Below are 110,852 nucleotides of genomic sequence, written 5' to 3'. Positions count from 1 at the left end.
AGGTCCTTCACCCCGGTGTCGCGCAGCGCATCGATGAGTTGTTCGGGTATGCCGCACAGGCCGAAGCCACCAACGGCCAAGGTCTGGCCATCCGAGGTGATATCGGCAAGCGCCATCGCGGCGCTCTGGAAGCATTTATTGCGTGATCCCATGATGCTCTCTTGTTGAGGACAGAACGACGATCAGTTCTTTTCAACGAAACAATGTTCTTTCAACGAACACATCGTATTTCCAGTTTTCCTTTGATGTCAATGATTTGTGCATCGCACAAATGCGCAGGAGGTCTTTGACAAATCCGGAATGGCGGGCGTAGCCTTTGGATCATTGAGAAGAACGACGTGTCGCTCAATGACACATTTATGCGCAAAAGCCTGAGGAGGCGTCCGATGAGCATTGAATCCCTGCTGCACAACTGGAACGACCTGCCGCGCGAGGTCGTGCGTCGCGGGGTCGAGCGCGTCGGCTTTCGTGGCCAGGACACGATCTGCGTGATGAACTTCCTGACCCCGGGCATGCAGGTGAACCCCCACCAGCATCCATTCGAGCAGCTCGTGCTCATCGTGCAGGGCCGCGTCCGTTTCCATATCGGCGATGAAGCTGTCGAGGGTGGGCCGGGCTCGATGATCCGCATCCCTCCGGATGTCATCCATTACGCCGAGCCGATCGGCGAGGAAGTCGTGTTGAACCTGGACGTGTTCTCACCCCTGCGCCGCGATTACCAGCACCTGGTGGACTACCAGCGGGGCGAATTCACCGAAGACGCGTCGACCGGCGCATGAGCACGCAGGTGACACTGCGCCGGCGCCTGGCAGACGGGCAACGCATGGCGGCTACGTTCGTGAAGACCGCGCACCACGCCATGGTGGAAATCGCCGGGATTGCAGGACTGGATGCCGTGGTGCTGGATATGGAACACGCACCCTTCTCGGCCAGGGACATCGACCTGGCGCTGCTGGCGGCGCGTGCTGCCGGCGTATCGGCCGTGGTGCGTGTACCCGATAGCCAACCTTCCACCTTGCTGCGCGTGCTGGATCTCGGCGCCAACGGCGTGCTGGTACCGCACGTCACCAGTGCCACGCAGGCCGCCCGGATCGTGGCGGCAACGCGCTATCGCGACGGGGTCCGCGGGTTCTCCAATTCAGCACGTGCTGGACGCTACGGTGCGCTTGGCATGGACGAACACATCCAACAAGGCGATGCGCAGGCTGCCGTCATCTGCCAGATCGAGGACGCCGCTGCGATCGAGCAACTGGAAGCGATCGCCGCGACGGATGGCGTGGACGCATTGTTCGTCGGCCGCGCCGACCTGGCGGTGTCCTACCGCGTCTTCGACATCGACCACCCCCAGGTGGAAGCGGCCACCCAGGCCACGCTCCGTGCTGCACAAGCCGCCGGAAAAGCCGCCGGAATCTTCGTAGCCACCCCAGCCCAGGCCTTGCCCTACCTGGAACAGGGCTTTCGTTTCTTCGTCGTTGGTTCCGACCAGGCCGCCGTGCGCGCGGGCTGGCTGGCGACCGCCCAGGCGCTGCACGCCTGACCCTGCCTACACTCCAAGAGAACACTGCACATGAATTCCGTCGTCGAACGCCCCACCCCCCCTGTCAGCAACGAGCAGGTCGAAGACATCCTCAAGGGCTGCATCGACCTGCACTGCCACAGTGGCCCTTCGGTGATGCCGCGCTACTGCGACCATATCGAGGTCATGCACGAAGCCTCCGAAGCGGGGATGAAAGCGCTGTTGCTGAAGGACCATTACTACTCCTGCACGCCCATCGCGCAACTGCTCAACAAGCACTATGACGGCCTGGGCGTACGGATCCTGTCCGGCGTGCCGCTCAACAACGCATCCGGCGGGCTGAACATCCATGCTGTCGAGCACGGCCTGAAACTGGGTGCGAACCTGGTATGGATGCCGACGTTCTCCTCGGCAAACCACATCGCGCACCACAAGAAGGATGCCAGCTTCACCGACAAGTTCCCCCAGACCACGCAGAAGATGCTGCAGCCTATCCCGCTGACCGTGCTTGATGACGATGGCAAGCTCAAGGAAGAGGTCAAGGGAATCCTGGACGTGATCGCTGAAGCCGGTGTCGTGCTGTCGGCAGGCCACCTGCATATCAGCGAGATCTGGCCACTGTTCGAGGAAGCGCGCAAGCGTGGGGTCAAGCGCCTGCTGGTCAACCATCCCACCTATGTCATCGATGCCACCCTTGACGACATGCGGCAACTGGCCCGCGAAGGCGTCTTCATGGAGCACTCCATGTGCATGTGGACGCCCGGATCGAAGTTCAAATTCTGGGATGCCGATGAGATGCGCGACGTCATCGAAGCCGGCACCACCGATCTCACCATCCTCGGCTCGGACCTGGGACAGGTCGGCAACCCCAACGTCACCGATGGCTTCCGCTACGTGATCCGGATGGTGCTCGAGCTTGGCTATAGTGAAGCCGATGTCCGTAAAATGACCTCCCACAATGCCGCACGGCTGATGGGCATCTGACCTCAGGCCACGCCCGGAGCACGCCATGAACAGCACCACGCCGATTGCTTCCCTCGAACCCCAGGGTGACGCCCGCAGCCCCGTGCTGCTGGAGTCGGTGGCCATGGTGTTCCGATTGCTCGATGAGATGGCCAACGCACGGCGTCCCCTGGGGGTGACCGAGTTGGCCACCTTGATCGAGGAGCCCAAGCCACGCGTCTACCGCCACCTGGCATCGATGCGCCAGCTGGGCATCGTCGAGCAGGACCCGACGAACGACAAGTATCGGCTGGGTGCCAAGCTGGTGGTCTACGGCGCGGCGTCAAGCGAGCAGTTCGATCTACGCGCGTTGGCCGACCCCTATCTCACCCGCATCCGCGATGCCACCGGACAGACAGCCCTGCTATCGGTCGCCACCTATGACACGGCGTTGGTTGTTTCCAGCGTGGAATCACGTGCCAACGTCTGTATCTCGGTGAAGCCCGGCAATCGCGTGCAGCCGCATTGCTCGGCGCAGGGCCGCACCGTACTGGCCTTTGCCGATGAAGCGAGCCAGCAGCGGGTATTCCGCCGCAAGCTGCAGCGGTTGACTGATCGCACGCTGGTGGACCCGGCCGACCTTGCGGCACGCCTGGCGCTCATCCGCGCCCGCCTCTGGGACGATGCCGATGGGGAAGTCACGCCCGGCGTCAATGCGCTGTGCTGTCCCATCCTGCGCGATGACAACGTCATCCTCGGCACCATCGGCATCGTTGGGCCCAGCGCCGAGATCCTGTCGCCGCCGACGGCCGGAATACTCGAACCCATCCGACAGGCCGCAGCCGAACTGAGCGCCCGCCTGAACTGCAGCGCATACGAAGCGGTGCCCAGCGCCGAAGCTGCTCTCTCAGCATTACCAGGAACCCAATGACCCGACTCTCCATCCAGGTGGGCTCGATCCCACTGAAGAACCCGGTGATCTGCGGTGCCGGCGAGCACACGATGACCGGCGCGGCGATTGCACGCGCCCTGCGCAGTGGTGCTTCTGCCGTGGTAGCCAAATCAACGAACGAGTCCGAAGCCGCAAAGCAGCAACTGGATCGAACCGACTACGCCCTCTTCGATAGCCGATGGAATCGGCTGGAGTGGAACTTCGCGCCCCCGCCGGATGCGATGTTGTTCGGCCGCTCCGGCCTGGTACAGCGCGACTTCGCTCCATGGATCGACGAGCTTGCAACGCTGGACCAGCATGCCGCCACGCAGGATGCCTATGTCATTCCAAGCCTGATCCTGGCCGATCTGGAGCACTGTGCTGAACAGGCCAAGCAGATCGAACAGGCCGGGCTGCGCGTGATCGAGCTGAATATCGGCGCACCGCATGGCGAGGAGGCTGCACGTGGCGCCATCGCCCTGGAGCGCAACAGCGAACGCATCGTCCAGATCGTTTCACGCATTCGCAAAGCGACGTCGCTGCCGCTGTGGATCAAGCTGACCGGCCAGAGCGAGGACGTCACCGGCATGGCCGATGCAGCCCGGCAGGCCGGCGCTGACGCGGTGGTGCTGATGGGGCGGTTCATGGGCTTCCTGCCAGACTTGGACACCGAAGCCCCGACGCTGGGCACCTCGGCCGCAATCGGAGGCAGCTGGGCACTTCCGCTCACGGCACGCTGGCTGATGATGAGCCGGCGGCGGCTGGGTCCCGATTTCCCCTTGCTCGCCACCAATGGAGCACGCAGCGGCCTGGACGTTGCACGCTTCCTGTTGGCGGGCGCCAGTGCCACCGAGATGACCTCCGCCGTCTTTGCCGGCGGCTACGGTGTGCTGGAGGACGCCATCACCGAACTGGATAGCTACCTGGGCCGACGTGGCCGCACGGCAGCAGGCTTGTTGGGAATCGCGGCAGACCGTGCACAGGGCTACCATGAGCAGGCGAGCCGACCCGGGCACTGGGAGCAGTTCGCTCCGCCGACCGACACCATTCCCCGGACGACACGCTGACAGACGTCGGATCCTTTGCAGGGATCCGGCAGCTGGACGCAACCCTCCCACAATGTTGGGTCATTACGCTGCAGGGCCCTTTCATGGCCAAAGCCGCCCCATGCCCAACCAGCATCCTGCCCTTGCGTTGATCGCCCATCGGGGCACCCCTGGCCGCCGAATCCTCGTGGCCAGCACCGTCGCGTGCCTGTTCGCGACCCATGCCGCCTCGGCGCAACAGACCACCACGGTCGGCCTGGGCGTCAGCCATACCGCATCGGCCTATCGCGGCTACGACTCCGACACCCTGCCCTTCCCCTTCTTCACTTGGGAAGGCAAGAAGTTCTATGCACACGGTCTGGACCTCGGCTACAAGCTCACCCAGAGCGACACGGGATCATTGTCGATTTCAGTCAGCCCCTTGCCGTTCCGCTTCCGCAGCAAGGATTCATCCGACTGGCGCATGAAACAGCTCGACGACCGCGACTTCCTTGCTGCCGCCGGACTGGAGTGGAACCATGGCGGCAGCTGGGGGCAGGTAGGCGCCAAGGCGCAGGCCGAAATCACCGGCGTGGGCGGCTTCATCGCCGACGTCCACTACAACTACCCGCTGTCCCAAGGCAAGGTGGCAATCATCCCGGAAGTCGGCGTGAGCTACCAGAGCGAGGAGATCACCCAGCACTACTACCGCGTGTCCGGTGCCGAGGCGGCGCGCTCAGGGCTTGCCCGCTATACGCCGGGTGACTCGATTTCCCCTTATGCCAGCGTCACCGTCGCGGTACCGCTGGGGGCACGCTGGACCGGAACGGCCACCTTGCGGCGTGCCCTGCTGGACGACAGCATCACCGATAGCCCGATGGTAGAGGCAGACCATCAGGATGTTGCCGTGCTGACCCTCAGCCGGTCTTTCTGAGGCCACCATGCAGAGCCCGGCCCGCTACGCCGACGTGATCATCGACCTGGAGGCCGAATACGAATTCTGGGAGATCTACGAAACCCAGTTCCAACGGTTGCCGGGCGGAGGCCTCACCCTTGCGTGGCTGGCCTGCCTGAAGATCTACAGCGCGAAGCTGAACTATCCGCGCGACACCCCGGAGCAGACACTGGCCAGGGTGCTGTTCGGCAAGAACATGTCCAGCAGCCGGAAGGACGAGCTGGGCCAGCTGCACCGGTTGATCTCGCGACGCATGGACCTGCTTGCCAGGCGGGCAGCACGGGCCAAGGCATGACGCAGAAGAAGGGCCCCGCCGGAGCGGAGCCCTGTTTGTCCAAGCCAACACGGAACCTCATTCTTCTTCGTCGTTGTCCTGCGGGTTCTGCCCGCCCTGCTGGCCCTGGTTGCGCTGTTTTTCCTGTTGCTGCTGTTGCTGCTGTTGTTTCTGGTGATCCTGTTGGTTCTGTTGGTTCTGTTGCGGGTTCTTCTGGTTCTGCTGATTCTGCTGGTTAGCCATGTCAGTGCTCCACAAGCCGCATGCGGAATGCCGCGGTCGTGGCCATCGTCTGCAGCCCCGGGTTAACCGCGCGTGCGAATTCCAGCACACCGGCGTCAACGCCTCCCCGGTACCTGCCCGGAAGGCTTGCACCACAAGCACCTTAAGAATTCATGCGGCATCCGCATATGCTCATGCCCTGCTCGCCTGAGGCCCATTCACCCTCCCTGGGGATGTGACGGTGCGATGACCTCGCTGCATTACGGCATCACCGGCGGCACGTATTCCAGTGTCATGCCGAGCAGCCACAGCAGGCCCAGCACCAGCGGAATGTGCACCAGCAACTGGATGAAGGTGAAGCCGACTATGTCGCGCGCTTTCAATCCCAGCACGCCCAGCAGTGGCAGCATCCAGAACGGATTGATCAGGTTCGGCAGCGCCTCGGCGGCGTTGTATACCTGCACCGCCCAGCCCAGGTGCGCCTGCAGTTCGTTGGCCGCCTGCATCACATAGGGCGCCTCGATGATCCACTTGCCGCCACCAGAGGGCACGAAAAAGCCCAGCACCGCCGAGTAGATGCCCATCACCAGTGCGAACGTATCAGTGTTGGCGATATGCACGAACACCGTCGACAACCGGTGCGCCAGTGTCTCGCCATCGCCACCGGCCGCATGGGTGAGGATCATCGCGATGCCACCGTACAGCGGAAACTGGATCAGCACGCCGGTGGTGCTGGGCACCGCCTTGGCCACCGCGTTGAGGAAGCTGCGCGGACGCCAGTGCAGCAGCAGGCCCAATGAAATGAACAGGAAATTGTAGGTGTTGAGGTTGGCGATGGCGGTAACCACCGGCTTGCTGGCGAACTCCCCGGCCAGCCAGCCGAACGCCAGCAATGACAGCAGCACGGTCAGCAGCGGGCTGTATTCCAGCCACTCACCGGGGCGCATGCGCGGCTGCAACGGCTCCGCCTCTGCCTGCGCCGCGCCGTCGAAATCGGCCGCCACGCGTGCGCTGCGTTCGGTGGGCGCGGTGAACCAGGCAATCAGCAGCGACACCCCGATCAGCGCGGTCGTCAGCACGATGGACTGCCACAGGAAGATGGTTTCAGTGAACGGCAGCACGCCGGTGATCTCCACCAGCCCCGGCGGCATGCTGGCCGGGTTGGCCTGCAGCTGCGCAGCCGACGAACTCAGCCCCATCGCCCACACCGCACCCAGGCCCAGGTAAGCCGACGCGCCGGCCGCGCGGTAATCCATGCGCAGGTCCTCGCGGCGCGCCAGCGCCCGCACCAGCAAGCCGCCGAACACCAGCGAAAAACCCCAGCTGAGCAGCGACGCCAGCATGCTGACCAGGCCGACATAGACCACCGCACCGCGACCGGTCTTCGGCGCGCGGGCGAGGAAATCGATGAAGCGCGCAACCACCGGCGCAGTGGCCAGCGCATAGCCACCAATGACCACGAAAGCCATCTGCATGGTGAACGGAATCAGGCTCCAGAAGCCGTTGCCGAAACTCTGTGCGGTGGCCTGCGGCGTGGCACCGAAGGCCATCGCCGTGACGGCCACGATGACCACGCCCAGCACCGCGAATACATAGGCATCCGGGAACCATTTTTCCGCCCAGGCCGCCGAACGCAACGCCGCGCGTGCCATCCAGCCGTCCTGTACCGCCGTGGTCGAAGCCATCGCCTACCCTCCCAGGTGTGATTGCGGGATTCTGCGCGGACCGCCCGGCCCTGTCATTCGCCTATTGGTCGTACAGCCGCCTGGATCACGCCGCTGGCCATCAGCGCACCGCCAGCTCCACCGCCATCCCCACGAACAATACGGCGCCTACCCAGTTGTTGTGCAGGAACGCCTTGAAGCACGGATCACGCTCACGGTTGCGGCACAGCCAGAACTCATACACCACCAGCGCCACCGCCACGCCGACCGACGCGAAGTAGTACGCGCCCAGCTCCGCACGCAGCCCCACCAACGACATCGCCGCGAAGAACAGTGCATACAGGATCCCCTGGATCACCAGGTCCAGGTCACCAAACAGGATGGCGGTGGAATGCGAGCCCACCTTCAGGTCATCGTCCCGATCCACCATGGCATACCAGGTGTCATATGCGGTGGACCACAGGATGTTGCCCACGTACAGCAGCCACGCCAGCGCCGGCACTTCGCCCTGCACCGCAGCGAATGCCATCGGGATGCCCCAGCCGAATGCCATCCCCAGGTAGACCTGCGGCAGGTGCGTGTAGCGCTTCAGATAGGGGTAACTGGCCGCAAGGAAGATGCCGATGAAGCTCAACCCCACGGTGAGCAGGTTCATCGTCAGCACCAGCGCGAAAGCCATCAGCATCAGCACCGCGAACAGCAGCAGAGCGTGGCGCCCACGCACCGCGCCACTGGCCAGTGGCCGGTCCTTGGTGCGCTTCACATGGGGGTCCAGCCAGCGATCTGCGTAATCGTTGATGACGCAACCCGCCGAACGCGTAAGCCACACACCGGCAGTGAACACGAACAGTGTCCACAGCGGCGGCACGCCCCCGGACGCCAACCACAGCGCCCACCATGTCGGCCAGAGCAGCAGCAAGGTGCCGATCGGGCGGTCGGCGCGCATCAGTTTCCAGTAATGCCGCCAGCGCGGCGTGGCCTGCGCGGCAGGCGCTTCAGAACGTTCGTATGACATGCGGGAATGATACCTCCGCAGGGTGCTGGGCTTGGCGGCAGGTGGACATGAACCGCTTCCGGAGAGCCATGCCGGCACGCTGACCTGGCGAGCGCCTGCCGGGCACAGGAGGGGGGAGATTTCTGCTCCGAAAGCCGATAGAATGCCGGTCCCGCAGCGCCTCCCTGGGCGTTGCCGCACCCGCCTCGGTACCCACCCCGGCGTGGTGGTTCCAAAATGCGCTCGTAGCTCAGCCGGATAGAGTAGTGGCTTCCGAAGCCATTGGTCGGGGGTTCGAATCCCTCCGGGCGCACCATCTCCAGCCCCTCGCGGGCACCGCCTGCATCAGGCACCGCACTCGTCACGCAACTCTCCCGGCCCGCGCGGTCCAGCCGGCGCTGCGTGGATTCACGTCGCCATCTACCTGCCTGCGCCAGCATCGGCTGCTCCTGGGCACCGTCGCCCGTCTTCCCGGACAGGAGTGGCAACCATGGCCATCAAACCCACCCGTATCCTCCCGCCTCTCGCACTGGGCGTGGTCCTCGGCCTGACGGCCTCGGCCGCCATTGCCGAGCCCTCCAACAAATGGCGTATCGATTTCGAAAATCGCTCACAGGTCGCTGGCGAGATCGAGCTTTCGCTTACGCCGAAGGGTGGCCAGGCCACCAATGTCACCGTCCCGATTCCCGCCGCGACCAACGACGAGGCCGCCGCGGTGCTGGTAAGCAACGCGCTGAGCAGCACGTTCGGGGCCGAGGTCTATGAAGTGGAGATCGATGACGGCGATGACGTGCTTGTCCGCGCCAACGACGGCATACGCAACTTCGACCTGGACATCGTGCGCAACACCGCCGATGGCCTGCGCGTGGAACTGGACAAGGAGTGACGGGCAACAAGGCAGCGCGGGGCAGCCTCATCGCTTCCCCGCGCTGCTGCAGGATTCACGCAGGCCCCATGACACTGGCTCGTCCACGCGCTTCGCGTTACTGCTGCGTTGGGCCACATGACGAGTCCATCAATACCTCCTCACCCGCAGTAGAAGCAGGCTCCCCCAAGGTGGTCTTCAACGGCACCGCGAACCTCGCAGTGCCTGCCGGCCACACCAATGGGAGCACTACGCATGAGTACCGAATCCAAGATCGAACATACCCTCAACGACCTCATCGAGATCGCCCGCGACGGCCAGGAGTTCTATACCGAAGCCGCGAAGAAGGTGCAGAACCCGGAATTGTCGGCGTTGTTCGTCCGCATCGCCGGCGTCAAGGGCAACCTCGTCGCGTCGTTGAGCGGCGCGGTTTCCGCCAGTGGCGGCGAGCCCGCCAAGCACGGCACCGTGGTGGGCAGCGTGCAACAGTTCTATGGCAAGGTCCGCGCCGCCTTCGGCGATACCCAATATGGCTACGTGGCCGAGCTGGAAGAATCCGAAGACCGTCTGTTGGGCGCGTTCAAGGATGTGCTGACCGACAAGGATGCGCCGGCCGCCGCAGTTGCCAAAGCCCGCGAACTGCTGCCGGAAGTGCAGCAGTGCCACAATGAAATGCGTCGCATCAAGCTGTCGATGAAAAACGCTTGATGGAGCACGGTGACGGGTTTCAGCCCGTCACCGGCAGGAAGCAGCGGGACACGATGATCTCCTTGCCACAAACCGCAGTTTTCCTCATGGACGCAAGCGCCACTGCCTGCGCACGATGATCCCGCTGGCGCCAGTCGCGTCAGCCGGGATTGGCGTCCCGATCCAGTTTGTAGGTGATTGGCTCTGTTGTCGCCCCATGGGCACGGCGGAGAATGCATTGCCCTGCCGGTTACATGGCGGGCGGCGCGCGGGGATCGATCTCCCGATCCGCCGGTTTTACGCCTACAAACTGTCCGGTACGCCAACCCGCACCGTCCGCCACCTTGCGCCCCGGCGCAGGTGGCCTCCACGTGATGCGAGGTCCGTGATGTCCAAACGCCCCCTGAGTGGTGCACGTCTGTATTCCCTGATCGGCGACACCCTGCACGATCTCCCTGCGGAATTCGTAGAAAAGCTGGAGCGCATGCTGGAAAGCAATGGCATGGCCGATCCCGATTCGGGGCGCGTGGTGTATCTGTCGCAGACGGGTCGAGCCCGGGAGGGGCACGTGATGCTGGCCAGTGGCAAGGTGCGCGGGCTGGAAGCCATCCTGGAACTGCTGCATGCCGCGCACCTGGAGCGCCAGGACGTGGCGGATGGACCGGTGTTGCCGGCGCACCTGGTGGAGGGGCTGCTGGCGGGGGCGCGGGAGTTGCTGGGGTGATGCGGGACCCACGCCGCTCGGCGCTGCCCGGTGGGTGACGACCGTTGGTCGTCACCAGGAACGCGACAGCGCGACGTTACCAGCGCATGCCTTCAAACGGGTTCCAACTGACGTTGCCCTTCACCTTGTCCAGGTAATAGGAATAGTTGGTGGTGAGCGCGATCAGCAGCGACCAGCCCATGCCAAGGCCGCGGGCGACGATATCGGGCATGAACGAGGCGAGGATGATCAGTACGATGGTAAGGCCAAGCACGGACAGTGCCTTGCGCCACATGCCCAGGATGAACAGGTAAATCCAGCTGAAGAACAGGGCGAAGAAGTTGAAGTTGACCTTCAGCTTCTGGCCGAACGGCAGTGCCTTGTACGCTTCCTTGAAAGCGGGCGTGTTGGGCGCACCATGTTGTTCAAAAAAATTGAAGCGGAACTGCCATTTGGGGCTGTACTGCGATTGGGTTGTGGAATCCATTTCCGTATTCATTTATATGTAAACGATTTCATAATAGCTTTTGTCTATGCCAGAAAGCCAGCGTTCGACGTCGCAGAATGACACTTTATTGACGCTGCAAGGCACAAGCAGCGGCCCATGGACCCGCCCTACCGGGACGGCGTTGGGGCATGCCCGGTTATGTGCTGCACCATGTCCGCCGCTTCCTGCAGCGAGTCCAGCCCCGTCACCTGCATGCTCTCGCCGAGCGGTGCCATCACCGTGGCCACGGTCAATACGCGGTCATCCACGCTGAAAGCCAGTTGCTGCCCAACCAGTTGCGCGGTCGCGGCGGACAGCCGTTCGCCAGCTGCCTTGTCCAGCCGCAACTGGATGCCCGGCGACGGCGAAACGTCATTCATCGCGCTGCGCACATCCACTACGTCGGCGCTCGAAATCAAGGAAGGCTCACGCACCTGGATCCGTTTGCCTTGCCACTCCAGGGCGGTGCCCTGCCCTTGCCCATCCACCACGCGCAGTTCCAGGCGTATGCCTTCTCGCGGCGGGTTGGCAGGTTCATCAGGCTGCTCAGGCTGGCCGCAGCCCACCAGTCCCACCAGCAGGGCCAACGCGGCCAGGCCACGACCCACGCCGCCGACCAGGCAGCGCATCAGCGCAGCTTCCGCAGCTTGAACGCCACCACCAGTTGCAGCGCGCCATACAACACGCTGCCCACGCCGACCCACAACGTGGTGACGGCCACGCCGGCCAACGGCCGCGCCAGGAACAACGCACCCAGCAACAATGCCAGTACGCCACTAAGCACCAGTATCCATTCGCCCTGTACATGGCGGCGGATGCGGATGGCCAGCACGATGCGGTATACGCCAGCCATCAGCAGCCATGCACCCAACAGCAGGATCACCACGCTGGCGATGGCCAGCGGGTTTATCACCGCGATGATGCCGAAGGCCAGCGATGCCAGCGCGTACAGCAGCAGCCAACCCCGTGATATCCCGGTTTCGCGACCGAACAGGCCCAACAGGCTGGTCACGCCCTCGACGATGGCCATCACGCCCAACGCCCAAGCCAGGCCCTGCGCGGCAGCCAGGGGCCAGCCGATGGCGACGACACCGAAGCCCAGTGCCACCAGACCGTACACCAGCAGGATCCACCAGCTGCGCCCGAGGGCGGACAGCATCGGGGAATACGAAGGGCTGTTCATCGGCGACTCCATTGGCCTGTTTGTGGCCCATGGTACCTGTTGGCGTGGCGAAGGCCGTCACCTGTGCCTGGGCAGACGCGCACCGTTTGGCGGATAGTGGCTCGTGATCGCTCCGGGCCGCGTCGAGGAAGTTTCCTATTCCTCCATACCCGGTCCACGACACTTGGTTAGACTGCGCACATGGGATCCATGCCGCCACCTTCAGACACGTTGGGACGAGGCCTTTATTCGTTCGCGGACGCATCCCGGTTCATCGGCGGGAAGCCCGCCGAACTCAGACGCTGGCTGAAGGGATATACCGTTCGACGTCAGGGCCAGAATGTAGTGCACCCCCCGCTGTGGACGCCCCAGTGGGAAGGTTCGGGCGTTGACGGCATTGGCTTTAGAGATCTGGTGGAACTCCGCTTCGTGCGCACGTTCATCAGTTGTGGTGTCCCACTGAATCTAATCCGTCAGACCATCAGTGAACTTGGCGAACGTCTGGGGCGGGATTATCCCTTCACCAGCACGTCGTTCAAGACCGATGGGCGCAGGATATTCATGGAACTGGTGGATGCCAGTGGTGATCCCGCGCTGGTCGATGTAGTCAGGCGGCAAGACGTCATCCGCAAAGTCATTGCACCCTCTTTGCGTGAGGGCATCGAGCTGACCGTTGATGATGCTGCAGCGCGTTGGTACCCATTGAAGGGAAGCCATGCGGTGGTCTTTGATCCGGAACGACAGTTCGGCCAGCCGATCCTTGCCAGGTCCGGGGTGCCCACTGCGGCGATCACCGCAGCGCTGATCGGCGAGGGTGGCGATGAGGCGCGCGTTGCCAGGCTGTTCGAGGTCCCCCTTGCCGCTGTCCGCAAGGCCATTTTGTTCGAGCGGCAGATCGCACATTGAAAGCGCAGATCGACGAGAATCTTCCTCCATCGTTGGCGCGCGCCGTGCATGCCATCGCCACGTTGGACGACCACGAGGTGGTTCATGTCCGCGACCTGGTCGAAGCCGGCACCAGGGATGTCGATCTTTTCGAGGCTGCCTCCAGAGCCAATGTTGAAGTACACGTCACGCAAGACCACCACCAGCGCCGCCCCGCCGAGCGCGAGGCAGTGGCACGTCTTGGCCTGACGGTATTCGTGCTGGCCAAGGGCTGGGGCCAGCTGAATCAGTATGAGAAAGCTGCACGGCTGTTGGAATGGTGGCCCAAGATGATGCAACTTGTCGGACTGACAAGCCGCGGTTCCATTTTTACCATTCCGCATAAACGTGCCTCCTCTGGAAGAATCCTGCCGGTGAAGCGACGAGGGTGAGAGGAAGATGGCCGGGCTGATGTCTTCCGGCATGATCGGTAAAGCGGGGCCATGTCCTGCTTGGTCGCATGACACTGGAGCCCGGAGCAGCGGTGCATCGGCCCGCTTCGCCAAGGCTGCCGGCCACCATCACGGCACCCGCGCACACACCCAGGCACTGACGTCCCTGCAGCCGGCCGCGCGCAATGCCTCCGCGCAGGCATGCAGCGTGCTGCCAGTGGTCATCACGTCATCCACCAGCACCACCGCGTCCGGCACCGGCCCACGCACCGCGAAGGCGCCATCCAGGTTGTGCCGGCGTGCGTCCGCACCGCGTTCGGATTGCGGCAGCGTGGCACGGATGCGACGCAGGCCATGCCAGCGCGGCGCACCGATCAGCCGCGCCAGTTCACCAGCCTGGTCGTAACCGCGCCGACGCAGGCGGCTTCCATGCAAGGGCACGGCCACCAATGGCGGCAAAGGCCATGGCGGCGGCGACAGCGCCATCAACTGCGCCAGCAGGCGGCCTGCAGCCAGGTCCTGATGGAACTTGTAGCGCAGCAGCAGCGCGCTGACCGGATCTTCGTAGCGCAGGCTGGCCCAGCAATGGTCCAGCAACGGCGGCATTTCCTCGCAGCGGAAGCAGATGTCGCTGGCGTCTTCGGGCAACGGTGCGGCGCAGCGCGCGCAGCCGTCGGTATGCCAAGGAAGCGCAAGGCAGCAGGGACCGCAGAGTTCGCGGTCGTGTTCGCCAGGCTCGCCGCAGACCTGGCAAACGGGTGGTAGCAGGATGCCGAGGAGCCTGCTGCCTGGCGCGCGCAGGAGTGGGAGCCGCATGTGCTGCAGGGTGGTGCATGGCGTGCGCCGGGGGTATCGGGGTTCCGGCCGGATGGCAGTGGGGCATCGCTCGCCCCATAATGTAAACTTACATTGTTATTTTATGGTTTACAGGATATCCATGGTTTCCCGCGATGATCTGGGGCAGTTGTTCGAGCTGCCCTTTCCTGTGCTGTTGCACCGTGCAGCCAGCGTGCACCACGCGCATTTCGATCCCACCCAGGTACAGGTTTCCACGCTGCTGTCGGTGAAGACCGGCGGCTGCCCGGAAGACTGCGCTTACTGTCCGCAGGCGCAGCGCTATGACACCGGCGTGTCGGCACAGAAGCTGATGGACGTGGAAGCGGTGCTGGTGCGCGCACGCGCGGCACGCGATGCCGGTGCCTCGCGCTTCTGCATGGGCGCGGCATGGCGCTCGCCGAAGGACCGCGACATCCCCAAGGTGGCCGCGATGATCGCCGGGGTGAAGGCGCTGGGCCTGGAAACCTGCGCCACGCTGGGCATGCTCGATGCCGGGCAGGCAGGGGCGCTGAAGGACGCCGGGCTGGACTATTACAACCACAACCTGGATACGTCGCCGGACTACTACGATTCCATCATCCACACGCGCAATTACCAGGATCGGCTGGACACGCTGGGCCATGTCCGCGATGCCGGGCTGAAGACCTGCTGCGGCGGCATCGTCGGCATGGGCGAAACCCGCGCGCAACGCATCGGCCTGCTGCACGCGCTGGCCAACCTGCCGGCACAGCCGGAATCGGTGCCGATCAATCGGCTGGTGCAGGTAGCCGGTACGCCGCTGCATGGCAGTACCGAGCTGGATCCTTTCGAGTTCGTGCGGATGATCGCGGTGGCGCGCATCGTGATGCCACGTTCGATGCTGCGACTATCGGCAGGAAGGGAGACCATGAGCGATGAGCTGCAGGCGCTGTGTTTCCTGGCCGGCGCCAATTCCATCTTCCATGGCGAAAAACTGCTGACCACGGGGAATCCGGACACGGCGCAGGATGAGGCGCTGTTCGCGCGGCTGGGCCTGGTTCCGATGACCAGGTAGCGACAGGCCATGCCCGTCACCGGCAACCTGACGTGCATTACCCGCCATTAGCCGATCGCAGCGGCAGCCATTCGCCCGGGTTTGCTACGCTACCCGCCCGTACCTCCCTGTTGCCGCCCCCATGGCCCGTCCTGATCTGTTCGACCGTGTCCAGACCCTGCGTGCCCAGCGGGATGCACAGGGCATCGCCCCACCACCGCGCGCGGTCAGCCGCCGCGATGGGGTGCGCGTGGAAGTGGACGGCCACTGGCTGGCCCAGTTCTGCAGCAGCGATTACCTGGGGCTTGCCCAGCAGTTCGGCGTGGTCAACGCCCTGCAGGAAGCAGCCGCGCGCGATGGCTTCGGTGCCGGTGCCACGCCCGCCGCCGGTGGCCGCCATGTCCTGCACGAGGCGCTGGAAAACGACGTCGCGCAGTGGCTCGGGTACCCGCGCGGCCTGCTGTTCGGCAGCAGCTTCCTCGCCAACCTGGCCGTACAGCAGGCACTGCTGGGCGAAGACGGCGATGTCTGCGTGCAGGACCATGGCAACGCGGCCAGCCTGCTCGATGCCAGCGCGCTGTCAGGCGCGCGCCTGCGCCGCTATCCGCACCTGGACAGCGAAGGTGCGATGCGCCAGTTGAAGCATGCCGCCGATGGCGCTGCGATGCTGGTCACCGAGGCGTTGTTCGCCGCGGAGGGCGATGCGGCGCCCCTGCGTTCCCTGTCGCTGGTGGCGCGCATGCAGCAGGCGCTGTTCTGCGTGGATGATGCGCACGGCATCGGCATCCTGGGCGAACAGGGACGTGGCAGCGTGGCCGCCGCCGGCCTGGGCATTGCCGAAGTACCGCTGCAGGTGTTGTCGCTGGAAAACGCGCTGGGTGGTGCAGGCGCGGTGGTGGTCGGCGATGCCGCCTTGATCGGCCACCTGGCCGCGACGGCACGTCCGTACCTGCACGCCACGGCCCTGCCGCCGGCGCTGGCAGCAGCCTCGCTTGACGCGCTGCGGCTGGTGCGTCGCGATGATTGGCGCCGCGAACGGTTGTCCGAACTTATCGATGTGTTCCGCGGCAGCGCGCGCGGACACGGGCTGGCACTGATGCCAACGGAGACGCCCATCCAACCGTTGCCATGCGCCAGCGACGCCGAGGCACGTGCACTGTCGCAGGCGTTGCAACAGGCCGGTTGGTGGGTGGAAGCGGTGCACGTTGCGGGTGCCACCGATGGCAGCGCGCGGCTGCGCGTGCGCCTGTCGGCACTGCACACGGCAGCCCAGGTGCAGGCACTGGTAGAGGCTATCGCCCAGGCACGCGACGGGTTGGCGTCAGGCCCGGCATGGCCGGCTGCCGCGCTGGCCTGAGGCGCCGGCATGCATATCGACGTCGTTGGCCAAGGCCCCGCCCTTGTCCTCCTCCATGGCTGGGCACTACAGGGCGCGGTGTTCGCGCCACTGATACAGCGGCTGTCTGCTGACTTCACCCTGCACGTGGTAGACCTGCCCGGCCATGGCCGCAGCCGCGCCGATGACACACCGCTGCGGCTTCCCGGTGTCGTCCATGCCATCGTCGCGGCAACGCCGCCTGCGGTGTGGTGTGGCTGGTCGCTCGGTGGCCTGTTCGCACTGCATGCGGCCGCCACCCAACCGCAGGTGCGCGGGCTGGCTATGATCGCCTCCTCGCCACGCTTCGTGCGCGACGCAGGCTGGCCGGATGCAGTACCACCGGCGCTGTTCGAACAGTTCGCACAGGACCTGGCCACGGACTACGCCGGCACCGTGGACCGCTTCCTGGCGCTGGACCTGATGCATGCCGCAGCCGGCCGCGACGATCTGCGCGGGCTGCACCAGCGCCTGGTGGATGATGGCCCGCCTGCACCGCGCGTGCTGGCCGAAGGCCGGCAACTCCTGGAGGCCACCGACCTGCGCGGCGCGCTGCCGACGCTGGGCAAGCCCAACCTGTGGCTGGCTGGCAGGCGCGACCGGCTGGCGCCACCGGCGGCCATGCACGCCGCTGCCGCGCTGACCCCTGCAGGGACCGCGGCCACCATCGAACATGGTGGGCATGCGCCTTTCCTTGGCCAGGCCGATGAAATAGCCGCGCGGCTGCAACAGTTCGTCGTCACCGTGGCATGAACAGATAGGCGAAAATGCAGGTCTTGTCGCACGAGGTGGACTGAACATGGATCTTGGAATTTCCGGCCGCTGGGCCTTGGTCTGCGGTGCCAGCAAGGGGCTGGGACTGGGCTGCGCCCGTGCGTTGGCCGCCGAGGGCGTGAACGTGGCCATCGTGGCGCGCGGCGAAGCGGCGCTGCAGCAGGCCGCTGCGGAACTGCGCGCCCTGCCCGGCGCGGCCGAGGTGCGCACGGTCGCCGCCGATGTCACCACCGAAGCCGGCCGGGCACTGGCGTTGGCCGCCTGCCCGCAGGTGGACATCCTGGTCACCAATGCCGGCGGGCCACCTGCAGGCGACTTCCGTACCTTCGAACGCGACGACTGGATCGCCGCGCTGGACGCCAACATGCTGGCCCCGATCGCACTGATCCGCGCCACCGTGGATGGCATGATCGAACGCGGCTTCGGCCGCATCGTCAACATCACCTCGTCGTCGGTGAAGGCGCCCATCGACATCCTGGCGCTGTCCAACGGCGCGCGTTCCGGACTGACCGGTTTCGTCGCCGGGCTGGCGCGGCGCACCGTCGCCCATGGCGTCACCATCAACAACCTGCTGCCCGGCCAGTTCGACACCGACCGCCTGCGCGGCAACTTCGCCTTCATGGCCAGCCAGCAGGGGGGCGACGCCGAGGCCATCGCCGAACAGAAGCGCAGCCATATCCCCGCCGGCCGCTTTGGCCAGCCCGATGAGTTCGGTGCGGCCTGTGCGTTCCTGTGCAGTGCGCAGGCGGGTTACCTTACCGGGCAGAACCTGCTGATCGACGGCGGCGCCTACCCCGGAACGTTCTGACGCCGCATCGCGGCCGCATCGAGACCTGCATGAACCACCGTTCCGATCCCCGCCACGTCCGCCGCGCCTTCGCGCGTGCCGCCACCACCTATGATGCCGCCGCCGCGCTGCAGCGCGAAGTGCAGCAGCGCCTGATGGAGTCGCTGGACTACCTGGAAGCACGCAGTCCCGAGGTCGTGCTGGACGTGGGGGCCGGTACCGGCCACGCCAGCGCATTGATGAAGAAGCGCTGGCCGAAGGCACAGGTGATCGCCCTGGACGTGGCCGAACCGATGTTGCAGCAGGCCAAGCGCCAGGCGGGCTGGTGGAAGCCGTTCCATCGCGTGTGTGCCAATGCCACCGCGTTGCCGCTGGCCGACGACAGCGTGGACGTCATCTTCAGCAACCTGTGCCTGCAGTGGGTGGACGACCTCCCGGCGGTGTTCGCCGGGTTCCGTCGCGTACTCAAGCCAGGCGGCCTGTTGCTATGTTCCACCTTCGGGCCGGAGACACTGGTCGAACTGGGCGAAGCCTTCCATGCCGTCGACGACCATCCGCATGTCAGCCGCTTCGCACCCATCGCGCAGCTCGGCGATGCGCTGATGATGGCCGGTTTCCGCGACCCGGTGCTGGACCGCGACCTGTTCACCCTGACCTACGACGACCTGCCGGCGTTGATGCGCGAACTGCGCGCGCTGGGTGCCACCAACGCACGCAGCGATCGCCGCCGTACGTTGACCGGACGCGGCCGTTTCACCGCGGCGGCGGCGGCTTACGAGCCATTGCGGCGCACCGATGGCAAGCTGCCCAGCAGTTGGGACGTGATCTATGCGCACGCCTGGGCACCGCAGGCCGGTGCGCCGATCCGCGAACAGGGGCAGGACATTGCCGCAGTGCCGGTATCGGCGATCCCGATCCGGCGGCGACCGGGCTGATGCGCTGCAACCCGGGGCCGCCATGCTCGCCGGGCATGGCCCGGCGCTAGCGGACCACGAACAGGTCGCGATGGAAGAAGTAGATTTCCTGGGCCAGAAACCGCCAACTGGTGTGGAAGCTGCGGAAACGCGTGCTCGGCGTGGATGATCCCAGCGCATCGATGCCCATCCCGCGGCTCAAGCGCAGTGCACGTGCCATGTGCAATGGGTCGCTGACGATGATCACCCGATGGATGCCGCGCTGGTCCATCAGGCGCTTGGCCTGCACCAGGTTCTGCACGGTATTGCGCGAAGCAGTCTCGATCAGGATGGCTTCGTCCGGCACGCCCTGCTTCAACGCATAGCGTCGCGCCACCTGCGATTCGGAAAACCGCGCACCACTGCCACCATAGCCACCGGTGAAGATCAGCAGCGGTGCGTAACCGGCATCGTAGAGGTCCAGTCCGTGGCGGATGCGTTCCTGGAACACCGGCGACGGCTTGGCGTCATACGCGGCGGCACCGAGCACGATGATCGCATCGGCATGCGCCGCCTGGTCGCGCTCACCGACCCAGACGATCCATGCCGTGACGCCCAGCAGCCACAGCATCACCAGCAGGAACAGTCGCCAGATCCAGCCGAGCAGGCCGGTACGCTGCCGGCCGGCGTGGTGCCGACTCATGCCGCACCCCACGGCAGCGCGTCGATATCCACGTTGCCGCCGGACAGGACCAGCCCCACCCGCAGCCCGGCAAAGCGCTGCGGCTGGGCCAGCACCGCGGCCAGGGCGATCGCCGAGGACGGTTCCACCACCTGCTTGAGCACCTGCCACAGCAGGCGCATGGCCTGCACGGTGGCTGCATCGTCAACCACGATCACCTCTGCGGCAGCGGCCTGGAGCACGGCGAAGTTCGGCGCACCCAAGGTTCCACGCAGGCCATCGCAGACGGTGTCGGGCACGAAATCGATGCGCCGTTCGCCCGCCTGCAACGAGCGCGCGGTGTCGGCTGCACCGGCCGGCTCGGCCAGCACCAGCCGGGTCCGTGGCGCCAGTTGCTGCAGTGCCAGTGCGGTGCCAGCGGCCAGCCCACCGCCGCCGACCGGCACCACCACCACGTCGAACGGGCCTTCGGCCTGCACCAGCTCCAGCGCGGCCGTGCCCTGCCCGGCAATCACCTGGGCATCAGCGTACGGATGCACCAGGGTCGCGCCGGTGTCAGCCTGCACCTGCGCACACATGCGTTCGCGCGCCTGGATGCTGGCCGCACAACGCCACAGCGTGGCGCCGTGGCGGCTGATATTGGCCAGCTTGGCCGCGACGGCACCTTCGGGCACCACCACATGGCAGGCAATGCCGCGGGTGCGCGCAGCCAGCGCCAGCGCGGCCCCGTGGTTCCCGGACGAATGCGTAACGACACCGGCCGCCGCCTGTCCGGGCGCCAGCGCCCATACCGCATTGCAGGCGCCACGGAACTTGAAAGCCCCGCTGCGTTGCAGGTGCTCGGCCTTGAATGCCAGCCGCGCGCCCGCCAGCGCATCCAGCGCGCGCGAACGCAGCACCGGCGTCAGCACCGCATGCGGCGCGATCCGGGCAGCAGCAGCCAGGACGCTCTGAGCTGGAAGCGACAACACTTCGTTCATCGGTAAAGATTAACGTATGGGTGATCACCACCGCCTGCCATCCTGAGTGCGTTTTCGCCGGCATTGGCCTTCATTCATGCTGGACTGGCTGGATTAAGGGCCGATTCAATGCCCACAGTCGATGCTGAAGTCCTGAACCCTGGGGGGTACCGCACCATGAAGATGCGCCTGATCATTGCCGGAGGCCTGTTGTTGGCGCTGTCCGGCTGCGCCACGTACGACTATGTCGGCGGTGGCAGCGACGGCTACTACCACGGTGCGCCGTCTACCCAGTACCGCTACCCGGCGGGATATCCCGGCGGCTATCCGTATGGTTATGGCAGTGGCTACTACGGCTACGGCAACTACGGCTATGGCTACCCGATATATCGCTCATATCCGAACTATCGCCCACCGCATCATGGCCATCGTCCGCCAGGCAATGGCAATCATCGGCCGCCGGATCGTCCGCGCCCGCCTACCCGTCCACCGGGCAACAACGGTGGCTCGCCGTGGCGGAACATGGATTCCAATACGCGGCCACGCCAGCCCAACGTGAGTCGTCCTGCACCGCAACGCCAGCAGCAAGCACGTCCCGCGCAGCCGCCGCGTCAGTCAACACCGCGTTCCAATGGCGGTTCGCCATGGCGAAACATGAACCGTGGCACAGAACGAAAGGTTGAGCGTTGAAAGACGCTTGATCCTTCCTCGCGGAAAGTTCAAGCTAGGCCTGCAGTGACCCGCCACGTCCAAAAGTGACAAAGACGACGCAGCCGGTCACATCGACCATGTCGATATCCGATAGGAACATCTGGATCCCCCCTGTTCCGGCCCTGTCGGATGTCGGCACCTAAAAAGACAAGGCCCCGCGCAAGCGGGGCCTTGTTGTTCAAGAGCCTTGGGGCCAGAAAAACAGGGCCGGACAGTCCCCCGACTGGCCGGCCCCTCGCTTCCCCCTCGTGCATCTGGACCAGCCCCTGTTCCAATTCCGGTCCATAGCGCCATCGGCGCCGATCACGCTGGGTGCTATTGGGTTATCTGCACATAACGTGCCAACTTTAGGTTTTTTTTGATCGGATGCCTTTTCGCAGCAAAGGGATCCGGCCCCAGCCAGTCCCCCGGCACCCGATTGGCGCTAAAATCGCCAGCCTGCCGCTTCGAGCCCCTCATGACCGACTCCTTCCATCGTTACGACGTCATCGTCATCGGCGGCGGCCACGCCGGCACCGAAGCCGCGCTGGCGTCGGCGCGCAGCGGTGCGCGGACCCTGCTGCTGACCCACAACATCGAAACCGTGGGCGCGATGAGCTGCAACCCGGCCATCGGTGGCATCGGCAAGGGTCACCTGGTCAAGGAGATCGACGCCCTGGGCGGCGCGATGGCCCATGCCGCCGACCGCGCCGGCATCCAGTGGCGCACCTTGAACGCGTCCAAGGGACCGGCCGTGCGCGCCACCCGCTGCCAGGCCGACCGCAATCTCTACCGCATGGCCATCCGCGCCATCGTCGAGGCGCAGCCGAACCTGACCGTGTTCCAGGCGGCAGTGGACGATCTGGTGATCGACAACGGCACCGTCGAAGGCGACCGCGTGCGCGGCGTGATCACCCAGACCGGCCTGCGCTTCGATGCCGAAGCGGTGGTGCTGACCGCCGGTACCTTCCTGGCCGGGAAGATCCACGTCGGCCCCACCCAATACGCCGCCGGCCGCATGGGCGATCCGCCAGCGACCACGTTGGCCGCGCGCCTGCGTGAACGTCCATTCCAGGTAGACCGCCTGAAGACGGGCACCCCGCCACGCATCGATGGCCGCTCGCTGGACTACAGCGTGATGGTCGAGCAGCCCGGTGATTCGCCTCGTCCGGTGATGTCGTTCCTCGGTTCGGTGGACGAGCATCCCGAACAGGTCAGCTGCTGGATCACCCACACCAGCGAACATACCCACCAGATCATCCGCGATGCCCTGCACCGCTCGCCCCTGTACAGCGGGCAGATCGAAGGCATCGGCCCGCGCTACTGCCCTTCCATCGAGGACAAGGTGGTGCGCTTCGCCGAGAAGGACAGCCACCAGATCTTCGTGGAACCCGAAGGCCTGGGCATCGTGGAGATCTACCCCAACGGCATTTCCACCTCCTTGCCGTTCGATGTGCAGCTGACGATGGTGCGCAGCATCCGCGGCTTCGGCAACGCCCACATCACCCGCCCGGGCTACGCCATCGAATACGACTACTTCGACCCGCGCGGGCTGAAGGCATCGCTGGAAACCAAGACGGTGCAGGGGCTGTTCTTCGCCGGCCAGATCAACGGTACCACCGGCTATGAAGAAGCCGCCGCGCAGGGCCTGCTGGCCGGGCTCAACGCCGCCCGCCAGGTCCGCGGTGAAGCCGGCTGGTGCCCGCGCCGCGACGAGGCATACCTGGGCGTGCTGGTGGACGACCTGATCACCCACGGCACCACCGAGCCGTACCGCATGTTCACCAGCCGTGCCGAATACCGGCTGCAGCTGCGCGAGGACAACGCCGACCAGCGCTTGACGCCGGCCGGTCGCGCGATGGGCCTGGTGGATGACCGTCGCTGGGCCGCGTTCGAAGCCAAGCAGGCGGCGGTGGCGGCCGAAACCACGCGCCTGCGCGCGCTGTGGGCGACGCCGGGCAACGCCCTGGGCCGCGAGGTGGAGCAGGTACTGGGCGTGGCGGTAAGCCGCGAAACCAACGTGCTGGACCTGATCAAGCGACCGGAACTGGATTACGCCCAGTTGATGCAGGTGCCGTCGCTGGGCCCGGCCGTGGACGACGCGAAGGTCGCCGAGCAGGTCGAGATCGGCGTCAAGTACGCCGGTTACCTGGACCGCCAGCGCGAAGAGATCGAGCGCCAGCAGCGGCATGAAGCCACGCCGATCAGCGATGGTTTCGAGTACGCCAGCGTGCGCGGGCTGTCGGCCGAAGTGCTGCAGAAGCTGGAACGCGTGCGCCCGCAGACCATCGGCCAGGCACAGCGCATCCCGGGCATGACGCCGGCCGCGATTTCGCTGCTGCTGGTGCACCTGGAACGCGCGCGCCGCAGCCGCGTCGCGTGACCCAACGAACACGGCAGCGCCTGGCCATGCCCGGCGGATGCCACCGTCCCACTTCGTTCGCCGGGCATGGCTCGGCGCTACCCCGGAGATTGATATGTCCCCCCTGCGCCCTTTCCGCGACAAGATGCCGGTGCTCGGCGCGCGCGCCTACGTGGATCCCGCCTGCACGATCATCGGTGACGTTGAACTCGGCGACGATGTATCGGTGTGGCCGGGCACGATCATCCGCGGTGACGTCAACTTCATCCGCATCGGTGCGCGCAGCAACGTGCAGGACGGCACCATCATCCACGTCAGCCACCACAGCCCCTTCAACAAGGCCGGCTACCCGACCCTGGTCGGCGAGGGCGTGACTGTCGGCCATGGCTGCATCCTGCATGCCTGCACCATCGGCGATTACAGCCTGATCGGCATGGGCGCCTGCATCCTGGACGGCGCACGGGTGGAGAAGCACGGCTTCGTCGGTGCCGGTGCGGTGGTGGGCCCGGGCAAGGTGGTGGGCGAGGGCGAACTGTGGCTGGGCAACCCGGCCCGGCCGGCCCGGCTGTTGAAAGAGGCGGAAATCGAGGCGCTGCATTACTCGGCCGACCATTACGTGCGCCTGAAGGACGAATACCTGGGCGCATGACGCCCAGCCGGGCACGCCGTCCCGACGGTATCGCCGGGCCATGCCCGGCAGCGTGCTCTGCTAAAGTCGGGTCCCGACCAGGATGACGTCGAGACCCTTATGCACGTGGCCACCTGCCGGCGAGGAACCCGGCGCCGATGACCGCAACGCCGATGCTGGATACCTACCGCGAAGTGATCACGCCGGAGGGCGTGCCACTGCAGCTGCGTGCCGCCGGGCCGATCCCGCGCGCGCTGGCCTGGTTGATCGATTTCGGCCTGCGCTTCATGCTGCTGGCATTGCTGTCCATTCCGCTGGCCCTGCTGGATGAGTTCGGCCGCGGCATCTACCTAGCGGTGATGTTCCTGCTCAACTGGGCCTACACCATCGTGCTGGAAGCCGTGTGGGGACAGACGCCGGGAAAGCGCGCGATGGCGCTGCGGGTCATCGCGCGCGATGGGTCGCCGATCGGATGGAGTGCTTCGGTTACCCGCAACCTGCTGCGCACCGTGGACATGCTGCCGTTCGGCTATGCGCTGGGGCTGCTGAGCAGCCTGTTCGATCCGCATGGACGGCGCCTGGGCGACCTGGTCGCCGGCACCCTGGTGGTGCACGCCGAAGCCCGCACCGAGATTCCGGCAACCACCATGGACAGCGTGCTGCCGCCACCGGTGCCGCTGACGCCGCTGGAACAATCCGCAGTGATCGCCTTCGCCGAGCGCGGCCCACGCCTGTCGCCCGGGCGCCAGCAGGAACTGGCCGGCATTGCCGCACCGTTGACCGAAGCCAGCGGACAGGTCGGCGTGCTGCGTCTGTACGCGATGGCCAACTGGCTGCTGGGGCGGCGATGAAGCAGGAACAGTTCGTCGCCCGGTACCAGCAGGAATGGCAGGCGCTGGAAGGCTGGCTGGAACAGCGCGCGCACCTGGGGCGACGCCGACGTGCGCGCCTGGCACCAGATCCTGCGCTGCCGGCCGATGCCGAGTTCCCGCAACGTTACCGGCGCCTGTGCCAACAGCTGGCCCTGGCCCGCCAGCGCGGTTACAGCCCGCAACTGGTGGCGCGCCTGCAGCACCTGATGCAACGCGGCCACACCCTGCTGTACCGCACGCCGGCGTTCCGCTGGCGCCGCGTGTTGGAATTCCTGCTCGCCGATTTCCCGCAGCAGGTGCGTGACCAGGCCGGCGTGATGTGGGTGTCGCTGGCCTTGTTCGCGCTGCCGCTGGTCGCCAGCTTCGTGCTGGTGCAGCTGCATCCTGGGCTGATCCACCTGCTGATGGACAACGCACGCCTGGCGCAGATGGAACGCATGTACGATCCGTCGGCTCCGAACCTGGGCCGCGACAGCGGCAGCGACTGGATGATGTTCGGCTACTACATCATGAACAACATCAGCATCGGCCTGCGCACCTTTGCCAGTGGATTGCTGGCCGGCGTCGGGACGGTACTGGTGCTGCTGTTCAACGGCATCACCATCGGCGCGGCGGCCGGCCACCTGCAGCATGTGGGCCATGGTGATCCGTTCTGGCGCTTCGTGGTCGGCCACGGTGCCTTCGAGCTGACGGCGATCGTGATCGCCGGCGGCGCCGGACTGCAGCTGGGCATGCGCCTGGTAGCGCCGGGGCGCCAGCGGCGCGTAGACGCACTGAGGGAAGGCGGGCGCATCGGCGCGCAGCTGTGCCTGGGCATCGCCGCGATGCTGCTGGTAGCGGCGTTCATCGAAGCCTTCTGGTCGTCCATCGCCTCGGTCCCGGCCTGGGGCAAGTACAGCGTGGCGGCCGTGCTGTGGACACTGGTGCTGGCGTGGCTGTGGCGTGGTGGGCGCGGAGGCACGCGTGCGCATTGACCAGTTGAACGTGGTGCTGCGCAGCCGCAGCAGCTGGGAGGCGATGGAGCTGGGCACCGCGTTGGCGCGCCACCAGGCACGTGCAGCATGGGGCGCGTGGCTGCTGGCCAGCGCGCCGTTGTTCCTGCTGGCCAACGCACTGGCGTGGTGGCATGGCGATGCGTTCGGATGGGCATGGCTGTTGCTATGGTGGTGCAAGCCGCTGTTCGAACGCGTGGTGCTGTACGTGCTGTCGCGCGACGTGTTCGGCGAACCGGTGGGGGCGTGGCAGGCACTGCGTGCACAGCGACACTGGGGCGTGGCCGGCTTCTGGGGCTACCTGGGATGGCGGCGCTTCAGCCTGCTGCGCAATGTATGCCTGCCGGTGAACCTGCTGGAAGGCGCCGATGCGGCACAGCGCGCGCAGCGACGGCGCGCGGTGCTGGCCGCGACGGCGGGCCCGTCGATGCTGCTCACGCTGGTCTGCCTGGGCTTCGAAATCGTACTGGTGGCCGGTAGCGTGGCAGCCGTATTCCTGTTCGTGCCAGTGGAACTGATGTCCGACTCCTGGCGTGCGGCATGGGAGCTGATCGACCAGGACACCCCCGCCTGGGCCAAGCTGGGCTGGAACCTGCTGTGGTGGTTGGCTGCCTGCGTCATCGGTCCGTTCCACATCGGTGCCGGCTTCGGGCTGTATGTGAACCGGCGCACGCAGATGGAGGCCTGGGACGTGGAGATCAGCTTCCGGCGCCTGCGCGAGCGGTTGCAGCGTGCGGCACCGATGGTGGTGCTGCTGCTGGCGGTCGCGCTGCCGGCATGGCCGCCGACGGCGCATGCACAGGAGGCAGCGCAGGACGCTGTTGAAGCGGCGGCCCAGGACGATGTCCCCGCTGCGGGTGATACTGCCGATGGCGACGCCGGCGAAGACGAAGACGACCGGATCGATCCCGATGACACGCCGGCGGGCATCTTCGGCGACGAGGAGGTGGACACCGCAGGCTTCCGCCAGGCAGTGCAGCGTGCCTACGAAGATCCGTTGCAGCGTCCCACCCGCGAGGTCACCACATGGCAACCGCGCGATGCGGAAGAAGCCAGGCGCAAGGAGCGCGAGCGGCTGCAGCGTGAAAGGGAGAAGCAGCCCCCGACGGAGCTGGCCAAGCGCGTCGCCAGCCTGTTGGCGCTGGTGGCCGAATGGGGCCTGTGGTTGTTGCTGGGTGGGCTGCTGCTGGTGCTGCTGGTCACTGCCAGGCGCTGGCTGCCCTGGTTGCGCGGCTCCGGACGCCGTGCCGCCGCTACCCAGCGCGAGGCCAGCGAAGACGCCATTGTCCTGCCCGAGGTGGTGCCGCCCGACGTCGCCACCCGTGCGCGCGACCTGTGGGCGCGCGGCATGCCGCGCCAGGCGCTTGCCCTGCTCTACCGTGCCAGCGTGCAGACCGTGGTGGAACGCAGTGGCGTGGTGCTGCCACCGGGTGCGACCGAAGCACAGGTGCTGCGCGTATCGCGCCGCATGCCCGACGCGCGCGACCGCAGCTTGTTCGCCGACGTCGTGCGCATGTGGCAGTACGCCGCTTATGCAAACCGGTTGCCGCACCGCGAGGCATTCGAACAGCTGGCCGATGCCCTGCAGGCCCAGTACCGGTGGCCGGCATGAAGCCGCGCGTGCTGTGGTCGTTGCTGGCCGGGCTGGCGCTGCTGGTTGCGGTGCCGCTGGTGGTGGTGTTCCTTCGCACGCATGAGCGGGTCACCCAGCGCGAGGTGCTGCCGCCACAAGGCGAGGCCAGCTACAACCCACTGTACGTGCTGGGCCTGGCGCTGCATGCCGATGGCCTGCAGGCACGATCGCGCGCACGCCTGGACATGGCCGCGATGGCACCCGCACCGGGCGATACGCTGGTGCTGCTGCAGGACAGCGGCGAGTTGCCGCCTGCACAGGTGGACGCGCTGCTGGCGTGGACCGCGCGCGGAGGCCACCTGCTGCTGCGTACGCCACCGCCAGTGAAAGGCGAGGATGATGATGAGCCCGAACCGCTGCTGCTGCAGCGGCTGGGCGTTGACAGCCGCGGATTCCCCACTGCGTGCCAACGGTTCCACGTCGAGGACGATCCCAGCCACGTGGAGTTCTGCGGTGGCCGCCGTTTCGACCTGGACGACGCCGCCTACGAACAGGTGCAGCGTGAGTGGGGCGGCGAGGAGGGGCTGGTGTTCGCACGCCTGCATCATGGCCAGGGCGTGGTGGACGTGCTGGCCGACATGGAGTTCATGAAGGGCCAGCCGGAATCCCATACCTTCCTGCCGCGCGCGCTGCGCCCGAAACGGGACGTGGCCGAACCACGCGATGGCCTGCATGACCGCGCGCATCGCGACCTGACCCGCTACCTGCTGCAACCGAATTACGGCAAGGGCACGGTGTGGCTGGTGTATGCCAGCCGACCGCCTTCACTGTGGGCACGCATCATCTTCGAAGGCTGGCCGCTGTGGGTGCCGCTGCTGTTGGCGCTGCTGGGAGGGTTGTGGGCGCGTTCGCAGCGCTTCGGCAGCGTACTGCCCTCTTCGCCGGCCGAGCGCCGTTCATTGCTGGAGCACGTGCGCGCCAGCGGTGAATTGCTGCTGCGCCAACGCCAGGGTCCACGCCTGCACGCTGCCATGCGCGCCTTGTTCCTGCGCCGGCTGCAGGCACGTGCACCCACCGCTGCTGCGCTGGAAGGCGCCGCGCAGGAACAGGCCATCGCCGACCTGCTGCAGTGGCCGCCCGGACGCGTGCAAACCGCACTGGCCACCCCGCCCGCCAATGATTCCGCCGCCCTGAAGGAGCGGATCGCCCTGTTGCTCCAGATGAGAAGCCTGCTATGACTGAACTGGAAACCCCGACCCCGCCGCCACTGGGCGGTGCCTCACCGGACACCGCCAGCCTGGTCCAGCGCGTGGATACCATCCGCGAAGCCGTCGGCCAGGCCTTCATCGGCCAGGCCGAGGTGCTCGACCAGATCCTGGTGGCACTGCTTGCTGGTGGGCATGTGCTGATCGAAGGCGTGCCCGGACTGGGCAAGACGCTGCTGGTACGCGCGCTGGCGCAGGCGCTGGAACTGGACCATGGGAGGGTGCAGTTCACCCCGGACCTGATGCCCAGCGATGTCAGCGGCCACGCTGTGTACGACCCGAAGAGCGAGAGCTTCAAGATCCGCCGTGGGCCGGTGTTCACCCACCTGCTGCTGGCGGACGAGATCAACCGCGCGCCGGCCAAGACCCAGTCGGCCCTGCTGGAAGTAATGCAGGAAGGCCAGGTGACCATCGAAGGCAAGTCGTTCGCGCTGGCACCACCGTTCATGGCCCTGGCCACGCAGAACCCGGTGGAGCAGGAAGGCACCTATCCACTGCCGGAAGCACAGCTGGACCGCTTCCTGCTGAAGATCATCATCGACTATCCCGCATTGGACGATGAAAGGCGCATGGTCGATGCGGTGACCACCGGCCGCAGCGCCAGCGACTTCGACCTGCAACGGGTGCCGCGCGTGCTCAATGCCGGCGAGGTGGTCGCGCTGCAGCAGGCCACCGCCGCGATCACCGTGGATGCCGAAGTCATCGATTACGCGGTACGTATCGTCGCCGCCACGCGCACCTGGCCCGGCATCGCGCTGGGTGCGGGGCCACGCGGCAGCATCGCGCTGGTGCGCGCAGCCCGTGCGCAGGCGTTGCTGGCCGGCCGCGATTTCGTCACTCCGGATGACGTGCGTGACATCGCCCGACCTGCATTGCGCCACCGGATCGCACTGGCGCCAGAGCTGCAGATCGAAGGCCAGGGACCGGATGACGTGCTCGGTGCGCTGCTGGCCAAGGTGGAAGCGCCGCGCCGATGAGGCCTGCCCTGCCGCTGCTGTGGCTGTTGCTGGCATGGGCCGTGATCGGTGGCGCGGTGCTGGCCGGCTGGCTGCCGCGCTGGAGCTGGCAGCTCGCCCTCGGGTTGATCGTGCTGGTGGCGTTGCTGGACCTGTTCCGCCTGCGGCGCTTGCCATCGCCCACGGCGCAGCGGCGCATGCCCGAAGCACTGGCGCTGGATGTGCGTCGCGACGTGCAGCTGAGCCTGCAATCCAAGCGCGCACTGCGGCTGGAAGTGTTCGACCTGGTGCCCGGCGCATGGCATGTCGACGGCCTGCCGCGCCGCGTGCGCCTGCGCGCGGGCTACGCCACCACGCTGGAGTACGCCGTGCAGCCGCCGCAACGCGGGCGCTTCCGCCTGGACGGTGTGCAGCTTCGGCTGTTCTCGCCCTGGCGGCTGTGGCGCCAGCAACGCAGCGTGCCGCCCGCGCTGGACGTACGCGTGTTCCCCAACTTCGTGCCGCTGACGCGCTTTGCATTGTTCAGTGCCGAACAGGCCTCGCGGATGGTCGGTGCGCACCTGAAGCGCCGGCGCGGCGAGGGTACCGACTTCCACCAGATGCGCGAGTACCGCATCGGTGACAGCCTGCGCCAGATCGACTGGAAGGCGACCTCGCGTGCACGACGTCTGGTATCGCGCGAATACCAGGACGAGAAGAACCAGCAGATGCTGCTGATGCTCGACACCGGCCGGCGGATGATGGCCAGCGATGGCGGCCTTTCCCATTTCGACCAGGTGTTGAACGCTGCGTTGGTGGTGTCCTACCTGGCGCTGCGCCAGGGTGATGGCGTCGGCCTGCACGCCACCGGAGGCGACCACCGCTGGGTAGCACCCGGGCGCGGCATGGCCACCATCGACGAGCTGCTGCGTGCCAGCTACGACCTGCAGCCACAGGCCGTGGCCACCGACTACCTGGCCGCGGCCACCGAACTGGCGGCCCTGCAGCGTCGCCGCGCACTGGTGATGCTGGTGACCAACGTGCGCGACGAGGATATCGAAGACCTGCTGGCGGCGGTGAAGCTGCTGCAACGCCGGCACCTGGTGTGCGTGGCCAGCCTGCGCGAGCAGGTATTGGACCAGGCGCTGGAGCGCCCGGTGCAGGACGACACCGATGCGGCACAGGCCGGCGCCGCGGCACTGTACCTGCAGCAGCGCGCGCAGGCACACGATGCGCTGCGCAGCCATCGCGTGATGGTGCTGGACGTCACCGCCGATGCACTGCCCGGCGCCCTGGTGGAGCGTTACCTGTCGGTGAAGCGCGACGGATTGTTGTAACCGGGTTGACGGGCATGGCCCGTCACTACCGGGTAGAGCGGGGCCATGCCCCGCTGCCGTTGGATGCCTCCCCGTGCAGGCGACATGCGCGACGGCGCCTGGCGCCGTTGACGGGCACGGCCCGTCATTACCGGGTAGAGCGGGGCCATGCCCCGCTGCCGTTGGATGCCCTCCCGTGCAGGCGACATGCGCGCGGCACCTTGCATCCTTGACGGGCACGGCCCGTCATTACCGGGTAGAGCGGGGCCATGCCCCGCTGCCGTTGGATGCCTCACCGTGCAGGCGACATGCGCGACGGCGCCTGGCGCCGTTGACGGGCATGGCCTGTCACTACCGGAGTCAGGCCTGCTGCACGCCTACACGTAGATCTGCGTCGGTGCTTCGTCGATGATCGCGTGCGGCACGAAACGTGCGCTGTCACGGGTGATCGCGCTGTCATCCTCGCGGATGCCGATGCCACAGGCGTGATCGCCAACCACCCAACTGCCGATCAGCGGATAGCCGCCTTCGAAGCGCGTCAACGGATGTGCCTGCTGGATGATCGACGGGCCATCGTACGGTCCTTCGCTGCGCTGCGTGCTGCCATCGGCCAGGTGCATTTCGATGTTGGCGCCTTCGCGCGAAAACAGCGGCTTGCGTACCCAGCCGGCGCCCAGCGCGCCGCCCTCGTCGAAGTGCGATTCCAGCAGGTTCGGATGGCCACGATGACGCTCCCACAACAACGGCAGGATGCCCTTGTTGCTCAACACCGCCTTCCATGCCGGCTCCAGCAGCTGCACGCCCGAAGCCGGCAGCGCGCGACCGAATTCCTCGGCCATCAGGTCTTCCAGCGGATACAGCTTGAACAGCGTGCCGATCACCGTATCGTCCAGCGCGGTGAAGCGACCGTCTTCGGACAGGCCGATGTCTTCGATGGCAATGCCCTGCCCATGCAGGTTGGCCTGTGCCGCACAGTCGCGCAGGTATTCGACCGTTCCCACGTCTTCCTGCGAACTGCCCACCGCACTGAAGTACAGCGGCGGCGGCAGGCGCGAGGCAAGCTCGCCAAAACGGTCGACCAACGCCTCATGGATGGCGTTGAACTGGTCGGCATGCGCCGGCAGCCTGCCTGCGTTGCGCTGCTCTTCCAGCCACTGCCACTGGAAAAAACTGGCCTCGAACAACGACGTCGGGGTGTCGTAGTTCAATTCATACAGTTTGGCCGGACCACTGCCGTCGTAGGCCAGGTCGAGGCGACCGTACAGGTGCGGCTGGCGCTGCCGCCAGCTCTCGGCGATCCAGTCGCGGTAATGCGACGGAATGGCCAGGCGCTGCATCAGCGCCTCCGAGTCCACTACCTCATCCATCAGCGCCAGCGCCATCTGGTGAAGCTCGGCGCTGGGGTCTTCGATGTCCTGTTCGATCTGCCGCAGGGTGAAAGCGTAGTACGCCGTCTCATCCCAATACGGCTGCCCGTCGATGGTATGGAAGCGGAAACCGGCTTCCTCCGCCCGCGCCCGCCACCGGGCGCGTTCGGTGATGCGTACTCGCTGCATCGGTCAGCCGCCGAAACTGTTGCTGCTGCGGCGCGCAGAAGTGCTGCCGAAGCCGGCGCGGCTGGCAGTCGTGGCGCGGTTCGGCTCGCTGGTGACCGGGGCCAGGCCGGCCTTGCCGGCACCGATGCCGCTGGCGGTGTTCATGCCGCCGCTGCCACCCGGGGCCGAACGCGCCCAACCGGCGTTCTTGTCCTGGTAGGCAGGGCTGGCAGCCGGCGGCCGCTGGGCCAGGCCAGCGCGTCCGCTGTTCATCATCTGCGACATGAAGAAGCCCATCATCATCGGGCCCACGAACGAAGTGCCGGCCGAAGTGCGCTGCTCCACGCATTGTTCGGGCTTGTAGTCAGCCTCGCAGGCTGCCTTGTCGGCGTACTTCGGCGCAGCGTCGGCGGCCTGCTGCTGGGCGGCGGCAAACGCGTTGCGGCATGACGACGGATCGCCCGTGGCTTCTGTACAGGCCTGCACCGAGGTGTACAGCCCTTCCTGCACCTGCACCTGTTCCTCCTTCTGGCAGGCGGTGAACAGCAGCGGTGCAGCGCTCATCAACAGCAGCGCGGTGGTGCGGGAACGTTTCATGGCCTCATGCCTCATGCGGATCAACCACCCAATGATGCCGCATTGGCGGCTGCAACCAAAGTCGGCAAAGCGGCGAACATGAACGAAACTTTCATTTGCGTCGCCGCCGGCCTCGGCGGGTCATGGATCAGCTACCGGAGCGAGGCGGCGGATACCGATCGCGATGGGTAGAGCGGGGCCATGCCCCGCTGCCGTTCGCGCGACGCTGGCAACAAGAGCAGCGGGTCATGGACCCGCTCTACCGTGGCAGCGCGATCCGCCATCCGGTGGGGAGCCCCCTTGGTGGAATGCGCAGACATCTCGGTTGCTGCTGCGCCCCCGCCCCAAAGCGCGGGTGGTTCGCGATGGGTAGAGCGGGGCCATGCCCCGCTGCCATTCGCGCGACGCTGGCAACAAGAGCAGCGGGTCATGGACCCGCTCTACCGTGGTGGCGCGGGGACAGGGTGGTTGCAGCAGCAACCGAGATGTTGCGGCATCATCGCCTGACACCCACGTCGTACGGCCCGCCCGTTCCTGCCAGCCCATGCCTGAGTATCGTTCCCGCACCTCCACCGCCGGTCGCAACATGGCCGGTGCCCGCGCCCTGTGGCGTGCCACCGGCATGACCGATGGCGATTTCCACAAGCCGATCATCGCCATCGCCAACTCGTTCACCCAGTTCGTACCCGGCCACGTGCACCTGAAGGACCTGGGGCAGCTGGTCGCGCGCGAGATCGAGCAGGCCGGAGGCGTGGCCAAGGAGTTCAATACCATCGCCGTGGACGATGGCATCGCCATGGGCCACGACGGCATGCTGTATTCGCTGCCCAGCCGCGAGATCATCGCCGACTCGGTGGAGTACATGGTCAACGCGCACTGCGCCGATGCGCTGGTGTGCATTTCCAACTGCGACAAGATCACCCCGGGCATGCTGATGGCCGCGCTGCGCCTGGACATCCCGGTGATATTCGTTTCCGGCGGGCCGATGGAAGCGGGCAAGACGCGCCTGGCCGAACACAAGCTGGACCTGGTCGATGCGATGGTGATCGCGGCCGACGACACTGCATCGGACGAGAAGGTCGCCGAGTTCGAACGCAGCGCATGCCCGACGTGCGGCTCGTGCTCGGGGATGTTCACCGCCAATTCGATGAACTGCCTGACCGAAGCGCTGGGGCTTTCGCTGCCGGGCAATGGCACCACGCTGGCCACCCATGCCGACCGCGAACAGCTGTTCCGCCGTGCCGGTCGCCTGATCGTCGAACTGTGCCATCGCTGGTATGGCGGCGAGGACCCGCGTGCACTGCCGCGTGGCATCGCCACGGCCGCCGCGTTCTCCAATGCGATGACGCTGGACATCGCCATGGGCGGTTCGACCAATACCATCCTGCACCTGCTTGCCGCAGCGCAGGAGGGGGGCGTGGACTTCGACCTTACCCACATCGATGCGTTGTCGCGGCGCGTGCCGCAGCTGTGCAAGGTGGCGCCGAATACGCCGAAGTACCACGTCGAGGACGTGCACCGCGCCGGTGGAGTGTTCGGCATCCTGGGCGAGCTGGACCGCGCCGGGCTGTTGGATGTTTCGGTGCCCACGGTACACAGCACGACCCTTGCCGACGCGCTGCAGCGTTGGGACGCGACGGTGAACGCCGACCCGAAGGTGCATGAGTTCTTCGCTGCGGGCCCGGCCGGCATCCCCACCCAGGTCGCTTTCAGCCAGGCGACGCGCTGGCCAACGCTGGACCTGGACCGCGCCGAAGGCTGTATCCGTTCGCTGCAGCATGCGTATTCACAGGACGGTGGGCTGGCGGTGCTGCGCGGCAACCTGGCGGTAGACGGCTGCGTGGTCAAGACAGCTGGCGTGGACGAGTCCATCCATGTGTTCGAGGGCCCTGCGCGCGTGTATGAAAGCCAAGACGCGGCGGTGGCTGGCATCCTGGCCGATGAAGTACAGGCCGGCGAAGTGGTGGTGATCCGCTACGAAGGCCCGAAGGGTGGGCCGGGCATGCAGGAGATGCTGTACCCGACCAGCTACCTGAAATCGAAAGGCCTGGGCAAGCAATGCGCGCTGCTCACCGATGGCCGCTTCTCTGGCGGCACCTCCGGCCTGTCGATCGGCCATGTATCGCCGGAAGCGGCCAGCGGCGGTGCGATCGGGCTGGTGGAAGACGGCGACCGGATCCGTATCGACATCCCCACCCGTCGCATCGACCTGCTGGTGGACGACGCCACGCTGGCAGCGCGTCGTGCCAACGCCGACGCACGTGGCTGGATCCCGCGCGCACCCCGCCCCCGCAAGGTCACCAGCGCGCTGAAGGCCTACGCCCTGCTCGCCACCAGCGCCGACAAGGGCGCCGTCCGCAGCATCTGAGAAAAAGGGGACGGAGGGGATTAAGCCGCAATCGGCATGTGCCGCGGCCAATGCATCGGTTGCGCCGGCGATGTGACGGGCATGGCCCGTCACTACCGGATTCAGCCGATGGTGCGCTTGAGAAAAAGGGGACGGAGGGGATTAAGTCGTTTTCGGTTCACCTCAATGGAGCGAGCCGAAAACGACTTAATCCCCTCCGTCCCCTTTTTGTTGTTGTACGCTCCAACGGTACTCAACGACATGGAGGTTGCAGATGTTCATCACGCTCGTGTTTGCCGCGGTACTGAGCGCCACGCATCCCGTTCCAGATGCGGCACCGGACTGCAGCGTGGACCGCGAGGCGCTCCTCGCACTGCCGGTTGAAGCCTTCGACCAGGACATGCAGGGAGGCTGGCGTCCCTTGGGCGAACAAGAGGGTTGCCACCTGGCCGCTGCCGAATTGATCGCTGATTATCGGCGGGTCAACCAGCCCGCAGGGCGCAACCTGCTCACCTGGCACGAGGCCCAGATGCGCGCGAATGTCGGTCAATCGACCGCAGCCATTGCATTGATGCGACAGTCCCTGCAGGAAGAAGGCGACGCAACCGGCTGGAACGCTTATGTGGAAGGAAGCATCGCATTCCTGCAGGGAGATCGCGCAGGCTTGGACGAGGCACACGCTGTGCTCGCGGCCACGCCACCACCATCGGGCATCGAGGTGAAAGATGGAAAATTCAACATCACCGGTCCAGACGGCAACGAGATCGCGATCAGCTGGCCAGCGAACCTGGACATCCTGGAAGCCTTCGCCCGCTGCTTCGACAAGGACTACCTGCATGCCTATGGCAGCCAGGCTTGCCGCTATCCCGGAAAAGGAGACGGAGGGGATTAAGCCGCAACCGGCATGTGCCGCGGCCAATGCATCGGTTGCGCCGGCGATGTGACGGGCATGGCCCGTCACTACCGGATTCAGCCGATGGTGCGCTTGAAGGGGGGCAATGCATCGATGATGCGTTTGCCATAGCGGCGGGTGAGCAGGCGCGAGTCGAGGATGATCACGCGGCCGGTGTCGGTGGAGGTGCGGATCAATCGGCCAGCAAACTGGGTCAGCGTGCGCAGCGCGTGCGGCACGGCGATCAGGTTGAATGCGTTCAAGCCACGCGCCTCGAACCATTCGCTCAGCGTGGCCGTCTGCGGATCGGTCGGCACCGCGAACGGTACCTGGGTGATCACCACCGTGGTGCACGCTTCACCGGGCAGGTCCAGGCCCTCGCCGAACGAGTTCAGGCCGAACAGCACCGACCCTTCACCGGCGGCTACACGACGCAGGTGTTCGTCGATCAGCCGGGTCTTGGACATCTCGCCCTGCACCAGCACCTGCTTGCGCTTGGCGGCCGGCATCAGTCCGGCCACTTTCTCCATCTTCCAGCGCGAGGTGAACAGCACCATCGAGCCCTTCTTCCAGTCCAGTTCCTTGCCCAGGTAACGCGCCACCTCGCGTGGATGGCCCTCGCGATCATCCGGTGTCACCGGGAAGGGCGGCACGATCAGTTCGGCCTGGTTGGGCAAGTCGAACGGCGAGGACAGCGAAACCATCTCCGCCTCCTCGGGAATTCCGTTGTCGATCGCCAGCGACTGGAAATCACCGCCGCCGGTCAGCGTCGCCGAGGTCATCACCACCGAATCCACTTCATCCCACAGCAGCTTGCGCAGCACGTGCGCAGCCGATACCGGCGATCCGTGCAGCACCAGGTCGCCATCGCGGGTGGCGGTGACCCAGCGCGCCATCGGCGGTGCGCCGTCCTTGTCCTCGCGGCGCCATGCCTGCCACAGGTTGTACTGCGCTTCGATCATCTCCAGCGCCATGCCGAGGTTGCGCTGCAGGCGCTCGCGTGCGGGATCGTCCGGCTTGCCCTTGGCGACCTGGGTGTTGGCCGCGTGCGCCCAGTTGTACAGGCTGCGGGTGTCGTCGGCCAATGCTTCGATCGGCTCGCGCCATGCCTCGGGCAGGCGCCCGTTGGCTGCACGCCACATCGGCTCTTCGTCGGCCGGCGCCGGCATCCACACCGCCTCCACGTGGTCGCGGAACGCGCGCAGTTGCTTGGCCACGTTGCTGGCCACGTCGATGGCTTCGTTCGGCAGCAGGTTGCCCAGCCGGTCCTTGTCCACCGCGCGGTAGGCCGCAGCGACCAGGATCTGCAGCCGCCCGACGCGCTTGGCCATGTCGTCCAACGCCAGGCTGGCCGCACCCTGGTCGATCGCTACGTTGCCGACATGATGGCCTTCGTCCAGCACCAGCAGCATCTCCGACGGCGCGGCGATCAGCGGCTGGCCGTTGTCACTCTCGCCGATCGACAGTGCCGACAACAGCAGCGCGTGGTTGGTGACCACGATCTGCGCGTCGCGCACGGTGTTGCGGGAACGCAGCACGGCGCACTGTGCCGAGTAGGCACAACGTCGGCCAGCACAGCCCGACGCGGGCGTGGTGATGCGGCCGCGCAACCCCGGGCTGATGGTTTCCGGCGCATTGTCGATGTCGCCGTCCCAACTGCCGCTGGTGAATGCCACGGTCAGGCGTGCGGCGATATCCATTTCGATCGGCGCCAGTGGCCGGTCGTAGAGTGGCTGCTCGTCTTCGAACATGCCGCCCTGCGCGACCTCGCCCTGGGCTTCGGCGGCGTTGCGCGTGCACAGGTAGCGGGTGCGGCCCTTGGCCAGCGCCACGGTGGCTTCCAGGCCGGTGGCCTTGAGGAAGTTGGGAATGTCGCGCTCCACCAGCTGCGACTGCAACGCCACGGTGCCGGTGCTGATCACCAGCTTCTTCTTGCTGGCGATGGCGATCGGTACCCCGGCGGTGAGATACCCAAGGCTCTTGCCAACGCCGGTCGGTGCCTCCACCACGCCCACGCCACCACTGTGCGCCAATGCACGCGATACCACGCCGATCATCTGGCTCTGCGAACGGCGGGTGGCGAAGCCGGGGGTATTGGCCTGCAGCGCGGTGTAGGCCTTGCGGATCGCATCCTTCAAGGCGTCATCGAGCTTGCGCGGGGCGGCGACGGGTTCGGTCACACCGGGTTCTTCATCACGGGATCAGGCTGCGTATTGTCGCACGCCGTGCCCGCCCGACCTGGCTCCGATCGGGCAAGGCACGCTGAACCTGTCAGCAGGCACCGGGCCGGTCCCTGCATTGGCGCAACAGCGCGTGACGGCCCAAGGCAGTCGCGGCGGTCGCCCGCATGACGCACCGGCCACTTCTGGCCGCCGCCAGGACAAGGGCGTCTAGCGTCCCTGGCGCAGCGCGCGCGTCAACGCCCACACCACCAGCACCAGGCCAAACGCTTCCAGCAGCGCCAGCGCGAAGTGGACGATGCCGAACAGGGCAGTCATACGCGAAATGGAATCGTACTGGCCAGCACTGACCAGCCACAACGGCAGCAGGGACATCAACAAACCGACGATGCTGGTCGCGGCCAGCAGCAGCAGGCCAGCCAGCGCGCCGGTGCGCACCGCGCCGCGTGGCACGCCCAATACCCATACCACGCCGATGGTCAACGCGATCAGCACCGGCAGGCGGACCCCCAACAGGCCAAGCATCGTCATCAGCAGGTCACTGGCCTGCATGCTCAGTCCTCGCCGCTCAGCGTGCCGACCTGGCTGCGCAGGCGCGCATACACGTCGCCAGTCTGCGGGCGCACCTCATGCCACTGCAGGAAGCTCTCGGCGGCCTGCTCCACCAGCATGCCCAGTCCGTCCACCGTGTTGCGGCACTCCGCGGCACGTGCCCATGCCAGGAATGCGATGGCGGCGTCGCCGTAGTTGAGGTCCACCGCCGTGGTCATGCTGTTGACCAGCGACATCGGCAGCTTGAACGTCGCATCGCGATCGCGACCGGCGGAGGTGGCGTTGATGATCAGTTCGAAATCGCCGAGGTCACGCAGGTCTTCCCAGTAACGGCTGAGCGCGCGGCCCGGTTCGCCCATCGCATCGATGAGGGCGTCGGCACGTTCCGGCGTACGGTTGACCACCACCAGTTCCATGATGCCTGCATCCAGCAGCGACGGCGCCACGCTGCGCGCCGAACCGCCGGCACCCAGCAGCAGCACGCGACGGCCGCGCAGGTCCAGCCCATGGCGGTCGGTCAGGTCGCGTACCAGGCCGGCACCGTCGGTGGTGTCGCCGTGCCAGCGGTCGCCCTTGCGCAACAGCGTGTTGACCGAGCCGGCACGCGTGGCACGCGCGGTGCGCGTGGTGCATAGCGCATACGCCGCTTCCTTGTGCGGCAGGGTGATGTTGGCGCCCACGCCACCTTCGGCCACGAAGGCTTCCAATGCCGCCAGGAAGGTGTCCGGCGTGGCATCGATGGCCCGGTAGTCCACCGGGATGTTTTCCTGGCGACCGAACGCGGCGTGGATATCCGGCGACTTGGAATGGACGACGGGGTGGCCAAAGACAGCGTAGCGATCGGTCATGGAATCCTCGGAATATTCAAAGGAGGCGGCCTACACTGGACGCCTCCGTACTGCATGGACCCGGACGATGCGATCTGCCCTGCCCCTGCTGGTGCTTGCCGCCAGTTTACTCTGCGTCCCCGTCGCGGGGGCGTTGAACGAATATGGCATCGAAGGCATGGGCGTGGTGTCCAGCAAGGCCGGCGAGGGCCGCGCCAGCATCAGTCCGGATGGACAGCGCATCGTCTTCGCCAGCGACCGGCCAGGTGGCGCAGGTGGCTGGGACCTGTGGCAGGCCACGCTGCACGATGGACGCTGGCAGCAGCCCGAGCCCCTGCAACCGCCGTTCAACAGCGCTGGCGATGAGCTGGATCCGTATATGAGCCGCGACGGGCACTGGCTGCTGTTCGCGTCTGATCGCGAAGGGCGGCTGGCCCTGTTCCGGGCGGCCATCGCCGCCGACGGGAGTTTCGGCCAGCCCGAGCCATGGCGTGCGGACGGACCCGGTGCGGTGGAACGTGGGCCGGCGCTGAGCGCTGATGGCAGGCAGTTGCTGTTCGCGCGCAAGGACGGCAGCAGCCGTGGATTCGACCTGTATGTCGCACCGCTGGACAACGGTCGCCGAGGTCCGGCGGTCGCCTTGCAGGCACTCAACAGCGCTGCCGACGAGACCGACGCGGACTGGTTGGGCAATGACGGCGCCGTGGTATTCAGCCGTGCCACCGGGGACCAGGCGCAGGTGTGGGTCAGCGACTGCGCGTGGACCGGCACGTCGCTGCAGCCGCTTACGTTGTCGTTCAACGTGGCCGAAGGCAACACATCGGCGCCGGTGGTCGACAACGCCAAGCCCGGCGAACTGCTGGTGGCCAGCAGCAGCGCGCGTGCGCCACGGGCAGGCGGAAGCGATGTCTACCGGTTGCGTGCACCGCGCCTGGCGGCAGCGCCGGGGTGCAGGCCAGGGACTGTGGCCAGGCAGGAGCCAGCGGGCCCCGTCAACGCGCCAGCAGCTTCGCGCGCTCCTGCTCGTATTCCACCTCGCTGATCCGACCCTGTTCCTTGCGCCGGCTCAGCGCGGCCAGTTCCGCCTGCACGGTCTCAGGCAGCTGCAGCTCGCGGGCAACCCGCGCCGCAGCCGAGGGTTGCTCCGGCGGACGCCGGCTGGCGCGGAACGCAGCCAGCGCCAACCACACGATCAGCGCGCCGAACACCACCACGCCGGTGACCCAGATCATCCAGTGGCCGAAGCCCAGGATCTCCATCGTCCCTTCTCCCGATATCGAAGCCGCTATTGTCAGCGGTCACGCAGCCAGCGCGCCACCTGCGGCGCGAAATAGGTCAGCACGCCGTCGGCGCCAGCCCGCTTGAAGCACATCAGCGATTCCAGCACGCAGGCCCGTTCGTCCAGCCAGCCATTGGCCACCGCAGCCTTCAGCATCGCGTACTCGCCGCTGACCTGGTAGGCAAAGGTCGGCACGCCGAAGGTCTCCTTCACCCTCCGTACCACGTCCAGGTACGGCATGCCCGGCTTGACCATCACCATGTCGGCGCCCTCTTCCAGGTCCAGTGCGATCTCCCGCAGGGCCTCGTCGCCGTTGGCCGGATCCATCTGGTAGGTCTTCTTGTCGGCCTTGCCAAGGCTGGCGGCGCTGCCGACGGCATCGCGGAACGGGCCGTAGAACGCCGAAGCGTACTTCGCCGAGTACGCCATGATGCGGGTATTGATGAAGCCCGCCTCGTCCAGGCCACGACGGATCGCGCCGATGCGTCCATCCATCATGTCCGATGGCGATACCACGTCCACACCGGCATGCGCGTGCGACACCGACTGCTTGACCAGTGCTTCCACGGTGATGTCGTTGAGCACGTAGCCGCTGTCGTCGATGATGCCGTCCTGGCCATGGGTGGTGTACGGATCCAATGCCACGTCGGTCATCACCCCCAGCTCTGGGAAACGCTGCTTCAGCGCACGCACCGCGCGTTGCGCCAGGCCCTCGTCGTCCCACGCTGCGGCCGCATCGAGCGATTTCTGCGACGGGTCGATCACCGGGAAGATGTCGATGACCGGAATACCCAGTTCCATCGCCTCCTCGCCAACCTTCAGCAGTTCTTCGATGGACAGCCGGTGCACGCCCGGCATCGAGGGGACTGCCGTGCGTCCGGCCTGTTCGTGCACGAACACCGGGTAGATCAGGTCGTCGGCGGTGAGCGTGTTCTCGCGCATCAAGCGGCGCGAAAAATCGTCGCGGCGCATGCGGCGGGGACGGTACAGGGGATGGGTCATCGAAAGGGCTCCGTCGGGATATCGGGTCACTGCAGGCGGTAGTCGCGCGGCAGCAGGGGTTCGGGCAACGGCTGCAGGCCCAGCGCGTCCAGCTGGTCGATCTCGATGGTGCGCACCATCGCGTCCAGCGGCAGGTCGTTGGGCTCGGTACCGAAAGGTTCTTCCATCTCTTCACCCAGCTCGTCCAGGCCGAAGAAGGCATAGGCCAGCACCGCCGACAGCACCGGTGTCGCCCAGCCCATCGTGCTGGCCAGGCCGAACGGCAGCAATACGCAGAACATCCAGGCACAGCGGTGCAGCAGCAGGGTGTAGGCAAATGGCAGCGGCGTGGTCAGGATGCGCTCGCAGCCGGCCTGGATCGATGACAGCGCATGCAGGCGCTGTTCGAACTGGGCGTAGAGGATCGGCGACAGGCGGCCTTCGTGCAGGGGAACCGCCAGTTCGGTGGCAATCATCGACAGCAGCGCATCAAGCGTGTTGCGGCGTTCGGCCAGCGACGCGCTTTGCGTTTCATCCAGCCATGCCACGGCGGCCATTGCCTCCTCGCGCCCACGCAGGCGTGCGCCCAGCGCATGGGCGTAGGCGATGCAGAGGTGGGCGATACGGTGGCGACGCGGTACATCGTCGGCCAGCAGCGGCTGCAGCTGGCGCGCGAGCGAACGCAGTTCGAAGATCAACTGGCCCCACAGCTTGCGGCCTTCCCACCAGCGGTCATAGCAGGCGTTGTTGCGGAAGCTGAGGAAGATCGACAGCACCAGGCCAAGCAGTGCGAAGGGGGCCGATGAAAGGCGTTCAATGCCCGGCGGCCGGCCCAGTTCGACCATGGCGGCGACCGCGATCGCCAGCAGCAGGATCGCCAGTACCTTGGGTGCCACCGCCGGGACGATGGAACCGCGCAGGATGTACAGGAGCTGCCAGCCGTGGGGACGTGGGCGGATGATCATGGCGAGGGTCGGGAGCAACAGGCGCCGTCATGCCGGCGCGAACAGGCGGAAAAGTCCGTCCAATACGCCATTGTACGCCTGCCAACGGCTGCTACCGCCCCGCATGCGACCGACGGTCGCAGCGGCCGGGCTAGACCACGCCGCCGCCCAGGCCAAGGCGGAAGATGCCGACCACGATCACGATGCCGTTCAGGATAAGTCCGGTCCAGGCACGCCCGCGCTTGCTGGGATGCGTGAACAGGATGCCGACGGCGGCAACTATCGCCCCTATCGCCGCGAACGGGATCAGGAACCAGTTGCCCCAGCCGAGCAGCGGCACCAGCGCGACGACCATCCACGCCAGTGCAACGATGCCCCACAACAGACTGATCAGACCCATGCGCCCTCCTCGCCGATGGTTTCGGCCACCATAGCCGTTCGTACTTGTCCCGCATAGGGCCTTGCGGGCTTGCCACCGCACTCACTGCAAGGATGCTAGCGTGGCCATCGCAGGGCTCCGGCGTTGGGGCCGATTCAGATCGATGGACCGATGATCTGCGTCATCCACACAGGGGTTGAAGCCATGAAGATGCATGCGATGAAACTGCGCTGGGTCGCTTTGGCGACGGCCATGCTGATGGCCGCCGGCTGTGCGAGCACGTCCAAGGTGATGCTGGGCCAGGCGCGGGCTCCGATCAATCCGGCACTGGTCCAGATCTATTCGACCCCACCGGCCGGTTCGGTGGAAATCGCCCAGCTGGAATCCTCCAGTGCAGTGGGCTTCGGCACCCAGGGCCAGACCGATGCCGCCGTGGCACGACTCAAGCGCGACGCCGCTGCACTGGGCGCCAACGGCGTGATCCTGATGGGCGTCGGCTCCAGCGGATCGCCGGTGGGCATGTCGGTGGGCGCAGGCAGCTACGGTTCGCATGTGGGCGGCGGCCTGGGCATCGGCATCCCCACCACCCAGCGCCGCGCCGCCGGCGTCGCGATCTGGGTCCCCAACCCGACCCCCCCGGCACGTTGAGAAAAGGGGACGGAGGGGATCAGGTCGCTTTTGGCCTCACGTGGCAAAAAGCGAGTTGATCCCCTCCGTCCCCTTTTCTGGTTACCTGTACTTCGGGATGAAGGATTCGTTGACGGCCTTGGCCAGCTGGTCCGGCGGCAGCAGGCCCTGGTCGAGCAGGAAATTGTTGAACGCCAGGCGGTCGAACTTCGCGCCCAGCGCCAGTTCGGTCTGCATGCGCAGTTCCAGGATGCGGGTATATCCGTAGAAGTAGCTGCCAGCCTGGCCAGGCATGCGCACCATGTAGCGGTCCAGTTCCTGGGTAGCCATCGCCTTGGACAGGCCGACTTCGTCGATCAGTACGCGCTCGGCGTTGGCACGGTCGATCTGGCCCAGGTTGAGCATCGGGTCCAGCATCGCGCGCGCGGCACGCAGCAGGCGGAACTGCAGCGCGACCAACTGCCCGTCCAACGGCTCATACGGCACCATTTCAGCTTCTGCATACAGCGCCCAGCCTTCCACGTTGACCGAGTTGAACGCAAACATGGTGCGCGCCAGCGAGATGCCACGCTCGACCATGGCGGTGAACTGCAGCTCATGCCCTGGGCGGCCTTCGTGCGCGCTGAGCGTCCACGCTGCCGAACCAAAGTTGAAGTCGTCGTACTGCGCGCCTTCGCCGGCGGCCGGGTTGCCCAGCGGCAGCACGAAGGTGCCCTGCTGTCCGGTGTTGTTGACCAGCGGCGCAGGCAGGAAATGCGGGGCCGGGCTTGCAGCGCTTTCCGCCGCTGATCCCAGCCGCATCTGCATCGGCCGTTGCGGCACATCGACGATGCGATGTTCGTGGATCAGCGGATCGATGGCATCGATCACCTTGCGGTAGTGCCCTTCCAGCTGATCGTTGGGGATGGTCTCCTGCTTCAACGCACGGATCACCGCCACCACATCGCTCGGATCGCTGACCTTCAGGCCCTTGGCCTGCACCACCAGCGGCGCCAGCTGGCGCATCGCCGAACGGGTTTCCATGAATTCCAGCTGCGCACGCTGCATCAGCAACGCCGGCGCGACATCGATGCCGACCTGCTTCAGCTGGTACGCGTACACCGGCGCCGGCAGGCGCGCATCTTCGCGCGCCTTCGGCAGCACCTCGGCACGGGTCCATGCCGCGTAGTCCTTCAGCTGCCCGGCCAGGGTCTTCATCGCCTCGTCGGCGTCGGTCAACTTGTACTTCTGCAGCAATGATTCAATGCCACTGATGTAGGTATCCACGTTGTCCAGCGACTGCTGCACTTCGATCGTGGTCGGCTGCAGCAGCGTGGTATCGGACAGGCGTTCTTCGTAGCGCTGGCGGGCCAGCGTGGTCAGCGGCGTGCCGCCGGGCTGCAGGCCGGCATAGGCCTTCAGGCGGTCCACTGCCTTGGCCCGGCGTTCGGCCGGCACCTGGTCGGACAGCAGCAGGTTGAGGCCGCTGAACACCGTCTGCGGTGCGTCGCTCCATGGCAGGAAATACTTGTCGCCCAGTTCGCTGCCTTCGATGCTCTCGCTGGCAGCGGCGATCATGATCTCCAGGTCCTGGCGGACGTTGGGGTCCTTCTCACTGGCCAGCCTGGTCTGCAGTTCGCCGCGCGCCTTGGCCACCGCCGCGCGATAGCGCTTGCCCTTGTCCGGACCGAGGTCGGCTACCTTGTCGTCATAACCGGGTACGCCGAAGAATCCGGTTTCCTCGGGCTGGAAGGGACCCTGCGCGTCCAGCAGGATCTGCGCCAGCTGGTTGCTGCGGGCAACCCAGGCCGGGGCGGCCGCCGGCTTCTTGGCCGCAGCCTGGGTGGCCGGAGCGGCAAGCACATGCGAAGGGGCCAGCAACGGGGCGGCCCCGAGGGCCAAGGCGATGGCGAGGACAAGCGGCTTCATCACGCACTCCGGGATTCAGGGAATGCCTGCACCCTACGCACTCAGCCGCGGGCCGGCAATCTGCCGGAGGTCACGCTGGGCCAGCAAGGCTGGTCCATGCCTGCGCGCGGCGGGAGCATCAGGACGGATCGGGATAGAAGGCGGCGACCATTGCCTTGTTTTCCCGGAGTACGCGGACATTGTCATGTACCTCCACACTTCCGGTTGGCAGGCCGTGACCATGCGGAAATTTCGGTGGGGTTACCGTCTTGATGGCAACCCTGTAGTCGGGTCAGGCGGCATGAAGCCACCACGATCACACTATCAACGCAATCATTCGAAGCGATTCTTAGCTCGTCAACGAATCGATGACGCAGTCACCAACCGCGCGACACTGCGCCAGCGCACACTCCTGCGCCGCCTCGGCATCATCCAGCGCACTGAGGTCGAAGGTATGTTCTTCCTCGCCCAGCACGTACATCACCGGGTAATCCCATGCCCCATCCACGCGCGTACCCTGCACGAACAGGGTGCCGGCACCATGCGGGCCTTCCAGGCCCACGATCAGGCCAACGTCATGCCGGCCGTTCAACTGCGTCTGCATGTTGCCGATCGGCATCCGGTCGGCATGCAACGGCTCGCCGAATGCCGCCACCAGCTCGACGCTGCAGTTGGCACGACGCATCGCTTCACGCAACGGTGCACTGGCGTGCGCAGCGTCGCTCCAGCGCAGCAGGGACCACGCCACGCCACCGCCCAACAGCACCACGCCCGCCACGATGCCCAACGGCATCGCCCAGCGCCAATGGCGCGCCCACCAGCCACGGCCAGCAGGCGATTCGAAGGGAAGTGGAGGTGGCTGGCGCATGCACGGAGCTCCTTGGCTTCGGTTGAAGACGAGCAGCGGGGTTGGGATGCCGGCGGCAGGGCATGGCCCCGCCCTGCCCAGCGCAGGCGAAAATCAGGGCTTCAGGCAGCGACCCAGGAAGTCCTCGGCAGTCCGGTAGCGGTGCAGCGCATCCGCACCGGACAAGCCGTGCTTGGCACCGGGATAGGTCATCAGCTCGAATGGCTGCCCCCGCTTCTGCAATGCACTCATCAGCACGGTGGAATTACTGAAAAGCACGTTGTCGTCCGCCATGCCGTGGATCAGCAGCAGCCGCGAGCGCAGGCCATCGATATGGGTCAACACGCGCGCTTCGGTGTAGCCGGCCTCGTTGCGCTCCGGCAGGTCCATGTAACGTTCGGTGTAGTGGCTGTCGTACAGTCCCCAATCCGTCACCGGCGCCCCGGCAACGCCACAGGCATAACGGTTGGATGCCTTGGCCAGCAGCATCAGGGTCATGTAGCCGCCGTTGGACCAGCCCTGCACGCCGATGCGCGCCGGATCCACCCACGGTTGCTTCTCCAGCCATTCCACGCCGCGCAGCTGGTCAGCCACTTCCACCGTGCCCTGCTTTCCGTACAGCGCACCGCCGAAGTCGCGGCCACGGCGTGGCGTACCGCGGTTGTCCAGCGAAAACACCACGTAACCCTGTTGTGCAAGGTACTGGTTGAACAGATGGTCACCACGTCCAGGCCAGGCGTTGGTGACGGTCTGCGATGCCGGCCCGCCATACACATACACGGCTACGGGATACCGCTTGGTGGCGTCGAAGCGGGCTGGCTTGATCACGCTGTAATGCAGCGGCGTGCGTCCGTCGGCGGCCGTCAACGTGCCGAACTCCACCGGCAGCTGTGCATCCCTGTAACGCGCGTACGGATGTGACGGATCATCGAGGTTGTTCTCCACCAGGGTGGCGATCTTCTCTCCGCTGGCACGGAACAGTTCAATCTGTGGCGGCGTGCTGCTGTTGGACCAGCTGTCGACGTATACGCTGGCGTTGCGGGCAAAGCTGGCGCTGTGCATCCCCGGTGCCTGCGACAACCTGCTCGGCGTGCCGCCCTGCAGGGACACGCTGTAGACCTGGCTTTCGCGCGACGATTCGATGCCCGCACGGAAATATACGATGCCCGCCGCCTGGTCCACCGCCAGCAGTTCGTCCACTGGCCACTGGCCTGCGGTCAGTGCATGCGCCTTGCCCGCCTTGTCGATGCGGTAGAGATGCTCGAAACCACTGCGTTCGGACGACCAGAGGAAGCCGCCGTCATCGAGGAAGCGCAGGCTGTTGTGCAGCGGTACCCACGTCGGGCTGGTTTCATGGACCAGCACGCGCTGGCGGTCGGTCTCCAGTGCCGTTTCGACCAGGTCCAGTTGCCGTTGGTCGCGCGATTGCCGCTGGAAGCTGAGGTGCTGCGGGTCGCGCCAGTCCACGCGCGCCAGGTAGATGTCCTGTTCCCTGCCGAGGTCGATCCAGCGCGGTTGCGCGCCAGCTGCAGGCGCGATGACACCCAGCTGCACGCGCACGTTGGCGTCGCCGGCAGCGGGGTAGCGCTGTTCGATCACATCGGTGCGGTCCGGATAGACCTCGTAGCGCTTCTGTACCGGTACCGGGCTTTCATCGATGCGCGCGAACGCGATGGCCGAATCATCCGGCGCCCACCAGTAACCGGTGTGGCGATCCATCTCTTCGTCAGCGACGAACTCCGCCACGCCATTGCCGATGGTGTCGCTGCCATCATGGGTGAGCTGGCGCGGCTCGCCGCTGGCCAGGTCGATCACCCACAGGTTGCGCGCACGCACGAAACTGACGAAACCGCCCAGCGGGGACAGCTTGGCATCGGTGGCAAAGCCTTCGCCATGGGTCAGCTGGCGCACGGCCGCGCTGCCCTGCTTCTGCAGGTCGTACAGGTACAGTTCGCCGCCAAGCGGAAACAGCAGCGTCTTCGCATCCGGCGACCACTGGTAGTCGACGATGCCGGTCATCGCGGCGATACGCTGGCGTTCGCGGCGTGCCTTTTCGACGTCGCTGAGGGTTTCGGTGCCAGGCAGCACGACCTTGGAATCGACCAGCAGCCGCGTCTGTCCGCTGGCGATGTCGTACGTCCACAGATCCAGCTGGTTGCGGTCGCTGTCCTTGCCGCGCAGGAAGCTGACCTGCGATCCATCCGGGGCGACCTTGGGCTTCATCAAGGTGGGGCCGGACAACGGCAGGGAACCGGTGATGGCTTCCAGGGTCAGTTTTTCGGCGTGGGCGGCAGTGGTGGTGGCGAACATCAGGGCAAGGGCAGCGAACAGGTGGCGCATGGACGGTTCCGGTCTACGGCAGGCCCAATCCTAACCCGAAAGAATGCGGCCAGACCCCTCGGGGGGATCTGGCCCGGGGATGCCAGGGACAGATCAGCGCTGGCCGAACAGGTGCTTGCGTTCTTCGTCGCTGATCGGCTTGCCCGCATCGGGATTCACCTGCTGCCGCAGCGCATAGGCGCGCTGGGTGGCCGGCCGCGCGGCGATGGCCTGGTGCCAGCGCTGCAGGTTCGGGAACGCTGCAAAATCCGCCGGAAGCTTGTCGTAGGCACCAATCCATGGATAGCTGGCCATGTCGGCGATGCTGTAATCGCTGCCAGCCAGCCATTCGTGCTCGGCCAGGCGCTTGTCCATCACCCCGTGCAGGCGGCGCACTTCGTTGCCGTAGCGTTCGATGGCATAGGGAATCTGTTCCGGGGCGTAGACGTTGAAATGCCCCATCTGCCCGCTCATCGGGCCCAGCCCGGCCATCTGCCAGAACAGCCATTCCAGCGTGGCGATGCGATCGCGTGGATTGCTGGACAGGAACTTGCCGGTCTTCTCGGCCAGGTACAGCAGGATCGCGCCGGACTCGAACACACTCTGCGCTGCGCCGCCATCGGCGGGTGCATGGTCGACGATGGCCGGCATCTTGTTGTTCGGCGAAATGGCCAGGAATTCCGGCTTGAACTGGTCCCCTGCGCCGATGTTGACCGGATGGATGCGGTATTCCAGCCCGGACTCTTCCAGCAGCAGGGTGACCTTGTGGCCGTTGGGGGTGGGCCAGTAATACAGATCGATCATGGCAAGGCACTCGGCAAGGATGTCCACCGAGTGTAGTGGGTCCTGCCACTTGGCACTGTCATCGCACACCCGTAATCTGCGCGCTTTCCTGCAACGCAGCATGCCGTCCATGACCACCCCGTTCCGCCCCTCCCCGTTGTCCTCGCTGATCTTCGCTTCGCGCTGGCTGCAGCTTCCCCTTTACCTGGGCCTGATCCTGGCCCAGTGCGTCTACGTATTCCTGTTCGGCAAGGAGTTGTGGCACCTGATCTCGCACTCGGCGTCGATGGGGGAACAGCAGATCATGCTGATCGTGCTGGGGCTGATCGACGTGGTGATGATCTCCAACCTGCTGGTGATGGTCATCGTCGGCGGTTACGAGACATTCGTTTCGCGCCTGCGCCTGGAAGGCCACCCGGACCAGCCGGAATGGCTGAGCCACGTCAATGCGAGCGTACTGAAAGTGAAGCTGGCGCTGTCGATCATCGGCATCTCCTCCATCCACCTGCTGAAGACCTTCATCGCCTCCGGCGCGCTCAATGGCCTGCCACTGTGCCCGCCCGAGCGCATGGCAGCGGCCGCATCCAACCTTGGCGCCGATACCTGCTCTACCCTCACCGCCGACGGCGTGCTGTGGCAGACCATCATCCATTGCGTATTCATCCTGTCGGCGATCGGCATCGCCTGGACCGACAAACTGATGAGCAATGGCAGCGCGCATCCCAAGGACACGCACTGATCCGGGCCCGGCCGACGGCCCTGCCCCTTGCCCCAGCGCGGGCGAGGGATGCTAGATTGCATCCCTGACCGATCTGCCGACGGTGTCGGGAAACGCCGCCGGCTCTCGCCTGGGAACGCTGCCAGGCCTTTCGTATCGTCGTATTCAAGGGGGAGTTGGATGTCATACGCCAAGAAGTCCGTCGTTGCCCGTGCGCGCCTGCTCGCGCCCATGGTCCTGTTGCTGGGGCTGGCCGCCTGTTCGGGCAAGGAAGATGCGGCAGCCCCCGCCGGTGGTGATGCCAAGCCCGCTTCGCCCGCTGCGGTGACCGCCCCGGCCGCTGCCGCGCCGGCGGTATCGAGTACGGTGCAGGCAATGGGCAGCGAGCAACTGCGCGAATCGGCCAGCCGCGCATTGGGCGAGAACCGCATGTATGCGCCCGCTGGCGACAATGCCATCGAGTATTACCTGGCGCTGCGTGACAAGACCCCGGACGACGCTTCGGTGAAGAGCGCACTGACCGACCTGCTGCCCTACACCCTGATCGCCGCCGAACAGAACCTGGCCCGCGAGGACTTCGAGGAAGGCCAACGCCTGATCGCACTGATCGAGAAGGTGGACCCGGCGGCACCAGCGCTGCCACGCCTGAAGCAGGGCATCACCCGCGGGGTGGAAGTGGCCGCGCGGCGCACGACCGAAGAAACCGACCGGGTCAAGAAGGAAGCCGAAGCGAAGACCCGCCAGCTGGCCGAGCAACAGCGCCTGGCCGAACAGCGCGCACGCGAAGCCGAAGCGGCGCAGCAGATCGCTGCGCAACAGGCGGCTGCGCAACCGGCTCCGGCACAGGCGAACGCCGAACAGGAAGCCGAGCGCCAGGCCGCCGCACGTCGCGAAGCCGAGCAGCGCCAACAGCAGGCTGCCGCCCAACAGGCCGCCGCCGCACGCCAGGCCGCTGCGCCCAGCCTGCGTCCGATCAGCACGCCGGCGCCGCGCTATCCCACCGAGGCCCTGCGTTCGAACACCTCCGGCGAAGTGTTGGTGGAACTCACCGTCGGCACCGACGGCTCGGTGACCAATGCCCGTGTGCTGCGTGCCACCCCGGCCCGCACCTTCGACCGCGAAGCCCTGAACGCCGTCAAGCGCTGGCGCTTCGAACCCGTCTCGGCCCCGGTCACCACCCGCCGCACGCTGGCCTTCACCCCCGGCAACTAAAAAAGGGGACGGAGGGGATTAAGTCGTGATCCCCCCCGTCCTGGTCATGGCGGCATGCAGCCACCCGCCGACGGGGGCTGCCCCGATGCCGAGGCATATGCCGGCATTCCATGCTGGACCATCGTCCAGCGTGGAGACCTTCGCCCATGCCTCGCCATGCCCGCCTGCTGTTTCCCGGCCTGCCCTTCCATGTCGTCCAGCGTGGCGTCAACAAATGCGCCATCTTCGTCGACGACGTGGACCGCGAGCACTTCCTGCGCGTCCTGCACAAGGCCTTCGTCAAGCATGATGTCGCGCTGCATGCCTACGTGCTGATGGGCAACCACGTCCATTTCCTGGCCAGCCCGCGGAATGCCAGCGCGTTGGCCCATGCGATGCGGTCGCTCGGCAATGGGTACGTCCAGGCCTTCAACCTGCGCCACGGACGTTCGGGGCCCCTGTGGCAGGGACGGTTCCATTCCAGCATGGTGGACAGCGATCGCTATCTGTTGGCGGTCTATCGCTACATCGAGCTCAATCCCGTACGTGCGGCCCTGGTGGAGCGTGCCGAACACCACCGCTGGTCCAGCGTGCACGGCAACCTGGGGAATCGACGCGATCCGCTGCTGGTGCCACATCCCGGCTTCCTTGCACTCGGCGTAACGGCCGAAGAACGCAGCTTGCGCTATCAGGCGTTCCTTCGGGACCACGATGCGCACGCCGACGCCGCCAGAATCGGCGAACATGGAAGAAAACAATGCCCGCTGGGCGATGCGCGTTTCCTGGAAATGCTGCAGGAGACGCTCGGGCGGCCGGTGACGCTGCGCCGTCCGGGACGCCCGCGAAAATCCGAAGCCGGCAACGAATGAACTGCAGGGGACGGAGGGGTGGCGAAAATGACTTAATCCCCTCCGTCCCCTTTTTCAGCTGGAAATGGCCAGGCGTTCCTGCTGGTAACGGCGGACGGCGGCGTACCACAGCAGGACCGCCAGGCCCACGTTTGCGCTGAGGTAGATCGCCCAGACGACCGGGCTGATGGGCTCGTGCCGGATCACTTTCAGCAGCATCTGGTTCTGCGACAGGAACGGCACCGCGTACTGCCACAACACGCTTTTCAGCGGGTATACCAGCAGCGCATAGCTGGGCAGCATCGGCAACAGCATCAGCCAGGTCATGTGGCTCTGCGCTTCCTTCATGCTCTTGGAGGCGGCCGACAGGAAGGTCAGCAGCGAAGTGCCGATCAGCAGCATCGGCAGCATCACCAGCAACATCTGCAGCATCGATCCCAGGCCCATGTTGAGCTGGCGGCCTACGCTGCTGTCGGAAAGCTGTGCACTGAGCTTGAACGCCACCAGGGTCAACAGCAGGGACGCAAGGCCGACCGCGCAGGCAGCCGCGATCTTGCCGCTGACGATCGCGCTGCGGGGTGCCGGGGTGGCCAACAGCGGTTCCAGCGACTGCCGCTCGCGTTCGCCGGCAGTGGTGTCCATGACCAGATAGGCACCGCCCAGGAACGAGGTGATGGTCAGCAGCAACGGCAGCAGCATCGACAGCATCATGCCCTGCTTGGCCTCGGCCGAGGCCATGTCCTGGGTTGCGACGTCCAGCGGCCGAGCCACCTGCGCATCGATGCCGCGTGCCATCAGGCGCAGCGCGCCGACCTGGCCGTTGTAGGCCTGCAGCGCGGCCTTCAGGCGCGAGGTCGGCACGTCCGAAGCGCGCCGCGTGCTGTCCTGCAGGATCTCCACCAGGGCTGGACGCCCATCGCGCCAGTGCGCCTCGAAATCGTCGCTGATGCGCAATGCCACGTCGATGCGCTGCTCGGCGATGGCCTGGCCCAGGTCTTTCGGTGCATCGGTGGCGTTCAAGCCCTGGGCGGCGAGGAAGCGCACCAGGTTCGGTGCGTTCTGCGCGCCGATCATGGGGATTTCCAGCGGCTGTTCGATCTGGGACTTGACCCGGCTTTCGGCCAGCTTGCCCATGCCCAGGATCAGGATCGGATACAACAGCGGGCCCAGCAGCAGGGTCAGCGCCAGCGTGCGGCGGTCACGCGACAGGTCGCGCAGTTCCTTGCGCATCACGGTGAACAAGGTGGACATCATGCTCATGCGTGCAGCCCCTCTTCGGTGCCGATCAGTTTGACGAAGGCGTCTTCCAGGTTCTCCTCGCCTGCCTGCGAGCGCAGCTCATCGGCACTGCCCGCGGCCATCACCGTGCCCTTGGCGATGATCACGATGTGGTCGCACAGGGCGGCCACCTCCTGCATGATGTGGCTGGAGAAGATCACGCAGCGTCCTTCGTCGCGTAGGCCATGCAGGAAACGGCGCATGGCGCGGGTGGTCATCACGTCCAGCCCGTTGGTCGGTTCGTCCAGGATGACATTGCGCGGGTCGTGCACCAGCGCGCGGGCAATGGCCGTCTTGGTGCGCTGGCCCTGTGAAAACCCATCGGTCTGGCGGTCCAGGATGTCGGCCATGTCCAGCGCACGCGACAGTGCGTCGGTACGGCGGGCGATGGCGGCGCTGTCCATGCCATGCAACTGGCCGAAGTAGGCAATGTTCTCGCGTGCGGTCAGCCGCTTGTAGACGCCACGCGCGTCCGGCAGCACGCCAAGCCGGCGACGCACCTCGGCCGAATCGACATTGGCGTCGATGCCGTCCACCGTGACCCTGCCCTGGTCCGGGGTCATCAACGTATACAGCATGCGCATGGTGGTGGTCTTGCCAGCACCGTTGGGCCCCAGCAGGCCGGTGATGCGGCCGTCCTCAGCCCGGAAGCTGACGTCCTGCACCGCCTGGATGCGGCCGGTCCTGGTGTTGAATGCCTTGTGCAGGCTCTCGGCGACGATCATGGTTCCCATCCGTTGAACGAGGTGAACGCTGGCACGTGGCTCAGCGTGTCCAGGCAGCCGGCATCCACTGCCTTGGCGTCGGCGCTGTCGATGTACTGGCCCAGCAGGCGCGGCATGCAGCCGGCGTTGATGGTGCCGTGGCCCTGCCCGCGGGCGACGATGTGGCGGCCGTTGGGCAGGCCTTTCAGCACCTGGTCGGCGTAACGTGGCGGCGTCACCGGATCCAGTTCACCGGACAGCAGCAGAGTCGGCAGCTCGCTCTTGAAGGGCACGGCGCTGTCGGCGGCCGCGATGTCATGCGGCCAGGCCTGGCACGCGGCGAAGAACATCTGCGCGACATGCGGGCCCAGCAGGCGGTCGCTCTGCGCAGGCGGCTGGTAGCGGCCGGCGTCTTCGCTGCAGAGCACCGACCACTGCATGCCACGGCTGATCTGCAGGTCCATCGTGCGCGACGCATTGCGGCTGAGCGCGGCCAGCGGCGCATAGCGGCCGTGTGCGGCTTCGTCCAGCACCACCGGCAGCAGCGAGGACAGTTCCGGCATGTACGAGAAGGCGAATGCCAGCCCGATCACGCTGTCTGGCGTCAGTACATCCCGGCGCGCCTCGGCCGTGGCGGGATCGCGGAATTCCACGCTCACCGGCGCCGCCGCCAGCGCGTCCATCACCGTGCGCAGCTGGGTGCGCGTGTTGACCGGGAAACGCTTGGCGCAGGCCGCATCCTTGATGCACTGAGCCGACTGCAGGATGATCGCGTCTTCGAAGGTGTTGGCGAAATCGCCGCCGACCACCAGGTCATTGGGCACCACGCCATCGATGACCACGCTGCGCACCTGCCGTGGATAGCGTGCCGCATACCGTTGCGCCACGCGGGTGCCGTAGGAACCACCGACCAGGTTGAGCTGCTCCGCACCCAGCGCCTTGCGCACCGCCTCCAGGTCGTCGATGGCCTGCGAGGTGGTGTAGAAGCGTGGATCCGCGCGCCCTTCCAGCGATGCCGCGCAGCGGGCCGCATAATCGCGCACGTAGGCTTCGGTGGGCTCGGCGTTCTCGTCCATCGGCAGTTCCTTGCCGTCCGGCCCGAGGCAGGTCAGCGGGTTGGAACCGCCCGTGCCACGCTGGTCGACCAGGAAAATGTCGCGCTGCTTGCGTACCTCGCGCAGCGCGGTGCTGACCGGCAACGCCACGTCACTGGCGGCCTGGCCGGGGCCACCGGCGAGGAAGAACACCGGGTCGGGCAGGCCGACGGCACTGTTGTCCGGAGCCAGCCAGGCGATGCGCAGGTCGATCCTGCGGCCGTCCGGCCTGGCGGGGTCTTCGGGCACGCTCAAGCTGCCGCACAGCGCCTCGACGTTGGCCGCAGCGACCGATCCGGTCAGCGTGCAGGGTTTGAATCCGATCTGGCCGTACTGGCGCCCGGCGCCTTCGCCGTCGGCCGTGGGCGGCACGCTACAGGCCGCACATAGGACACTGGCCAATACACCGGCCAGCTTCAGGTGGTTTCTGGACATCTTCCTTGCTTCCCCCTTGCTGATGGTCATGCGACAACGACGCGCGCGCGCCGCGGATGTGACCACGTTACACGGTGGAGCGGGCATGGCCCACCGCGCCGGGCCCGATGTGGGGCCCCGGGCAGAACCGGCTGCTGATGGTGTGCGACATGCCGTTGTGGAAGTCCCTGTTTCCGGCATTCCGCGAACGGCAGCGGGCCAGGGACCCGCCCTACCGCTTTTCCCAGGGCGAGGGGCCTCGGTCGTTCAACCCGTCATTTGCTGGAAACGTACTTCTCGCGGCGGATCTGCGGGTTGCCCAGGCCGGCTTCCTTCAGCGCTTCCACGCAGGCGTCGACCATGTCCGGGTTGCCGCACAGGTAGGCGATGTCAGTGGCGGCATCCGGTGCCAGCCCAGCCAGTTGCTGCTGCACGTAGCCATGGCGCACGTCCGGGCCGGGGCTGGCCGGCAGCTCGCGCGACAGGCAGGGGATGTAGCGGAAGCCCGGATGCTGGGCCGCAAAAGCGTCGAAATCCTCGCTGTACAGCAGTTCGCCCGGGCTGCGTGCACCCTGCAGCAACACTACCTGCACGTCGCGCTCGGCCATGGCCGATGCCAGCAGCGGCAGCATGGAGCGGTACGGCGTGACGCCGGTGCCGGTGGCGATCAGCAGGTAGCGCCGGTTCTGGTCGCCCGGCTGCAGGCAGAAGCGGCCGTAGGGGCCGCTGGCGCTGAGCTGGCCGCCGATGTCCAGGCCCTCGAACAGCGCGGTGGCTGCTCCGCCGGGGACGAAGCTGACCGCGATGTCCACCGCCTCGCCCGGTCCCAGGGCGTGGTCGTGGACAGTCGCCAGCGAGTAGCTGCGCTTGGTCTGGGTGCCGTCGGCATACTGGAAATGCACCTGGATGAACTGGCCCGGCTGGAAGTCCAGCGGCTGGCCATCATCACGAAGGAACTGGTAATGGCCGACGGTCGGGGCCAGCATGTGGCGGTCGACCAGCTTTATGGGGAAGTGGACTGGCACGGCAGTGGGAACAGTGTGTAGCCGGGGCGAGCCCGTGGGGGGATCTATAATAGCTCCCCCTGCACCCCTCCATGCGCCACCCGCAGGCGCAAAGGCTTCGAGCTTGGCTTCCCTGAACGACAATGCGCCCGCCCTGCGCGTGCGCGATCTGCGCAAGACCTATGACAACGGCACCCAGGCACTGAAGGGTGTTTCGCTGGAAGTGGCCCCGGGCGACTTCTTCGCCCTGCTGGGCCCGAATGGCGCCGGAAAATCCACCCTGATCGGCATCGTCAGCTCGCTGGTGAACCTCAGCGAGGGCCAGGTGGACGTGTTCGGCACCGACCTGGTGCGCGAGCGCAGCGCCGCCATGCGCCTGATCGGCCTGGTGCCGCAGGAAATCAACTTCAACCTGTTCGAGAAGCCCTTCGACATCCTGGTGAACTACGCCGGCTTCTACGGCGTGGACCGCGCCGAGGCGGAAAAGCGCGCGGAGGAAGAACTCAAGCGCGCCTACCTGTGGGACAAGGCGCAGGTGATGAGCCGCACGCTGTCCGGTGGCATGAAGCGCCGGCTGATGATCGCCCGGGCGATGATGACCCGCCCGCGCCTGCTGATCCTGGATGAGCCCACCGCCGGTGTGGACATCGAGATCCGCCGCGACATGTGGCGGGTGCTGAAGGAAATCAACGCCGCAGGCACCACCATCATCCTCACCACGCATTACCTGGAAGAGGCCGAACACCTGTGCCGGAACCTGGCCATCATCAACCATGGGCAGATCGTCACCCAGGGCCCGATGCGCCAGTTGCTGGCCAAGCTGGACGTGGAAGGCTTCCTGCTGGATATCGACGGTGAGCTGCCCGCGCAGCTGCCACTGATCGAGGGCACCACGATGACCGCTACCGACGTCCACACGCTGGACATCGACATGCCGCGTGCGATGGACCTCAACCGCGTGTTCGCCGCACTCAACGCTTCGGGCATCCGCGTGCGTTCCATGCGGACCAAGAGCAACCGCCTGGAGGAGCTGTTCGTGCGCCTCACCGGCAACCAGGAGACGTCCGCATGAGCACCCCGATCCTGACCGACGGCCAGCGCAACCGCATCGCGCTGGCCACCGTGGTACGCCGCGAAGTGGCGCGCATCCTGCGCATCTGGGGACAGACGCTGGTGCCGCCGGCCATCACCATGACGCTGTACTTCCTGATCTTCGGCGGCCTGATCGGTTCGCGCGTGGGCGAGATGGGCGGCTACAGCTACATGCAGTTCATCGTACCGGGCCTGGTGATGATGAGCGTGATCCAGAACAGCTACGGCAACATCAGTTCGTCGTTCTTCGGCGCCAAGTTCGGCCGCCACGTGGAAGAGCTGCTGGTCAGCCCGATGCCGAACTGGGTGATCCTGTGGGGCTACGTGGCCGGCGCGGTGCTGCGCGGGCTGATGGTCGGCGTGATCGTGCTGATCATCGCCATGTTCTTCACCCCGGTGCGCATCCCGCATCCACTGGTGACGCTGACCACGGTGCTGCTGGGCGCGACGATCTTCTCGCTGGCCGGCTTCATCAATGCGGTGTACGCGAAGAAATTCGATGACGTGGCGATCGTGCCGACCTTCATCCTGACCCCGCTGACCTACCTGGGCGGCGTGTTCTATTCGGTGAAGCTGCTGCCGGGCTGGGCTGAAGCGGCCACCCATGCCAATCCGATCTTCTACATGGTCAACGCGTTCCGTTACGGCCTGCTGGGTACCAGCGACGTGCCATTGTGGGTGGCGTATGCGCTGATGCTCGGCTTCGTGGCGGCGCTCACCGCGCTGGCGCTGTGGCTGCTGCGTCGCGGCGTGGGCATGCGGAGCTGAGCTGGGCAGGGCGGGTCATGGACCCGTCCAAAGAGCGTGGCGACCAACCGCCTTCATCCCACCGTGGGCGGCAGGTCAGCGGGCACAATCGACACCATATCGATTTTCTACAAGGGTGGAATTTCCAATGCGCATCCTGATCCTCGGCGCCGGCGGAACCGGCGGCTATTTCGGCGGCCGCCTGGCACAGGCCGGCGTGGACGTGACCTTCCTGGTGCGGCCGACGCGCGCGGCACAGCTGCAGCGCGACGGGCTGGTCATCCGCAGCCCGCTGGGCGACGCTACCTTCCCGGTCGCCCACGTCACCGCCGATGCGCTGCCTGCCCTGGCTGCCGCCCAGCCGTTCGACCTGGTGGTGCTGAGCTGCAAGGCCTATGACCTGGACAGTTCGATCGAGGCCATCGCACCGGCCGTCGGCCCACGCACCAGCGTGCTGCCGATCCTCAACGGGCTGCGCCATTACGCCGCGCTGGACGCGCGCTTCGGCCGCGATGCGGTGCTGGGTGGGCTGTGCTTCATCAGCGCGGCCAAGGCCGAAGATGGCGCCGTGCTGCACCTGGGCAAGCCAGCCAAGCTGACCTTTGGCGAGCGCGACGGCGACAACGGCAGCGCCCGCGTGCTGGCCTTCGCCGCTGCCTGCGTGCAGGCCGGGCTGGACCATCTGGCCAGCGACCGCATCGGCCAGGAACAATGGGTGAAGTACACCTTCCTGACCGCGCTGGCGGCAGCGACCTGCCTGCTGCGCGCGGACATCGGCACCATCGTCGCCACTGACGATGGCGAAGCCATCGTGCGCGGCCTGTACGCGGAGTGCGTGGCAGTGGCTGAAGCATCGGCTGAACCGATCCCGTCCATCGCCCGGGAAACCGCATCGGGCGCATTGACCCAGGCAGGATCCGTACTGAAGGCCTCGATGCTGCGCGACCTGGAAGCCGGCCAGCAGGTGGAAGCCGGGCATATCGTCGGCGACATGCTGGCGCGCGCACGCGGCTTCGGCCAGGCGGCACCGCTGCTGCAGGTCGCGTACAGCCACCTGCAGGCCTACCAGGCCCTGCGCACGAGCTGACGGCCATGCTGGCGCCGGGCGAACTGCCGCGCCGCGTGCTGGTGCTGGGCATGGGTTACAGCGGTCGGGTCATTGCCTCGCGCTTGCAGGCGCATGGCGTGGAAGCCAGCGGAACCGTACGCGATCCCGCGTCGGCGGCGTCGGATGGGCTGCCACGGCACGCTTTGGCAGCGGGTCGCGCGCTCGAACCTGATCTTCTGTCGGCAGTGGCCCAGGCCGATGCTGTTCTCTGCAGCGTGCCGCCCGACGCCGACGGCGATCCTGCACTGCGACGGCTGTGGCCGGCGCTGCGTGCCAGCCCGGCATTGCGCTGGATCGGATACCTGTCGTCCACCGGGGTCTATGCAGGCCGTGACGGGGGATGGATATATGAGCAGTCCCTGGCCGACGGCGTCGGTATCGCTGCCACGCAGCGGCGGTTGGCCGAATCGCAATGGCGGGCGCTGGCGACCGAACGCGGCGCCGCGTCAGCGATATTCCGCCTGCCGGGACTGTATGGACGCGGCAGGAACGCGCTGGTGCAGCTGGCCGAGGGCCGCGCACGGCATGTGGTACGGCCGGGACTGGTGTTCAGCCGGCTGCACGTCGAGGATCTGGCCGCCGTGGTCATGGCCGCCATGATGCGCCGTGAACACGAAGCGTTGTATCTACCCACCGACGATGAAGCGGCCCCGCCGCAGGACGTGCTGGCGCATGCCGCGCGGCTCAGCGGGCGTCCGTTGCCCCCGGCACGGGCGTGGGACGACCCGGCGTTGAGTCCTGCGCTGCGGCGTTTCTACCAGGGCAGCAAACGCATCGACAGCCGTGACACGCGCGAGCGGCTGCAGTGGAAGCCACGCTTCAGCAGCTATCGCGAAGGGCTGCAGGACGCATGGGAAAACGGCGACGGGCGACCACCGCGGTAGCGCCGGGCCATGCCCGGCGAGCACGAAGCGCGGTATGTGGCATGCCACTCGCCGGGCATGGCCCGGCGCTACGCTGCTTCAACGTGCGGGGCAGATCGACAGCCGTGGCACGCGCGAGCGGCTGCAGTGGAAGCCACGCTTCGGCAGCTATCGCGAAGGGCTGCAGGACGCATGGGAAAACGGCGACGGGCGACCACCGCGGTAGCGCCGGGCCATGCCCGGCGAGCGCGAAGCGCGGTATGTGGCATGCCACTCGCCGGGCATGGCCCGGCGCTACGCTGCCACAAGCCTCATGGGATAGGCGGCAGGCGGAAAAAGCCGCGCGTGGCGGCGGTGGCATTGGCTGCGGCAACCGGAACCTCCTCGCCACGATCGCGCGCGAGTTCCTCGACGATGTGCGACAGGAACATCGGTTCGTTGCGGCGGTCCTTCGGCATCGGCTTCAACGTGCGTGGCAGCAGGTATGGCGCATCCGTCTCGATCATCAGGCGGTTGGCGGGGATGTGCTTCACCAGCTCGCGCAGGTGCGCGCCACGGCGTTCATCGCACAGCCAACCGGTGATGCCGATGTACCAGTCCTGATCCAGGTAATCGAACAGTTCCTGGCGCTCGCCGGTAAAGCAGTGCACCACCGTCGCGCCGAGGCGGCCTTCGAAGTTCTTCATCTGTGCCATGAAATCCGCATGTGCATCGCGCTGGTGCAGGAACAACGGCTTGCTTGCGCCATCGGCAGCCAGCACATCGGTCGCCAACTGCAGCTGGCGTTCGAACGCGCGATGCTGGGCGGGACGCGGCGCGAAATCGCGGAAATAATCCAGCCCGCACTCGCCAACGGCCACCACTTCCGGATGCGCATGCAGCGCGCGCATTTCGGCATCGCACTCGTCGGTGTATTCCACGGCATGGTGCGGGTGCACGCCTGCGGTGGCGAACAGGAAGCCGCGGTGCTGTTGGGCCAGTTGCAGCGCCAGCGGCGAGTGCTCGCGGCTGGCACCGGTGACCACCATCTGCACCACGCCCGCTTCGCGTGCACGTGCCAGCACCGCATCGCGGTCACGGTCGAAGGAGTCGTGGGTGAGGTTGGCGCCGATATCGATCAGTTGCATGGTCATCGCAGGGGGAAAAACGCCCGCGTAGTGTACCTGCCCTGCCCAGCCGCCCTTATCCTATGCACATGGACACGCCGACCTTTCCCATTTCCACGTTGCTGCCGCAGCTCCTGGCCGAACTGGAAATGCATTCGCGGCTGGTGCTCGAGGCGCCGCCTGGCGCCGGCAAGACCACCCAGGTACCGCTGGCCCTGCTGGATGCGTCCTGGCTGCAAGGCCGGAAGATCATGGTGCTGGAACCACGCCGGGTGGCCGCTCGCAGCGCGGCACAGTTCATGGCGCGGCAGCTTGGCGACGAGGTGGGCGGCACCGTGGGTTACCGCATCCGTTTCGAAAGCAGGGTATCGGCGCGCACGCGCATCGAGGTCGTCACCGAAGGCATCCTGACCCGCATGCTGCAGGACGACCCGATGCTGGAAGGTATCGGCGCGATCCTGTTCGACGAATTCCACGAACGCCACCTCCATGGCGATCTCGGCCTGGCACTGGCGCTGGACGTGCAGGCACAGCTGCGCGACGACCTGCGGCTGGTGGTGATGTCGGCGACCCTCGATGGCGAACGGCTGGCACGGCTGCTGGATGCGCCGCGGTTGAGCAGCGAGGGTCGCGGCTTTCCGGTCGACGTAAGCCACTTCCCGGCGCGCCGCGATGAGGCGATGGAACTGCAGGTGCGGCGCGCGGTGCAGCAGGCGCTGGCGACCCATCCCGGCGACATCCTGGTCTTCCTGCCCGGCCTGCGCGAGATACAGCGCGTGCAGGCCGGCCTGCGGGAAATGCTGGACGCCGGCGTGGAGGTGCTGGCGCTGCACGGCGAACTGCCGGTGGAACAACAAGGCCGCGTGCTGCAACCGGCCAGTGACGGGCGGCGTCGGGTGGTGCTGTCGACCAACGTGGCCGAATCATCCGTGACGCTGCCTGGTGTCCGCATGGTGATCGACAGCGGACTGGCACGCGAACCACAGTACGACCCCAACAGTGGCTTCACCCGGCTGGACCTGGTCAACATCGCGCAGGCATCGGCCGACCAGCGCGCCGGCCGTGCGGGTCGCGTTGCCGAAGGCTGGGCATGGCGGTTGTGGCCACAATCACAGCGACTGGAACCACAACGACGCGCCGAGATCGAACAGGTGGAGCTGGCCGGCCTGGCGCTGGAGCTGGCCGCCTGGGGAAGCAGTGAACTGTGCTTCGTCGATCCGCCACCCGCCGGTCCCTTGGCCGCAGCGCGGGAACTGCTGCAGCGACTGGGTGCGTTGTCCGACAGCGGCGCCATCACCGCCATCGGGCGCCGTATCCTCGCGCTGGGCACGCACCCGCGGCTGGCGGCGATGCTGCTGGCAGCGGGCAACGACAGCAAGTTGGCATTGGCGGCAGACCTGGCCGCGCTGCTGGAGGCGCGCGATCCGCTGCGCCAGGGCGGCGACGCGCTGGCCACGCGATGGCGGGCGCTGGCCGCGTTCCGCACCGGTCGCGCACCAGCCGATGCCAACCGCAGCGGGCTGGCCGCCATCGACGCGGCGGCCAGGCAGTGGCGACGTCGCCTGCACTGTGACGCCTCGCCACCGGCCAGCATCGAAGCGCACCAGCTGGGCGATCTGCTGGCACATGCATTCCCGGACCGGATCGCCTTCCAGCACCCCAACGACCCCCTGCGCTACCTGCTGGCCAATGGCCGCAGCGCGCGCCTGCACGAGCTGAGCGACCTGCGCGGCGAACCCTGGCTGGTAGCCAGCGAGCTGCGCTTCGAGGCACGTGACGCGCTGCTGCTGCGCGCCGCACCGGTGGACGAGAACTGGCTGCGCCGCGCGTTCCCACAGCGCTTCACCCGCCATGATGAAGTGCGCTGGGATGCCGAGCGGCGCGCCCTGGTGGCGGTACGGGAGACCCGCTTCGACCGCATCGTGATCGACAGCCGCTCGGCAGGCCGGGTGGATCCGGCGCTGGCCGCGCACGCACTGACCGAGGCGGTGGCCGAACTCGGCCTGCAGGCCCTGCCATGGACCGACGGACTGCGCCAATGGCAGGCGCGGGTGGAGTCGCTGCGCCGGTGGATGCCGGAACTGGACTTGCCCGACTGCGGCGATGCGGCATTGCTGGCCAGCCGCGGCCGTTGGCTGCAGCCGGCCTTCGCCGGGCGCACGCGGCTGGATGCGCTGGATGAAGCAGCCTTCGGCGACGCCCTCAAGTCGCTGCTGGACTGGTCGCAACGACAGGCCGTGGACCGGCTTGCCCCCGTCCGTATCAGCGTGCCGTCCGGGCTGGAGCGCGCGATCTGCTATGCCCTGGACAGCGAAACCGGCGCGCCGCTGCCCCCGGTGCTGGCGGTCAAGCTGCAGGAGCTGTTCGGACTGGCCGACACCCCGCGCATCGCCGAGGGGCGCGTACCGCTCATCCTGCACCTGCTGTCTCCCGGTGGCCGCCCGCTGCAGGTCACCGGCGACCTGCGCAGTTTCTGGGCCAGCACCTATGCCGAAGTCAGGAAAGAAATGAAGGGACGCTACCCGCGACACCCTTGGCCGGACGACCCGTGGACCGCCACCGCTACCCACCGCGCCAAACCACGTGGTACGTGAGGGGAGTAACGTCGGCGTTTTCGCGCCCGATCCTGAACGGCCGCTCCAGAGTCACGCCACGCATCACCCTGCCTGACATACCGTTTACAGCATCCGCGCGACACTGCGCTTCGACCCGAGGCTAAGGACCCCCCCACATGAGCAGACTCACCGTGATCACCGACCGCGCGCTGGAGCGTGCGCTGGACCTGGCCCACAGCGCGGGCGATGGCATCAAGCAGGCTGGCGGCAACATCGGCGGCAGCCTGCGCCACCTGGGGCCCACCGCCACCGACTGGATCAAGACCGGCGCCGCGATCGGCGCGGTCAGGACCGGCGGCAAGGCGGCGACCAAGCTGGCCCGACGCAACCCGGCGGTGACGATTGCCGCTGCCGCCGTCGGTGTCGGCCTGCTGGGTTATGCGCTGTACCGCAAGCAACAGAAGAAGAAGCTCGCCAACGGCCAGGTGGTCGACGGGCAGGCGCAGCGGGTCACCGCCCGCGACCGCCGCGCCGATACCGTAGTGGACGAAAGCAGCGATATCGGCAGCGATACCTGACGGCGGATGGCGGCCTGCGCCGTCTGTCATGCAATATACGAAGGACGCGGCCCAGGCTGCGTCCTTCGTCGTTTCAGGCCATTGCTACATGACGGAATTGACGCTGGCCGCAAACATACGGCACCGGCACAGTCAGGATCACCCCCTTCTGGATGTCGACCACGATGCTTGATGCCCCTGCACCCACCACATCAGCGCAGCCATTCAGAGGCCATGCAAATGCTGTGCGGGCTTTCCCTGCGATCAATCCACCTGCCGCCATTGGCCCGGCTGCAGTTCGTCCAGGCGATACGACCCGATGGACGCACGTACCAGCCGCAAGGTAGGCAAACCCACCGCCGCCGTCATGCGCCGGACCTGGCGATTTCGTCCTTCGCGCAAGGTCACGGCAAGCCAGGCATCGGGCACGGTCTTGCGGAAGCGGACAGGCGGGTCGCGCGGCCATAAAGCCGGCGCGTCCATGCGTTCCACCCTGGCAGGCAAGGTCGGGCCATCGTTGAGCACCACGCCGCGGCGCAGTCGCTCCATCTGCTCTTCGCGTGGCTCGCCTTCCACCTGGACCCAGTAGGTCTTGTCTGCTTTATGTCGTGGGTCGGTCAACCGGTGCGCCAGGCCACCGTCATCGGTGAGCAGCAGCAGGCCTTCGCTGTCGTGATCCAACCGCCCAGCGGCATAAACATCCCTGGGCAACCCATAGCCGGCCAGCGTGGGCCGCGGCGGCACGCTGCGGTCGGTGAACTGGCACAGGACGTTGAAAGGCTTGTTGAAGAGGATGAGGGCCATGGGGTCTGGTGTTTTTCGGGCAGCTGGGACGTCGTGTCGCGAACGCACATTGCCTCCATCGCGACAAGGCAGGCACGCTCGGCTGAAGGACGCCTCCAAGTCTGACGCATCACTCCCGATCCGTCACAGCGTGTTCCGTGGCCACGCCCGCTGTACGTTGCCTGCAGCCCGGCCACATCCACCCGTGAGCCACGACATGCATGCTGGATTTCCGCCAACATCGCCCGCGTGGCCGCGGGACGCCGTGCCCGGCCAGGGGCTCCGCCCGGCCGGCGATACAAACCCAACGCTGGCCCCGCCTGTCACGGTATCGAATGCGCCGGTCGTTGCAGCGCCTGCCACGGATCCGGCCGCGCCAGGACTCCCCTCCTTCGTCGCGATGGCATCGGCAATCGAACGCGACCGGGCCTTTCTTGCCCGCCGCAGCGCGGACATGCCCGATCTGGTGAGACCGGTGGACGAGCGTTTCCCCGGCGCGACAATACGGCTGATCGAGGCAGGCCGCTGGACCTTGGACAACGCCACCCTGCTGCCGCTTCGATTGAGCCCCGGGACCGGCGCACTCGAAGCAGGTATCGCGCTGCTGCATTCCCTGTCTTCATCGCGCATGGGCAATGCACCTGAACTGCTCGACATGGCGGCCACCGGCTACGTGTCCATCCTGCATGACATCGCCAGAGGGACACCCAGCGAAACAATGCGTCCGCTTGCCGAATTCATTGCACCGCTGGTGAACCGGATCGAACGCGTCGAGGCGGATCTGATCCAACGCTTCCAGCGCCTGTCCGATGCCTACGCATGTCAGTTGCAACAGGACGCACGGCACCTGGTGGCACGCGTGCTGCATTGGCTGTCGCACGCTCCCTGTGCGCCGGACGAGCGCATGGCCAGCTTCGGCGCCTGGGCGGTGGCGCAGACGCGGACACCAGACTGTCCGGCCGCGCTGCGCAACGCCGTCATTGCCAGCGGCCACCCCGACGACGCCCGCTGCGTCGGCGCGGCCATCGTGTCACAGCTCGGTCTCCATCGGCATCAGGACGCCGCCGCCACGCATTACGCAACGGCCCTGGCGTTGTGCCATGGAATCAACCACGAACACACCCCGTACGCCCGCGACGCCCTGTCCTGGCTGCTTGGCGAATCCATCAATCCTTCGGCTTGATGAAGCGCAACGTCATCCGGTCGCTTTCGCCGATGGCCTGGTACTTCGCCGCATCTGCAGGGTCGTGGTTGTTGGACGGTGGCAGGGTCCAGACGCCGTTCGGATGATCCTTGCCGTCGCGCGGATTGGCGTTGACCTCGCTGCTGCCGGCCAGGGTGAAACCCGCCGCTTCAGCCATCGCGATCACCTGCTGCTGGCCAACGTAGCCCGTGTCGTCATCGTCGGCCACGTCGGCCCTGGCGCGATGTTCCACCACGCCCAATACGCCGCCGGGCTTGAGGACGTCATGGAAGCCCTTGAACATACCCTGCGCCTGGCCGGCCTTGCGCCAGTTGTGCACATTGCGGAAGGTAAGCACCACGTCGGCCGAACCCGCCGTGCCGAACACGGGCCTGGCCGGGTCGTACGCCACTATTTCACTTTTATCGAACTGTGCCGGCGCCGCCGCGAACTTCTTTTCCAGCCCGTCACGGCTGCGCTGCTGGAAATCGCGGCCGCGCCCTTCGGGTACTGCCTCCGGGTCCACGACGGCGGCGACATACTGCCCCTCGGAGCGCAGAAGCGGTGCGAGGATCTCCGAATACCAACCGTTGCCCGGGGTGATCTCCACCACGGTCTGCCCAGGCTCCAGCCCGAAGAAGGCCAGTGTCTGCGCGGGATGGCGGAAACCATCGCGCTTCACGTTGGCTGGATCGCGGTGGCTGGATGCGACCGCGGCCTGCAACGCCGGCGACACCGCCGTAGCGGGCGTTGCCGGACCGGCAGCCAGGGCAAGCGGCGGCGCGGCGACCAGCAGCGACGCCAGCACCACATGACAGGCACGTTGCAGCAGGACAGGTTTCATCGGCAGGGTTCCACGTTCGAGGATGTCGCGAGCCTAGCAGCCGGCACGCTCCAGGTGTTCACAAAACGTTAGCGGGTTTCCATGTGCCGGAACACAGTTTTGTGTCCATCAACGCAGCGCGGCAATGGCATGGCAATTATGCTGGTGTCTTCGTTCCCCAAGGAGATGCCTCCCATGACGGCAACCCGCGAACTCGGCCGCTCCGGCCTGCATGTGCGCCCCATCGCCTTCGGTGGCAATGTCTTTGGCTGGAGTGCCGATGAGAAGGCAAGCTTCGCCCTGCTGGATGCGTTCGTCGATGCAGGCTTCAACCTGGTCGATACCGCAGATGCGTATTCGGCCTGGGTGCCCGGCAACCAGGGCGGTGAATCGGAGACGCTGATCGGCAAGTGGTTCGCCCGCAGCGGCAAGCGCGACAAGATCGTGCTGGCGACCAAGGTCGCGAAATGGTCCGAGCGTCCCGGCCTGTCCACGGACAACATCAATGCGGCAGTGGAAGATTCACTGCGGCGCCTGCAGACCGATTACATCGACCTGTACCAGGCGCACGAGGACGATGAGTCGACCCCGCTGGAATCCACCCTGGGCGCCTTCGCACGGCTGATCGAGCAGGGCAAGGTCCGCGCCATCGGCGCCTCCAACTACAGTGCCGAGCGTCTGGCCGATGCGCTGAAGGTGTCGGCCGACTACAAACTGCCACGCTATGAAACCCTGCAGCCGGAGTACAACCTGTACGACCGCGCTGGTTACGAAGCCGGGCTGGAAGCCGTGGTACAGCGCGAACAACTCGGCGTGATCAGCTATTACTCGCTGGCCAGCGGCTTCCTCAGCGGCAAGTACCGCCGCAGCGAGGATGCGGCCAAGAGCCCCGCCCGTGGCCAGGCCGTGGTGGAGAAGTACCTCAATCCCCGCGGCAAACGCATCCTGGCCGCGCTGGATGACATCGCCGGCAAGCACGCCGCGACGGCGTCGCAGGTCGCGCTGGCCTGGCTGATCGCGCGGCCGTCGGTCACCGCACCGATCGTCAGCGCCACCAGCGTGGAACAGCTGCATGATGTGCTGGCGGCGACCAGCCTGGCCCTGTCGGCGCAGGATGTACGCGAGCTGGATGAGGCCAGCGCCTGGGAAACCGCGCCTGCGCCCTGACTGGAACCGGGAGTGTTTCACTTCGGGATCTGGACGAAACCGTTGCCGACCAGTGCCCAGATGATCTCGTCCTGCACAAGGACGCTGCCTGCGTCGATGCCGTTGGTCCGGGCGAAGCGCAGCGCATGGTCGCCATTGTCTCCGGCCAGCATGAAATGCCGGCCGTGGCTGCCGTTGCTGATGAACTTCAATACCCCCTGCTTGCCATCGTGATCGACGTACAGGACCTCGTTGTCGTCGAAGCGGAAGGTCGACCGCGGCAGGGCCCGGGAATCCATTTCCGGCGGCGGCAGCAAGTGGCCATTGCCGGCCGTGTCCACTGCCACCGATTCGTTGATGGCGACCGCGCGCAGCGCGACGTGGAAACCATCCAGCCGGGGCTTGGGTGCCGGCGGCGGGATATCCTCCGGCGACAATCCGATCAGATCGTAGTTTTCGAGGATCTCTGCGACCTCCTCCATGCCATAGGTCTCGCCCTCCTGCAGCCCGTGCTCGCGGATGAACTGGCGTTCGAATCCGCCGTGGCGCTCCAGCGTGTAGCAACGGTCCTCCGGACCACCCGACGAGAACTGCAGCGTGCCCAGCTGGCCCAGGTCATCGACGAATACCACGCTGCCGCCGATGATGGTGAAGGAATTGCGGAACAGCATGCCGCTGACAAGACCATCGAGGAACTGGAACGGGACGGGCGCAAAGAAGTTCAGGTCGGTGTTGTATGGCAGCCGCTCGTACGGCGCGATGCTGCCCGACAGCGCCTCTTCCCTGACGAACAGGTGGAGCCCGTCGATGACAGGCAAGTGGCCCCGTAGCGGCCTGTTCACCCATGGAATCGCATCAGCGTCCGGTCGGTAGCGGCATCCCGAAATCTTCTCGATGCCGGCGACCAGATCGTCCAGGGTGTCGCTCGAGAACTGGGTGCCCAGGTCCGGGTCTACCAGGGTGAAGTTGTGGTCGCCCATCGCCACTTCGAGCAGCCCGGCCTTTACCCCGGTTTCAGCACCAGTGGGACGGTTGATGAAGTAGGCGATCAACATCCGTGGCGCGCTTCCCGGCGGGGCATGCCGTATCAGCTTGAAACTGTTCTGCGGCAGGATGCGCATGCCCTCGACATGGTGGGCACGCAACTTGCGCTCCGGAAGCACGGAGATGGTGGACACGGCATAGACTTCGTCGCTCCCGAGGGCTGTCGGCCCACGCGCCTGGTGGCGCAGGATCTGGCCCAGTCCGCTGTATTTGCGGATCTGCTGCCCCGGCGCTGGCGGCAAGTGCTCGCGCACGGCCGTGGTAACGATCCAGCGCCGCTGGTCCTCGTCAAGGGAGTTCAACCGGAGAACCTGCCTGAACAACGGCACCGCCTTTTCATGCACGCAGAACCGCAGGTGGGCCGGTTCGAACCGGGACTTGAGTACCTGCCGCCACGCTTCGCTGGTGTGATGGAAACGCAGGCAGGAGGGAATGCCCTGCACGTCTCCATCGCTTCCAGGCGCTACCGTGCTTCCAGCACCGGGGCCGTGCTCGGGCCGGTCGGTCGCATCGCCTTCCTGCTGTGGTATCCGTTCCAGTGGGAGCTCTGCCGCGCCGGTGCCATTGCCCGACGCTGCATCGCCGTCGAGTCCCCCTCCGGACGCATCGGCGTCCCTGGGCCGGCCGCCCGCATTGCGGCCATTGTTGGTACGCGGAGGTAGTTTCGGTTTCCGGTCCTTGCCCGGGTTTCCGCTTGGGGACATCATCGATTCCTTGTGTTCCGCCGCGATACGCGCCGGTGCACCCACGCGTATCGCGGGCACGTCCAGGGTCGATGGGCGCTGGGGCCCCGCGGCATCCATCGAATCCCTGCGGACAGCCGGGCGATCGCCGCGCGCCGGATCTCGCCGCACCTGGAATTTCCGCCGTTGCTTGCTTGGCCGGAAGGACCCGGCGGGTGGCTTGGGGCGCAGCCGCGGCGGCTTGGGTGGGCGCGCTTTCTGCGCTTCGGCACTGGGAAGCGGCCAGGCACTGGAAAGCGGCGCCATGGGTTCGGCGGCTTCACTGGCTGCGGCCGCATGCAATCGACCTGCGGTGACCGGGAATGCCTGCGACAACACCTGCATGGCAGTGATTGGTCGGGTGGCGTTGCGCGTGGGGGGGATCGACGGCGCATTATCATGCGCTGGGCTCGCGTGGCAGCCTCGCGGCGCAGGGAGCGCCCGGGCGACCCGTTGCCGGCGCGATACATCGCGGTTCACGATGCCCTGCATTCCATCGAGCAGGTTCAGACCGCTACGCAGCTGGCTGAGCAGTTGCAACAGCAGGCGCCCGCCCGTGGTCTGCGGCGTCGCCGGTACCCGCTGTCGCGTCAATGCGTGCAGCAACGCGCACAGTGCAACGCCGATCACGACATCCTGGTAGTGCAGTGGGTGGCGCATGTCCGCAGGCAAGAGGCTTCCCAGGCAGCGTCCCAGATGATCCAGCAACATGGCGGGGGCCAGCGCCGTGAATGGCAGGCGCTGCATCGCACGGGTGATATTGCCGCGGGAGGCCTCCGACAACGAGGAGAACAATTGCCAGGCGACATAAGGAAGGGCCACGCCAGGGACCAGCCGGTCGGCATGGCTCACCGCGCGCGCGAAACCGAGGGATGTCCCCCAGTCGATGGCCTCCCTGCCCATGCCATCCAGGACCGCCCGTGCTTCACTGCCCATGGCATGCGGGCCTGGAACGGGCAGGGCAGCCTCGCGGTTGACGATTGCCGTGACCGCACCGGGCAGCATCGGCGATGCGGCCCGACGAAGCTGGCGGAGGATGTCCGGGGCAGCGGGCGTGCCACAGGAGGAGGCGGTTCGGGACAGGAAAATGGGACTGCCACCATCAGGAACGGGAGCTCGCGCATGGTGACGGTGTCACCGCTCGGCCACTACCGGATATCGCGCAGGTCAGCCCATGCGGACCGCCCCCTGGCTGTCCTCCGCAACCAGCGCCTGGTGCATGCCAATGCCCGCGCGCACGCCTTCGGCGCTGGCCAGCGTGATGTTGCCGACCACCGTCGCATCGCCAGCAGCGTAGATGCCAGGAACGCTGGTCTGCCTGGCCGCATCCACGTCTACCAGCATGCCCAACGGGCTTTCCACCAGGGCGCAGCCCAGTTCCCGGACCAGCGGCGTGGCCATCGCCTGCAGGGCAGGCACGAACAGCGCACGTTGCGCACTGCGGCGGCCATCTTCCAGCACCACTTCCAGCCACTGCGGCTGCTCACCTTCAACGGCGACCACCGGCACGGCGTCGACCTGCACCTTGCGTTGTTGCAGCCGGGCGAGGTCTTCATCGCTGATGTCCATGCCCTGGCTGAAGAAAGTGATGCTTCCCCAGTCCGCCAGCAGGGCGGCCTTCGCTGCCGACCACGCCGGCCCCCCCAGCACACCAATCGCCCCACCGCCCACTTCATAGCCATGGCAGTAGGGGCAATGCAGCACCGTACGGCCCCAGCGTTCAACCAATCCGGGGATACCGGGCAGGGTGTCGAGGATGCCCGTGGCCAACAGCAGCTTGCGTGCGGCATGCACCTGGCCGTCATCCGTGCGCACCTGCACGCCCTTCGGCCCGGCCTGTGCCTGCACCGCCTCGCCGTTGATCCAATGCACGCCGGGATATGCCAGCAACTGCTGGCGAGCGGTCTTCAGCAGCTCGCTGCCGGCGATGCCGTCCAACCCGAGTACGCCGTGCGAATGGCTGGATGCACGATTGCGCGGTTGGCCGGCATCGATGACCAGCACCTGGCGGCGCGCACGCGCGAGGATGAGCGCGGCGGACAGCCCGGCGAAGCTGCCTCCGATGATGATGACGTCAGCCTGCATGGGATCCTCCGTGGGGGGTGTGCTGTTGCAGGTGGTCTGCGAACTCGGCGCCGAGTCGATCCAGGGTGATGCCCTGCAGGCGTTGCTCGAGCAGGCGCTGGGCCTGGCGCGCGCCATCGTCCAGTGCCTGGTCGACCAGCTGTTTGATCGGACAACCGCGCGTTGCGTCGCGTGCGCCGGCCTGCACCAGCGCTGGCGCCCCGATGGCGATGTAGATGTCGTGCAGGGTGATGTCGGCGGCATTGCGTGCCAGTTGGCTGCCGCCACCATGTCCACGCACGCTGTGCACCAGCCCGCCCTTCTGCAACTGGCCGAGCAGGCGGCGGATCACCACCGGATGGGTTGGCAGGCACTGCGCCAGCTGCTCGGAGGTGCGTGGTTCGGCCTGGCCCACCAGGTGGGCCATGACATGCAGCGCGTCGGACAATGGGTTTGCGGCTTTCATGTAACAAATATAGTTACATTATGATCCGCCGTCCATGCCGATGCGTCTTTCAGCGCATCCAGGCCCTGGCCTGCAAGGCATCGGCCAGGAAGTCGACGAACGAACGCACCCGTGCGGACACGGCGGTGTTGCGGTAATACACCGCGTGGATGGGTTGATGGACGTCCAGGGTCCGGGCGCTCAGTACCGGTACCAGCGCGCCGGATGCGCGGTCCGCCTCGGTGAGGAAATCGGACAGGCAGGTGATGCCGACGCCTTCCACCGCCAGCCGGCGCAGCGTTTCACCGCTGGACACGGCGATGGCCGGACGCACCCGCAACTGCCCGTCATCGTCCCCGACCAGCGGCCAGCGATTGAGCGATTCCGGTTCGTTGAAGCCCAGCAGGGCGTGCCCGGCCAGATCGGCGACGGCGCCCGGCTGCCCATGGGCGTGCAGGTAGGCGGGGCTGGCCACCAGTTGCAGCCGGCTGCGTCCGAGCAGTCGCGCATGCAGGGTGGAATCGGCCAGCGGGCCGATGCGGATGGCCAGGTCGGTGCGCCGCTCCAGCAGGTCGATGTAGCGTTCGGAACTGTTGAGCTCCAGCGCGACCTCGGGGAACTGCGCGCGGTACGCGGCCACCTGCGGCGCGATGACATGCAGCACGAACGGCATCGCCGCATCCACCCGCAACCGGCCCGCCGGCCGCTGGCGCCGCAGGGCCATGTCCTCTTCCGCCGATTCCACCGCTTCCACGATGCGTCGAGCCTGGTGTACGAATGCCTCGCCTTCAGCGGTCAGGTGCAGGCGGCGCGTGGTGCGGGTCAACAGGGTCGTGCCCAGCTTCTCTTCCAGCCGCCCCAGTGCCCGGCTGATGCCCGACGGGGTCTGCCCCAGCTGCTCGGCAGCCGCGCTGAGCGTGCCGCTGTCGATGACGGCAAGCAGCGCCTGCATTTCGTCCAGAGTGGTCTTCATGGCCGCATTATTGACCATCAGGCAATAGTCATTGGCGTGAAGGCGGGTTTTTCGCCACCGGGGGCCGGCGCAGACTGCGCCCCTTCCTTCCCTGCCGGACCCTGTCATGACCCGTGGCATTCCCCTCGCCCTGCTGGCGTTGACCCTCGGTGCCTTCGCCATCGGCACCACCGAGTTCGTCATCGTCGGGCTCATCCCCACCATCGCCGCCGACCTGCAGGTCAGCCTGCCTTCGGCCGGACTGCTGGTGTCCCTTTATGCACTGGGCGTGGCCATCGGCGCGCCGGTGCTGACCGCGCTCACCGGCCGTGTCCCGCGCAAGACCCTGCTGGTCGCCTTGATGCTGGTATTCACGCTCGGCAACCTGGTGGCCTGGATGGCCCCGGGCTACGGTTCGCTGATCGTCGCGCGCATCCTCACCGGCCTGGCGCACGGCGTGTTCTTCTCCATCGGTTCGATCATCGCCACCTCGGTGGTGCCGAAGGAGAAGGCCGCCAGTGCCATCGCGATCATGTTCACCGGGCTTACCGTCGCGCTGGTCACCGGCGTGCCACTGGGTACCTTCATCGGCCAGCACCTGGGCTGGCGCGCGACCTTCCTGGCCGTTTCCGGGCTGGGCGTGGTGGCCTTGCTGGGCAGCCTGCTGTTCGTGCCGCGCAACATACCGCGGAGTGCCCCGGCGAGCTTCCGCCAGCAGCTGTCCGTGCTGGCGCAGCCGCGCCTGCTGATGGTGTATGCGATGACCGCGCTCGGTTATGGCGGCACCTTCCTGTCGTTCACCTACCTGGCACCGATCCTGCAGCAGGTGACCGGCTTTTCCGCCAATGCGGTCAGCGGCGTGCTGCTGGTGTATGGCGTGTCGGTGGCGTTCGGCAATATCTGGGGCGGCCGCCTGGCCGATCGCCTCGGCCCGGTCCCGGCGCTGAAGCGCATCTTCGCGCTGCTGGCACTGGTGCTGCTGGTGCTCACCTTCACCGCTTACAACACCTGGCTGGTACTGCTGACGGTGCTGGCGCTGGGCGCGGTGGCGTTCGGCAACGTGCCGGGGCTGCAGGTATACGTGGTGAAGCAGGCACAGCGCCATGCGCCACAGGCCACCGACGTGGCGTCCGGGCTGAACATCGCCGCCTTCAACATCGGCATCGCGCTGGGCGCCTCGCTGGGCGGGCTGGTGGTGGAACATATCGGCCTGATGCACACGCCATGGATGGGCGCGGTGGTCGTGGTGGGCGCTTTCGCGCTGACCGTGCTGAGCGGCCGCCTGGATCGTCGCGATGGCATCGATGACCGTGCCGACGGGATTGCCATCGCCGCGCATTGACCCATCCTGCGCAACGCGCCGTTGCCCGCATGCACACGGCGCCTGCCCTACCCTCTCCCTATCCCCTGCTGGAGTTTCCCGCAATGACCGTTCCCGCTTTTGGCCTTGGCACGTTCCGCCTGAAGGACCAGGCCGTCATCGATTCGGTGCGCGACGCGCTGGACGTCGGCTACCGCGCCATCGACACCGCGCAGATCTACGGCAACGAGGCCGAAGTCGGCCTGGCCATCGCCGAATCCAGCGTGCCGCGCGATGATATCTACCTGACCAGCAAGATCTGGATCAGCGAGTTCAAGCACGACGCGCTGCTGGCCAGCCTGCGCACCAGCCTGGACAAGCTGCGCACCGACCGCCTCGACCTCACCCTGATCCACTGGCCATCGCCGGACGATGCCGTGCCGATGGAGGAATACCTGGGCGCGCTGGCCGAAGCCAAGGTACAGGGGCTGACCAAGGAGATCGGCATCTCCAACTTCACCATCGCGCAGACTCGCCGCGCCATCGGCATCCTGGGGGCCGGCGAAATCGCCACCAACCAGGTCGAGATCCATCCCTACCTGCAGAACCGCCTGCTGGTGCCGTTCCTGCAGGAACAGGGCATCCACATCACCGCGTACATGAGCCTGGCCTATGGTGAAGTGATCAAGGACCCGGTGATCCAGGCCATCGCCGGCCGTCACCAGGCCAGCGCCGCGCAGGTTGCGTTGGCATGGGCGCTGCAGCAGGATTTCGCGGTGATTCCTTCGTCGACCAAACGCGCGAACCTGGCTAGCAACCTGGAAGCGGCCAGCCTGCGTCTGACTGAAGAAGACCTGGCGCAGATCGCGAAACTGGACCGCGGCCATCGCCTGGCCAACCCGGAAGGCATCGCACCCGCCTGGGATTGAAGCAGGCCGACAGCCCCGGGCCATGCCCATTTCCCCGTAACGCCGGGCCATGCCTATATTTCTGTGGCCCCGGGCCATGCCTGTTTTCCCGTAGCGCCGGGCCATGCCCGGCGAGCACAGCGCTTACAGCGAACCGTTCTCCTCCTGCAGCCATGCACGCAGCGCATGGCTGACCTCGTCCGGCTTTTCCATCGGGGCCAGGTGGCCGCACTCTGGAATGACCACCAGCGTGGAATGCGGAGCCAGCGCATGCATCTCCTCACTGATCACCAGCGGGGTGATGCGGTCGTTGGCACCGCAGACGATCAGCAGTGGATCGCGGTAGGCCGCCAGCAGCTCATGGCCATCGGTGCGCTCCAGCGCACTCTGTCGCAGGAAAACCTCCGCGCCCAGGCGCGCGGTCATGTCACGTACGCGCTGCACCAGTCGGTGGTCATCCAGCCGCGACGCATCGATGTAGCTGCGCATCAGCTTGTCGCCGAAACCATGGAACGCGCGCCGCGGATTCCCCGCCGACAGGCGCACGCTCGCCGCCTGCGCGGCGCGCTGGCGTGCACGCTCGGGCGAATCGGCGTGTAGGGAGGTATCGACCAGCGCCAGCCGCAGCACGCGCTGCGGTGCGATACGCAGGATCTGCTGGGCAACGAATCCACCAAGCGAGAACCCGGCCAGGGCGAAGCGTTCGGGGGCCTGTGACAGCACCGCTTCAGCCACCGCCTGCAGGGTCTCGCCACGGGTGAGGTCACCGACCGAGCAATCGGCGATGTCAGCCAGATCAGTCAGCTGGGCGCGCCACAGCTCGGCGTCATTGAGCAGGCCGGGCAGCAGCAGCAGGGGGATACGTTCACTCATGCGCCCATTGTCGCCGATGACGGCAGAATGGGATGGCCGCCCTCAGCTGCGCGCGGCTTCGATGGCGGTTCCGTCGCGTGCGTCTGCCTCGCCCAGCGCCTTGCCAACGAAATAGCCAGCCACGAACAGGGCCGCGGCGACCACCACGACGACGAGAAAGCGGGTTGCGCCATTACGTTTCGGCATCACTGCAGCTCCAGTCCAGGATGGGACGTTGCAAGAGGCTGGCTACGACTCTACAGGCCCCTCCTGCGCGGCGGCAACCGGCAGCGTCACCTGCTGCACCGGCAGCGTCACCATCATCACCGTGGAATCGTCCGGGTCCAGCCGGGCGTTGAAACCGAGACTCTGGCACATCGCGATCATGGTGCTGTTCTCGCGCAGCACCTGGCCTTCCACCACGTCCAGCCCCAGCCATTGCGCGTATTCGATCATGATGGTCATCAAACGCCAGCCGATGCCGTGGCCCTTCAGGTCCGAGCGGATCAGGATGCCGTATTCGCCGCGATGGTAATCGGCGTCGGCGTGCAGGCGCACCGCACCCAGCATGTCGCCGTTGCGCGGATCGATCGCCACCAGTGCGATGGAACGCGCGTAGTCGAGCTGGGTCAGGCGCGCGATGAACTCATGGCTGAAATGCTTGACCGACTGGAAGAAGCGCAGGCGCAGGTCTTCGTCGGTGACGCGGGCGAAGAAGGCGCGGAACAGCGCGTCGTCTTCCGGCCGCACCGGCCGCACGAAGGCACGGCTGCCATCGGACAGCAGCAGGTCGCGCTCCCATTCCTTCGGATACGGGAAGATGGAAAAGCGTGGATGGCCGCGGCCCTTGTGCAGGATGCGCGAGGGCGCCACCGCCACGCGTGCATCCAGTGCGAGGATGCCGTCGCGGTCGGCCAGCAGCGGGTTGATGTCCAGGGTCCGGATCTCGGGGATGTCGGCCGCCAGCTGGGCCAGCTTCACCAGCGCCAGTGCGACCGCCCGTTCGTCGGCAGCGGGGACATCGCCATACGGTTTGAGGATGCGCGACACCCGGGTGCGGCCTATCAGTTCGTGTGCAAGCCGCAGGTCGAGTGGCGGCAGCGCCAGGGCCTTGTCGTTGATTACTTCCACGGCAGTACCACCGCGGCCAAACACGATCACCGGACCGAAGGTGGGATCGTCGGCGATGCCGGCGATCAGCTCCCGTGCCTTTGGCCGCACGATGGTCGGCTGTACCAGCAGCCCGTCGATGCGGGCGTCGGGCCGCAGCTCGCGCGCACGGCCGAGGATGCGGGTGGCCGCCGCCTGCACCGCAGCCAGCGTGGACAGGTTCAGGCGCACCCCATCCACTTCGGATTTATGCGGGATGTCCGGCGAGAGGATCTTCAACGCCACGCTGGCGCCCTGCTCGAGCAGTGGCTGTGCCAGGTCCATCGCTTCATGCGCATCGCGTGCCTGCATCACCGGTGCGGACGGGATGCCATAGGCCTTGAGCAGTTCATGGGTGGCCAGCGGGTCCAGCCAGCGTTGGCCGGCGTCCAGTGCGGCCTCGACGATGGCACGCCCGGCAGCGGTGTCGACAACGAAATCCTGGGGCAGGCTGGGCGGCGTCTCCATCAGGGCGTTCTGCGCCTCGCGGTAGCGCACCAGATGCTGGAAGCCACGCACGGCCTCGGCTTCGGTCGGATAGGTCGGCACGCGGGCGGCATTCAGCGTGGCGGTGGCACGTTCGTCATTGCCCAGCCATACCGCGAACACCGGCTTGTCGCGCTGGTGGCGCGGACGCAGGCCCAGGGTGCGGGTCAGCGCCTGTGCGGCGTCGGCTGACGAAGTAAATGCGGTGGGCACGTTGACCACCAGCAGCGCATCGTTCTCGTTGTCGGCCAGCAATGCCTCGATGGCCGCGGCATAGCGTTCACCGTCCGCGTCGACCACGATGTCCACCGGGTTGGAGCGCGACCAGCCCTGCGGCAGCACCGCATCCAGCTGCTGCACGGTGGCATCCGACAACGTCGCCAGGGTGCCGCGCAACGCGGCCAGCTGGTCCACGGCCAGCCGGCCGACACCGCCACCGTTGCTGAGGATGGCCAGGCGCCGGCCCGGGAAAGATCCCAGCCGGCCCAGCGTTTCGGCAGCAGTGAACAACTCGTCCAATGCACTCACGCGCAGCAGGCCAGCACGATTGAATGCCGCGCCGTAGACATCATCGGCGCGCGCCAGGGCCTGCACGTGGGTGTCATTGCCCGGCATGATCCGCTCAGCACGGCCGGATTTGACCACCATCACCGGCTTGGACCGGGCGGCGGCGCGCGCAGCCGACATGAACTTGCGCGCGTCCTTGATCTGTTCCACGTACAGCAGGATGGCGCGGGTCCGGTAGTCGGTGGCGAAGTAATCCAGCAGGTCGCCGAAGTCCACGTCCAGGGTGTCGCCCAACGACACCACGGCGGAGAATCCCACCGAGCGTGCCACGCCCCATTCCACCAGCGCGGCGGCGATCGCGCTGGATTCGGAAACCAGGGCCAGGTCGCCGGCCTGCGGCACGTGCGCGGCGATGCTGGCGTTGAGCCGGGCATGCGGCGCGATCACGCCCAGGCAGTGCGGGCCGAGGATGCGCAGGCCCTTGGCGCGCGCGCTGGCTTCGACCTGGGCACCGAGCGAACCCGACCCCTCGCCAAGGTTGGCGGTGAGGATGATCGCAGCGGCCACGCCCAGCGCGGCGGCATCGGCGATCACCTGCGGCACGATGCTGGCCGGGGCGGTGACCACGATCAGCTCCGGCACCCAGTCCAGGTCCTTCAACCGTTTGACGGTACGGGTGCCGTCGATCTCCGCATGGCGCGGATTGATCCAGGCGACCTTGCCGGCGAACCCCGCCCCACGCAGGTTGCGCATCACCGCGCGCCCCGCCGAACGATCGCGCGGACTGCCGCCGACCACGGCGACCGATTGCGGGCGGAACACGGACTGCAGGTTGTAGGTGCTCATGCCGCTAGTAAAACAAAAAAGGGGACGGAGGGGATTAAGTCGCAAACGATGCAGGTCCGCGTCGTTTGCGACTTAATCCCCTCCGTCCCCTTTTTTACAGGAGGGTGCCGCGCAGGATCATGGCGGCGATGCTGAAGTAGATGACCAGCCCGGTGACGTCCACCAGCGTGGCCACGAACGGGGCGGAGGCGCTGGCCGGATCGAAGCCCAGGCGCTTCAGGGCGAACGGCAACATCGAGCCGGACAACGAGCCGAAGGTGACGATGCCGACCAGCGCTGCAGCCACGGTCAGTGCGAGCAGCAGCCAATGCTCGCCATAGTCATGCAGGCCGCCGAGCTGCCAGACGATGATGCGGGTCATCGCCAGCATGCCCAGGATCGTGCCCAGCACCAGGCCGGTAGGGACTTCGCGCAGGGCCACCTTCCACCAGTCGCGCAACCGCAGTTCGCGCAGCGCCAGGCTGCGGATCAGCAGCGAGGTGGCCTGTGAGCCGGAGTTGCCACCGGAGCTCATGATCAACGGAATGAACAGCGTCAGCACCACCGCGCGTGCCAGTTCATCCTCGTAGTGCTGCATTGCGCTGGCGGTCAGCATCTCACCGAGGAACAGCACGCTGAGCCAGCCGCCGCGCTTGCGCAGCATCTCGAAGAAACCGATCTGCATGTACGGCTTCTCCAACGCTTCCATGCCACCGAACTTGTGCGCGTCCTCGGTGGATTCTTCGATCAGCGCGTCGAGGATATCGTCCACGGTCACGATGCCCAGCATGTGCTGCTGCGCATCCACCACGGGAATGGCCAGCAGATCGTGGCGGCGGATCAGCTGGGCCACTTCTTCCTGGTCCATGTGCACATCGACGGTGACCGGTGCATTGACCTGTGCCACGGAGAGGATGGATTGCTCGGCCAGGCCGGTGATCAGCCTGCGCATCGTCACCACCTGTTGCAGTTGCTGGCTGGCCGGGTCGAGCACGTAGATCGCGTACACGGTCTCGCGGGTACGTTCGACTTCCCGGATGTGCTGCAGGGTCTGCCCGATCGTCCAGGTGGACGGCACGCTGACGAACTCGGTGGTCATCAAGGCACCGGCGGTATCCGGCGGGTAGCTCAGCAGCCGCTGGATCACCTGGCGGGCTTCGACGCCGATCAGCGGCACCAGCCGTGCGCGCTCGTCCGCATCCAGTTCGAGCACGATGTCGGTGGCGCGGTCATCGGCCATGAGCCCCAGCAACGCCGCTGCGCGTGCCGCTGGCAAGGCAGCCACCAGCTTGCCGGCATGCTGCAGCTCGGGCGCTTCCAGCATTTTCACCGCACGCGGCAACGGCAGCGCCGCCAGCAATTCGGCAGCGCGGTGCTGGCCCAGGGTGTTCAGGTGTTCCACCGCATCGGCGGTGTTGAAGTTGGCCAATGGCGAGGCCAAGGTGGCCGCGTCTGCAGCCGGACGCAGCATCTGCTTCTGGTTCATCGTGGTTCGCCTTCGAGGTTGCAAGCGCAACGCCAGTGCAGGCGAACCCTCCCTGTCAGGTGGTCGCCGTGGCTGGCGTCGAACGAGGTCGACTTCTACTGTCGCTTGACATGGGGTTGGACTCCGGAAAGGTGTTGAAGACAACGAGAGGGGCGAACGCTGCCTCGCCGCTGTCTTCGGCCAACGGACGTACCGGTGGCGCGGGCAGGATGGACCTCCCGGCAGCGGGGGTCAACCCCATGGGCGGCGACGTTGTGCAAGCGGTAAGCCGCACCTGCACCCGTGCGCGACGACAAGCGGCGCATAATGACGGCATTGGCAATCGCACTTCGTGCATGCCCCTCCCCTCCTCCCATCGCGACCCGGCATCCCCATGCATAGCGGCGTGCTTGAACTGGCCCTTGTCCTGCTGCTTGCCGCAGTGATCGCCGTCCCGGTCTTCCGCAGGCTGGGTTTCGGCGCCGTACTGGGCTACCTCGCTGCGGGCGTGGTGCTGGGCCCGGACGGACTGGGCTTCGTGCAGGATACCGACCGGATCCTGGGGGCCGCTGAAATCGGCGTGGTGATGTTGCTGTTCGTCATCGGCCTGGAGCTGTCACCGTCGCGGCTGAAAGTGATGCGGCGTTCGGTGTTCGGTGCCGGCGCGCTGCAGGTGGCATGCTGCGGGCTGGTGCTTGGCGGCCTGCTGATGCTGGACCATTTCCAGTGGAAGAGTGCGTTGGTGGTGGGCGTGGCGCTGGCGCTTTCGTCCACCGCCGTCGGCCTGCAGCTGTTGTCCGAACACAAGGCGCTCAACAGCGATCACGGCCGGCTGGCGTTCGCGATCCTGCTGTTCCAGGACCTGATCGCCATTCCGTTGCTGGCGGCGATACCGCTGCTGGGCGGTGCACGCAACCAGACCCTGCAGTGGCATGACGTGGCGGTGGCGCTGGGCGCGTTGGCGGTGGTGATCCTGTTCGGCCGGCCGGTGCTGCGCCGGTTGTTCGGCATCGTGGCGCGGACGCGCAGCCCGGAGATGTTCACCGCCACCGCGCTGCTGGTGGTGCTGGGCACCGCATGGTTCATGCAGGAGGCGGGCCTGAGCCCCAGCCTGGGTGCATTCGTTGCCGGTGTGCTGCTGTCCGATTCCGAGTTCCGGCATGAACTGGAAGCCCAGATCGAACCCTTCAAGGGGCTCTTCCTGGGCCTGTTCTTCATCGCCGTCGGAATGGGCATCGACCTGGATCGCATCGCCGCCGAGCCTGGCATGATCGCGGCAGGCGTGGGCATGCTGCTGCTGGTGAAGTTCGGCGTGCTGTATGGCATCGGCCGCTTGGCGAAGCTTCCTGCGCGCGGGGCGCTGGTACTGGGCAGCGTGCTGTGGCTGGGGGGCGAGTTCGCGTTCGTGGTGTTCAATGAAGCGCAACGGGTGCGCCTGCTCGGCAACGCCAACCACGACCGGCTGGTGGCCATCGTGGGCCTGTCGATGGCGATCACGCCGCTGCTGATGATCGCCCTGCTGAAGGTGTTGGGGCGCCAGCCCGCACCCCGTACCGATGCCCCGCCGCCGGACGAGGTATCGCCGGGCAACCGGCCCAAGGTACTGATCGCCGGCATGGGGCGCTTCGGCCAGGTGGTGGCACGGTTGCTGACCGCGCAGAAAGTGCCGTTCGTGGCGCTGGAAGTGAACCCGGACACCGTGGCCGACCTGCGTCGTTTCGGCAACCAACTGTACTACGGCGATCCCACGCGCCCGGAAATGCTGCGTGCCGCCGGTGGCGCGGAGATCGCGGTGTTCGTGGTGACCATGGATGATCCGGACACCAACCTGCGCGCGACGCGATTGATCCGGCGCCTGTACCCGGATGCGGTGGTACTGGCGCGGGCCCGCAACCGGCAGCATGCCTGGCGGCTGATGGACATGTCGGCCGAACCTTTCCGCGAGGTGTTCGGTACCAGCCTGGAGCTGAGCGAGCGCGTGCTGGTGGCGCTGGGCATACCAGGCGAAACCGCCCGGCGCCATGTGCAGCGCTTCCGCGAGCACGATGAAAAGCTGCTGCGTGACCAGTACCTGGTGTACGACGATGACGCGGCGGTGGTGCAGACATCGCGCGATGCACGCAATGACCTGATGCACCTGTTCGAAGCCGATGCGGGCAGCGACGGTGACAGCAAGCGGTAATCCCGGATGGGCCCCATTCGCCGGGCATGGCCCCGGCGCTACGCAGGGACTAGGGGCCAGGCTATTCGCGCAGGAAACGCGCCATCGAAGAAACCCCGGGAACGCGTGGTTCGAACTCCCCGGCGACGTCGATGAAACCGCGCATCACCGCGATCTCGCGCGGGCTGCGGTTGAGCGTATCGCGCACTTCCGGATCGGCGCCGGCACGCAGCAGGCGCTGCACCAGCAGCGGCAGGCCGTGCAGCGCCGCCAGGTGCAGGGGGCCGAAGCCGCGCGGATCGCGTACCTCCAGCGAGACTTCTTCATCCAGCAGGCGCTCGACGCCGGCCAACACCACCTGCTCGTCGCAGGCGGTACCGGGTTCAGCGCGGGCGCCCAGCAGCAGCAGCAGCGGGGTGACATCGCCGGCGGCGGCCTTGTCAGGCTCCGCGCCGGCCAGCAGCAGGGTATCCAGCAGCGCCATCAGGCGCGAAAGGTCGCGGGCCGCGAATCCGTACAGTGCAGCGCAGTGCAGCGGTGCCAGTTGCTGTGCATCGCAGGCGTGGACATCGGCATTGGCGCTCAACAGCCGCGCGGCGATGTCCGGCAGGCCCAGCGCGCAGGCCAGCATCAGTACGGTCACGCCACCCGGCAGGCGGTGTTCCAGCTGTGCGCCGGCATCAAGCAACGCCGACACGATATCCATCTGGCGCATGCTGACCGCCGCCGACAATGGCGTGGCGCCACTGGCCGAGGCATGCTGCGGATCGGCCTGGCGTGCCAGCAGCAGGTGCACGACCGCAAGGTGGCCGCCCCCGGCGGCGCGCAGCAGTGCGGTACATCCCTGTGCGTCCACCGCGTCGACCGCGAAACCGAGATCGATCAGGCGACGGACGGCGTCGACGTCGCCTGCCGTGGCCGCAGCGGGAAGGTCGGACGCGCGAAGGGTGCGCCGTGGCAGTGACCAGACGCGCCAGTCCAGCCAATCGGCCAGGTCGCGGCGCCCACTGGCCAGCGCCACGCCAAGCGGGGTCTGGCCATCGGCCGCGCGCGCTTCGGGCGATGCGCCATTGCGCACCAGCAGCTTGAGTGCCGCCTCGCGTCCCAGCGCAGTGGCCAGGTGCAGCGCGGTCATGCCATGGCTGTCGCGTGCCTCACGGTCCACGCCCAATCCGAGCAATGCCTGCTGCAGGCGCAGCCATCCCAGGCGGACCGCCAGCGCCAGCGGCGGGTCGCCGGCCGGCGACGGCGCGAACGGATCGGCTCCACGTTCCAGCAGTTCCAGCGCCAGCTGTTCCAGGCCACGGCTGGCCTGGTCGTGCTGGACACAGGCGGCCAGCAACCGGGCCAGGCCGCCGCTGCCTGCCGGCGACACGCCCTGGTCCAGCATCGCCTGCAGCGCGGGCACGGCATCGACCCCGCGCGCCAGCAAGGCGAACATCGGAGTGTCGTCGCAGGCATCGCGCATGTCCGGCGTGGCGCCGTGCTGAAGCAGCCAGGCCACGGCGCGCGGGTCCAGCGCCAGGCCCGGATCGTGCAGCAGGCTGCCGAGTTCATCGGGCTGGCACAAGCGTGCCATCGGCTCCATGCCTTCCAGGTTGCCGAACCCAAGCGATTCGCGCAGCAGCACCAGCGGCGGACGATCCGGCAGCAGCGCGGCGCCTCCGTTGCGGGCATCCTCACCGGCCGCTTCCAGGCCGTCGCTGACCGCAGCGGGAAGGGTATAGGACGGATCCAGCATCGACACGATGGCCCAGCGCCCGGCCTCGGCCGCACTGTCCACCGCACGCCTGCCCAGCGGGTCATCCAGGTTGATCGGCAGGCCCAGGTCCAGCAGGCGCCGCACCAGCATCGGCGGCACGTTATCGGCCATCGCCGCCAACAGCAGCGCATTGCGGCCCTCGACGTCCACTGCGGCCAGGTCGGGGGTGTGTGCAAGCAGGTGTTCGATCACCGCTGCGCGGCCGCCGGCGGCGGCTTCCAGCAACGGCGTACGGCCCAGCGCGTCACGCGCCTCCAGGTTGGCGCCTGCGGCCAGCAATGCATCGATGATGGCCACGTGGCCGGCCAGGGCGGCCTCGTGCAGGGCGCTGCGACGCAGGCGGTCGCGGGCGTCGGCGCGTGCCTTGCTCTTCAGCAGCAGCTGCACGCCGGCAGGATCGTCGTCTTCGGTGGCGGCGGCAGCCAACAACACCGGGATGCCTTCGGCCGGTTCGCTGCGCGCGCCGCGCTCCAGCAGGAAACGCGCCAACCGCCAGTTGCCGACCTGGCAGGCGATCGCCAACGGCGACCAGCCCTCATTGTTCAGCGCATCGATCTCGGCGGCGGCATCGCGCAACAACGCTGCCACGCCCGGATCCGAACTGCGCGCGGCGTGATGCAACGGCGTATTGCCATCGGCATCGGTAGCACGCGAATCGGCGCCGTTGGCGAGCAGGGTCATCACCGCTTCCGGCCGGCCATGCCAGCTGTCACGGGTCGCGGCCAGCAGCGGGGTCATGCCACGATGCGGCGCATTGACGTCCACGCCGCGGGCGATGAGTTCGCGCAGCAGCCGCAGGTCGGGCAGCACCGCCGCAAGCACCGGCAGGTTGCGCTGGTCCCGCCATTGTGGATCCGGTGCTGCATGGGGATCGGCGCCGGCCTGCAACAATTGCAGCGCGCGGTCGATGCGACCGTGCCGTGCCGCCTCATACAATGCCGGGCCCAACGCATCGGCCTCGATCGGCTCCAGCCCGGCCGCGCCGGCATCCTCGGCGGTTGCCTCCGGCATCGCCCAGCCGCTGCCAGCCACGTCGCCAGCGGCCGGCAGTGCACGCGAATTGCCGGCGGGTGCCACGCGTTGCAACAGAAAGTGCAGCACCGGCGAGAGCACCACCGTGGCAGCCACCGCAGGCCAGTGCAGCGCCGCAGGCAACAATGCGGGCCAGACCGGCAGCACCACCAGTGCGCACAACGCCAATACCAGCGTCGCTACCCACAAGCCACGCCATGCGCCCAGGTCGCGCCCGGGCAATCCTGCGGCATGCCGCTGCAGACCTCCGGCCAGGCGTTCCACGTCGCTCCACAACGGCCACGTACGCCACACGGCCAACAGCCCCACGCTGAGCAGCACGGCCAATCCGAGTGCGGCGGCCAGGCTGCCGCTTTCACGCAGCGCGGCCAGCGGCCAGGCCATCAACAGCGCCAGCGCCAGCGGGCCGGCCAGCCACAAGGCCAGCAATGCCGGCAGATCTTCGCGCGCCAACTGTGGCAACGGGCGCGCAGCACGGCTGCGTCGTGCCGACGAAACGCCCAGTGCAAACGCCGGCTGCGCCAGGGCAGCGAGCAGGGCACCGGGAATTCCCCCGAGACCGGCGCCAAGCGCCAGCAAGGCGCCCAGGCCCAGTACGCCGTACACCATGCGGGGCTGCGGATCAGTCATTGTGACGCGGCATCATGCTGGTCACGCTTGGCGGCACCTGCAGGTAGAAGCCGCGGCTGGACAGCTCGTCGCGCACCTGCGCGGCATCGGCACGTGCCAGCCGGCGCTGGTCGGTCAAGGCGACTTCCAGCACCAGCGTCAGCGCGCCCAGCGAGGCAGCCAATGGCGCAGGCAGCACGTCGAAGGCATCACGCTGGGCGAGATACACGTACGTGTCGTCTTTTCGTTGGCTCTTGTAGACGTAGGCTTGCATGCTTCCAGGTTTTACCCTTGAAAGCATGATTGTGTCGGAAACCCGTCACGGGCGGAAGGCGTCAAGCCACTGCCAGGGGCCGATGGGCACGTTTTCCCGCGTGGGATTCATCAATGTGGTGGGCCGGTTCAGGCAGCTGGCGTGTCGAAACGGCCGAATACCAGTGACGTGTTGATGCCACCGAATGCGAAGTTGTTGCTCATCACATGGTCGACATGCAGCGCGCGCCCTTCTCCGGTGATGTAGTCGAGGTCGCCGCAGCGCGGATCCACCTCGGCGAGGTTCAACGTGGGCGCGAACCAGCCTTCGCGCATCATCTCGATGCTCAGCCAGGCTTCGAAGGCGCCGCAGGCACCCAGCATGTGGCCGACGTAGCTCTTGAGCGTACTGACCGGCACCGAACGGCCGAACACCTGCGCGGTGGCTTGGCTTTCGGCGATATCGCCCTGTTCGGTGGCCGTGCCATGGGCGTTGACGTAGCCGATCCGTGCAGCGTCCAGCCCGGCATCGTCCAGTGCCAGTTGCATGGCGCGCGCCATGGTCGGGCTGCTGGGCTGGGTGACATGCTGGCCATCGCTGTTGCTGCCATAGCCCAGCACTTCGGCCAGGACAGGGGCGCCACGCGCCAGCGCATGGTCCAGCTCTTCCAGCACCAGGGTGCAGGCGCCTTCGCCCAGCACCAGGCCGTCACGGGCGACATCGAACGGACGCGGCGTGGCATGTGGCGCATCGTTGCGCACGCTGGTGGCGAACAGGGTGTCGAACACAGCCGCCGCAGTGGCATCCAGCTGCTCCGAGCCCCCGGCGAGCATGACCGTCTGGCGGCCGGCGCGGATGGTTTCGTAGGCTTCGCCGATGCCTTGGCTGCCCGAGGTACAGGCACTGGAGGTGGTGTGGATGCGGCCACTCAGCCCGAAGAACACGCCGATGTTGACCGGTGCGGTGTGGCTCATCATCTTCAGGTAGGTGGTGGCGGTGATGCCTTCGGTGGTGAAACTGTTGAGCATGCGACCGAACTCGCTGATCGCTTCGTGGCTGCCGGCGGACGACCCGTAGGCCACGCCGGTGCGCCCGCTGCGCAGGACGGGATGGTCCAGCAGCCGGGCCTGCTGCAGCGCCAGTTCGCTGGCGCGCACGGCCATCAGCGCGACCCGGCCCATCGACCGGGTGGTCTTGCGGTTGTAATGCGGTGGCAGGTCGAACGGTTCGGCCGGCGCGGCCAGGCGCGTGTTCAATCCTTCGTAGGCCGCCCATTCGGGCAGGCTGCGCACCGCATTGCGCAACGCGCGCAGGCGCGCATGGATGCCCGGCCAATCCTGCCCCAGCGGACTGATCGCAGCGGCGCCGGTGACCACGACGCGACGGCCTTCGCGGGCCATCAGGCCATGCCTCCGTTGACCGAGATCACCTGGCGGGTGATGTAGCCGGCATCCGGCGACAGCAGGAACGCCACCGTGGCCGCCACTTCGTCCGGGGTGCCCACGCGCCCGGCCGGCACCAGCTTGAGTGCATGCTCCACCACTTCGTCCTGCAACATCTCGGTGTCGACCAGGCCCGGGGCCACGCAGTTGACCGTGATGCGGCGGCTGGCCAGTTCCAGCGCCAGCGCCTTGGTCGCGCCGATGATGCCGGCCTTGGCCGCGCTGTAATTGACCTGGCCGCGATTGCCGACCAGCCCCGAGACGGAGGCCAGGGTGACGATGCGCCCCGGCTGGCGGCGGCGGACCATCGGCATCACCAGCGGATGCAGCACGTTGTAGAACCCATCCAGGTTGGTATGCAGCACCTGGTCCCAGTCCTCCGCGCTGAGCGCCGGGAAGGCACCATCACGGGCGATGCCGGCATTGCAGACCACGCCGTAATAGGCGCCATGTGCCTGCACATCGTCTTCCAGCACGGTACGCGCCGCCGCACGGTCGGCGACGTCGAAGCTCAGCACGCGCGCCTGTCGTCCCATCGCGATGATCTCGGCCACCACGGCCTGCGCCTCGCCAACGCGGCTGCGACAGTGCACCGCCACGTCGAAGCCATCGCGCGCCGCGCGCAGGGCAATCGCGCGACCGATGCCACGGCTGGCGCCGGTGACCAGCACGCCCAGGTTCGCTGTCATGCTTTTCCCTTCTCCAGATATGCCTGCGCGTCCACCGGCTCGAATACCGATACGTTCGCCTCCACCCATGTTTCGCCGCCGGCATCGATGCGGCAGGCGAACAGGCCCAGGCCATTGTCGCCCATCAGTTCGCGGCGTGCGTGCACCACCAGCCGTGTCCCACAGGGGAACCGTGGGCGGATGCTGCTGTAGCGGCGGCTGCCCAGCAGGAAACCAAGCCGTGGCGGATGCCCGTCGCGGCGGGCCCTGCAGCCGGCCCAGGCGGCGATGGCCTGGGCCATGTACTCGATGCCGATCCACGCCGGCATGCCATCCGGTTCAATGAACATTCCCTCGCCAGGCACCACCAGCGCCACTTCGATGCTGTCGTCATCCCAGCGCAGCAGCTGGTCGAGCAGCAGCAGGCTGCCGCGATGCGGAACGATGTCCTCGATCCGGTATAGGGTCATGGCAGCGGCCCGCGCGACAAGGCCAGCACGGCGTTGCTGCCGCCAAAGGCGAATGAACTGCTGAGCACCCGCTGCAACGGCTGCGCTGCGCGTGTACCGGGCACCACCAGTGCCAGCGCAGGCAGCCCGGAATCGACCTGTCCATCCCACCAGTGTGGCGGCAGCTGCTGTTGCGGATTCTCCGCCAGCGCGATCCAGCACAACGCCGTTTCGATCGCCCCGGATGCCCCCAGCGTGTGCCCGGTGAGCGGCTTGGTGGAACTGGCGGCAACCTGCGCACCAAGCACTTCTGACACCGCCCGCGCCTCCATGGCGTCGTTATGGCGGGTGGCCGTGCCGTGCAGGTTGATGTAATCCACCTCGCCTGGTGCCCAGCCGGCGCGCTGCAGCGCATCGCGCAGCGCCATCATCGCACCGGCGCCGGTAGGCTCGGGTGCGGACATATGGTGTGCATCGGAACTTTCACCCCATCCGGCCAGGCACACCGGGCCCGGCTCGCGGGTGAGCAGGAACAATGCCGCGCCTTCGCCGATGTTGATGCCAGCGCGGTGGCGCGAGAACGGCAGGCAACGCTGCACGGAAATCGATTCGAGTGCATGGAAACCGGCCACGGTGAAGCGGCACAGCGAATCGGCGCCACCGGCGATGACCGCATCGACGATGCCCGCACGCAGCAGGCGCGCGGCCGATGCCAGTGCCTTGGCGCTGGACGAACAGGCGGTTGACAGCGTCCAGCCCGGTCCCTGGGCACCGCTGCGCTGGCGCACGAATGACGCCGCACTGCCCATCTCCTGCTGGCCATAGGCAAAGCTGGCCGGCCACTGCCCATCCTGTTGCAACGCGCGCAGCGCCGGTTCGGCTTCACCGATTCCCGACGTACTGGTTCCCACGATCACCGCCACGCGCCCGGCGCCATGGCGTTCGATCGCGGCCCGCACCGCGGGCATGATCGGATCGAGCGCGGCGGCCAGCAAGGCGTTGTTGCGCCCACGCCAGGCAACGGGGCAGTGCGACAGATCGGGCAGGTCGGCGGTCACCCGGCCCAGTTCCAACGTGTATCCCGCCAGCACATCGTCGCAGGCCGACAAGCCACCGGGGTGCGCAGCGAACAGGCCGCGCGCCACCGCAGCGCGATCCGCGCCCAGCGCACAGATGACGCCCAGGTCGTTCAGGTAGACCGGCGCGCTCATGGCTGGGGTGCCTCGACCTGCACTGAACGGATCTGCAGCGAATAACCTTCCGCCAGGTTGTCCAGCTGCAGGCTGCCGTCCATTTCGCGCTGCAGGCGCAACCCATCCTGGCCGGCGTGCCGCAGGCGGCGCAACCGGCCATCATCTTCGACGGTCCAGCCCGGCGGCAGCACCGCCGCAATGGCAGCGGTCGGCCACAGCGCGAACTGCAGGTCGTCCAGCACGCGCCCGGCCTGTACCTGGCGCGGCAGCCAAGGGGCGCGCTGTTCGTCCAGGTGCTGGCCATCCCAGTGCACGCGGAAGCCGGTCTGGCCCATGGCCTGCACCAGCAGCTGGACCTGCCCGGCATCGGCTTCCAGCAGCGCATCCAGGTCACGCTCCACGCGGCCGAAGCGGAAGTGCAGCTGCTGTTGCAGTGCCAGCGTTCCCTGCAGGCTGGCAGGCGCAAGCCGCAACGGTGGCAGCTCCATCCGGGGGTGCTGCGCAGGCAGGCCGGTGCAGGCCGCCAGCAGGACGGCGATGACGCCGATCTGCAGCAGCCGGGCCATGCGGCGTTTTCCGGTTTCCATCAGCCCAAGCGTACGCTTCATGGTTCATGCTCCATGCCGGTGGCCTCGACCGACGGCCGGAACAAGGGCGACAACATCCAGACCAGCCCGATGCCGAGCAGCAGGGTCAGCCCGAACGCCCGAAGCGCCGGGGTGGCCGAAAGGCCCAGCAATCCGAACGACAACCAGGTGCTGGCCGCGCCCACGCAGACCGCGACCCAGGCACTGGGATCGCCACGGTGCTCCAGCAGGAAGATGCCGTAGTCCACGCCCATGCCCAACAGCAGCATCAGTGCCAGCACGTTGAACAGTTGCAGTGGCTGGCCGGACAGGCCGAGCAATGCCAGGGTGAGCGCGCCCGCCAGCAGGGTCGGCAGGAGCACCCGCCAGGCATCCCGGCGGTATCGCCACCACAGTGCGGCGAACACCAGCGCGATTCCGGCAAGCAGCATCACGCTCATCAATTTGCGGTAGTGGCCCAGCAGGCGCGAGAAATCCTCGGTGCGATCGACCCAGCGCACGCCGGACAGGCCGGTCGCCGCCGCGCCCAGGTCCGCCAGCGCGCGCGGCTGCGACAGATCATCGACCAGCACCACGCTGGCCACCCCTTCGCCCAACCGTCCCAGCCACAGGGGCCGGAACGGCGTCGAAGCCGGCGACGCAAGGAAATCCTGCAGGGTGATCGGCGTGCTGGAGAACATGGGACGCTGCAACGCCTCGCCGCTGACCTGGGAAACACGGGCCAGCACCTGGGCCTCGACCTGCCCAGACAGCGCGGCATCGGCCTGCTGCTGCCGTGGCGATGGCAGCCAGTCACTGATGGCCCGGTGGCTGCCAATCCGGCCCTCCCCTTCAAGCGTGCGCAGGCGAGCGGTCAGCGCCTCCTCGTGCTGCAGCAGTTGCGCCGCGTCACGGCCCTGCACCAGGAAGAACTGCGCTGGGCTGGGCATGCCCAGCAGGTGGGAGATACGCACCTGGTCCTGCATCAGCGCGGCAGGCGAAGACTGCAGGCTGCGCAGGTCGTCATCGATGTGCAGGCGGGTGATGCCGGCGGCCGAAAGAACGACCGCCGCGCCCAGCACCAGCAGCAACGGACGTCGCCCCTGCATGCGTGGCCAGCGCTGCAGGGTATTGCCCAGCCAATGCGAGAAGCGGGTCTGGCGAACCTGGCCGCCGTCCAGCCAAGGGAACCACAGGATCACGGTAACGAATGCAGCCGCCAGCCCCACCACCGAAAACACCGCCATCTGGCGCAGGCCGGGGAAGGGGGCGATCGCCAGCGCCAGGTAGGCCAGTGCGCTGGTCAGCAGCGCCAGGCACAGGCCGGGCAACAGCCCGCGCAGCAGCGTCCAGCGGCTTTGCCGTGGCGCGGCCTGGCGCGAGGCGAACCAGTGGATGCCATAGTCTTCGGCCACGCCAACCAGCGAGGCTCCGAACACCAGCGTCAACAGATGGATCTTGCCGAACACCAGCACGGTGGCCGCCAACGCCACCCCACAGCCCACCAGCAGCGATATCGCCACCAGCAGGATCGGCCGCAGCGACCGGAAAGCCAGCCAGACCAGCAGCAGGACGGCGACCAGCGAGCCCCAGCCGATCGTATTGATCTCGCGGTTGGCCTGCACCGCCGCCGCTTCGGCATGCAGCGGAACACCCGCCTGCACGATCTCAAGCCCTGGCGCCGCTTCGCTGGCGGCGTTGCCGGCACGCTGCAGCAGGGCGCCGATGTGCGGCTCGCCATCCAACTGGAACGCCGACCCACGCGTATCGAAACGCAACACCGCCCACTGCTGGCCATCGGCCTGCAGCAGGCCATCCTCGCCCAAGCGCAACCCTGCCGCCTTCGCCTGCTGCTGCCACCAACCGGGCCACAAGGAAAGTGGATCCTGCAGCCACGCGGTCAGGCGTGGCCCGCCCATCGGGCCGTACAGCGATGCCAATGCCTGTCCGGCCCAGGCATCCGGCGCCGTCTGCTGCAGCGCCTCGCGCTGCGTCGCCGTCAGCAACCGGTCGCGGTAAGGCGCATAGAACGCGCGTGCCTGTTCGAACCAGCCGTCCAGTGCGCCGGCCGGCCGCAGCAGGCCGCTTTCGGGATCCTTCGCCAGCGCGTCGGCAAACGCGGCCCGGGCACGCAGCACGGCAGCGCCGTCGGTGCTGCCGAGCAGCACCACCACGTCACGCGAGTTGGCATCCGCGATCCGGCGGGTGACGTCGGACAGCAGGCGATCATGCGCATCCTGGGGCAACAGCGCGAGGATGTCGGTGTCGATGGGCGGCTGCTGGCGCCACTGCCGTGCCTGCTGCGCGCCTATCGCGACCAGCAGCACCAGCCAGGCCAGCGCCAGCCAGCGCCACGCCCGGGGCGGGCCATTGCCCGGCGCGGCATTGCCGGTCACATCACTCAAGGCGTGCGGCCTCGTCGGCGCTCAGCACGGCGGGGGTTTCGCGCAGGCCGGAGAACGTGATCAGCGTGCGGTCGTTGCTGGCTTCGACAATGGTGACCTGGCGGACGTAGCGGTCGCCACGCAATTCCAGCGACGTGAACGCCTTGGCCAGCATCGGCGACTTCGGGGCCAGCGCCAGGATCCACGTGTTGCCGTCGCGCCGTGCCTGCACGGTGAACTGGCTGGACAAGGCCTGCACGTCACCGCTCATCAATGCGAACAGGATCGCATTGACCGAGCGCATGGCCGGCTGCTCGCGGGCATCCAGTTCGACCCGGGTGCTGCCATCGCGCTGGCGGCTGAGGATACGTTCGGCGGTGATCACCAGCTCCGACGGAAACGGCTCCAGCGTCGACCAGATGACACCCCGCTCGCGCGCCACCACGAAGGTCCCCTGCGAACGCAACGGATTGCGGAAGCCGGCGACCTGCTTCTCCTGGTTGAACGCGCCACGCAGCACGGCCGGCCGGGCCACGTCGCGGGTGATGGCTTCGACATCCGGATCGGCTGCCAGGGCGGTGTTGGCTACCGCCAGCAGCATCGTCAGCGCCAGCAGGCGCAGGGGACGGAAAAGGTTCATGGTGCGGCAACTCCCAGTTTCTGCCACAGGATCGGGGGACACAGGTACTGCATTTCACCGCTGTCGGCGGCCACCGCCACCTGGATGGTATGGGCGCGGGTCAGCTGCTCGCCGCTGCCGGCATCGAAGATCCCATAGGCGATCTTCAGGCGGTTTTCCCATTCCACGATGCGCGCCTGCACGCGCAGCGGCTGCTGGTAACGCAGCGGCCGGATGTATTTCACCCGTGCGTCGACCACCGGCCACAGGTATCCGGACTGCTGCATCTGCGGGTAGTCGTAGTCATGCCGTTGCAGCAGGGCGCAGCGTGCGAGCTCGAAGTACTTGAAGTAATTTCCATGCCAGACCACCTGCATCGGATCGCAGTCGTGGAAAGCCGGTGCCAGGGCGATTTCGGCAGCCAGGTCATGCATCGCGATAGATCTCCCAGCGCTTGCCGCGGATGTCCTGCAGCAGCTGGCGCAGGTCGCCATCCAGGGCACGGTCTTCTTCCACCAGCACGATGCGCTGGGCGAGATCGGCGTGCATCGCCGCCAGCGCGTCGTGCAGCGGCAGTGGGCCATCCATGCGCTGGCGCAGCGACAGGGCCTGCCGCGCCGCCAACAACATCGCCGCCACCACCTGTTCGGTCAGTTCGATCACGCGCAGGCAGTCGCGGGCAGCGATCGTGCCCATGCTTACCTTGTCCTGGTTGTGGCACTCGGTGGAACGCGAGAACACCGACGCCGGCATGGTGCCCTTCAATGCTTCGGCGGTCCATGCCGATACGCTGATCTGCAGCGCCTTCAGGCCATGGTTGATCGCCGCTCGCGGGCCAGTGGCTGCCGACAGGTTCGCCGGCAGGCCGTGGCTGTACCGTGCATCCACCAGCAGTGCGAGCTGGCGGTCGAGCAGGTCGGCGACATTGGCCACGACGTTCTTCAGCGTGTCCATGGCCAAGGCGATATGTCCACCGTAGAAATGTCCGCCGTGCAGCACGCGTTCGCCATCAGGGTCGATCAGTGGATTGTCGTTGGCACTGTTGAGTTCCGTCTCGATCAGCTGGCGCAGGAACGGCAGGGTGTCTTCCAGCACGCCGATCACGTGCGGGGCGCAACGCAACGAATAGCGATCCTGCAGCCGTTGTGCATTGCGCGGCGGTTGCTCGCTGTGCAGGTCCGTGCGCAGCCGCGCGGCGATCCGGGCCTGGCCGGGATGCGGCTTGGCGGCGAACAGGGACTGGTCGAAATGATGCGCGTTGCCATCGCTGGCCAGTACGTTGAAGGCGGTCAGGCGGGTGGCCAGCCGGCACAGGTAGTCGGCCCGGCTCCAGGCCAGGCAGGCCAGTCCGGTCATCACCGCGGTGCCGTTCATCAGTGCCAGCCCCTCCTTCGGCCGCAGGCGCAACGGCGCCAGGCCGATGCGTGGCAGCACCTCGGCGGCGAGCTGCACCTCGCCCTGGTACAGGACCTCGCGCTCGCCACACAGCACCGCGGCGACATAGGACAGCGGGGTGAGGTCACCGCTGGCGCCAACCGAACCTTCGGCAGGAATGCGCGGCAGCACGTCGTGGTGCAACAGGCTGGCCAGCCCTTCCAGCAACGCCACGCTGGTACCGGACATGCCCTGCGACAGCGACGCCAGGCGCGCGGCCAGCACCGCGCGGGTTTCCTGCGCGTCGAGGAACCGGCCCAGGCCGCAGCCGTGGTATGCATACAGGTGATGCGGCAACTCGGCGACCAAGTCGGGCGGAATCACCACGGTGCACGAATCGCCGTAACCGGTGGTGACCCCGTAGACCACGCCATCTTCGGCCAGCAACCGGTCGAGGAAATCCGCGCCGCGCTGGATGCGCGCACGGAATGCGGGTGTGTCGTCCAGTTCGGTACGCGCCCGGCGCCCGGCCAGCGCGACCACGTCCTCGATGGACAGCGGGCCTGCGCCGAAACGGCAGGATGGAAGAAGGTCAGTGGACATCAGGTGCCTGGTCCCAGAACGGAAAGAAGTTGAACCAATCCAGCGGCGACAGCGCGACCTGCCGTTCCAGCCACTGGGCGTAACGCTGTGCCTGGGCCTGCAGCGCTGCTTCGCGCGTATCCCGCGGCAACACGATGCGCTCTGCGAAGAGATCGAAGCCGATCCGGTAGCCGTCACCCTGGTGCAGGCAGGAAAGCGTATACACCGGGCAGCCCAGTGCGGCAGCCAGCACATAGGCGCCCACCGGGAACGGCGCGCGGTGGCCCAGGAAGTCGGCATGCACCACGCGCGCGCTGCGCACCGGCACGCGGTCGCCGACGATGGCCACGAAACCGCCTTCGGCCACCCGGCGACCGAGCGTCATCGCCATCGCCGGGCCTACATCGGTGACCTGCACCAGTTCCACCGAAGCCAGCGGATCCAGCCGCGCCAACAGGCTGTTGAAGCGCTGCGCATGCTGGGTATGCACCAGCACGGTGAGGTGCAGGCCCGGCACTTTCTCCGCCAGTACCTGGCACAGTTCCAGGCAGCCGATGTGCGCGGTCAGGAACACGCCGCCCTGGCGGCGCGCGATACGCTGCAATGCCGCGTTGTCATGCAGGTGCAGGCGATCGGCAGGATAGCGGCGCCCGAGCGCCAGCAGTTTGTCCAGCATGGTGTCGCCGAACAGGGCGAAGTGGCGCAGGCTGTCGCGCCATCCCGGCGGATGGCCGATGGCACCGGCATGTGCCTGCAGGCGCCGCAGGTACTGCAGCGACGACCGTCGCGCCAGGCCGTTGCCCAGCCAATGGCAGGCAACCGCCGGCCACGCGCACAGCCGGTACGGCCAGCGCCCGAACCAGCGGTGTATCCAGCACAGCAGCAGCACGCCACGCACCGAGGTGCGCTCGCCGATGTCGGCCCAATGGGGTGCCGGACGCGCCGCCATCAGGGCCACCCCTGCAGGCGCCGGCGCAGCAGCCGCGGCGCACGCCGCAGCATGCCCACGAACAGCCGTGCATGCATGCCGGTGATGCGCAGGTTGTCGCGCCAGACATCGAAATGCGAAACACCGTCACGGGGGTAGGTGACCGGGGTGGCCAGGTGCTGCACGTCGATGTCCCGCCAGTACAGCCGGACCAGGATTTCGGTATCGAAGTCCATGCGCCTGCCGATCGGCTCGGCGGCCATCACCTGCAGCACCGGCGGCAACGGATACACGCGGAAGCCGCACATGGAATCACGCAGGTGCAGCGACAGGGTATTGATCCAGACCCAGACGTGGGTGCCATAGCGGCCGTACAGGCGGATCTTCGGCACCGTTGCGTCGTACGCCGGGATGCCACACACCACGGCTTCCGGACGCGCCTTGGACAACGCGACGAAACGCTCCAGCTCATCGGTGTCGTGCTGGCCGTCGGCATCGATCTGCAACACGTGGCTGTACCCGCGACGGGCGGCTTCGGCAAAGCCCGCCAGCATCGCGCCGCCCTTGCCCTGGTTGCAGGCAAGGCGCAGCAGGTCCACGCCGGACTGGCCTGCCAGCCGGCGCAGCACCGCAGCGCAGCCCTCGTGCGATCCATCATCCACCAACAGGCACGGCAGGCCCGCGGCACGAATTCCGGCCACGACCGTGCCGATGGCGTGTTCATGGTCATATACGGGAACCACCACCAGCAGGGAATGCTCAGCAGGAGCGCTCATGGCTTCAATCGGCATCGGCGAACAGTACTTTGCCGCTGGCATGCACGCCGTGATCCGAGCTGAACCGGAAACCAAGCACGGCCCGCGCCGCATCCCAGTCCAGCTGCAGCAGCAGGACATCGCCGGGGCGCGCAAGTTGCTGGAACTTCACCGCATCCATGCGCACGAAGCGTGGCGGCATGGCAAACAGCTGGCGGCCCAGCCGGATCGCCCAGTCCACCTGCGCTACGCCCGGCAGCACCGCCACCTGCGGGAAATGGCCATCGAACACACGCAGGGACGGATCCAGCGCCAACTGGACCGTGGCCGTGGAATCGGAGCGGTCCAGCCAGTGCAAGGACGGCATGGACGGCTGGAAGAGGGCCTGCAGCAACGCCTGGGTCGATTTCCCCTGTGCATTGACCGGCAGCGCGGGCACCAATCGCCAGCGCCGCGGCCGGCTCACTGCATCGTGGCCAGCGGCCAGCAGGGTGGTCAACCGTTGGGTGAAGCTGCGCCGGCCTTCGGCACCTGCGTCCAGCAGCCCGCCATCGCGTGGCACCACCACCGCGGCCAGCTGCTCGCGCTGGCCTGGCAGTACCAGCACGCGCGCATCAGCCACTGCGGGATCGGCGCGCAGCGCGCGCTCCAGCGCATCCAGCGAGACGCGGCGTTCTTCGATCTTGACGATGCGGTCGGCCCGGCCCAGCAGGCGGAATCCCCCGTCGTCGGCAATCTCCGCCCGGTCTTCGCTGCGCCACCAGGCCGTCGTCGCCAGGTGCGGCGATGCGACAGCCAGCTGTCCTTCCTCGATACGCCAACGCACGCCCGGCAGTGGCTGCCATGCCGAAGGCGGCGCCTCGCAGCGGCGCCAGGCAATGCCGCCCGTCTCGCTGCTGCCGAATACTTCGATCGGTGCCTGGCCCAGCAGCACACGGACCTGCGCTGCGGCGTGATCGGGCAACGGGCCGCCGGAGGAGAACACAGCCCGCAGCTGCCCGCGCACGGCACGCCATTCCAACTGTTCCGGCAGGCGTTTCAGGTGCGCCGGCGTAGCCACCAGCACGCACGGCGCGGCCGACAGCGCGGCCACCAGGTCTTCGTGGAAGAAGCGCCGCGGCAGGATCGCGCGGCCTGCGGCCAACGGCCACAGCACGCGGAACAACAAGCCATAGATGTGCTGGTGCGAAACCGTTCCATGCACCTGCACGCCATCCAGCAGGCCGCCGAAGACCTGCTCCAGCGCCTCTACTTCCCGCGCCAGCTGGTCCAGGCGTTTTTCGATCGCCTCCGGCTCGCCGGTGCTGCCGGAGGTGAACACCACCAGCCGGCATGACAGCTCGTCGAGGTCGCTGAACTCCTCATGGATTCCGGCGGCGGCCTCGGGCAACGGCATGGCCAACGGCGCCCAGTGCGGCTCCAGGTCGCCGGCAAAGCCATCCACGTGCGGCTGCAGGGCCTGCAGCGTCGCCGGCAGCCTGTCCGCCGCCAGGTACACCCGCTTGCCCGCCGACCAGGCGCCCAGCAGTGCGGCGGCGAACGCCACGCTGTCGTCGAAATGAAGTGCCCAGTCGCGTCCAGCCGCGGCGGCAAACGCCGTCCGCCATGCGCGGACCCGTGCCAGCAGCCCGGCATGGTCCAGCGGTTGGCCATCGGCGTCGCCGACAAGGCGATGCGCAGGCGCGGTACGCAGCAGCTGGTGCAGCGCAATCCAGTCAGCCATGGCCGTGCGCCGCCTTGACCCGTCGCCGCACCAGCCACTCCGCGCCATGCAGCAGGCCCATCAGGCCATAGGCCAGCAGGCCGTTGTACAGCGCCCAGGTGGCGTCGGTGGCCCATAACGCCGTGACCACGGCGATCCCGCCATTCAACACGAAAAACCCGCACCAGACCTGGGTCACCCGCCGCGTATACGCCACCGCGAACAGTGGCAGCTCCGGCTCCTGCAGGCGTGCAAAGCGTTCGGCCACGGTCGGCGGCCAACGCAGGCTGGCGAGGAAGAACACCAGCAGCATGGCGTTGACCAGCGCAGGATAGAGTTTCAGCGGCAGCGCCGCATTGCCCAGCAGCGCAGCCACGGCCAGCATGCCGGTGCCGGCCGCCGCCCATATCCACAATGGCTCGCGGGTACCCAGCGCGCGCAGCAGGGCAAGCATGAACAGCAGCAATGACAGCCAGCGCGGTTCGAAGTGCCCCATTGCCAGGTACACCAGCAGCGGGTAGGCCAGCGATACCGCCACCAGCGCCCCCCTGCGCAGACGCGCCCCGGCCAGTATCCGCCGCATGGCGTCAGGCAGCGGCCTGGTCGGGCAGCAGGCGGTGCACGACATCGACCACGTCCTGCACGGTGCGGACGGCCTTGAACGCATCCGGTTGCAGGTTGCGGCCCAGCAACGGTTTGAGCTGCACGATCAGGTCGACCGCGTCGATGCTGTCGATGTCCAGCTCCTCGCGCAGGCGCGCGGCCGGAACGATCAACGCCGGATCGATCTCGAAACTGCCTGTCAGCAGTTCGGCGATATGGTTGAAGAGTGCGTCCTTGGTCATGGCGATGCGGGGCGTGTTCATGCGCGGCTGGTGGCGACGAAGGCGGCCAGCGCCCGTACGCTGCCGAAATGGCGGCGGGTTTCCTCGGAATCGGCGGAAAGGCTCACGCCATACTGCTTCTGCAGGGCCAGGCCCAGTTCCAGTGCGTCGATCGAATCCAGCCCGAGGCCTTCGCCGAACAACGGCGCAGCGGCATCGATGTCGTCGGCGGAGATATCCTCCAGCGACAAGGCGGAAATGATCAATTCCTTGATCTCGTGCTCAAGTACCTGCACGGGGCGGCTCTCCACAGGGTTGGAAGTAACGGGTGAGGTGTTCGGTGACACGACGCGCGGCCAGGGCTTCCCCTCCTGCTGCATCGACGTTGTCGAAAAACGTGCTGATCGGAATGTCCTCACCGACCTCCAGCGAGACATGGAAGCGTCGCGGGGGCACACGATACCATTTCTGCCCCTTTTCCAGCGTCGGCGGGGTACAGCGGATCCGCACCGGGGTGATGTCGCGGCGACCGCGCACGGCAATGTTGGCGGCCCCGCGGCGCAGGCGTAGCGGCTGTCCCGAGGTGCTGCGGGTGCCCTCGGGGAAAACCACCAGCGCACCGCCCGCCTGCAATGCCTCGATGCCCGCCTCGACAAGCGCCGGCCCGTCATCGTTGACGATGTAGCCGGCGGCCCGCACCGTTCCCTGCATGAACGGGTTGCGCGCCACCGCGCGCTTGATCACGCAATCGGCGTGTGGCAGCAGCGACACCAGGAACACCACGTCGATCAAGGTGGGATGGTTGGCCAGCACCAGCAGGCCATCGCGCTGCAGCCGTTCGCCATGGCGGACGTCGAACGTGAGCACGCCCAGGCCACGCATCATGCGGACATGCAGGGCGAAGCTGCGCTGCACCAGCCCACGCGCCAACCGGCGACGACGTGCCGGATCACGCACGCCAAGCAGCAGCGATGGCGCCACGATCGCACCGAACAGCAGGCCGCCGACGCCGAACACCGCAAAGCTGAGCCCGGTGGCCAGCACCCGCCAGGCGGCATCCAGGCGCCCGGCCACGGCTTCAGTCGCCACGGTGCCAGCTCCAGCGCTGGCCATCGACCACCCGCGTGCAACGGTCGTCGCCGGCCAACAGGAAGCGTTGCAGCTCCAGCGCATGGGGCAGCAGGCCAGGGGCATCATCGGGCGCGGCGTCGGCCCGCCACTGCAGGCGCAGCCGGTCGCGCCCCGGCACGGCCGCCGCCAGGCGCCAGCACCACGCGTAGTACGTCGAGGGTTCGTCGCTGAAGGCCGAATACAGTGCCGGCAGCGGGGGGTCATAGACCACGACGCGGACTTCGCGCGCGCCATCGGCGAGCAGGCCCGCCGCCTCCAGGCAGGCCGCTTCCACGGTGGCTTTGCCTGCGGACAGCGCAAGCAGGTTGCCGCGGTGGCCACGCGTGATCGAATACAGGGCCCCGATCGCGTTGTGCACCGACAGCCCGAAGGTGGTCGGGGACAGGGCCTCCTCTGCCACCAGCGCGCGCAGCAGTTCCATGGAACGCTCCACGTCACCATGGCGGCTGGCGAACACCAGCGGCACCGTGCTGTCGGCGCCCTGCCCGTCTTCGCACCAGCATGCCGCCTGGATCGCCATGCGGCCCAGCCGCTCGATACGGCGCCGCTGCATGGCAGGCACGTCGGACAGCCCGGGCGTGCCGTCTCCCTGCGGCAGCCACGGTGCCGTGGCCCATTGCTGCCATTCGCTGCGCGTGGCCAGGCCGGGTGCCCACGCTGCCCAGTCGAGGACGGAAAATTCGATCATGGCGGAACAACACTGTCACACGGAGCCGCGCACGCTAGCACGCCCGGCGTCGGCGGCAGGTGCCGGCCACTGGCCGGCACGCCCCTCAGTGATACCCCGCGCCCGCCTCCACCTTGCCGCGGAAGACCCGGTACGACCAGGCCGTATAGCCCAGGATGACCGGCAGCAGCAGCACCAGCCCGACCAGGCTGAAGCCCAATGACGACGCGGGTGCGGCGGCATCCCACAGCGTCATCGTCGGTGGCAGCAGGTACGGCCACATGCCCAGTACCAGCCCGATGAAGCCGAGCGCGAACAGGCCCAGGGTGAGCAGGAATGGCGGCAGGTCGCGCCGTGGATGCAGGGCACTGCGCCACAGCGCCGCCGCAACGGCCAGGGTCAGCAGTGGCACCGGCGACAGCCACCAGAAGTTGCCATCGCTGAACCAGCGCTCCATCAGGCGCGAGTGCAGGAACGGCAGCCAACTGCTGACCAGCCCCATCGCCACGATCACCGCGACCACCAGCGGGCGGGTCAGCTGGCGCGCAAGCACCTGCACCGGGCCGGTGGTCTTGAGGATCAGCCAGGTGCTGCCCAGCAAGGCGTAGCCGGCCACCAGCGCCGCACCGGTCAGCATCGCGAACGGGCTGAACCAGCCGAACGGGCCACCCTGGTACACGCCCTCCACGATCGGCAGGCCCTGCACCAGCGCACCGAGGATGATGCCCTGGGCGAACGTGGCCAGCAGCGATCCCAGCCCGAACGCCACGCTCCACAGCCGCCGCGAGCGGTGCGCCTTGAAGCGGAACTCGAAGGCGACACCGCGGAACACCAGTGCCATCACCAGCAGCAGCACCGGCAGGTACAGCGCCGACAGCAGCGCGGCATAGGCCTTGGGGAAGGCCGCCAGCAGGCCGGCACCCCCCAGCACCAGCCAGGTCTCGTTGCCGTCCCAGATCGGCGCGGCGGTGTTCATCATCTGGTCCAGCTCATCTTCGCCGTGCGAGAACGGGGCAAGGATGCCGATGCCAAGCACGAAGCCGTCCAGCACCACGTACATCAGCACGCCAAAGCCGATCACCGCGAACCATGCCACGGGAAGCCAGGTCACCAGGTCCATGTCAGCGCTCCTCCAGCGGTTCGTCGGCGGCCGACAACGGGCGCGCCGGGGTGTGGCTGCCACCGTCCAGCGATGGCCCGTCTTCGTGCGGTTTCGGCCCCTGGCGCAGGATCTTCACCAGGTACCAGATGCCCCAACCGAACACGAAGGCGTAGCCGACCACATAGACCGCCAGCGAAAGCACGTTCATCCAGACGCTCTGCGGACCCACCGCATCGGCGGTGCGCAGCAGGCCATACACCACCCACGGCTGCCGCCCCATTTCAGTGACGAACCAGCCGGACACCAGCGCGATGAAGCCACTGGGCAGCATCCAGTTCCAACCACGCAGCAGCCAGCGCGAATGCAGCAGCTTCCGTCGCCACAAGGCAATGGCTGAAACCCAGGCCAGCAACAGCATCAGCGTACCCAGCCCGACCATGATGCGGAAGGCGAAGAACACCGGCGTCACCGGTGGGCGATCGCTGGCCGGCACCGAGGTCAGTGGATCGAAGCTACCATCCATCGAATGGGTCAGGACCAGGCTGCCCAGCCGGGGAATGGCCACTTCGAAATCATTGCGCTCTTCCTTCTCGTTGGGCAGCGCGAACACCACCAGCGGGACGCCTTCGCCTTCCTTGCCCTGATGCCAGTGCGCCTCCACCGCCGCGATCTTCATCGGCTGGTGCTCGAGGGTGTTCAAGCCGTGCATGTCGCCGACGAAAATCTGTGCGGGCACGGTGATGGCCGCGAAGATGACTGCCGCAACGAGCATGCGTCGGCCAGCCTCCACGTGCTGCCCACGGCGCAGGTACCACGCGCCGATGCCGCCGATGACGAAGCAGGTGGTGATGAACGAGCCGAGCGCCATGTGCGCAAGCCGGTAGGGAAAGGAGGGGTTGAACACCACCTGCCACCAATCCACCGGATGCACGATGCCGTTGACGATCTCGTGCCCGGCCGGCGTATGCAGCCAGCTGTTGGATGCCAGGATCCAGAACGTGGAAAACAACGTGCCCAGCGCCACCATGCAGGTGGAAAAGAAATGCAGGCGGGGCGATACCTTGCCCCAGCCGAACATCATCACGCCCAGGAAGCTGGCTTCCAGGAAGAATGCGGTCAGTACTTCATAGGTGAGCAACGGACCGATCACGGTACCGGCCACTTCGACCAGCCGTGGCCAGTTGGTGCCGAACTGGAAGGCCATGACGATGCCGCTGACCACGCCCATGCCGAAGGACACCGCGAAGATCTTCTGCCAGAAGAAATACAGCTCGCGCCAGGCCGGGTTGCGCGTGCGCAGCCAGCGCCATTCCACGAAGGCCAGCCAACTGGCGGTGCCGATGGTGAAGGCGGGGAACAACACATGGAAACTGACGACGAACCCGAACTGGATCCGGGACAACAACAATGCGTCCAAGGACGCCTCCTGCCTGCCGCGGGTGGGGAAATCCGCACCAGTCTGGGCTGATTTCCGTTAAGCGGGGATGCGACCCGGTGACGCTGTGCTTCACTTTGTCGCAGGGCGAGGTCCCTGCCGCGCTGTGCACGCTGACGGGCATGGCCGGTCACTACCCTGCGAGGTGGTCCTATCCCGCCAGGTACCAGATGCCGGCGACCAGCAATGCCAGCAGCAACAGCGCCTGCAGCAGCACGTAGCCGGGGGTTCCATCGCGCTGTTCGGCCCGCAGGCGACGGCTGATGCTGGCACGGACATCCGGCATCGGTGCCGCGTCCTCGGCGTGGCCCAGTGCTTCGCGCAGCGCACGGGCGGCCTGGTCGTCATGGGGGTCCGGTGCGGTCACAACAGTTCTCCAACGGTGGCCCGCGACAGCAGATCGGTCTTCATGGACTGGCGCGCGCGGTACAGGTGGCTCTTGATGGTACCGCCCGGCATGCCGGTGATCTGCGTGATCTCCGCGATATCGAACTCTTCCAGATAGTGCAGTCCCACCACCAGCCGTTGCGGCGGGCTCAGCCGCTCCAGCGCGGCCGCCAGCCACGGCCCGGCCTGGCGCGCATGGCTGAGCTCCACCGGGCCAGGCTCCTGGTCGCCGATTTCCGCCGCGCCATCATCCTCCATGGCCACGAACCACTGCGCTTCCAGCCGGCGCCGCCGCAGGTGCTGCAGCGCCGTGGCATAGGCCACGCGGGAAATCCAGGTGCGCAGCGACGCCTCGAAGCGGAAGCGGTGCAACTGCCGGTATACGGCCAGGAAGGTCTCCTGCAGCAGGTCGGCGACCTGCTCGCGATCATTGACCATGCGCCCGATGACGTGGGCACACAGGCGCTGGTGCTCGCCGACCAGCGTGTCGAATGCTGCCTGCGAGCCATCGATGATCGCGATGACCTGCAGGCGCTCGGCCATGCGCGAAGCATCGGGGTCGCCAGGCACGCTCATCGATCATGCGCCCTGCATCCAGGCACCATGAGGGCGTCAGCCCTGGCGCACGGCAGGACGGGTAAAGCGCCACGCCAGCAATTGCCCCAACCCGGCACTGCCTGCCAGCACCGCCACCGCGCCGAAGTCCAGCTCGCGGGCACCGGTCAGCTCCAGCAGGCCGAACGCCAGCGCCACGCTGCACAGGGTGATGCCCCAGCGCAGTGCACTCATGCGCCGGCGCTCGTCCTCCAGCGCAGCCAGCGAGATCAGCACCTCTTCGGCCACATGCGGGGCGACCAGCTTGCCGCGTGCACGGGCATCGGCCAGCGCCTGGATGGCGTAGGCAATGCAGATGAACAACGTGATCGGGATGAGTTCCTGCATGGTGGTGCTCCTGTCCGGGGTGAGTTGAACATGCAGATGCGCGATGTGGGAATCCGGTTGCACCACGCTCCCCCATGACCTGTGGCCCAGCCCCCGCCGCTGGCGGGCTGCTACCCTTGGCCGGTTTTCTCCAATCTGGTGCCGTCCGCCCATGTCCCGAGTGCTGCCCCTGTCCCTGTTGTTGTCCGCGGTACTGGCCGCCCCGGCCGCGCATGCCGCGCCGACCCCGATCACCATCGAACAGGCCATGGCCGACCCGGACTGGATCGGGCCGCCAGTCGAGCGTGCCTGGTGGTCCTGGAACAGCCAGCAGGTGGAATACCAGCTCAAGCGCACGGGCAGCCCGGTCCGCGACACCTTCCGCCAGCCAGTGGCGGGGGGCGTCGCCAGCCAGGTGGCCGATGACCAACGCGGCAGCCTGGACGTGGCCAATCCGGTATACGACGGCAGCCGCAGCCGCATGGCCTTCGTACGCAATGGCGATGTGTTCCTGCGCGATCTGCGCAGCGGCACGCTGACCCAGCTCACCCGCGGCAACGAGCGTTCGGGCGGGGTGGACTTCGCCGTCGACGGCGGCGTGATCTGGCGTACCGGCCAGAACTGGTTCCATTGGAATGCCCGCAATGGCGTGGCCCAGGTGGCCAGCCTGAAGGCCGAGAAGAACCCTGCCGATGCGCCGAAGGCCGACGTGCTGCGCGACCAGCAGCTGCGTACGCTGGAAACCCTGCGCCGCGACCGTGAACAACGCGAGGCGCTGAAGGACCAGGACCAGCGCTGGCGCGAAGCGGACCCTACCCGCGCGCCCGGCCCGGTGTTCCTGGGCGCCGACGTGGAAATCGTCGACAGCGTGCTGTCACCGGACCTGCAGCATCTGGTGGTGGTGACCAAGCCCAAGGACTTCGATGAAGGACGCACCGGCAAGATGCCGCTGTACGTGACCGAATCCGGTTACGAGGAAAACGAGGAAACCCGCACCCGCGTCGGCCGCAACGATCCGGAGCCGCACACCTTCTGGCTGGTCGACGCACGCAGCGGCAAGGCCAGCAAAGTGTCGCTGGATGCGCTGCCGGGGATCGGCACCGACCCGCTGGCCGCCCTGCGCAGGAAGGCCGGCAAGGAGGCACTGAAGGGCAACCGTCCGCTGGAAGTGATGAGCGAATTCATGGGCGGTGGCATCCGCTGGAGCAGCGACGGCCAACAGGCTGCGATCATGCTGCGTGCCAACGACAACAAGGACCGTTGGATCGTCAGCCTGGGCGCCGCCGATGGCCGCCTGCAGAGCCGCCATCGCCTGACCGACAATGCCTGGATCAACTGGGGCTTCAACGATTTCGGCTGGATGGCCGACGGCCGCACGTTGTGGCTGCTGTCGGAGGAGTCCGGCTTCTCGCACCTGTATACCCAGGCCGGCAGCAGCAAGCCGCAGGCGCTGACCAGTGGCAAGTGGGAAACCTCGATGCCGGCGCTGTCGGCCGATGGCAAGGGTTTCTACTTCCTGTGCAACCAGCAGGCGCCGCACGATTACGAGGTGTGCAGCGTGGACGTGGCCAGCCGCCAGGTGCGTGAACTGACCGACCTCAACGGTGTCGAGGACTTCACCCTGTCGCCCGACGGCCAGCAGTTGCTGGTGCGTTACTCCGGCGCCTACCTGCCGCCGCAGCTGGCGGTGGTGCCGGCCAGCGGTGGCCAGGCGCGCGTGCTGACCGACACCCGCAGCGCTGAGTTCAAGGCACGCCAGTGGATCCAGCCAAAACTGGTACAGGTGCCGTCCAGGCACGGTGCCGGCGTGGTCTGGGCCAAGTATTACGAGCCGGAGAACAAGGAACCGGGCAAGACCTATCCGATCGTGATGTTCGTGCACGGAGCGGGCTACCTGCAGAACGTGCACCAGCGCTATCCGGCCTACTTCCGCGAACAGATGTTCCATAACCTGCTGGTGCAGCAGGGTTACATCGTGCTCGACATGGATTACCGCGGCAGCGAGGGCTACGGCCGCGACTGGCGCACCGCGATCTACCGCAACATGGGCCACCCGGAGCTGGAAGACTACAAGGACGGCCTGGACTGGCTGGCCGAAACCCAGCAGGGCGACCGTGACCGTGCGGGCATCTACGGCGGCTCGTACGGCGGTTTCATGACCTTCATGGCGCTGTTCCGTTCGCCGGGCACCTTCAAGGCCGGCGCTGCGCTGCGCCCGGTTGTGGACTGGCACAATTACAACCACGCCTACACCGCCAACATCCTCAACACGCCGGACATCGACCCGGAGGCATACCGCGTTTCCTCGCCGATCGAGTATGCGCAGAACCTGCAGGACCACCTGATGATCGGCCACGGCATGATGGACGACAACGTGTTCTTCCAGGACTCGGTCAACCTCAGCCAACGCCTGATCGAACTGCACAAGGACAACTGGTCCATCGCGCCCTATCCGCTCGAGCGCCATGGCTATACGCGCGCCGATTCGTGGCTGGACCAGTACAAGCGCATCCTCAAGCTGTTCAACGAGAACGTGAAGTGACCCCGGCCGCGGCGACGATCCAGATCGTGGCCGCGGTCATCGACGACGGCCGTGGCAACGTGCTGGTGGTACGCAAGCATGGCGCCACGGTCTTCATCCAGCCCGGGGGCAAGCCGGAGCCGGGCGAGGCCCCGCTGCAGGCGCTGGCGCGTGAACTGCATGAAGAACTGGGCGTCCGGCTGCTGCCCGGGTCAGCGTCGGCGCTGGGCTCCTTCAGTGACCGGGCGGCAAACGAGCCCGGCATGCGCGTGCAGGCGCAGGTGTGGTGGGTGCGCGTACAAGGCATCCCGCAGGCCCGGGCGGAGATAGCGGAGCTGGCATGGGTGCCCCTGCAGCCTCCGCATGGCCGTCCCTTGGCGCCGCTGAGCGAAGGCCATATCCTGCCGGCCGCCAGCCTGCTGCTGGCGGCCCGCTGACCACGGCGGTCACCGTCCCGAGGAATACCCATGCCCCTGACCCCGCCGGCTACTGCAACACGGCCACGGCACGCGGATTTCGTCGGTCCGCTGGCGCTGGCCACGCTGCTGGCCTGCATCGCGATGGTCGCCTGGTTCCTGCTGCAGGCCCTGGTGGCGTGGCCACTGGCCGCGAGCACCCCTTGGCAACTGCTGCTGGCGCTGGCTGCCGAACAGCATTGGCCAGCCAGCCTGCGCTGGCTGCTGGCCCATCCGGTGGCCGGCAGCCTGTCGATGGCCGCGGTGTGCGTGCCATCGCTGGTATCCAGCTGGGGCCTTTACCGGGGCCGGCGCTGGGGGCTGTTGAGCTTCACCTGGCTGCTGGT

General features: G+C 66.9%; 109 protein-coding genes, 1 tRNA gene and 1 pseudogene (2 of these 111 running past the window's edge). 49 read left to right on the top strand and 62 right to left on the bottom strand.

Annotated elements, in window-relative coordinates; all coding sequences use genetic code 11:
- On the bottom strand, window positions 1-152 hold the start of the coding sequence (locus tag H4O11_RS10540) for a CoA transferase subunit A (RefSeq protein ID WP_182339372.1). The gene continues 562 nt to the left of window position 1, outside the view; only the first 152 of its 714 coding nucleotides appear in the window; its start codon is at window positions 150-152; its stop codon lies off the left edge, out of view.
- A 234-nt stretch (window positions 153-386) separates the two neighbouring features.
- On the opposite strand from H4O11_RS10540, the gene H4O11_RS10535 reads away from it, so the two are divergent.
- From H4O11_RS10535 to H4O11_RS10505, 7 genes are all read left to right on the top strand, one after another.
- Complete coding sequence (locus tag H4O11_RS10535; RefSeq protein ID WP_182339371.1) at window positions 387-779, top strand: cupin domain-containing protein; 393 nt, start codon at window positions 387-389, stop codon at window positions 777-779.
- Window positions 776-1,537, top strand: coding sequence for an HpcH/HpaI aldolase family protein (locus H4O11_RS10530; protein WP_182339370.1), 762 nt, complete (start codon window positions 776-778; stop codon window positions 1,535-1,537). The genes H4O11_RS10535 and H4O11_RS10530 overlap by 4 nt, the downstream gene beginning before the upstream one ends.
- Before the next feature lie 30 nt (window positions 1,538-1,567).
- Complete coding sequence (locus H4O11_RS10525) at window positions 1,568-2,500, top strand: DUF6282 family protein (protein WP_182339369.1); 933 nt, start codon at window positions 1,568-1,570, stop codon at window positions 2,498-2,500.
- Between the two features lie 25 nt (window positions 2,501-2,525).
- The gene (locus tag H4O11_RS10520) at window positions 2,526-3,389 is read left to right on the top strand and encodes an IclR family transcriptional regulator (RefSeq protein WP_182339368.1); all 864 of its coding nucleotides are present in this window, start codon (window positions 2,526-2,528) and stop codon (window positions 3,387-3,389) included.
- A complete protein-coding gene (locus H4O11_RS10515) occupies window positions 3,386-4,456 on the top strand; it encodes a tRNA-dihydrouridine synthase (RefSeq protein WP_182339367.1) in 1,071 nt (356 codons plus the stop codon). The genes H4O11_RS10520 and H4O11_RS10515 overlap by 4 nt, the downstream gene beginning before the upstream one ends.
- 166 nt (window positions 4,457-4,622) lie before the next feature.
- On the top strand, window positions 4,623-5,348 hold the full coding sequence (locus H4O11_RS10510; protein WP_182339366.1) for a MipA/OmpV family protein: 726 nt from the start codon (window positions 4,623-4,625) through the stop codon (window positions 5,346-5,348).
- 7 nt (window positions 5,349-5,355) lie between these two features.
- Window positions 5,356-5,664 carry a hypothetical protein gene (locus tag H4O11_RS10505; protein WP_246333419.1) on the top strand — a complete coding sequence of 103 codons (309 nt, stop codon included), beginning with the start codon at window positions 5,356-5,358 and terminating at the stop codon, window positions 5,662-5,664.
- Between the two features lie 57 nt (window positions 5,665-5,721).
- Here the strand turns inward: H4O11_RS10505 and H4O11_RS10500 are convergent, their stop codons facing one another.
- The 3 genes from H4O11_RS10500 to ubiA form a co-directional block, all read right to left on the bottom strand.
- Window positions 5,722-5,886 carry a hypothetical protein gene (locus H4O11_RS10500; RefSeq protein ID WP_182339365.1) on the bottom strand — a complete coding sequence of 55 codons (165 nt, stop codon included), beginning with the start codon at window positions 5,884-5,886 and terminating at the stop codon, window positions 5,722-5,724.
- A gap of 239 nt (window positions 5,887-6,125) precedes the next feature.
- The gene (locus H4O11_RS10495) at window positions 6,126-7,550 is read right to left on the bottom strand and encodes a short-chain fatty acid transporter (protein WP_182339364.1); all 1,425 of its coding nucleotides are present in this window, start codon (window positions 7,548-7,550) and stop codon (window positions 6,126-6,128) included.
- Window positions 7,551-7,650: 100 nt separating this feature from the next.
- Window positions 7,651-8,544 carry a 4-hydroxybenzoate octaprenyltransferase gene (ubiA, locus tag H4O11_RS10490; RefSeq protein ID WP_182339363.1) on the bottom strand — a complete coding sequence of 298 codons (894 nt, stop codon included), beginning with the start codon at window positions 8,542-8,544 and terminating at the stop codon, window positions 7,651-7,653.
- A 218-nt stretch (window positions 8,545-8,762) separates the two neighbouring features.
- On the opposite strand from ubiA, the gene H4O11_RS10485 reads away from it, so the two are divergent.
- From H4O11_RS10485 to H4O11_RS10470, 4 genes are all read left to right on the top strand, one after another.
- Window positions 8,763-8,839: transfer RNA gene (locus H4O11_RS10485), tRNA-Arg, on the top strand.
- A 174-nt stretch (window positions 8,840-9,013) separates the two neighbouring features.
- Window positions 9,014-9,409, top strand: a complete 396-nt coding sequence (locus H4O11_RS10480; RefSeq protein WP_182339362.1) for a hypothetical protein — start codon at window positions 9,014-9,016, stop codon at window positions 9,407-9,409.
- A gap of 234 nt (window positions 9,410-9,643) precedes the next feature.
- A complete protein-coding gene (locus H4O11_RS10475; RefSeq protein WP_182339361.1) occupies window positions 9,644-10,096 on the top strand; it encodes a PA2169 family four-helix-bundle protein in 453 nt (150 codons plus the stop codon).
- A gap of 367 nt (window positions 10,097-10,463) precedes the next feature.
- Window positions 10,464-10,799, top strand: coding sequence for a hypothetical protein (locus H4O11_RS10470; RefSeq protein ID WP_182339360.1), 336 nt, complete (start codon window positions 10,464-10,466; stop codon window positions 10,797-10,799).
- Window positions 10,800-10,875: 76 nt separating this feature from the next.
- Here the strand turns inward: H4O11_RS10470 and H4O11_RS10465 are convergent, their stop codons facing one another.
- The 3 genes from H4O11_RS10465 to H4O11_RS10455 all read right to left on the bottom strand — a co-directional run bounded on the left by H4O11_RS10465 (window position 10,876) and on the right by H4O11_RS10455 (window position 12,448).
- The gene (locus tag H4O11_RS10465; protein ID WP_182339359.1) at window positions 10,876-11,265 is read right to left on the bottom strand and encodes a DUF2628 domain-containing protein; all 390 of its coding nucleotides are present in this window, start codon (window positions 11,263-11,265) and stop codon (window positions 10,876-10,878) included.
- Between the two features lie 128 nt (window positions 11,266-11,393).
- Window positions 11,394-11,894, bottom strand: a complete 501-nt coding sequence (locus tag H4O11_RS10460; RefSeq protein ID WP_182339358.1) for a SecDF P1 head subdomain-containing protein — start codon at window positions 11,892-11,894, stop codon at window positions 11,394-11,396.
- Entirely contained in the window at window positions 11,894-12,448 is a 555-nt protein-coding gene (locus H4O11_RS10455) for an HdeD family acid-resistance protein (protein ID WP_182339357.1), read from the bottom strand. Before H4O11_RS10455 ends, H4O11_RS10460 begins: the two co-directional genes overlap by 1 nt.
- A 180-nt stretch (window positions 12,449-12,628) precedes the next feature.
- Here H4O11_RS10455 and H4O11_RS10450 point away from each other — a divergent pair, with 180 nt between their 5' ends.
- Both H4O11_RS10450 and H4O11_RS10445 read left to right on the top strand, forming a co-directional pair.
- Window positions 12,629-13,333: a DUF433 domain-containing protein gene (locus H4O11_RS10450; RefSeq protein ID WP_343042816.1), complete on the top strand. Its 705-nt coding sequence runs from the start codon at window positions 12,629-12,631 to the stop codon at window positions 13,331-13,333.
- On the top strand, window positions 13,330-13,743 hold the full coding sequence (locus H4O11_RS10445; RefSeq protein ID WP_182339355.1) for a PIN-like domain-containing protein: 414 nt from the start codon (window positions 13,330-13,332) through the stop codon (window positions 13,741-13,743). Before H4O11_RS10450 ends, H4O11_RS10445 begins: the two co-directional genes overlap by 4 nt.
- Before the next feature lie 129 nt (window positions 13,744-13,872).
- Here H4O11_RS10445 and H4O11_RS10440 read toward each other — a convergent pair whose 3' ends face one another.
- The gene (locus H4O11_RS10440; RefSeq protein ID WP_182339354.1) at window positions 13,873-14,559 is read right to left on the bottom strand and encodes a ComF family protein; all 687 of its coding nucleotides are present in this window, start codon (window positions 14,557-14,559) and stop codon (window positions 13,873-13,875) included.
- Window positions 14,560-14,662: 103 nt separating this feature from the next.
- Between H4O11_RS10440 and bioB the strand changes: the two are divergent.
- From bioB to bioC, 5 genes and pseudogenes are all read left to right on the top strand, one after another.
- Window positions 14,663-15,604, top strand: a pseudogene (gene bioB / locus H4O11_RS10435) (biotin synthase BioB); the annotation flags it as partial.
- A 130-nt stretch (window positions 15,605-15,734) separates the two neighbouring features.
- Entirely contained in the window at window positions 15,735-16,949 is a 1,215-nt protein-coding gene (locus tag H4O11_RS10430) for an aminotransferase class I/II-fold pyridoxal phosphate-dependent enzyme (protein ID WP_182339352.1), read from the top strand.
- A gap of 9 nt (window positions 16,950-16,958) precedes the next feature.
- Window positions 16,959-17,720, top strand: a complete 762-nt coding sequence (gene bioH / locus H4O11_RS10425) for a pimeloyl-ACP methyl ester esterase BioH (protein WP_182339351.1) — start codon at window positions 16,959-16,961, stop codon at window positions 17,718-17,720.
- Window positions 17,721-17,766: 46 nt separating this feature from the next.
- Complete coding sequence (locus H4O11_RS10420) at window positions 17,767-18,549, top strand: SDR family oxidoreductase (RefSeq protein ID WP_182339350.1); 783 nt, start codon at window positions 17,767-17,769, stop codon at window positions 18,547-18,549.
- Window positions 18,550-18,578: 29 nt separating this feature from the next.
- Entirely contained in the window at window positions 18,579-19,463 is an 885-nt protein-coding gene (bioC, locus tag H4O11_RS10415; RefSeq protein WP_182339349.1) for a malonyl-ACP O-methyltransferase BioC, read from the top strand.
- A gap of 46 nt (window positions 19,464-19,509) precedes the next feature.
- Here bioC and H4O11_RS10410 read toward each other — a convergent pair whose 3' ends face one another.
- A complete protein-coding gene (locus H4O11_RS10410; protein WP_425506036.1) occupies window positions 19,510-20,136 on the bottom strand; it encodes a YdcF family protein in 627 nt (208 codons plus the stop codon).
- Complete coding sequence (locus tag H4O11_RS10405) at window positions 20,121-21,083, bottom strand: pyridoxal-phosphate dependent enzyme (protein ID WP_182339347.1); 963 nt, start codon at window positions 21,081-21,083, stop codon at window positions 20,121-20,123. The genes H4O11_RS10410 and H4O11_RS10405 overlap by 16 nt, the downstream gene beginning before the upstream one ends.
- Window positions 21,084-21,239: 156 nt before the next feature.
- Here H4O11_RS10405 and H4O11_RS10400 point away from each other — a divergent pair, with 156 nt between their 5' ends.
- The 9 genes from H4O11_RS10400 to H4O11_RS10360 all read left to right on the top strand — a co-directional run bounded on the left by H4O11_RS10400 (window position 21,240) and on the right by H4O11_RS10360 (window position 31,716).
- A complete protein-coding gene (locus H4O11_RS10400; RefSeq protein WP_182339346.1) occupies window positions 21,240-21,752 on the top strand; it encodes a hypothetical protein in 513 nt (170 codons plus the stop codon).
- 478 nt (window positions 21,753-22,230) lie between these two features.
- Complete coding sequence (gene mnmG / locus H4O11_RS10395; protein WP_182339345.1) at window positions 22,231-24,135, top strand: tRNA uridine-5-carboxymethylaminomethyl(34) synthesis enzyme MnmG; 1,905 nt, start codon at window positions 22,231-22,233, stop codon at window positions 24,133-24,135.
- A gap of 94 nt (window positions 24,136-24,229) precedes the next feature.
- Window positions 24,230-24,763 (top strand): gamma carbonic anhydrase family protein, encoded by a 534-nt coding sequence (locus tag H4O11_RS10390; RefSeq protein ID WP_182339344.1) that lies wholly within the window; start codon window positions 24,230-24,232, stop codon window positions 24,761-24,763.
- Between the two features lie 137 nt (window positions 24,764-24,900).
- Window positions 24,901-25,593, top strand: a complete 693-nt coding sequence (locus H4O11_RS10385; protein WP_246333417.1) for an RDD family protein — start codon at window positions 24,901-24,903, stop codon at window positions 25,591-25,593.
- A complete protein-coding gene (locus tag H4O11_RS10380; protein ID WP_182339343.1) occupies window positions 25,590-26,588 on the top strand; it encodes a stage II sporulation protein M in 999 nt (332 codons plus the stop codon). Before H4O11_RS10385 ends, H4O11_RS10380 begins: the two co-directional genes overlap by 4 nt.
- On the top strand, window positions 26,578-28,218 hold the full coding sequence (locus H4O11_RS10375) for a DUF4129 domain-containing protein (RefSeq protein ID WP_182339342.1): 1,641 nt from the start codon (window positions 26,578-26,580) through the stop codon (window positions 28,216-28,218). Before H4O11_RS10380 ends, H4O11_RS10375 begins: the two co-directional genes overlap by 11 nt.
- Window positions 28,215-29,417: a DUF4350 domain-containing protein gene (locus tag H4O11_RS10370; RefSeq protein WP_182339341.1), complete on the top strand. Its 1,203-nt coding sequence runs from the start codon at window positions 28,215-28,217 to the stop codon at window positions 29,415-29,417. The genes H4O11_RS10375 and H4O11_RS10370 overlap by 4 nt, the downstream gene beginning before the upstream one ends.
- Window positions 29,414-30,421, top strand: a complete 1,008-nt coding sequence (locus H4O11_RS10365; RefSeq protein ID WP_182339340.1) for an AAA family ATPase — start codon at window positions 29,414-29,416, stop codon at window positions 30,419-30,421. Before H4O11_RS10370 ends, H4O11_RS10365 begins: the two co-directional genes overlap by 4 nt.
- The gene (locus H4O11_RS10360) at window positions 30,418-31,716 is read left to right on the top strand and encodes a DUF58 domain-containing protein (protein ID WP_182339339.1); all 1,299 of its coding nucleotides are present in this window, start codon (window positions 30,418-30,420) and stop codon (window positions 31,714-31,716) included. Before H4O11_RS10365 ends, H4O11_RS10360 begins: the two co-directional genes overlap by 4 nt.
- Window positions 31,717-32,072: 356 nt before the next feature.
- On the opposite strand, the gene H4O11_RS10355 is transcribed toward H4O11_RS10360, so the two are convergent.
- Both H4O11_RS10355 and H4O11_RS10350 read right to left on the bottom strand, forming a co-directional pair.
- Window positions 32,073-33,251, bottom strand: a complete 1,179-nt coding sequence (locus H4O11_RS10355; RefSeq protein ID WP_182339338.1) for a glutathionylspermidine synthase family protein — start codon at window positions 33,249-33,251, stop codon at window positions 32,073-32,075.
- Between the two features lie 3 nt (window positions 33,252-33,254).
- Window positions 33,255-33,827 carry a DUF1190 domain-containing protein gene (locus H4O11_RS10350; protein ID WP_182339337.1) on the bottom strand — a complete coding sequence of 191 codons (573 nt, stop codon included), beginning with the start codon at window positions 33,825-33,827 and terminating at the stop codon, window positions 33,255-33,257.
- Between the two features lie 523 nt (window positions 33,828-34,350).
- Between H4O11_RS10350 and ilvD the strand changes: the two genes are divergently transcribed.
- Together ilvD and H4O11_RS10340 are read left to right on the top strand one after the other, a co-directional pair.
- Complete coding sequence (gene ilvD, locus H4O11_RS10345) at window positions 34,351-36,174, top strand: dihydroxy-acid dehydratase (RefSeq protein WP_182339336.1); 1,824 nt, start codon at window positions 34,351-34,353, stop codon at window positions 36,172-36,174.
- 253 nt (window positions 36,175-36,427) lie between these two features.
- The gene (locus H4O11_RS10340; protein WP_182339335.1) at window positions 36,428-37,045 is read left to right on the top strand and encodes a hypothetical protein; all 618 of its coding nucleotides are present in this window, start codon (window positions 36,428-36,430) and stop codon (window positions 37,043-37,045) included.
- Window positions 37,046-37,122: 77 nt separating this feature from the next.
- Here H4O11_RS10340 and dinG read toward each other — a convergent pair whose 3' ends face one another.
- From dinG to aroE, 3 genes are all read right to left on the bottom strand, one after another.
- Complete coding sequence (gene dinG / locus H4O11_RS10335; RefSeq protein ID WP_182339334.1) at window positions 37,123-39,225, bottom strand: ATP-dependent DNA helicase DinG; 2,103 nt, start codon at window positions 39,223-39,225, stop codon at window positions 37,123-37,125.
- A gap of 210 nt (window positions 39,226-39,435) precedes the next feature.
- The gene (locus H4O11_RS10330; protein ID WP_182339333.1) at window positions 39,436-39,777 is read right to left on the bottom strand and encodes a hypothetical protein; all 342 of its coding nucleotides are present in this window, start codon (window positions 39,775-39,777) and stop codon (window positions 39,436-39,438) included.
- Between the two features lie 2 nt (window positions 39,778-39,779).
- Window positions 39,780-40,625: a shikimate dehydrogenase gene (gene aroE / locus H4O11_RS10325; protein WP_182339332.1), complete on the bottom strand. Its 846-nt coding sequence runs from the start codon at window positions 40,623-40,625 to the stop codon at window positions 39,780-39,782.
- Window positions 40,626-40,692: 67 nt separating this feature from the next.
- Between aroE and H4O11_RS10320 the strand changes: the two genes are divergently transcribed.
- Window positions 40,693-41,646 (top strand): TolB family protein, encoded by a 954-nt coding sequence (locus H4O11_RS10320; RefSeq protein ID WP_182339331.1) that lies wholly within the window; start codon window positions 40,693-40,695, stop codon window positions 41,644-41,646.
- On the opposite strand, the gene H4O11_RS10315 is transcribed toward H4O11_RS10320, so the two are convergent.
- From H4O11_RS10315 to H4O11_RS10300, 4 genes are all read right to left on the bottom strand, one after another.
- Entirely contained in the window at window positions 41,597-41,863 is a 267-nt protein-coding gene (locus H4O11_RS10315) for a gas vesicle protein GvpG (protein ID WP_182339330.1), read from the bottom strand. The two genes, H4O11_RS10320 and H4O11_RS10315, sit on opposite strands and share 50 nt — an antisense overlap.
- A 32-nt stretch (window positions 41,864-41,895) precedes the next feature.
- On the bottom strand, window positions 41,896-42,885 hold the full coding sequence (hemB, locus tag H4O11_RS10310; RefSeq protein WP_182339329.1) for a porphobilinogen synthase: 990 nt from the start codon (window positions 42,883-42,885) through the stop codon (window positions 41,896-41,898).
- A gap of 26 nt (window positions 42,886-42,911) precedes the next feature.
- The gene (locus H4O11_RS10305; protein ID WP_182339328.1) at window positions 42,912-43,829 is read right to left on the bottom strand and encodes a bestrophin family protein; all 918 of its coding nucleotides are present in this window, start codon (window positions 43,827-43,829) and stop codon (window positions 42,912-42,914) included.
- Window positions 43,830-43,959: 130 nt separating this feature from the next.
- Entirely contained in the window at window positions 43,960-44,208 is a 249-nt protein-coding gene (locus H4O11_RS10300; RefSeq protein WP_182339327.1) for a hypothetical protein, read from the bottom strand.
- Between the two features lie 198 nt (window positions 44,209-44,406).
- Here H4O11_RS10300 and H4O11_RS10295 point away from each other — a divergent pair, with 198 nt between their 5' ends.
- A complete protein-coding gene (locus H4O11_RS10295; RefSeq protein WP_182339326.1) occupies window positions 44,407-44,835 on the top strand; it encodes a hypothetical protein in 429 nt (142 codons plus the stop codon).
- An 81-nt stretch (window positions 44,836-44,916) separates the two neighbouring features.
- Here the strand turns inward: H4O11_RS10295 and H4O11_RS10290 are convergent, their stop codons facing one another.
- From H4O11_RS10290 to H4O11_RS10275, 4 genes are all read right to left on the bottom strand, one after another.
- A complete protein-coding gene (locus tag H4O11_RS10290; RefSeq protein ID WP_182339325.1) occupies window positions 44,917-46,722 on the bottom strand; it encodes a DUF885 domain-containing protein in 1,806 nt (601 codons plus the stop codon).
- 328 nt (window positions 46,723-47,050) lie between these two features.
- The gene (locus H4O11_RS10285) at window positions 47,051-47,569 is read right to left on the bottom strand and encodes a cytochrome c oxidase assembly factor Coa1 family protein (RefSeq protein WP_182339324.1); all 519 of its coding nucleotides are present in this window, start codon (window positions 47,567-47,569) and stop codon (window positions 47,051-47,053) included.
- Window positions 47,570-47,662: 93 nt separating this feature from the next.
- Window positions 47,663-49,888, bottom strand: coding sequence for a S9 family peptidase (locus H4O11_RS10280; RefSeq protein ID WP_182339323.1), 2,226 nt, complete (start codon window positions 49,886-49,888; stop codon window positions 47,663-47,665).
- A 93-nt stretch (window positions 49,889-49,981) separates the two neighbouring features.
- Window positions 49,982-50,671 (bottom strand): glutathione binding-like protein, encoded by a 690-nt coding sequence (locus tag H4O11_RS10275; RefSeq protein WP_182339471.1) that lies wholly within the window; start codon window positions 50,669-50,671, stop codon window positions 49,982-49,984.
- A 109-nt stretch (window positions 50,672-50,780) separates the two neighbouring features.
- Between H4O11_RS10275 and H4O11_RS10270 the strand changes: the two genes are divergently transcribed.
- The 3 genes from H4O11_RS10270 (at window position 50,781) to H4O11_RS10260 (ending at window position 53,428) form a co-directional block, all read left to right on the top strand.
- Window positions 50,781-51,389, top strand: coding sequence for a TIGR00645 family protein (locus tag H4O11_RS10270; RefSeq protein ID WP_182339322.1), 609 nt, complete (start codon window positions 50,781-50,783; stop codon window positions 51,387-51,389).
- A gap of 159 nt (window positions 51,390-51,548) precedes the next feature.
- Entirely contained in the window at window positions 51,549-52,580 is a 1,032-nt protein-coding gene (locus H4O11_RS10265; RefSeq protein WP_182339321.1) for an energy transducer TonB, read from the top strand.
- Window positions 52,581-52,726: 146 nt separating this feature from the next.
- Complete coding sequence (locus H4O11_RS10260; RefSeq protein ID WP_182339320.1) at window positions 52,727-53,428, top strand: transposase; 702 nt, start codon at window positions 52,727-52,729, stop codon at window positions 53,426-53,428.
- 54 nt (window positions 53,429-53,482) lie between these two features.
- Here the strand turns inward: H4O11_RS10260 and H4O11_RS10255 are convergent, their stop codons facing one another.
- The 4 genes from H4O11_RS10255 to H4O11_RS10240 all read right to left on the bottom strand — a co-directional run bounded on the left by H4O11_RS10255 (window position 53,483) and on the right by H4O11_RS10240 (window position 57,922).
- Window positions 53,483-54,667, bottom strand: coding sequence for an ABC transporter permease (locus H4O11_RS10255; protein ID WP_182339319.1), 1,185 nt, complete (start codon window positions 54,665-54,667; stop codon window positions 53,483-53,485).
- Window positions 54,664-55,410 (bottom strand): ABC transporter ATP-binding protein, encoded by a 747-nt coding sequence (locus H4O11_RS10250; RefSeq protein WP_182339318.1) that lies wholly within the window; start codon window positions 55,408-55,410, stop codon window positions 54,664-54,666. Before H4O11_RS10250 ends, H4O11_RS10255 begins: the two co-directional genes overlap by 4 nt.
- Window positions 55,407-56,918, bottom strand: coding sequence for an alpha/beta hydrolase (locus H4O11_RS10245; protein ID WP_182339317.1), 1,512 nt, complete (start codon window positions 56,916-56,918; stop codon window positions 55,407-55,409). The genes H4O11_RS10250 and H4O11_RS10245 overlap by 4 nt, the downstream gene beginning before the upstream one ends.
- Window positions 56,919-57,172: 254 nt before the next feature.
- Entirely contained in the window at window positions 57,173-57,922 is a 750-nt protein-coding gene (locus tag H4O11_RS10240; RefSeq protein WP_182339316.1) for an FAD-binding oxidoreductase, read from the bottom strand.
- Window positions 57,923-58,061: 139 nt separating this feature from the next.
- On the opposite strand from H4O11_RS10240, the gene H4O11_RS10235 reads away from it, so the two are divergent.
- The 5 genes from H4O11_RS10235 to H4O11_RS10215 all read left to right on the top strand — a co-directional run bounded on the left by H4O11_RS10235 (window position 58,062) and on the right by H4O11_RS10215 (window position 61,937).
- Window positions 58,062-58,973 carry an ABC transporter ATP-binding protein gene (locus H4O11_RS10235; protein WP_461020728.1) on the top strand — a complete coding sequence of 304 codons (912 nt, stop codon included), beginning with the start codon at window positions 58,062-58,064 and terminating at the stop codon, window positions 58,971-58,973.
- The gene (locus H4O11_RS10230; RefSeq protein WP_182339314.1) at window positions 58,970-59,761 is read left to right on the top strand and encodes an ABC transporter permease; all 792 of its coding nucleotides are present in this window, start codon (window positions 58,970-58,972) and stop codon (window positions 59,759-59,761) included. The genes H4O11_RS10235 and H4O11_RS10230 overlap by 4 nt, the downstream gene beginning before the upstream one ends.
- A gap of 127 nt (window positions 59,762-59,888) precedes the next feature.
- Window positions 59,889-60,827 (top strand): 2-dehydropantoate 2-reductase, encoded by a 939-nt coding sequence (panE, locus tag H4O11_RS10225; protein ID WP_182339313.1) that lies wholly within the window; start codon window positions 59,889-59,891, stop codon window positions 60,825-60,827.
- A gap of 5 nt (window positions 60,828-60,832) precedes the next feature.
- Window positions 60,833-61,732: a Rossmann-fold NAD(P)-binding domain-containing protein gene (locus H4O11_RS10220; RefSeq protein WP_182339312.1), complete on the top strand. Its 900-nt coding sequence runs from the start codon at window positions 60,833-60,835 to the stop codon at window positions 61,730-61,732.
- Between the two features lie 34 nt (window positions 61,733-61,766).
- Window positions 61,767-61,937, top strand: a complete 171-nt coding sequence (locus tag H4O11_RS10215; protein WP_182339311.1) for a hypothetical protein — start codon at window positions 61,767-61,769, stop codon at window positions 61,935-61,937.
- A gap of 85 nt (window positions 61,938-62,022) precedes the next feature.
- Here H4O11_RS10215 and H4O11_RS10210 read toward each other — a convergent pair whose 3' ends face one another.
- Complete coding sequence (locus H4O11_RS10210) at window positions 62,023-62,838, bottom strand: TatD family hydrolase (RefSeq protein ID WP_182339310.1); 816 nt, start codon at window positions 62,836-62,838, stop codon at window positions 62,023-62,025.
- A 68-nt stretch (window positions 62,839-62,906) separates the two neighbouring features.
- Between H4O11_RS10210 and hrpB the strand changes: the two genes are divergently transcribed.
- On the top strand, window positions 62,907-65,411 hold the full coding sequence (hrpB, locus tag H4O11_RS10205; RefSeq protein WP_182339309.1) for an ATP-dependent helicase HrpB: 2,505 nt from the start codon (window positions 62,907-62,909) through the stop codon (window positions 65,409-65,411).
- 137 nt (window positions 65,412-65,548) lie between these two features.
- Entirely contained in the window at window positions 65,549-65,950 is a 402-nt protein-coding gene (locus H4O11_RS10200; protein ID WP_182339308.1) for a hypothetical protein, read from the top strand.
- A 243-nt stretch (window positions 65,951-66,193) separates the two neighbouring features.
- Here H4O11_RS10200 and H4O11_RS10195 read toward each other — a convergent pair whose 3' ends face one another.
- Complete coding sequence (locus tag H4O11_RS10195; RefSeq protein WP_182339307.1) at window positions 66,194-66,733, bottom strand: pseudouridine synthase; 540 nt, start codon at window positions 66,731-66,733, stop codon at window positions 66,194-66,196.
- 184 nt (window positions 66,734-66,917) lie between these two features.
- Between H4O11_RS10195 and H4O11_RS10190 the strand changes: the two genes are divergently transcribed.
- Entirely contained in the window at window positions 66,918-67,895 is a 978-nt protein-coding gene (locus tag H4O11_RS10190) for a hypothetical protein (RefSeq protein WP_182339306.1), read from the top strand.
- Here H4O11_RS10190 and H4O11_RS10185 read toward each other — a convergent pair.
- On the bottom strand, window positions 67,879-68,739 hold the full coding sequence (locus H4O11_RS10185) for a class I SAM-dependent methyltransferase (RefSeq protein ID WP_182339305.1): 861 nt from the start codon (window positions 68,737-68,739) through the stop codon (window positions 67,879-67,881). The two genes, H4O11_RS10190 and H4O11_RS10185, sit on opposite strands and share 17 nt — an antisense overlap.
- A gap of 174 nt (window positions 68,740-68,913) precedes the next feature.
- Between H4O11_RS10185 and H4O11_RS10180 the strand changes: the two genes are divergently transcribed.
- Window positions 68,914-69,885 carry an aldo/keto reductase gene (locus H4O11_RS10180; RefSeq protein ID WP_182339304.1) on the top strand — a complete coding sequence of 324 codons (972 nt, stop codon included), beginning with the start codon at window positions 68,914-68,916 and terminating at the stop codon, window positions 69,883-69,885.
- Between the two features lie 17 nt (window positions 69,886-69,902).
- On the opposite strand, the gene H4O11_RS10175 is transcribed toward H4O11_RS10180, so the two are convergent.
- The 4 genes from H4O11_RS10175 to H4O11_RS10160 form a co-directional block, all read right to left on the bottom strand.
- Window positions 69,903-72,635: a hypothetical protein gene (locus H4O11_RS10175; protein ID WP_182339303.1), complete on the bottom strand. Its 2,733-nt coding sequence runs from the start codon at window positions 72,633-72,635 to the stop codon at window positions 69,903-69,905.
- A 162-nt stretch (window positions 72,636-72,797) separates the two neighbouring features.
- Entirely contained in the window at window positions 72,798-73,715 is a 918-nt protein-coding gene (locus H4O11_RS10170; RefSeq protein ID WP_182339302.1) for an NAD(P)/FAD-dependent oxidoreductase, read from the bottom strand.
- Window positions 73,705-74,160: an Rrf2 family transcriptional regulator gene (locus H4O11_RS10165; protein WP_182339301.1), complete on the bottom strand. Its 456-nt coding sequence runs from the start codon at window positions 74,158-74,160 to the stop codon at window positions 73,705-73,707. Before H4O11_RS10165 ends, H4O11_RS10170 begins: the two co-directional genes overlap by 11 nt.
- A gap of 49 nt (window positions 74,161-74,209) precedes the next feature.
- Window positions 74,210-75,112 carry a LysR substrate-binding domain-containing protein gene (locus H4O11_RS10160; protein ID WP_182339300.1) on the bottom strand — a complete coding sequence of 301 codons (903 nt, stop codon included), beginning with the start codon at window positions 75,110-75,112 and terminating at the stop codon, window positions 74,210-74,212.
- A gap of 106 nt (window positions 75,113-75,218) precedes the next feature.
- Here H4O11_RS10160 and H4O11_RS10155 point away from each other — a divergent pair, with 106 nt between their 5' ends.
- Both H4O11_RS10155 and dkgB read left to right on the top strand, forming a co-directional pair.
- A complete protein-coding gene (locus H4O11_RS10155) occupies window positions 75,219-76,433 on the top strand; it encodes an MFS transporter (protein WP_182339299.1) in 1,215 nt (404 codons plus the stop codon).
- Between the two features lie 83 nt (window positions 76,434-76,516).
- Complete coding sequence (gene dkgB / locus H4O11_RS10150; protein ID WP_182339298.1) at window positions 76,517-77,320, top strand: 2,5-didehydrogluconate reductase DkgB; 804 nt, start codon at window positions 76,517-76,519, stop codon at window positions 77,318-77,320.
- Window positions 77,321-77,443: 123 nt separating this feature from the next.
- Here the strand turns inward: dkgB and H4O11_RS10145 are convergent, their stop codons facing one another.
- The 4 genes from H4O11_RS10145 to mgtE form a co-directional block, all read right to left on the bottom strand.
- Window positions 77,444-78,172: an alpha/beta fold hydrolase gene (locus H4O11_RS10145; RefSeq protein ID WP_182339297.1), complete on the bottom strand. Its 729-nt coding sequence runs from the start codon at window positions 78,170-78,172 to the stop codon at window positions 77,444-77,446.
- Between the two features lie 42 nt (window positions 78,173-78,214).
- Window positions 78,215-78,358, bottom strand: coding sequence for a hypothetical protein (locus H4O11_RS10140; protein ID WP_182339296.1), 144 nt, complete (start codon window positions 78,356-78,358; stop codon window positions 78,215-78,217).
- A 42-nt stretch (window positions 78,359-78,400) separates the two neighbouring features.
- Window positions 78,401-81,139 carry a bifunctional acetate--CoA ligase family protein/GNAT family N-acetyltransferase gene (locus tag H4O11_RS10135; RefSeq protein ID WP_182339295.1) on the bottom strand — a complete coding sequence of 913 codons (2,739 nt, stop codon included), beginning with the start codon at window positions 81,137-81,139 and terminating at the stop codon, window positions 78,401-78,403.
- Between the two features lie 94 nt (window positions 81,140-81,233).
- Window positions 81,234-82,604, bottom strand: coding sequence for a magnesium transporter (gene mgtE, locus H4O11_RS10130; protein WP_182339294.1), 1,371 nt, complete (start codon window positions 82,602-82,604; stop codon window positions 81,234-81,236).
- Between the two features lie 373 nt (window positions 82,605-82,977).
- Between mgtE and H4O11_RS10125 the strand changes: the two genes are divergently transcribed.
- On the top strand, window positions 82,978-84,765 hold the full coding sequence (locus tag H4O11_RS10125; RefSeq protein WP_182339293.1) for a monovalent cation:proton antiporter-2 (CPA2) family protein: 1,788 nt from the start codon (window positions 82,978-82,980) through the stop codon (window positions 84,763-84,765).
- A 61-nt stretch (window positions 84,766-84,826) separates the two neighbouring features.
- Here H4O11_RS10125 and H4O11_RS10120 read toward each other — a convergent pair whose 3' ends face one another.
- The 24 genes from H4O11_RS10120 to H4O11_RS10005 form a co-directional block, all read right to left on the bottom strand.
- Entirely contained in the window at window positions 84,827-88,168 is a 3,342-nt protein-coding gene (locus H4O11_RS10120) for an ankyrin repeat domain-containing protein (RefSeq protein WP_182339292.1), read from the bottom strand.
- A complete protein-coding gene (locus H4O11_RS10115) occupies window positions 88,161-88,421 on the bottom strand; it encodes a YcgL domain-containing protein (protein ID WP_182339291.1) in 261 nt (86 codons plus the stop codon). Before H4O11_RS10115 ends, H4O11_RS10120 begins: the two co-directional genes overlap by 8 nt.
- A gap of 128 nt (window positions 88,422-88,549) precedes the next feature.
- The gene (locus H4O11_RS10110) at window positions 88,550-89,800 is read right to left on the bottom strand and encodes a beta-ketoacyl-ACP synthase (protein WP_182339290.1); all 1,251 of its coding nucleotides are present in this window, start codon (window positions 89,798-89,800) and stop codon (window positions 88,550-88,552) included.
- The gene (locus H4O11_RS10105; RefSeq protein WP_182339289.1) at window positions 89,800-90,531 is read right to left on the bottom strand and encodes a 3-ketoacyl-ACP reductase FabG2; all 732 of its coding nucleotides are present in this window, start codon (window positions 90,529-90,531) and stop codon (window positions 89,800-89,802) included. The genes H4O11_RS10110 and H4O11_RS10105 overlap by 1 nt, the downstream gene beginning before the upstream one ends.
- Window positions 90,528-90,980 carry a hotdog family protein gene (locus H4O11_RS10100; RefSeq protein ID WP_182339288.1) on the bottom strand — a complete coding sequence of 151 codons (453 nt, stop codon included), beginning with the start codon at window positions 90,978-90,980 and terminating at the stop codon, window positions 90,528-90,530. The genes H4O11_RS10105 and H4O11_RS10100 overlap by 4 nt, the downstream gene beginning before the upstream one ends.
- Window positions 90,977-92,170 (bottom strand): beta-ketoacyl-ACP synthase, encoded by a 1,194-nt coding sequence (locus tag H4O11_RS10095; RefSeq protein WP_182339287.1) that lies wholly within the window; start codon window positions 92,168-92,170, stop codon window positions 90,977-90,979. Before H4O11_RS10095 ends, H4O11_RS10100 begins: the two co-directional genes overlap by 4 nt.
- Complete coding sequence (locus H4O11_RS10090) at window positions 92,167-92,718, bottom strand: DUF3261 domain-containing protein (protein ID WP_182339470.1); 552 nt, start codon at window positions 92,716-92,718, stop codon at window positions 92,167-92,169. The genes H4O11_RS10095 and H4O11_RS10090 overlap by 4 nt, the downstream gene beginning before the upstream one ends.
- Before the next feature lie 38 nt (window positions 92,719-92,756).
- Window positions 92,757-95,114, bottom strand: a complete 2,358-nt coding sequence (locus tag H4O11_RS10085) for an MMPL family transporter (RefSeq protein ID WP_182339469.1) — start codon at window positions 95,112-95,114, stop codon at window positions 92,757-92,759.
- Window position 95,115: 1 nt separating this feature from the next.
- Window positions 95,116-95,742 carry an outer-membrane lipoprotein carrier protein LolA gene (locus H4O11_RS10080; RefSeq protein WP_182339286.1) on the bottom strand — a complete coding sequence of 209 codons (627 nt, stop codon included), beginning with the start codon at window positions 95,740-95,742 and terminating at the stop codon, window positions 95,116-95,118.
- Window positions 95,739-96,155, bottom strand: coding sequence for an acyl-CoA thioesterase (locus H4O11_RS10075; RefSeq protein ID WP_182339285.1), 417 nt, complete (start codon window positions 96,153-96,155; stop codon window positions 95,739-95,741). The genes H4O11_RS10080 and H4O11_RS10075 overlap by 4 nt, the downstream gene beginning before the upstream one ends.
- Complete coding sequence (locus H4O11_RS10070) at window positions 96,148-97,698, bottom strand: HAL/PAL/TAL family ammonia-lyase (protein WP_182339284.1); 1,551 nt, start codon at window positions 97,696-97,698, stop codon at window positions 96,148-96,150. The genes H4O11_RS10075 and H4O11_RS10070 overlap by 8 nt, the downstream gene beginning before the upstream one ends.
- Window positions 97,688-98,629, bottom strand: a complete 942-nt coding sequence (locus H4O11_RS10065; protein ID WP_182339468.1) for an LpxL/LpxP family acyltransferase — start codon at window positions 98,627-98,629, stop codon at window positions 97,688-97,690. The genes H4O11_RS10070 and H4O11_RS10065 overlap by 11 nt, the downstream gene beginning before the upstream one ends.
- Window positions 98,626-99,381, bottom strand: coding sequence for a glycosyltransferase family 2 protein (locus tag H4O11_RS10060; RefSeq protein WP_182339283.1), 756 nt, complete (start codon window positions 99,379-99,381; stop codon window positions 98,626-98,628). The genes H4O11_RS10065 and H4O11_RS10060 overlap by 4 nt, the downstream gene beginning before the upstream one ends.
- A 4-nt stretch (window positions 99,382-99,385) precedes the next feature.
- The gene (locus H4O11_RS10055) at window positions 99,386-101,083 is read right to left on the bottom strand and encodes an ApeI family dehydratase (protein ID WP_182339282.1); all 1,698 of its coding nucleotides are present in this window, start codon (window positions 101,081-101,083) and stop codon (window positions 99,386-99,388) included.
- Entirely contained in the window at window positions 101,076-101,690 is a 615-nt protein-coding gene (locus H4O11_RS10050) for a COG4648 family protein (protein ID WP_246333411.1), read from the bottom strand. The genes H4O11_RS10055 and H4O11_RS10050 overlap by 8 nt, the downstream gene beginning before the upstream one ends.
- Window positions 101,650-101,928, bottom strand: a complete 279-nt coding sequence (locus tag H4O11_RS10045) for an acyl carrier protein (protein WP_246333410.1) — start codon at window positions 101,926-101,928, stop codon at window positions 101,650-101,652. The genes H4O11_RS10050 and H4O11_RS10045 overlap by 41 nt, the downstream gene beginning before the upstream one ends.
- On the bottom strand, window positions 101,925-102,182 hold the full coding sequence (locus tag H4O11_RS10040; protein ID WP_182339281.1) for a phosphopantetheine-binding protein: 258 nt from the start codon (window positions 102,180-102,182) through the stop codon (window positions 101,925-101,927). The genes H4O11_RS10045 and H4O11_RS10040 overlap by 4 nt, the downstream gene beginning before the upstream one ends.
- On the bottom strand, window positions 102,169-102,999 hold the full coding sequence (locus tag H4O11_RS10035) for a lysophospholipid acyltransferase family protein (protein ID WP_182339280.1): 831 nt from the start codon (window positions 102,997-102,999) through the stop codon (window positions 102,169-102,171). Before H4O11_RS10035 ends, H4O11_RS10040 begins: the two co-directional genes overlap by 14 nt.
- Window positions 102,965-103,705, bottom strand: coding sequence for a beta-ketoacyl synthase chain length factor (locus H4O11_RS10030; protein ID WP_182339279.1), 741 nt, complete (start codon window positions 103,703-103,705; stop codon window positions 102,965-102,967). Before H4O11_RS10030 ends, H4O11_RS10035 begins: the two co-directional genes overlap by 35 nt.
- Before the next feature lie 85 nt (window positions 103,706-103,790).
- Window positions 103,791-104,804, bottom strand: a complete 1,014-nt coding sequence (gene cydB / locus H4O11_RS10025; RefSeq protein WP_182339278.1) for a cytochrome d ubiquinol oxidase subunit II — start codon at window positions 104,802-104,804, stop codon at window positions 103,791-103,793.
- Between the two features lies 1 nt (window position 104,805).
- Window positions 104,806-106,203 carry a cytochrome ubiquinol oxidase subunit I gene (locus H4O11_RS10020; RefSeq protein WP_182339277.1) on the bottom strand — a complete coding sequence of 466 codons (1,398 nt, stop codon included), beginning with the start codon at window positions 106,201-106,203 and terminating at the stop codon, window positions 104,806-104,808.
- 169 nt (window positions 106,204-106,372) lie between these two features.
- Entirely contained in the window at window positions 106,373-106,588 is a 216-nt protein-coding gene (locus H4O11_RS10015; protein WP_182339276.1) for a hypothetical protein, read from the bottom strand.
- Window positions 106,585-107,184 carry an RNA polymerase sigma factor gene (locus H4O11_RS10010; protein WP_182339275.1) on the bottom strand — a complete coding sequence of 200 codons (600 nt, stop codon included), beginning with the start codon at window positions 107,182-107,184 and terminating at the stop codon, window positions 106,585-106,587. The genes H4O11_RS10015 and H4O11_RS10010 overlap by 4 nt, the downstream gene beginning before the upstream one ends.
- 36 nt (window positions 107,185-107,220) lie before the next feature.
- Window positions 107,221-107,550 carry a hypothetical protein gene (locus H4O11_RS10005; RefSeq protein WP_182339274.1) on the bottom strand — a complete coding sequence of 110 codons (330 nt, stop codon included), beginning with the start codon at window positions 107,548-107,550 and terminating at the stop codon, window positions 107,221-107,223.
- 151 nt (window positions 107,551-107,701) lie between these two features.
- Between H4O11_RS10005 and H4O11_RS10000 the strand changes: the two genes are divergently transcribed.
- The 3 genes in view from H4O11_RS10000 to H4O11_RS09990 are tightly spaced (at most 30 nt apart) and all read left to right on the top strand, a layout consistent with a single transcriptional unit that may run on beyond the window.
- A complete protein-coding gene (locus tag H4O11_RS10000; RefSeq protein ID WP_182339273.1) occupies window positions 107,702-110,071 on the top strand; it encodes a S9 family peptidase in 2,370 nt (789 codons plus the stop codon).
- On the top strand, window positions 110,068-110,487 hold the full coding sequence (locus H4O11_RS09995) for an NUDIX domain-containing protein (protein WP_182339272.1): 420 nt from the start codon (window positions 110,068-110,070) through the stop codon (window positions 110,485-110,487). The genes H4O11_RS10000 and H4O11_RS09995 overlap by 4 nt, the downstream gene beginning before the upstream one ends.
- Before the next feature lie 30 nt (window positions 110,488-110,517).
- Window positions 110,518-110,852 carry the 5' portion of a hypothetical protein gene (locus H4O11_RS09990; protein ID WP_182339271.1) on the top strand. 250 nt of this gene lie beyond the right edge of the window, so the window shows 335 of its 585 coding nt (coding positions 1-335); it begins with the start codon at window positions 110,518-110,520; the stop codon falls past the right edge of the window.

The sequence above is a fragment of the Stenotrophomonas tumulicola genome, from assembly GCF_014117215.1.
In the GTDB taxonomy this organism is placed as follows: domain Bacteria; phylum Pseudomonadota; class Gammaproteobacteria; order Xanthomonadales; family Xanthomonadaceae; genus Stenotrophomonas; species Stenotrophomonas tumulicola.
Note: the sequence above shows the minus strand (reverse complement) of the source record. Positions and strands in the feature narration are given on the sequence as shown.

What these genes read in the sequence shown, in the direction of transcription:
- H4O11_RS10535 (WP_182339371.1), top strand. Translation starts at nt 387, where the DNA reads ATGAGCATTGAATCCCTGCTGCACAACTGGAACGACCTGCCGCGCGAG.
- H4O11_RS10530 (WP_182339370.1), top strand. Translation starts at nt 776, where the DNA reads ATGAGCACGCAGGTGACACTGCGCCGGCGCCTGGCAGACGGGCAACGC.
- H4O11_RS10525 (WP_182339369.1), top strand. Translation starts at nt 1,568, where the DNA reads ATGAATTCCGTCGTCGAACGCCCCACCCCCCCTGTCAGCAACGAGCAG.
- H4O11_RS10520 (WP_182339368.1), top strand. Translation starts at nt 2,526, where the DNA reads ATGAACAGCACCACGCCGATTGCTTCCCTCGAACCCCAGGGTGACGCC.
- H4O11_RS10515 (WP_182339367.1), top strand. Translation starts at nt 3,386, where the DNA reads ATGACCCGACTCTCCATCCAGGTGGGCTCGATCCCACTGAAGAACCCG.
- H4O11_RS10505 (WP_246333419.1), top strand. Translation starts at nt 5,356, where the DNA reads ATGCAGAGCCCGGCCCGCTACGCCGACGTGATCATCGACCTGGAGGCC.
- H4O11_RS10500 (WP_182339365.1), bottom strand. Translation starts at nt 5,886, where the DNA reads ATGGCTAACCAGCAGAATCAGCAGAACCAGAAGAACCCGCAACAGAAC.
- H4O11_RS10495 (WP_182339364.1), bottom strand. Translation starts at nt 7,550, where the DNA reads ATGGCTTCGACCACGGCGGTACAGGACGGCTGGATGGCACGCGCGGCG.
- ubiA (WP_182339363.1), bottom strand. Translation starts at nt 8,544, where the DNA reads ATGTCATACGAACGTTCTGAAGCGCCTGCCGCGCAGGCCACGCCGCGC.
- H4O11_RS10480 (WP_182339362.1), top strand. Translation starts at nt 9,014, where the DNA reads ATGGCCATCAAACCCACCCGTATCCTCCCGCCTCTCGCACTGGGCGTG.
- H4O11_RS10475 (WP_182339361.1), top strand. Translation starts at nt 9,644, where the DNA reads ATGAGTACCGAATCCAAGATCGAACATACCCTCAACGACCTCATCGAG.
- H4O11_RS10470 (WP_182339360.1), top strand. Translation starts at nt 10,464, where the DNA reads ATGTCCAAACGCCCCCTGAGTGGTGCACGTCTGTATTCCCTGATCGGC.
- H4O11_RS10465 (WP_182339359.1), bottom strand. Translation starts at nt 11,265, where the DNA reads ATGGATTCCACAACCCAATCGCAGTACAGCCCCAAATGGCAGTTCCGC.
- H4O11_RS10460 (WP_182339358.1), bottom strand. Translation starts at nt 11,894, where the DNA reads ATGCGCTGCCTGGTCGGCGGCGTGGGTCGTGGCCTGGCCGCGTTGGCC.
- H4O11_RS10455 (WP_182339357.1), bottom strand. Translation starts at nt 12,448, where the DNA reads ATGAACAGCCCTTCGTATTCCCCGATGCTGTCCGCCCTCGGGCGCAGC.
- H4O11_RS10450 (WP_343042816.1), top strand. Translation starts at nt 12,629, where the DNA reads ATGGGATCCATGCCGCCACCTTCAGACACGTTGGGACGAGGCCTTTAT.
- H4O11_RS10440 (WP_182339354.1), bottom strand. Translation starts at nt 14,559, where the DNA reads ATGCGGCTCCCACTCCTGCGCGCGCCAGGCAGCAGGCTCCTCGGCATC.
- H4O11_RS10430 (WP_182339352.1), top strand. Translation starts at nt 15,735, where the DNA reads ATGGCCCGTCCTGATCTGTTCGACCGTGTCCAGACCCTGCGTGCCCAG.
- bioH (WP_182339351.1), top strand. Translation starts at nt 16,959, where the DNA reads ATGCATATCGACGTCGTTGGCCAAGGCCCCGCCCTTGTCCTCCTCCAT.
- H4O11_RS10420 (WP_182339350.1), top strand. Translation starts at nt 17,767, where the DNA reads ATGGATCTTGGAATTTCCGGCCGCTGGGCCTTGGTCTGCGGTGCCAGC.
- bioC (WP_182339349.1), top strand. Translation starts at nt 18,579, where the DNA reads ATGAACCACCGTTCCGATCCCCGCCACGTCCGCCGCGCCTTCGCGCGT.
- H4O11_RS10405 (WP_182339347.1), bottom strand. Translation starts at nt 21,083, where the DNA reads ATGAACGAAGTGTTGTCGCTTCCAGCTCAGAGCGTCCTGGCTGCTGCT.
- H4O11_RS10400 (WP_182339346.1), top strand. Translation starts at nt 21,240, where the DNA reads ATGAAGATGCGCCTGATCATTGCCGGAGGCCTGTTGTTGGCGCTGTCC.
- mnmG (WP_182339345.1), top strand. Translation starts at nt 22,231, where the DNA reads ATGACCGACTCCTTCCATCGTTACGACGTCATCGTCATCGGCGGCGGC.
- H4O11_RS10390 (WP_182339344.1), top strand. Translation starts at nt 24,230, where the DNA reads ATGTCCCCCCTGCGCCCTTTCCGCGACAAGATGCCGGTGCTCGGCGCG.
- H4O11_RS10385 (WP_246333417.1), top strand. Translation starts at nt 24,901, where the DNA reads ATGACCGCAACGCCGATGCTGGATACCTACCGCGAAGTGATCACGCCG.
- H4O11_RS10380 (WP_182339343.1), top strand. Translation starts at nt 25,590, where the DNA reads ATGAAGCAGGAACAGTTCGTCGCCCGGTACCAGCAGGAATGGCAGGCG.
- H4O11_RS10370 (WP_182339341.1), top strand. Translation starts at nt 28,215, where the DNA reads ATGAAGCCGCGCGTGCTGTGGTCGTTGCTGGCCGGGCTGGCGCTGCTG.
- H4O11_RS10365 (WP_182339340.1), top strand. Translation starts at nt 29,414, where the DNA reads ATGACTGAACTGGAAACCCCGACCCCGCCGCCACTGGGCGGTGCCTCA.
- H4O11_RS10360 (WP_182339339.1), top strand. Translation starts at nt 30,418, where the DNA reads ATGAGGCCTGCCCTGCCGCTGCTGTGGCTGTTGCTGGCATGGGCCGTG.
- H4O11_RS10355 (WP_182339338.1), bottom strand. Translation starts at nt 33,251, where the DNA reads ATGCAGCGAGTACGCATCACCGAACGCGCCCGGTGGCGGGCGCGGGCG.
- H4O11_RS10350 (WP_182339337.1), bottom strand. Translation starts at nt 33,827, where the DNA reads ATGAAACGTTCCCGCACCACCGCGCTGCTGTTGATGAGCGCTGCACCG.
- ilvD (WP_182339336.1), top strand. Translation starts at nt 34,351, where the DNA reads ATGCCTGAGTATCGTTCCCGCACCTCCACCGCCGGTCGCAACATGGCC.
- H4O11_RS10340 (WP_182339335.1), top strand. Translation starts at nt 36,428, where the DNA reads ATGTTCATCACGCTCGTGTTTGCCGCGGTACTGAGCGCCACGCATCCC.
- H4O11_RS10330 (WP_182339333.1), bottom strand. Translation starts at nt 39,777, where the DNA reads ATGCAGGCCAGTGACCTGCTGATGACGATGCTTGGCCTGTTGGGGGTC.
- aroE (WP_182339332.1), bottom strand. Translation starts at nt 40,625, where the DNA reads ATGACCGATCGCTACGCTGTCTTTGGCCACCCCGTCGTCCATTCCAAG.
- H4O11_RS10320 (WP_182339331.1), top strand. Translation starts at nt 40,693, where the DNA reads ATGCGATCTGCCCTGCCCCTGCTGGTGCTTGCCGCCAGTTTACTCTGC.
- H4O11_RS10315 (WP_182339330.1), bottom strand. Translation starts at nt 41,863, where the DNA reads ATGGAGATCCTGGGCTTCGGCCACTGGATGATCTGGGTCACCGGCGTG.
- hemB (WP_182339329.1), bottom strand. Translation starts at nt 42,885, where the DNA reads ATGACCCATCCCCTGTACCGTCCCCGCCGCATGCGCCGCGACGATTTT.
- H4O11_RS10305 (WP_182339328.1), bottom strand. Translation starts at nt 43,829, where the DNA reads ATGATCATCCGCCCACGTCCCCACGGCTGGCAGCTCCTGTACATCCTG.
- H4O11_RS10300 (WP_182339327.1), bottom strand. Translation starts at nt 44,208, where the DNA reads ATGGGTCTGATCAGTCTGTTGTGGGGCATCGTTGCACTGGCGTGGATG.
- H4O11_RS10295 (WP_182339326.1), top strand. Translation starts at nt 44,407, where the DNA reads ATGAAACTGCGCTGGGTCGCTTTGGCGACGGCCATGCTGATGGCCGCC.
- H4O11_RS10290 (WP_182339325.1), bottom strand. Translation starts at nt 46,722, where the DNA reads ATGAAGCCGCTTGTCCTCGCCATCGCCTTGGCCCTCGGGGCCGCCCCG.
- H4O11_RS10285 (WP_182339324.1), bottom strand. Translation starts at nt 47,569, where the DNA reads ATGCGCCAGCCACCTCCACTTCCCTTCGAATCGCCTGCTGGCCGTGGC.
- H4O11_RS10280 (WP_182339323.1), bottom strand. Translation starts at nt 49,888, where the DNA reads ATGCGCCACCTGTTCGCTGCCCTTGCCCTGATGTTCGCCACCACCACT.
- H4O11_RS10275 (WP_182339471.1), bottom strand. Translation starts at nt 50,671, where the DNA reads ATGATCGATCTGTATTACTGGCCCACCCCCAACGGCCACAAGGTCACC.
- H4O11_RS10270 (WP_182339322.1), top strand. Translation starts at nt 50,781, where the DNA reads ATGACCACCCCGTTCCGCCCCTCCCCGTTGTCCTCGCTGATCTTCGCT.
- H4O11_RS10265 (WP_182339321.1), top strand. Translation starts at nt 51,549, where the DNA reads ATGTCATACGCCAAGAAGTCCGTCGTTGCCCGTGCGCGCCTGCTCGCG.
- H4O11_RS10260 (WP_182339320.1), top strand. Translation starts at nt 52,727, where the DNA reads ATGCCTCGCCATGCCCGCCTGCTGTTTCCCGGCCTGCCCTTCCATGTC.
- H4O11_RS10255 (WP_182339319.1), bottom strand. Translation starts at nt 54,667, where the DNA reads ATGAGCATGATGTCCACCTTGTTCACCGTGATGCGCAAGGAACTGCGC.
- H4O11_RS10250 (WP_182339318.1), bottom strand. Translation starts at nt 55,410, where the DNA reads ATGATCGTCGCCGAGAGCCTGCACAAGGCATTCAACACCAGGACCGGC.
- H4O11_RS10245 (WP_182339317.1), bottom strand. Translation starts at nt 56,918, where the DNA reads ATGTCCAGAAACCACCTGAAGCTGGCCGGTGTATTGGCCAGTGTCCTA.
- H4O11_RS10230 (WP_182339314.1), top strand. Translation starts at nt 58,970, where the DNA reads ATGAGCACCCCGATCCTGACCGACGGCCAGCGCAACCGCATCGCGCTG.
- panE (WP_182339313.1), top strand. Translation starts at nt 59,889, where the DNA reads ATGCGCATCCTGATCCTCGGCGCCGGCGGAACCGGCGGCTATTTCGGC.
- H4O11_RS10220 (WP_182339312.1), top strand. Translation starts at nt 60,833, where the DNA reads ATGCTGGCGCCGGGCGAACTGCCGCGCCGCGTGCTGGTGCTGGGCATG.
- H4O11_RS10215 (WP_182339311.1), top strand. Translation starts at nt 61,767, where the DNA reads ATGTGGCATGCCACTCGCCGGGCATGGCCCGGCGCTACGCTGCTTCAA.
- H4O11_RS10210 (WP_182339310.1), bottom strand. Translation starts at nt 62,838, where the DNA reads ATGCAACTGATCGATATCGGCGCCAACCTCACCCACGACTCCTTCGAC.
- hrpB (WP_182339309.1), top strand. Translation starts at nt 62,907, where the DNA reads ATGGACACGCCGACCTTTCCCATTTCCACGTTGCTGCCGCAGCTCCTG.
- H4O11_RS10200 (WP_182339308.1), top strand. Translation starts at nt 65,549, where the DNA reads ATGAGCAGACTCACCGTGATCACCGACCGCGCGCTGGAGCGTGCGCTG.
- H4O11_RS10195 (WP_182339307.1), bottom strand. Translation starts at nt 66,733, where the DNA reads ATGGCCCTCATCCTCTTCAACAAGCCTTTCAACGTCCTGTGCCAGTTC.
- H4O11_RS10185 (WP_182339305.1), bottom strand. Translation starts at nt 68,739, where the DNA reads ATGAAACCTGTCCTGCTGCAACGTGCCTGTCATGTGGTGCTGGCGTCG.
- H4O11_RS10180 (WP_182339304.1), top strand. Translation starts at nt 68,914, where the DNA reads ATGACGGCAACCCGCGAACTCGGCCGCTCCGGCCTGCATGTGCGCCCC.
- H4O11_RS10175 (WP_182339303.1), bottom strand. Translation starts at nt 72,635, where the DNA reads ATGCTGCCCGGTGCGGTCACGGCAATCGTCAACCGCGAGGCTGCCCTG.
- H4O11_RS10170 (WP_182339302.1), bottom strand. Translation starts at nt 73,715, where the DNA reads ATGCAGGCTGACGTCATCATCATCGGAGGCAGCTTCGCCGGGCTGTCC.
- H4O11_RS10165 (WP_182339301.1), bottom strand. Translation starts at nt 74,160, where the DNA reads ATGAAAGCCGCAAACCCATTGTCCGACGCGCTGCATGTCATGGCCCAC.
- H4O11_RS10160 (WP_182339300.1), bottom strand. Translation starts at nt 75,112, where the DNA reads ATGAAGACCACTCTGGACGAAATGCAGGCGCTGCTTGCCGTCATCGAC.
- H4O11_RS10155 (WP_182339299.1), top strand. Translation starts at nt 75,219, where the DNA reads ATGACCCGTGGCATTCCCCTCGCCCTGCTGGCGTTGACCCTCGGTGCC.
- dkgB (WP_182339298.1), top strand. Translation starts at nt 76,517, where the DNA reads ATGACCGTTCCCGCTTTTGGCCTTGGCACGTTCCGCCTGAAGGACCAG.
- H4O11_RS10145 (WP_182339297.1), bottom strand. Translation starts at nt 78,172, where the DNA reads ATGAGTGAACGTATCCCCCTGCTGCTGCTGCCCGGCCTGCTCAATGAC.
- H4O11_RS10140 (WP_182339296.1), bottom strand. Translation starts at nt 78,358, where the DNA reads ATGCCGAAACGTAATGGCGCAACCCGCTTTCTCGTCGTCGTGGTGGTC.
- H4O11_RS10135 (WP_182339295.1), bottom strand. Translation starts at nt 81,139, where the DNA reads ATGAGCACCTACAACCTGCAGTCCGTGTTCCGCCCGCAATCGGTCGCC.
- mgtE (WP_182339294.1), bottom strand. Translation starts at nt 82,604, where the DNA reads ATGAACCAGAAGCAGATGCTGCGTCCGGCTGCAGACGCGGCCACCTTG.
- H4O11_RS10125 (WP_182339293.1), top strand. Translation starts at nt 82,978, where the DNA reads ATGCATAGCGGCGTGCTTGAACTGGCCCTTGTCCTGCTGCTTGCCGCA.
- H4O11_RS10120 (WP_182339292.1), bottom strand. Translation starts at nt 88,168, where the DNA reads ATGACTGATCCGCAGCCCCGCATGGTGTACGGCGTACTGGGCCTGGGC.
- H4O11_RS10115 (WP_182339291.1), bottom strand. Translation starts at nt 88,421, where the DNA reads ATGCAAGCCTACGTCTACAAGAGCCAACGAAAAGACGACACGTACGTG.
- H4O11_RS10110 (WP_182339290.1), bottom strand. Translation starts at nt 89,800, where the DNA reads ATGGCCCGCGAAGGCCGTCGCGTCGTGGTCACCGGCGCCGCTGCGATC.
- H4O11_RS10105 (WP_182339289.1), bottom strand. Translation starts at nt 90,531, where the DNA reads ATGACAGCGAACCTGGGCGTGCTGGTCACCGGCGCCAGCCGTGGCATC.
- H4O11_RS10100 (WP_182339288.1), bottom strand. Translation starts at nt 90,980, where the DNA reads ATGACCCTATACCGGATCGAGGACATCGTTCCGCATCGCGGCAGCCTG.
- H4O11_RS10095 (WP_182339287.1), bottom strand. Translation starts at nt 92,170, where the DNA reads ATGAGCGCGCCGGTCTACCTGAACGACCTGGGCGTCATCTGTGCGCTG.
- H4O11_RS10090 (WP_182339470.1), bottom strand. Translation starts at nt 92,718, where the DNA reads ATGGCCCGGCTGCTGCAGATCGGCGTCATCGCCGTCCTGCTGGCGGCC.
- H4O11_RS10080 (WP_182339286.1), bottom strand. Translation starts at nt 95,742, where the DNA reads ATGAACCTTTTCCGTCCCCTGCGCCTGCTGGCGCTGACGATGCTGCTG.
- H4O11_RS10075 (WP_182339285.1), bottom strand. Translation starts at nt 96,155, where the DNA reads ATGCATGACCTGGCTGCCGAAATCGCCCTGGCACCGGCTTTCCACGAC.
- H4O11_RS10070 (WP_182339284.1), bottom strand. Translation starts at nt 97,698, where the DNA reads ATGTCCACTGACCTTCTTCCATCCTGCCGTTTCGGCGCAGGCCCGCTG.
- H4O11_RS10060 (WP_182339283.1), bottom strand. Translation starts at nt 99,381, where the DNA reads ATGAGCGCTCCTGCTGAGCATTCCCTGCTGGTGGTGGTTCCCGTATAT.
- H4O11_RS10055 (WP_182339282.1), bottom strand. Translation starts at nt 101,083, where the DNA reads ATGGCTGACTGGATTGCGCTGCACCAGCTGCTGCGTACCGCGCCTGCG.
- H4O11_RS10050 (WP_246333411.1), bottom strand. Translation starts at nt 101,690, where the DNA reads ATGTCGTGCACCGCCTGCTGCCCGACCAGGCCGCTGCCTGACGCCATG.
- H4O11_RS10045 (WP_246333410.1), bottom strand. Translation starts at nt 101,928, where the DNA reads ATGAACACGCCCCGCATCGCCATGACCAAGGACGCACTCTTCAACCAT.
- H4O11_RS10035 (WP_182339280.1), bottom strand. Translation starts at nt 102,999, where the DNA reads ATGGCCAGCGCTGGAGCTGGCACCGTGGCGACTGAAGCCGTGGCCGGG.
- H4O11_RS10030 (WP_182339279.1), bottom strand. Translation starts at nt 103,705, where the DNA reads ATGATCGAATTTTCCGTCCTCGACTGGGCAGCGTGGGCACCCGGCCTG.
- cydB (WP_182339278.1), bottom strand. Translation starts at nt 104,804, where the DNA reads ATGGACCTGGTGACCTGGCTTCCCGTGGCATGGTTCGCGGTGATCGGC.
- H4O11_RS10010 (WP_182339275.1), bottom strand. Translation starts at nt 107,184, where the DNA reads ATGAGCGTGCCTGGCGACCCCGATGCTTCGCGCATGGCCGAGCGCCTG.
- H4O11_RS10005 (WP_182339274.1), bottom strand. Translation starts at nt 107,550, where the DNA reads ATGCAGGAACTCATCCCGATCACGTTGTTCATCTGCATTGCCTACGCC.
- H4O11_RS10000 (WP_182339273.1), top strand. Translation starts at nt 107,702, where the DNA reads ATGTCCCGAGTGCTGCCCCTGTCCCTGTTGTTGTCCGCGGTACTGGCC.